The sequence below is a fragment of the Veillonella parvula genome, assembly GCF_002005185.1.
Classification (GTDB): Bacteria; Bacillota; Negativicutes; order Veillonellales; family Veillonellaceae; genus Veillonella; species Veillonella parvula_M.
In genome coordinates this window covers 1,257,672-1,342,500 of sequence record NZ_CP019721.1, presented here as the reverse complement: position 1 = coordinate 1,342,500, position 84,829 = coordinate 1,257,672, and the positions used below count along the sequence as shown (strand labels likewise).

At 39.1% G+C, this 84,829-nt stretch carries 77 protein-coding genes, 1 rRNA gene and 1 pseudogene (2 of these 79 only partly in view); 3 read left to right on the top strand and 76 right to left on the bottom strand.

What is annotated here, in order from left to right:
* From B1A77_RS06190 to ylxM, 27 genes are all read right to left on the bottom strand, one after another.
* Positions 1–768: ribosomal RNA gene (locus tag B1A77_RS06190) — 16S ribosomal RNA — on the bottom strand (it extends 796 nt beyond the left edge of the window).
* A 461-nt stretch (positions 769–1,229) separates the two neighbouring features.
* On the bottom strand, positions 1,230–2,405 hold the full coding sequence (locus B1A77_RS06185) for an MFS transporter (RefSeq protein WP_021147928.1): 1,176 nt from the start codon (positions 2,403–2,405) through the stop codon (positions 1,230–1,232).
* A 231-nt stretch (positions 2,406–2,636) separates the two neighbouring features.
* Positions 2,637–3,530 carry a protein translocase subunit SecF gene (secF, locus tag B1A77_RS06180; RefSeq protein WP_004695602.1) on the bottom strand — a complete coding sequence of 298 codons (894 nt, stop codon included), beginning with the start codon at positions 3,528–3,530 and terminating at the stop codon, positions 2,637–2,639.
* The gene (gene secD, locus B1A77_RS06175; protein ID WP_004695600.1) at positions 3,527–4,801 is read right to left on the bottom strand and encodes a protein translocase subunit SecD; all 1,275 of its coding nucleotides are present in this window, start codon (positions 4,799–4,801) and stop codon (positions 3,527–3,529) included. Before secD ends, secF begins: the two co-directional genes overlap by 4 nt.
* 18 nt (positions 4,802–4,819) lie before the next feature.
* Positions 4,820–5,386, bottom strand: a complete 567-nt coding sequence (locus B1A77_RS06170; RefSeq protein ID WP_077708280.1) for a 5-formyltetrahydrofolate cyclo-ligase — start codon at positions 5,384–5,386, stop codon at positions 4,820–4,822.
* Positions 5,386–5,676: a preprotein translocase subunit YajC gene (gene yajC / locus B1A77_RS06165; protein WP_004695596.1), complete on the bottom strand. Its 291-nt coding sequence runs from the start codon at positions 5,674–5,676 to the stop codon at positions 5,386–5,388. Before yajC ends, B1A77_RS06170 begins: the two co-directional genes overlap by 1 nt.
* A 77-nt stretch (positions 5,677–5,753) precedes the next feature.
* Positions 5,754–6,869 carry a tRNA guanosine(34) transglycosylase Tgt gene (tgt, locus tag B1A77_RS06160; protein WP_012864115.1) on the bottom strand — a complete coding sequence of 372 codons (1,116 nt, stop codon included), beginning with the start codon at positions 6,867–6,869 and terminating at the stop codon, positions 5,754–5,756.
* An 8-nt stretch (positions 6,870–6,877) separates the two neighbouring features.
* Positions 6,878–7,903 (bottom strand): tRNA preQ1(34) S-adenosylmethionine ribosyltransferase-isomerase QueA, encoded by a 1,026-nt coding sequence (gene queA / locus B1A77_RS06155; protein ID WP_077708278.1) that lies wholly within the window; start codon positions 7,901–7,903, stop codon positions 6,878–6,880.
* A gap of 11 nt (positions 7,904–7,914) precedes the next feature.
* Positions 7,915–9,564, bottom strand: a complete 1,650-nt coding sequence (locus B1A77_RS06150; RefSeq protein ID WP_077708277.1) for a SpoIID/LytB domain-containing protein — start codon at positions 9,562–9,564, stop codon at positions 7,915–7,917.
* Between the two features lie 2 nt (positions 9,565–9,566).
* Positions 9,567–10,571, bottom strand: coding sequence for a Holliday junction branch migration DNA helicase RuvB (gene ruvB, locus B1A77_RS06145; protein WP_004695590.1), 1,005 nt, complete (start codon positions 10,569–10,571; stop codon positions 9,567–9,569).
* A gap of 2 nt (positions 10,572–10,573) precedes the next feature.
* Positions 10,574–11,182, bottom strand: coding sequence for a Holliday junction branch migration protein RuvA (gene ruvA / locus B1A77_RS06140; RefSeq protein WP_077708276.1), 609 nt, complete (start codon positions 11,180–11,182; stop codon positions 10,574–10,576).
* Positions 11,182–11,676: a crossover junction endodeoxyribonuclease RuvC gene (gene ruvC / locus B1A77_RS06135; protein ID WP_060919890.1), complete on the bottom strand. Its 495-nt coding sequence runs from the start codon at positions 11,674–11,676 to the stop codon at positions 11,182–11,184. Before ruvC ends, ruvA begins: the two co-directional genes overlap by 1 nt.
* Positions 11,677–11,879: 203 nt before the next feature.
* On the bottom strand, positions 11,880–12,614 hold the full coding sequence (locus tag B1A77_RS06130) for a YebC/PmpR family DNA-binding transcriptional regulator (protein ID WP_060919891.1): 735 nt from the start codon (positions 12,612–12,614) through the stop codon (positions 11,880–11,882).
* A gap of 9 nt (positions 12,615–12,623) precedes the next feature.
* On the bottom strand, positions 12,624–13,196 hold the full coding sequence (locus tag B1A77_RS06125; RefSeq protein ID WP_004695583.1) for an RNA methyltransferase: 573 nt from the start codon (positions 13,194–13,196) through the stop codon (positions 12,624–12,626).
* A gap of 58 nt (positions 13,197–13,254) precedes the next feature.
* Positions 13,255–13,815: a hypothetical protein gene (locus tag B1A77_RS06120; RefSeq protein WP_077708274.1), complete on the bottom strand. Its 561-nt coding sequence runs from the start codon at positions 13,813–13,815 to the stop codon at positions 13,255–13,257.
* An 11-nt stretch (positions 13,816–13,826) separates the two neighbouring features.
* Positions 13,827–14,258, bottom strand: coding sequence for a DUF350 domain-containing protein (locus B1A77_RS06115; protein ID WP_004698434.1), 432 nt, complete (start codon positions 14,256–14,258; stop codon positions 13,827–13,829).
* A gap of 10 nt (positions 14,259–14,268) precedes the next feature.
* Positions 14,269–15,339 carry a hypothetical protein gene (locus B1A77_RS06110; RefSeq protein ID WP_039965490.1) on the bottom strand — a complete coding sequence of 357 codons (1,071 nt, stop codon included), beginning with the start codon at positions 15,337–15,339 and terminating at the stop codon, positions 14,269–14,271.
* Between the two features lie 102 nt (positions 15,340–15,441).
* Positions 15,442–16,749, bottom strand: coding sequence for a glutathionylspermidine synthase family protein (locus tag B1A77_RS06105; RefSeq protein ID WP_008603408.1), 1,308 nt, complete (start codon positions 16,747–16,749; stop codon positions 15,442–15,444).
* A gap of 14 nt (positions 16,750–16,763) precedes the next feature.
* Positions 16,764–17,336 carry a hypothetical protein gene (locus tag B1A77_RS06100; protein WP_004698457.1) on the bottom strand — a complete coding sequence of 191 codons (573 nt, stop codon included), beginning with the start codon at positions 17,334–17,336 and terminating at the stop codon, positions 16,764–16,766.
* Positions 17,337–17,379: 43 nt separating this feature from the next.
* Positions 17,380–18,426, bottom strand: a complete 1,047-nt coding sequence (locus B1A77_RS06095; protein WP_008603412.1) for a DUF4178 domain-containing protein — start codon at positions 18,424–18,426, stop codon at positions 17,380–17,382.
* On the bottom strand, positions 18,423–19,238 hold the full coding sequence (gene trmD / locus B1A77_RS06090) for a tRNA (guanosine(37)-N1)-methyltransferase TrmD (protein WP_060919894.1): 816 nt from the start codon (positions 19,236–19,238) through the stop codon (positions 18,423–18,425). Before trmD ends, B1A77_RS06095 begins: the two co-directional genes overlap by 4 nt.
* Positions 19,239–19,358: 120 nt before the next feature.
* A complete protein-coding gene (gene rimM / locus B1A77_RS06085) occupies positions 19,359–19,856 on the bottom strand; it encodes a ribosome maturation factor RimM (protein ID WP_039965491.1) in 498 nt (165 codons plus the stop codon).
* Positions 19,856–20,263, bottom strand: coding sequence for a YlqD family protein (locus B1A77_RS06080; RefSeq protein ID WP_004695569.1), 408 nt, complete (start codon positions 20,261–20,263; stop codon positions 19,856–19,858). The genes rimM and B1A77_RS06080 overlap by 1 nt, the downstream gene beginning before the upstream one ends.
* A 14-nt stretch (positions 20,264–20,277) precedes the next feature.
* Complete coding sequence (locus B1A77_RS06075; RefSeq protein WP_004695567.1) at positions 20,278–20,505, bottom strand: KH domain-containing protein; 228 nt, start codon at positions 20,503–20,505, stop codon at positions 20,278–20,280.
* A 21-nt stretch (positions 20,506–20,526) separates the two neighbouring features.
* Positions 20,527–20,790, bottom strand: coding sequence for a 30S ribosomal protein S16 (rpsP, locus tag B1A77_RS06070; RefSeq protein ID WP_004695565.1), 264 nt, complete (start codon positions 20,788–20,790; stop codon positions 20,527–20,529).
* Between the two features lie 60 nt (positions 20,791–20,850).
* Positions 20,851–22,203 carry a signal recognition particle protein gene (ffh, locus tag B1A77_RS06065; RefSeq protein ID WP_012864101.1) on the bottom strand — a complete coding sequence of 451 codons (1,353 nt, stop codon included), beginning with the start codon at positions 22,201–22,203 and terminating at the stop codon, positions 20,851–20,853.
* Entirely contained in the window at positions 22,193–22,528 is a 336-nt protein-coding gene (gene ylxM, locus B1A77_RS06060) for a YlxM family DNA-binding protein (RefSeq protein ID WP_004695559.1), read from the bottom strand. Before ylxM ends, ffh begins: the two co-directional genes overlap by 11 nt.
* Positions 22,529–22,835: 307 nt before the next feature.
* Here ylxM and B1A77_RS06055 point away from each other — a divergent pair, with 307 nt between their 5' ends.
* A complete protein-coding gene (locus B1A77_RS06055; protein WP_077708272.1) occupies positions 22,836–24,161 on the top strand; it encodes an FAD-containing oxidoreductase in 1,326 nt (441 codons plus the stop codon).
* A 188-nt stretch (positions 24,162–24,349) separates the two neighbouring features.
* Here the strand turns inward: B1A77_RS06055 and B1A77_RS06050 are convergent, their stop codons facing one another.
* Together B1A77_RS06050 and B1A77_RS06045 are read right to left on the bottom strand one after the other, a co-directional pair.
* Positions 24,350–24,877: an ECF transporter S component gene (locus B1A77_RS06050; protein ID WP_008715744.1), complete on the bottom strand. Its 528-nt coding sequence runs from the start codon at positions 24,875–24,877 to the stop codon at positions 24,350–24,352.
* Positions 24,878–25,084: 207 nt separating this feature from the next.
* Positions 25,085–27,259 carry a heavy metal translocating P-type ATPase gene (locus tag B1A77_RS06045; RefSeq protein WP_077708270.1) on the bottom strand — a complete coding sequence of 725 codons (2,175 nt, stop codon included), beginning with the start codon at positions 27,257–27,259 and terminating at the stop codon, positions 25,085–25,087.
* Between the two features lie 408 nt (positions 27,260–27,667).
* Here B1A77_RS06045 and B1A77_RS06040 point away from each other — a divergent pair, with 408 nt between their 5' ends.
* Positions 27,668–28,321 (top strand): YigZ family protein, encoded by a 654-nt coding sequence (locus B1A77_RS06040; RefSeq protein WP_077708268.1) that lies wholly within the window; start codon positions 27,668–27,670, stop codon positions 28,319–28,321.
* A 23-nt stretch (positions 28,322–28,344) separates the two neighbouring features.
* Here B1A77_RS06040 and B1A77_RS06035 read toward each other — a convergent pair whose 3' ends face one another.
* On the bottom strand, positions 28,345–28,530 hold the full coding sequence (locus B1A77_RS06035; protein WP_004695548.1) for a hypothetical protein: 186 nt from the start codon (positions 28,528–28,530) through the stop codon (positions 28,345–28,347).
* A gap of 195 nt (positions 28,531–28,725) precedes the next feature.
* On the opposite strand from B1A77_RS06035, the gene B1A77_RS06030 reads away from it, so the two are divergent.
* Complete coding sequence (locus B1A77_RS06030; protein ID WP_012864095.1) at positions 28,726–29,616, top strand: LysR family transcriptional regulator; 891 nt, start codon at positions 28,726–28,728, stop codon at positions 29,614–29,616.
* Positions 29,617–29,804: 188 nt separating this feature from the next.
* On the opposite strand, the gene B1A77_RS06025 is transcribed toward B1A77_RS06030, so the two are convergent.
* The 46 genes and pseudogenes from B1A77_RS06025 to B1A77_RS05800 all read right to left on the bottom strand — a co-directional run.
* Positions 29,805–30,755, bottom strand: a complete 951-nt coding sequence (locus tag B1A77_RS06025; RefSeq protein WP_077708266.1) for a dihydroorotate dehydrogenase — start codon at positions 30,753–30,755, stop codon at positions 29,805–29,807.
* Positions 30,755–31,522 carry a dihydroorotate dehydrogenase electron transfer subunit gene (locus B1A77_RS06020; RefSeq protein ID WP_077708263.1) on the bottom strand — a complete coding sequence of 256 codons (768 nt, stop codon included), beginning with the start codon at positions 31,520–31,522 and terminating at the stop codon, positions 30,755–30,757. Before B1A77_RS06020 ends, B1A77_RS06025 begins: the two co-directional genes overlap by 1 nt.
* Positions 31,523–31,526: 4 nt before the next feature.
* Positions 31,527–34,727, bottom strand: coding sequence for a carbamoyl-phosphate synthase large subunit (gene carB / locus B1A77_RS06015; protein WP_077708261.1), 3,201 nt, complete (start codon positions 34,725–34,727; stop codon positions 31,527–31,529).
* Position 34,728: 1 nt separating this feature from the next.
* Positions 34,729–35,796 carry a glutamine-hydrolyzing carbamoyl-phosphate synthase small subunit gene (gene carA / locus B1A77_RS06010; RefSeq protein ID WP_008715755.1) on the bottom strand — a complete coding sequence of 356 codons (1,068 nt, stop codon included), beginning with the start codon at positions 35,794–35,796 and terminating at the stop codon, positions 34,729–34,731.
* A complete protein-coding gene (locus tag B1A77_RS06005) occupies positions 35,796–37,082 on the bottom strand; it encodes a dihydroorotase (protein ID WP_077708259.1) in 1,287 nt (428 codons plus the stop codon). Before B1A77_RS06005 ends, carA begins: the two co-directional genes overlap by 1 nt.
* Complete coding sequence (locus B1A77_RS06000) at positions 37,066–38,016, bottom strand: aspartate carbamoyltransferase catalytic subunit (RefSeq protein ID WP_077708257.1); 951 nt, start codon at positions 38,014–38,016, stop codon at positions 37,066–37,068. The genes B1A77_RS06005 and B1A77_RS06000 overlap by 17 nt, the downstream gene beginning before the upstream one ends.
* 351 nt (positions 38,017–38,367) lie before the next feature.
* Positions 38,368–41,151: an ATPase gene (locus B1A77_RS05995; protein ID WP_077708256.1), complete on the bottom strand. Its 2,784-nt coding sequence runs from the start codon at positions 41,149–41,151 to the stop codon at positions 38,368–38,370.
* Between the two features lie 12 nt (positions 41,152–41,163).
* Positions 41,164–42,111: a DNA-binding protein WhiA gene (whiA, locus tag B1A77_RS05990; protein WP_060919900.1), complete on the bottom strand. Its 948-nt coding sequence runs from the start codon at positions 42,109–42,111 to the stop codon at positions 41,164–41,166.
* A 15-nt stretch (positions 42,112–42,126) separates the two neighbouring features.
* On the bottom strand, positions 42,127–43,476 hold the full coding sequence (locus tag B1A77_RS05985) for a gluconeogenesis factor YvcK family protein (RefSeq protein WP_004698495.1): 1,350 nt from the start codon (positions 43,474–43,476) through the stop codon (positions 42,127–42,129).
* A 12-nt stretch (positions 43,477–43,488) separates the two neighbouring features.
* Positions 43,489–44,402 (bottom strand): annotated as a pseudogene (gene rapZ, locus B1A77_RS05980) (RNase adapter RapZ).
* Between the two features lie 12 nt (positions 44,403–44,414).
* Positions 44,415–45,227: a Cof-type HAD-IIB family hydrolase gene (locus B1A77_RS05975; RefSeq protein ID WP_004698428.1), complete on the bottom strand. Its 813-nt coding sequence runs from the start codon at positions 45,225–45,227 to the stop codon at positions 44,415–44,417.
* Between the two features lie 286 nt (positions 45,228–45,513).
* Complete coding sequence (locus B1A77_RS05970; RefSeq protein ID WP_004698453.1) at positions 45,514–46,755, bottom strand: putative porin; 1,242 nt, start codon at positions 46,753–46,755, stop codon at positions 45,514–45,516.
* Positions 46,756–47,364: 609 nt separating this feature from the next.
* Positions 47,365–48,627, bottom strand: a complete 1,263-nt coding sequence (locus B1A77_RS05965; protein WP_012864082.1) for an S-layer homology domain-containing protein — start codon at positions 48,625–48,627, stop codon at positions 47,365–47,367.
* A 577-nt stretch (positions 48,628–49,204) separates the two neighbouring features.
* Positions 49,205–49,789, bottom strand: coding sequence for a signal peptidase I (lepB, locus tag B1A77_RS05960; RefSeq protein WP_077708255.1), 585 nt, complete (start codon positions 49,787–49,789; stop codon positions 49,205–49,207).
* A 9-nt stretch (positions 49,790–49,798) separates the two neighbouring features.
* Positions 49,799–50,668, bottom strand: a complete 870-nt coding sequence (locus B1A77_RS05955) for a YitT family protein (RefSeq protein WP_077708253.1) — start codon at positions 50,666–50,668, stop codon at positions 49,799–49,801.
* The gene (locus B1A77_RS05950) at positions 50,658–51,185 is read right to left on the bottom strand and encodes a RuvC family protein (protein WP_077708251.1); all 528 of its coding nucleotides are present in this window, start codon (positions 51,183–51,185) and stop codon (positions 50,658–50,660) included. Before B1A77_RS05950 ends, B1A77_RS05955 begins: the two co-directional genes overlap by 11 nt.
* Positions 51,186–51,302: 117 nt before the next feature.
* Complete coding sequence (locus B1A77_RS05945; protein WP_021147892.1) at positions 51,303–52,517, bottom strand: DUF3084 domain-containing protein; 1,215 nt, start codon at positions 52,515–52,517, stop codon at positions 51,303–51,305.
* A 33-nt stretch (positions 52,518–52,550) separates the two neighbouring features.
* On the bottom strand, positions 52,551–53,642 hold the full coding sequence (locus B1A77_RS05940; RefSeq protein ID WP_060919875.1) for an LptF/LptG family permease: 1,092 nt from the start codon (positions 53,640–53,642) through the stop codon (positions 52,551–52,553).
* Positions 53,643–53,650: 8 nt separating this feature from the next.
* A complete protein-coding gene (lptB, locus tag B1A77_RS05935) occupies positions 53,651–54,370 on the bottom strand; it encodes an LPS export ABC transporter ATP-binding protein (RefSeq protein WP_008603437.1) in 720 nt (239 codons plus the stop codon).
* Positions 54,371–54,379: 9 nt separating this feature from the next.
* Positions 54,380–55,102 carry an LptA/OstA family protein gene (locus tag B1A77_RS05930; protein ID WP_008603439.1) on the bottom strand — a complete coding sequence of 241 codons (723 nt, stop codon included), beginning with the start codon at positions 55,100–55,102 and terminating at the stop codon, positions 54,380–54,382.
* 12 nt (positions 55,103–55,114) lie between these two features.
* On the bottom strand, positions 55,115–55,651 hold the full coding sequence (lptC, locus tag B1A77_RS05925) for an LPS export ABC transporter periplasmic protein LptC (protein WP_004698432.1): 537 nt from the start codon (positions 55,649–55,651) through the stop codon (positions 55,115–55,117).
* The gene (locus B1A77_RS05920; RefSeq protein WP_004698446.1) at positions 55,638–56,570 is read right to left on the bottom strand and encodes a lysophospholipid acyltransferase family protein; all 933 of its coding nucleotides are present in this window, start codon (positions 56,568–56,570) and stop codon (positions 55,638–55,640) included. The genes lptC and B1A77_RS05920 overlap by 14 nt, the downstream gene beginning before the upstream one ends.
* 14 nt (positions 56,571–56,584) lie before the next feature.
* Positions 56,585–57,106, bottom strand: coding sequence for a KdsC family phosphatase (locus tag B1A77_RS05915; protein WP_008603441.1), 522 nt, complete (start codon positions 57,104–57,106; stop codon positions 56,585–56,587).
* A complete protein-coding gene (locus B1A77_RS05910) occupies positions 57,106–58,077 on the bottom strand; it encodes a KpsF/GutQ family sugar-phosphate isomerase (protein ID WP_004695498.1) in 972 nt (323 codons plus the stop codon). Before B1A77_RS05910 ends, B1A77_RS05915 begins: the two co-directional genes overlap by 1 nt.
* Positions 58,078–58,088: 11 nt before the next feature.
* Positions 58,089–58,907, bottom strand: coding sequence for a 3-deoxy-8-phosphooctulonate synthase (kdsA, locus tag B1A77_RS05905; protein WP_004695496.1), 819 nt, complete (start codon positions 58,905–58,907; stop codon positions 58,089–58,091).
* Positions 58,908–59,639: a 3-deoxy-manno-octulosonate cytidylyltransferase gene (gene kdsB, locus B1A77_RS05900; protein WP_004695494.1), complete on the bottom strand. Its 732-nt coding sequence runs from the start codon at positions 59,637–59,639 to the stop codon at positions 58,908–58,910. It lies immediately after the preceding gene.
* 44 nt (positions 59,640–59,683) lie between these two features.
* A complete protein-coding gene (gene lpxK / locus B1A77_RS05895) occupies positions 59,684–60,796 on the bottom strand; it encodes a tetraacyldisaccharide 4'-kinase (protein ID WP_077708249.1) in 1,113 nt (370 codons plus the stop codon).
* 54 nt (positions 60,797–60,850) lie between these two features.
* On the bottom strand, positions 60,851–62,155 hold the full coding sequence (locus B1A77_RS05890) for a 3-deoxy-D-manno-octulosonic acid transferase (RefSeq protein WP_004695490.1): 1,305 nt from the start codon (positions 62,153–62,155) through the stop codon (positions 60,851–60,853).
* 2 nt (positions 62,156–62,157) lie between these two features.
* Positions 62,158–63,888: an ABC transporter ATP-binding protein gene (locus tag B1A77_RS05885; RefSeq protein ID WP_004695487.1), complete on the bottom strand. Its 1,731-nt coding sequence runs from the start codon at positions 63,886–63,888 to the stop codon at positions 62,158–62,160.
* Positions 63,881–65,023, bottom strand: a complete 1,143-nt coding sequence (gene lpxB / locus B1A77_RS05880) for a lipid-A-disaccharide synthase (protein ID WP_004695485.1) — start codon at positions 65,021–65,023, stop codon at positions 63,881–63,883. The genes B1A77_RS05885 and lpxB overlap by 8 nt, the downstream gene beginning before the upstream one ends.
* On the bottom strand, positions 65,023–65,859 hold the full coding sequence (locus B1A77_RS05875) for an LpxI family protein (protein WP_004695483.1): 837 nt from the start codon (positions 65,857–65,859) through the stop codon (positions 65,023–65,025). The genes lpxB and B1A77_RS05875 overlap by 1 nt, the downstream gene beginning before the upstream one ends.
* Before the next feature lie 330 nt (positions 65,860–66,189).
* A complete protein-coding gene (gene lpxA, locus B1A77_RS05870; RefSeq protein ID WP_004695481.1) occupies positions 66,190–67,002 on the bottom strand; it encodes an acyl-ACP--UDP-N-acetylglucosamine O-acyltransferase in 813 nt (270 codons plus the stop codon).
* A gap of 20 nt (positions 67,003–67,022) precedes the next feature.
* On the bottom strand, positions 67,023–67,448 hold the full coding sequence (gene fabZ / locus B1A77_RS05865; RefSeq protein ID WP_004695477.1) for a 3-hydroxyacyl-ACP dehydratase FabZ: 426 nt from the start codon (positions 67,446–67,448) through the stop codon (positions 67,023–67,025).
* Positions 67,445–68,284, bottom strand: a complete 840-nt coding sequence (gene lpxC / locus B1A77_RS05860; protein ID WP_004695472.1) for a UDP-3-O-acyl-N-acetylglucosamine deacetylase — start codon at positions 68,282–68,284, stop codon at positions 67,445–67,447. Before lpxC ends, fabZ begins: the two co-directional genes overlap by 4 nt.
* Positions 68,285–68,547: 263 nt before the next feature.
* Positions 68,548–69,450 carry a lysophospholipid acyltransferase family protein gene (locus B1A77_RS05855; RefSeq protein ID WP_004698501.1) on the bottom strand — a complete coding sequence of 301 codons (903 nt, stop codon included), beginning with the start codon at positions 69,448–69,450 and terminating at the stop codon, positions 68,548–68,550.
* 6 nt (positions 69,451–69,456) lie between these two features.
* On the bottom strand, positions 69,457–70,488 hold the full coding sequence (lpxD, locus tag B1A77_RS05850) for a UDP-3-O-(3-hydroxymyristoyl)glucosamine N-acyltransferase (protein WP_012864065.1): 1,032 nt from the start codon (positions 70,486–70,488) through the stop codon (positions 69,457–69,459).
* 30 nt (positions 70,489–70,518) lie between these two features.
* A complete protein-coding gene (locus tag B1A77_RS05845) occupies positions 70,519–71,046 on the bottom strand; it encodes an OmpH/Skp family outer membrane protein (RefSeq protein ID WP_012864064.1) in 528 nt (175 codons plus the stop codon).
* A gap of 11 nt (positions 71,047–71,057) precedes the next feature.
* A complete protein-coding gene (locus B1A77_RS05840) occupies positions 71,058–72,029 on the bottom strand; it encodes a coiled-coil domain-containing protein (RefSeq protein WP_077708248.1) in 972 nt (323 codons plus the stop codon).
* A 29-nt stretch (positions 72,030–72,058) separates the two neighbouring features.
* Positions 72,059–72,547, bottom strand: coding sequence for an OmpH/Skp family outer membrane protein (locus B1A77_RS05835; RefSeq protein WP_004695463.1), 489 nt, complete (start codon positions 72,545–72,547; stop codon positions 72,059–72,061).
* A 107-nt stretch (positions 72,548–72,654) separates the two neighbouring features.
* Entirely contained in the window at positions 72,655–74,823 is a 2,169-nt protein-coding gene (locus B1A77_RS05830; protein WP_058948508.1) for a BamA/OMP85 family outer membrane protein, read from the bottom strand.
* Positions 74,824–74,999: 176 nt separating this feature from the next.
* Entirely contained in the window at positions 75,000–79,289 is a 4,290-nt protein-coding gene (locus B1A77_RS05825; protein WP_077708246.1) for a translocation/assembly module TamB domain-containing protein, read from the bottom strand.
* 178 nt (positions 79,290–79,467) lie between these two features.
* On the bottom strand, positions 79,468–80,928 hold the full coding sequence (locus B1A77_RS05820; RefSeq protein ID WP_004695458.1) for a TolC family protein: 1,461 nt from the start codon (positions 80,926–80,928) through the stop codon (positions 79,468–79,470).
* Between the two features lie 42 nt (positions 80,929–80,970).
* Positions 80,971–82,230 (bottom strand): MlaD family protein, encoded by a 1,260-nt coding sequence (locus B1A77_RS05815; RefSeq protein ID WP_004695456.1) that lies wholly within the window; start codon positions 82,228–82,230, stop codon positions 80,971–80,973.
* A complete protein-coding gene (locus tag B1A77_RS05810; RefSeq protein ID WP_024061016.1) occupies positions 82,230–82,988 on the bottom strand; it encodes an ABC transporter ATP-binding protein in 759 nt (252 codons plus the stop codon). The genes B1A77_RS05815 and B1A77_RS05810 overlap by 1 nt, the downstream gene beginning before the upstream one ends.
* Before the next feature lie 21 nt (positions 82,989–83,009).
* Entirely contained in the window at positions 83,010–83,771 is a 762-nt protein-coding gene (locus tag B1A77_RS05805; RefSeq protein WP_004695453.1) for an MlaE family ABC transporter permease, read from the bottom strand.
* A 30-nt stretch (positions 83,772–83,801) separates the two neighbouring features.
* Positions 83,802–84,829, bottom strand: the 3' portion of a protein-coding gene (locus B1A77_RS05800; RefSeq protein WP_077708244.1) for a SpoIVB peptidase S55 domain-containing protein. 955 nt of this gene lie beyond the right edge of the window; only the last 1,028 of its 1,983 coding nucleotides appear in the window; the start codon falls outside the window, past its right edge; the stop codon is at positions 83,802–83,804.

The following is an 84,829-nucleotide window of genomic DNA, read 5'->3' as shown; positions in this document are numbered from 1 at the left end:
TTTTCGTCCAGAAAGTCGCCTTCGCCACTGGTGTTCTTCCTAATATCTACGCATTTCACCGCTACACTAGGAATTCCACTTTCCTCTCCGATACTCTAGATTGGCAGTTTCCATCCCATCACGGGGTTAAGCCCCGAACTTTTAAGACAGACTGACCTATCCGCCTGCGCGCGCTTTACGCCCAATAATTCCGGACAACGCTTGCCACCTACGTATTACCGCGGCTGCTGGCACGTAGTTAGCCGTGGCTTTCTATTCCGGTACCGTCAATCCTTCTCACTATTCGCAAGAAGGCCTTTCGTCCCGATTAACAGAGCTTTACAACCCGAAGGCCGTCATCACTCACGCGGCGTTGCTCCGTCAGACTTTCGTCCATTGCGGAAGATTCCCCACTGCTGCCTCCCGTAGGAGTCTGGGCCGTGTCTCAGTCCCAATGTGGCCGTTCATCCTCTCAGACCGGCTACTGATCATCGCCTTGGTGGGCCGTTACCCCTCCAACTAGCTAATCAGACGCAATCCCCTCCTTCAGTGATAGCTTATAAATAGAGGCCACCTTTCATCTATCCTCGATGCCGAGATTAGATCGTATGCGGTATTAGCAGTCGTTTCCAACTGTTGTCCCCCTCTGAAGGGCAGGTTGATTACGCGTTACTCACCCGTTCGCCACTAAGATTGATAGAAGCAAGCTTCCATCGCTCTTCGTTCGACTTGCATGTGTTAAGCACGCCGCCAGCGTTCGTCCTGAGCCAGGATCAAACTCTCCAAGATATCTTGAAGCTATTTGAATAGCTCATTATTTGTTGTCGTTACATTGAAGTAACTTTGAATTATGGTTGGTTTTGACTGTGTCAAAACCCGCACTCTGGCATATGTTCAATCGTTATGATTGATTACCTATCATTGTTCAGTTTTCAAAGATCTGTACCAGTCTACACACTCTTTCTTCGAAGTGTTTCATCAACTGGCGACTTGATTATTCTATCAAGTCCAGCTCATTCCGTCAAGTGCTTTTTTTAACTTCTAAGAAGTTTTTCATACTTATCATTTGAGCTGTGTCCTAATGACTTGTATAAGTATAGCATAAATATAATAAACGTCAATATATAAAATTATTATCCCAATAATTTCATCTTGCTTTCATTATTTTTATTGCATCCTATACATAATATCTCATTAGAAGCCATTTTAACTTGTTTAATATTTATTTACCCAATTTTTACCTTAAACAACTATAGTTCTAAAGGAGTATATCTTTTTACCCATATATGATACAAAGCAAGCGCTATCACCATAACCAATGCAGTGAACATATATAAATATTGATAGCCCCACGCACTAGCTAATACTGCAAGTATAACTGATCCAGCGCCAACACTTATATCTAATGCTAAAAAATATGTTGCTGTTGATACACCCGCACGCTCAATAGGAGCTGATTGTATAGCCAGCGCTTGAAATGCAGGTTGTGCTGCACCATAGCCTAACCCCAACAACGGAGCGGTGAATAGAATAGCTAATGGGGTTATAGCTAATCCCAATACAAATAAGCCTAGTATAAATAATCCTAATCCTGTATAGATAATAATTTTTGAACCATATCGAGCATATACTTTTCCTACTATAGGTCGACTAATAATAATCATCAACGCAAAAATAGCAAAGAAAGCACTTCCCCATATTCCTGCCCCCATGCTATTAAGTTCTATGGGTATAAAAACTAAAACACCAGAATAAGTAAAACCAATAAATAAGCCCATTAAAGCCCAAGGTAAACTTTTATTTTCTATAAACTGGGAAATATGCCAACCTTTATATTTTGATTGTTTAGGTAATGCTAACTCCTTTGATAGGGGAATAATATTACTTAAGACCATAGCCAATCCAGTCATAACCGTTAAAAATATGTACAATGCCATACTACCGTATGACGATAAAGCATATAGGCCGATAGCAGGTCCTAATACCATTGCTATATTTGAAAAGATAGCAAACATATTAACTCCCTCACCTTTTCGACTAGGAGGTAATACTAATACTGCTAGAGTAGCCATTACAGTTGTTCCAAGGGCAAACACAACACCATGTAACCCACGTAGTACGAAAACAGCCTCTAAGGATGTAGTAAAATTAAATAATCCCATAATAATGAAAAACAAGGCTGTTGATATTAATAGAACAATACGCTTATTAAAACCATCTATTAATCGTCCTGCAAAAATCCTACATAAAATTGTACCAATTTGGAAATATGTCATCGCTAAACCCGCATCAAGATCACTGCCAGCCAGCTCAGACGTGATTACGATTGGCAATGCCGCTACGAGAACATATTGAGTCATATATAAAATACCACTACTAATACCATAATTAGTAAAAGCAGGGCTCCATAATCTATTTGAATCCATATTTGTATCTCCTTTTGTATCGTGTCACCTAGCCATTTTACGCCTCTATCTTATAGAATTCAAGAACAAGCCTTTTAAAATTTTATATAGTTAAAAATGACTGTTATCTGTAAAATACCTATACCATTTTACATAATAAAAGATAGCAAAATAAAAGAACCTCTCTAAAAATAAATCCAGAGAGGTTCTTATACTTTAATCATTAACACAATAATAATAATTTATAACTTATTATTGATTACGTACGTCATTTTTATTACGGCTCTTCCACATAACCCACAAGGATGTAGCTACACAGATAGAGGAGTACGCACCACTAGCAAAACCGATGATCATGCAAAGGGCAAAGTTCTTTGTAGTGTCCCCACCGAATAGATAAAGGGATACACAAGCAAACATAACGGTAGCCAATGTATAGAAACTGCGGTGAATACTTTGTGTAATAGACGCATTCGCCAAATCTGCAAATGTATCAGAACGTTTATGTGTATGCGTATTTTCACGAACACGGTCAAAGATAACTACAGATTCATTCATGGAGTAACCTACAACCGTAAGAATGGCAGCTAAGAAGGATGCATCAATTTCTAGTTGGAAATAAGAGAAAACACCAAGAACCATAATCAAGTCATGGAAAATGGCAACTAACGCAGAAATGGCAACCTTATATTCAAAACGATAAGAAATATATAGCGCTAATGCTGCAAATGCTATAACAAGATTCAATAACGCATGTTCTGTAACTTCAGAACCAATTACAGCTCCTACAGTTTCAATACGTTTAACTGTATTGTTACCAATAGATTTAGTCAAAGAATCAACAACAGCGGCACTTTCACTAGACTCAAGATTGCGTGTACGAATCATTACGTCTTCGCCTGCTGTATCACCAGTAGTATCACCAGAAAGCTGAATTTGTGCATTTTCAAGATTATATTCTTTTAGAACGTCACGAACTTGACTAACCTCTACAGGTTGATCAAATACAACTTCAACAATCGTACCACCAGTATAATCAATACCAAAGTTAAACCCTTTAGTAAATATGGAAATTAAGCTGATTATAACGAGTGTGGAGGAAATAGCAAACCACCAACGATGATGTTTAATTACGTCTAATGTCATTTGCGTTTACCTCCTTTCAAAGATTTAGGTGCAAATGCGTCAGCACTTGTGCTTGGAGAAATATTCGCACCAAACCAGAATGGATGGTTTGTAAAGTTACAATCAATTAATAAGCGCAATAAGAAATGACTCACAGTAATCGCTGTAAACATACTTACAACAACACCTACGCCTAAGCTGATAGCAAAGCCTTTTACAGGACCAGATCCTAAAATAGTTAAGATACCAGCTGTAATGATAACGGATACGTTTGCATCAGTAATTGTGGCTAACGCACGGCTAAAACCTGCTTCCATAGCAACCCGCATAGATTTACCGGAAAATACCTCTTCCTTGAAACGTTCAAAGATTAGAATATTCGCATCTACCGCAACACCCATGGATAAGATAATACCAGCAATACCTGGCAATGTCATAGTCGCATTAAAGCCCTTGCCCAACACGAGTAATAAGAGCATAACATATACAAGTAACGCTATATTAGCTACAATGCCAGAAAAACGATATAAAATAACCAAGAAAATCATGATCATTGCGATACCAGCACTGAAGGCTACAACAGATTTATCCTTGGAGTCTTGACCCAAAGAAGGACCAACTGTACGCACTTCTAATACATTAATTTTAACAGGTAATGCACCGGAACGTAATAAAATAGCTAAGTCTTTAGCTTCTTCTAAACTTTGACTACCAGAGATAGTGGCTTTACCACCTGTAATTGCTTGTTGTACTACAGGATTAGTCAATTCTTTACCATCCAATGTAATGGCAATACGACGACCAATATTTTTAGATGTTAAATCAGCAAACTTCTTAGCCCCTTCATCACTTAATTCAATAGCAACGAGTGGTTGTTTATTTTGACCTAACTCTTCTTTCGCATCTTTTAAGTCATCACCAGTCATAACGGTTTGACCTTGGTCGTTTTTAAATTCCAAGACCGCTGTTTTACCAATACGTTTAATCGCTTCGTCAGGATCTTTTACACCTGGCAATTCAATGATAATACGACGAGCACCTTCACGTTGTACCAATGGTTCAGATAAACCCATTTCATTAATACGACGTTCTAAAATTTGCTTCGCCCGTTCCACTGCATCATTGTCAGCTGTACCAGTCGCAGAGTCCTCTGCTTCCAATACGATATGCGTACCACCTTGCAAGTCTAGGCCTTGTTTCAAAGAGCCTGCTAATGGTTGAATAAAATACGCAAATAATCCAATGATGGCAGCAATGACTACTAAAAACTTGATAATAGCTTTACCGTTCAAAATAGTTGCTCCCTTCTGCTATACACAATGTATAATGCCTTGCTCTGTCACAATTTTACTCATTCGTTGGTCTAGCTCATCCATCGGGATTGGTGTTTCCCATAATTGTACAGTCCAACATACGCCCATAAATGTACTTGGTGAAAGTTCCTTGAGAAATCGATCATAATACCCATTCCCCATTCCCATGCGACCACCTTGACGGTCAAAGCCAGCACCAGGCACTAAAATCAAATCCAAGTCACACGGATCAATAATATCGTATGGCTCAGAGGGAATGCGTATATTTAACACACCCCGAGTGATAGATTCTAGAGACTTAAGACGAACTGCAATCATAGTCGTCTTATCAGTACATACTGGAACGTATACAGATTTATCATGTTCTAAAGCATGACGAATCACATCGTCTAAATTGGCCTCTTTAGGCATCGCCAAATAGGCCATAATGTTTTTTGCCGATATATACTCAGGACTATTGACGATTTGATTCGTCAATATCGACGTCCACTGCCTACAATCAGCAACGGATAAAGCAGCGCGCTGAGACTTACACGCCTGGCGCACTGCTTCCTTTGTATTCATTATTTTTCTTCCTTGTTTTTCTTAGACAGTACGTTAGCAACTGCTGTACGAGCAAATGTTAATTCAACTTTTTCAGATACCTGTACCTTGACTTTTTCATCATCAAGTTCAACAATTTCACCATAAATACCACCAATAGTAACGATTTTTTGGCCTTTTTTTAAGCTACCTAACAAACTAGCACGCTCTTTTTGTTGTTTCTTTTGTGGACGCCACAATAAAAAGTAAAAAATTACTACCATTAACAAAATAGGCCAGCTAGTTTGCAAGATTTGTTGAATATCTCCCATGTTATCCTCCTAGGTTAATAAATATGTATTTCTTTTCTAGTATAGCCACCTAATATAAATTTGACTAGACTTAATTACTATTTTTTAAAGCTATCCCAAAATTGCATTCTAAATTGCGGAAACCGATCTTCTAAGATAGCTTGTCTCATTTGACGCATAAACTCTAATAAGAAATAGAGATTATGATACGTTACAAGGCGTAATGCCAAAATCTCTTCTGCCTTATATAAGTGACGAATATATGCACGGGAATAATTTTTACATGTATAACATTGGCAACCTTCTTCTAAAGGGCCCCAATCATGAGCAAATTGAGCATTTCGAATATTAAGGCGACCATTCCAGGTCATGGCCATCCCATTTCGAGCAACACGAGTTGGATATACACAATCAAACATATCAACTCCACGTGCTACACCTTCTACCAGACAATCTGCGGTGCCAACGCCCATCAAATAACGAGCCTTGTTAGTTGGCAATAATGGCGTAGTATATTCTAAGATTTCATTCATTAAATCATGAGGTTCCCCAACGGATAAACCGCCGATGCTATAACCTTCAAAATCCATAGCTACAAGTTCTTCCGCACTTTGTTTGCGCAAGTCTTTGTACATGCCACCTTGAACGATACCAAACATGCCTTGGCGGTCATGAGCTTTACGAGACTCTTGGCAACGATGCGCCCAACGCGTGGTACGCGCCGTAGAGCGTTTCGCATAATCATGATCCGCGGGATACGGAATACATTCGTCAAAAGCCATCGCAATATCAGAACCTAATTGTTCTTGTACCTTTGTAGCCACTTCAGGAGATAGAAACTGTTTTGATCCATCAATGTGGGATCTAAATGTAACACCATCCTCAGTAATTTTGCGCATATCGCCTAAACTAAATACTTGGAATCCACCACTATCAGTAAGAATCGCTTGATCCCAATTCATAAATTTATGTAGGCCCCCAGCCTCTTCTATAAGCTCCGGCCCTGGGCGAAGAAATAAATGATAGGTATTACTCAAAATAACTTGAGAACCCATAGCCTTTAGTTCTTCTGGTGTCATAGTTTTAACTGTCGCTTGCGTGCCTACAGGCATAAACATCGGTGTTTGAAAGGTACCATGTGGCGTATGCAATAAACCTGCCCGTGCCCCCGTATGAGGACATGTCTTTTGTAATTCATAAGTAATACTCGGCATAGTCCCTCCTAACGTATAAACATAGCATCGCCGAAGCTAAAGAAACGATAACGTTCTTTAACAGCTTCTTCGTAGGCCGCCAAACAGTGTTCACGACCAGCTAGTGCACTAATCAACATTAACAATGTAGATTGAGGCAAGTGAAAATTCGTTACCAATGCATCAATCATCTTAAATTTATAGCCAGGATAGATAAAAATTTGAGTCCAACCACTCATACCTTGTAATACACCATCATCATTCGTAGCAGACTCAAGAGTACGCACCGATGTAGTACCTACGGCAATGATACGAGACCCTTTTTGTTTGGCTGCATTGATTCGATCCGCCGTATCTTGAGGTACAACAAAGAACTCACTATGCATTTCGTGGTCTTCAATAGTCTCTGCCGATACAGGTCTAAAGGTGCCAAGTCCAACATGTAAGGTTACAAACTCAAGCTCTACACCTTTAGCTTTAATCTTTTCTAAGAGGTCAGGTGTAAAGTGAAGTCCTGCAGTTGGTGCCGCAGCAGAGCCTTTCTCCTTAGCATATACCGTTTGATAACGGTCTTTATCTTCTAACTTTTCATGAATGTATGGAGGTAATGGCATTTCACCAATTTCTTGAATCACATCATCAAACACACCGTTGCATGTGAACTGAATGATACGGCCTCCAAAATCTGTTTTATCTATAATAACTCCACTTAGGCGGTCATCAAACTCTATAACTTGCCCGATAGGACATTTTTTTCCCGGTTTAACAAGGCATTCCCATCGATTTTCACCACATGGTGTGAGTAGAAGTACCTCCACCTTGCCACCAGAACCTTGACGATGTCCATATAATCTCGCAGGGATAACCTTTGTATTATTAAATACAAGCACATCTCCTTCATGAAGCTCTTCTAGTAAATCATAAAAATGTCCTTTATGTTTAACTTCACCACTTACCTTATCTAAGGTTAAAAGCCGTGCTGTATCACGAGGTTCTACAGGATGCTGAGCAATCAGTTCCTCTGGCAATTCATAATCAAAATCTGTAACTTTCATCGTTATCCTTATTAATACATTTTCTTCAATGTAATGCCACTATAGTAGTGACGCAAAATAGTTTGGTAATAATTTGTATCTCCAGGGTTAGCACGCTTTGCCATTTCTGCAGCGCCCCATTGAGACATACCAAGACCATGTCCCCAACCGTGGCCTTTAATATAGACAGTATCATTCTTTCCAGTAAAGCTATGATATGCCTTACTCGTGCCTTTAGCAGGATTATGATTTACGTAGAAATCAAATAGTGTAGATTTTAAACCTAAAATGCTACGTAATGCATCGCCATCTACAGTAGTTTTTCCAGATGTGCCTATAAAAGTTGCACTCTTGATGCGACCAGATACACCGCGGTCAGATGTTTGTTGCCCTGGTTTACCAAGAGGAGTCAATTGAATGCTCTTCAATTTACCTACCCCTTTACTTGCCGCGTTAAGCTTGCTTTCAAGAGCTTGACGAGAGGTAGTAACAGTCCAGTTCGATGTAGATGTACCAGTACTAAAGTCTTTTACCCCTTTCAAGTAAGGCACATCACTACCCCAAACATTTACACTATCCTCTGTATAGCCACCGCCATCGGAATGGAACAAGGCATTAATAGGACGTTGATCATAAAGCATAACTATGCCTTTAGTTTTATTTACAGCATTTGTGGTAGCTTGCGATTCACCACTCACACCACTATATACTTGATGATCCGTGGAACTGCTCACATCATAAAATTTACCTTTATTTTGTTCCATCGTATGAAGAGCATAGGTGCGAGCTGCTACGGCTTGCGCTTCTAATGCAGCAGCCGGCCAAGACGGTACTACCTCTTGTGGAACAACACCATACAGGTAATCCTCAAGAGGCACAGCGTTAATGATCATCATGGTTCCATTATTGGCACGTAATGTGAGCCCACCACGATAACCTTTACCTTCGAACAAAAATGGTGCATCACTATTCGCAGGCTTCAATGTAACCACACTATCAATAGCCTTTCCATTTACAGCAATCTTACCGCCGCGAACGCCAATAGATGTACTACGATTAGCACTGATTGTGCTAACTTGACCATTACCGCTGTTCAACACAACCATATTAGCTGTAGATGTAACAATAGCATCAGAGCTACGACTACCTAGTAGAACACGTACATTTGGCATGTTTTCTTTGCGTTCTGTAGCAGGCGTCACTACGGAGCCCACTTTGTTGCGAGTAATAACTGCTGTATTGGCTTGAATGCTATTCTCATCCGTTGTTTTTACTACCTTTTTAGTAGTAGTTTTTTCAGTAGCTCTCTTTTGTACTACAGGCTTTTCATCAGTAACTGCAGGTTTAGCAGTTGGCTTCGAAGTACCAGAAGCCGCAGGTTTTATAGCCATTGTAGCTTTACCTGTAGTGGCTGATTTCGTAGCTGTTGACTTAGAAACCGTTTTAGTTATTGTAACCGGCTTTGCAGCTGGTTTAGTAGCAAGTGGACGAAAACTAGATTTCTTCGTCGTATTTACTTTCGATACAGTTGTATTAGATACTGTTGATTTTGGCGTTGGCTTTTTCGTTACCACTGTACCTTTATTTTGCAGCGTCGCTCCATGTGCTATAGAAACACCGCCAATGTTTACACCTAAAAACAAAGTGGCCATTATCATCAATTGTAATCGTTTTGTTTTCATTGTTATTTCCCTGTCTGTGAAATACCTAAATGCTCATAGGCTAATTTAGTAGCTACCCTCCCACGCGGTGTGCGTCCTAAAAATCCTAATTGCATCAAATATGGTTCATACACATCTTCGATGGTATCTCTCTCTTCGCTGATGGCCGCCGCAATGGTATCAATCCCTACAGGACCGCCATCATATTTTTCAATAATACATTCCAATACACGTCGATCAATTCGATCAAGTCCCATTTTATCTACATATAAACGTTGTAATGCTTCATCTGCAATTTCTTGAGTGATAACCCCATCACCAATGACTTGTGCAAAGTCGCGTACCCGTTTAAGCAGACGATTTGCGATACGCGGTGTTCCTCTTGAACGACGCGCAATTTCGCTTGCCCCAGTCGGCACAATACCAATATTAAGTATTTCTGCGGCTCGAGACACAATAAATTCTAACTCTGGCTGTTTATAATATTCCAACCGATTAATAATACCAAATCGGTCCCGTAACGGTGCCGCCAAAGCACCCGCTCGAGTCGTGGCACCTACCAATGTAAATTTTGGCAAGTCAATGCGTACAGTTCGAGCACTTGGCCCCTTACCGATGATAATATCAATAGCATAGTCCTCCATGGCAGAGTACAACACTTCCTCTACGCTACGGGACAAGCGGTGAATCTCATCGATAAATAATACATCATGATCATCTAAATTTGTTAAAATCGCAGCCAAATCACCAGACTTTTCAATAGCAGGACCAGAAGTTATACGAAAATTAACACCCAGTTCATTCGCAATTATCCCTGCTAATGTTGTCTTACCAAGACCTGGTGGCCCATAGAGAAGCACGTGATCCAATGCTTCTCCACGTTGCTTTGCAGCCTGAATATACACATTTAGATTGCCTTTAGCCTCTTCTTGCCCTACATACTCATTAAATAACTTAGGTCGAAGGCTATATTGCCATATATCCTCTTCATGCTCGCCATTACCGACAAGGCGTACTTCTTCATTCATCCTTATCGTCCTTTCCCAAGCTCAATCAAGCTGACTTTTATCAACTCAGATACATCGCGCTTACCATCATCTAAAGACTCTACAATATCTGCTACATCCCGTTCCAAGTATCCTAAGGATACGAGGGCTTCAATGGCTTCTCCTGCAGCACCATTTGCAGCAACGCTAACAGGCTGAATAGTCGCAGGTAATTCCACAGAAATATGTGTCATCTTAGCGATTTTATCCTTTAACTCTAAAACAAGTCGCTCCGCAGACTTCTTACCAATACCAGGTAACTTAGTTAATTGCTGTACCTGTCCATTGATAATCGCTAATTTGAAAGCCTCAGGTGTCATGCCTGACAAGATGCCAAGCCCCACCTTAGGCCCGATACCAGAAACAGAAATGAGGAGTATAAACAACTCATATTCTTCTTCCGTCCAAAAGCCATAAAGTTGCATCGCATCTTCTCGTACATTAAGATACGTGAATAGCGTCGCCTCATGGCCCTCTGTCAGCTGTTGACGCGTAGTGGTCGGCACATATACGCGATACCCTACGCCATGTACATCAACATAGCACGATTCTTTAAAAAGATGTGTTACGATACCCCGCACATACCCTATCATTATACCAACCTCTTTAATCTATCATTGTGAGAACTATGAGCCGTACAGATAGCAACAGCTAATGCATCTGCCGTATCATCAGGCTTAATTTTCTCACGAATCCCCAAAATATTCATCGTCATATAAATGACCTGATTCTTATCAGCTTTACCATAACCTGTGACGGCTTGTTTAATTTGTAATGGTGTATATTCATAAATAGGAATCCGTTGTTGTTCAGCAGCCAATAAAATAACACCACGTGCTTGCCCTACCTTAATGGCTGTTGTTACATTGCGGTTAAAAAATAATTCCTCTACACCGAACTTATCTGGTTTATATTCCTCCAATAAATCACTAAGATCATTAAATAGAATTTCCAATCGTTGTGAATCAGTTAATTCCTTAGGAGTTGTAATAGCCCCATAGGCTACTGGTGTTAGTTTGCTACCCTTCACGTCAATAATGCCGTAGCCGCATATAGCCGTGCCTGGGTCAATTCCTATAATACGCACCCCAACCCCCTTAGTTTAAAAATGAGATAAGCTATCGCCTACCTCCATTACATAATCTATTTTATTATAGCACAATATCATATCGAAGTTCATGAATTTTCCTATGAATTATATATGAGACATATTAATTTTCTTAACTTTTATAAATGCCCGAGTTTTATTTATCAATAGAAAAGGAGCACCCATAGAGTGCCCCTGTTTATTTATTCTTCGTCGTCTGGCAAAATACCGTTGTGATATACGTTTTGTACATCATCAAGATCATCCAATACGTCGAGCATTTTCTGCATTTTTACAGCATCATCACCAGCTAACTCAATCGTTGTATCTGGAACCATTGTAATTTTAGCTACTACAGTTTCGATACCCGCATCAGCAATCGCTGCTTCTACAGCATCAAAATCCTCTGGTGTTGTATAAATTTCAAACACATCATCTTCAGACTTAAGATCTTCTGCTCCAGCTTCGAGAGCGAGCATTGTTACTTCGTCTTCATCATGACCCTCTTTATCAATAACGAATACGCCTTTAGATTTGAACATCCAACCTACACAGCCGCTTTCACCAAGGTTACCACCTTGTTTAGAAAAAGCATGGCGCACGTCTGCAGCAGCACGGTTACGGTTATCTGTCATAACTTCAACAGTAACGGCAACGCCTGCAGGACCATAACCTTCGTATACGATTTCTTCATATGCATTCATGTCCGTAGCACCGATACCTTTGTCGATAGCACGTTGAATGTTATCCTTAGGGATATTATTTTCACGAGCTTTTTGCAAAGCCAATTTCAAACGCATATTACCAGTTGGATCTGCACCACCCATGCGTGCTGCAACGGTAATTTCACGACCGATTTTTGTAGCCAATTTAGCTTTTAATGCATCGGTTTTACCTTTTTTATGTTTAATATTTGCCCATTTAGAATGTCCTGACATAGACGCCTCCTATTTATTCCACCATGCTTCGCCCCGCAGCCGATCTAAGATGATTGATACGGCACTACGCACGGATAAATGATTGTATTCACCATGGCCATATATAGGTTCTAAAATATAGTCAAAGCTTTCCATCGTTTCTTTTGTCATACCATAACCGGTACCAAATAATACTAACACAGGGCGCCCCTCATTTTCAAGATGTTCACGCATCCGTGCATAGGAAATCGTATTATCATAGGTGCGAGCATCTGTTGTAGCTACTATAGGTTTTATACCTTCTATGTCTTCAATTGTTCGCACCGCTACCGCAATTGAGTTTACCAATTCCACGCCGGTGAAAGCATCCTTGCGATCTGGATTGTAAGTAGAGCCAAATCCAGATTTCCAATGTTCCATAATCGTACTTACCAACTCACGTTGAGCTGGAATATTATGAATGACAAAATATTTAGACACATCATAGGTAATAGATGCTCGTGCAATATCATGTATATCATAATTTGTAATAGCCGTCGTAATGACCTCTTTATGTTTATTCATAATAGGATAATGAACAAGTCCAATATATAAATTAGCCAATACTATATCTCCTAAATTCTAAACTAACCTTCATTAACATACATTGCCATCATATCCATTACGAAGCACTAGACCGTGCGCCAGCACTACCAAATCCAGACTTCTGTCCTATGGAAGACGCCTTTTTACTTCTATTGCGTTCATAAGTTCTATAAAAGCTCCGCCCCATAGCGCTATGTACATTCGACCCTGATGCGGTATATACATAGGGCTCCTCATACGTTTGTAATGGTGCTGCTATGCGATATGTCATGGTTCGTCCATCCATGCGTGCAGTAGGTGGATTAAAACCGTGAAATATATAATATCCTGCAGCAATACTTGGTAAGAGCCCTGCTAGCCCCGCATCCCACACCAAATTGCCACTATTATCTCGGTAAAAGGTAACGGATCGATTATCGTCGTATAAGGCTGTTTCTTTACCATCACCATGATTTAATAAAGAATATCGGTTTCCTTGGTTATCCTTTAATCGAACCTCCCCTTCATTTGCTTCTGGGTAAACCTTGTCGCACACAGCATAGGAGATATCATTCCAGTAGGAATATACACCTACAAGACCAGCAACGGCAGCGAAAGCACCTGTAAGGTATATGGTTTTCTTACTTGGCTTATACATAGAACACTCCCTTAGTGCACAGCACCGCTAATAACAAGGGCAAGACCTACGAAAATGCCAAATACAAGAATACCAGCCGCTGTATTACCACGCATAATTTCTTCAGACAATTTATATTTACGATGCCAAATATTGATAAACATATAGCCCGTTACAAATAGTATAATACCTAGCACAGCGTATACAACACTGGCTACAATGCCATGTAACAGGGACGTATCAGCCGTAGTCACGGCTGGTGACATAATAACAGCGCGCAAAATTTCACCGATACCGATAAATGATCCCGCTGAAAGCCACGCCACAGCACAATTACCACGCTTAATTTCTTCACTAAATTTACCAGGTACGAAGAAATCGATAACCGTATTCGCAGTTAACATCAGCATAATGCCAAAACAAGCATAAAAAATTGTCAATAATACATCTGGTATATAAATCATAATAAGCCTCCTAATAATATAATTTTGTATTGGATGTGTTGTTAGAGTTGCTGGTAGGATACAATCGTTCGCGTCCCGTATTATCCCCTAGTCGAACCATGGTCGCATAGTTATCGAGCATATGAGAGCTGATTAATGTACGATCAATAATTTTCCAATCCTCTTGTGTTAATTTTGATTGTTCACATACCTTAACCCTAGTTTGTCCATCCGTATTAGTGATGAGATACACCAAGTCCCCAGAATAAAATACAATAACTTCATGTCCCTCTTCTAAGTTATCCCGCTCATTCTTAATATCACCATTCACAGAATCAATCAAGTCTAATGCGGTACTAACAGGATCTAGTGTAGACGTGTATACATAGTCGCTATCCGAATCTGTTTTTGTATAATATGCAGATGTGTCATGCATATGTTCTTTTGCCGTGTAAGGCACTCCAAACATAGCGCGTATACTATGCCAAGACAAATCATTGTCCGACCAAAATAGAAATAGTAAAAATAGTACACCATACCCCACGCCAACAGCAATAGATCCAAACCTCTTTTTCATTGATTTGTTACGCATCTTTTGCTTAATAGCTTGAGCGGCTGCATCATTACAAAGACGAATGTTCACCAAGGGTACTCGTGATCCTTCGGCAAACATTTTTTTACCTTCAAACCACTCTTCTTCAAAAAATACACTAGCACCACCTTCACAAGGTAGCTGATATTCTCTATATCCTGCGCGGTCCCCTACGGAGGCACCACTTTCACCATCCACATCGACAACCTTTTCTAAGCCGATTTGATGTAATGTAAAATCTTTCCCCGGCCGTGTATGAAAGGATGTTCTAGATACGGTACACCATTCATTATCATTGTACTCAATGGTTAACCATATTTTATCGATTCCCTCAACAGCCTCTAGTCCATATTCATGCCAATAATCACCTGGTGATTTTGTCATAGACGGCTGGCCCCTATAGGATTGTTCCTTATCTGCTTTTGGAATAATCTCTATATATTTAATTTTCTCAGTGATTACATAACGGCTGCCATGAACCTCTAAGACATCATAACAATTAAACTCCATACGCACCCTCGCTAAAGTAGACATAAGCACGACTGCTACTAAATACACCTATTATCATTCGTTTGCCCATACTATATGGTCACAAATTTCATAGTATTTCGCTTACTCTATTAATAATGGTACAAAGTATGCTTCTGTACCAGCTATCTCTTCCGGAGAAAAACGGCATCCTACCGCGGAAGCTTGATCACCAAGCATAAAACAGGATAAGGTTAAAAATCCATCTTTCACTCCACAATCCACTGTATGAGTAAAACGTTTCTGCTGTATAAAATCTTGATACATAACCTTTTTACTATCACGACAAATGATATCGTCATAGTTATCAACTAGCTTTTCCATGTAAAGCTCAGATGTATCACCACGCTTTTGAACAACTTGTACATGCTTTCCTTCACGCCCCCAAATCTCCTTTTGAATATAAAGGCCATCATCAAGAGAGGAAAAATCATTTTCAAAATAGGATGGTGCCAAATAACGCTCAATGATATCTCGATCTGGTTTCGTAAAAAATTGATCTGTTAAATACAACGCATACACTAAAGACATAAATGATTTGTTTTGTAAAATAATTGCCTCTGGCGGATTAAAAAGAGCAAATCTATTCTCCTCGTAAAGATCTAAGAACATCTCACCCAAAGGTTCATCATCAGGCGTCCGCTCATCAATCAAAAGCTCCATGGGATGTAATCGATATAATAGGGTCGCATGACTACCATCTGCTAAAGGAATACCATCATCATCAATCTTCATATCATAAAAAGATATAAAGCGCGTGTCAGCCTCAGGACAGGCCGTTTTTAGCTCATTCATAAGAAACTGTGCTGTTCCGTAATCTTCAAAATAATCATGGAAGCAGGAGAATACAAAGGGATCCTTAGGTAGTCTTTCTCTATTTGCCAGCATAGACTTATATTGATTTCTACCATACTTAGCAGATAAAACAGCATCATACATGCGCTTTAAAAATGTATGTAATTCTTTTCGGCATTCTGTATTAGGATGTTTTCTTCCTACATAATTAGCTCCAATTTCATTGGCATAATAGCTCTCAATAAGAAAACACGGCGTATCTGCATTAAGTTCTACCATGCGCAAATTGCCATTTACATCGAGAACAAAATCAAAGCGAGATAACCACGTCGGTAACCCTAAGGCATTCGACTTATGTAAATAAGGAATTAAATTGTCTGGCATATCCATGTTTCGTGCAAAATCATCTGGGGCCATTTGAAATACTTTTGCAGCTTTACAAAATATTTGAAATAATCTACGTGAAGCATGACGAATTTCATCGTAAAAGTCGGATGAAAAGGCCTGCATAGACAATGACGGATAACGATCATCATACCCTTCATATTCCACGAAATTAAATATATTTCTATCAAGCTCATCAATATAGGATTTCATTGTTCATCCTTTCATTAAGAGGCACCGCTCGAAGTTCGAGCCCCTACACTACCAAAGCCATACTTTTCACCAATTCTATGTGCCCGACTACTCGTTTTAGTATTGTAACGATTTCTAGTCATCTCATTAATAGTCCTAGCCACTCTTGCACTATTAGATTTGCTAGCGTCTGTATTTGCATCAAAAGATGTAAGTGGCGATGTAGCACGATAGGTCATACTGGGTGCATCCATATATGCCGTTGGAGCTGAAAAGCCATGGAACGCATAGTAACCTACCGCCAAAGTTGGAATCAAACTGGCTAAGCCTGCATCCCATATAATATTGCCTTTCTCATCACGATGAAAGGTAACAGATTTTTCTGCATCATCATAGAGCGCAGTTTCTTTTCCATCACCGTGATTAATCAAGGTATAGCTTTTACCTTCATCATCAACGAGCCGTACTTCACCATTATTTAATTCTGGTTTGACCATATCACATAGAGCATAGCTAACATCGTCCCAATACGAATAAGCGCCTACTAGAGCTGCTATAGATGTAAAGGCTATGGCTATGTAAACAGTATTCTTACTTGGTTCATACATATAAATTCCTTCGTTTGATTTCGTAACTGAAATCAATACTATATCAATCTTTTATTATATTTGATAACGTCTTACGACCCTGCTTATTCTTTAACTCCACCATATACGCATATCGTAACAATATTTCACTGTCATTTCTAATAGTCGCTATACGCCTATCCTCCGAATCTGACAAGTTTTTTAATTGCCCCACTTCAACATACGTAGTGCCATTAACCACACTAATAACAGATACATCTTTAGTCGTATAAATGACAATCCACTGCTCAGGGGACTTAGTATCTTGTTTAATGGTATAAACCTTGCCACACACAGCATCGATAAGATCGATAGCCGTTGCATTTGGATCTTGCTTTGACGTATATACCATCAAACCGTCTTTTGTACCTTGCGGTTCATAATAATAGGAATCTTTAATGCGCTCTTCCATGGTATATGGGAATCCTACTTCATCACGCAATTCATGCCAAGACATATCTCCTATAAACAAATATCCAAAAAAGAATAAAATGATTCCCCAACTCAGACCCAATCGTGTCCATTCTTTTCTGCGCGCTGCATTACGAATCTTTTTACTCGCTGTTTGAGCAGCCTGATCTCGCCGTCGATGTACATCAGACAAACGAATCCTCTCACCTTGAGCTTGGTCCGTCAAACCACCATGCCAGCCCTCAATAAAGAATACATAGGTTTTATCCTTTTTAATTGATCTATATTCTTTATAATCTGCTTCGTCGCCACTTCTAGCCTTCGATTGTCCCTCCACAGCTACGACACGTTCTATACCTTTATCATGTAGTCTATATCCTGCAGGAGGGGTTGAACGTAAAACTGTTTCAGAAAAAGTGCAATATTCTTTTTCACCGTTTACAATGGTAAGCCATTTTTTATCCGTTCCATTAACGGGCATAAGACCATATTCTGTCCAAGACTGAGCTCCTTTGGAAACACCCAGTTCTTTTTTATAATTTTCATCATTAAGGTCATAACGTATTGTTTTATCAACGATAAACTCTTGATAAGAAATGACCTCCCCGACTACATATCGTTTTCCCTGAATCTCTACAACATCATAACACTTAAATTTCATAGCCTAGACTCTTCTGCAACAATTTCTTTTAACAGTTTAACTTCCTCTTTTGTTAATGGTCGTTCTAATAAGTCAGGTCTCAACAAGCGGGTTCGTTTCAGTGCTTCTTTTTGACGCCATGCAGCAATATTTTTATGATGACCACTGCGTAATACATCTGGTACAGTCCAACCTCTAAATTCTGGTGGTTTTGTATATTGTGGGCATTCTAAAAGGGGCTCATAAAAGGAATCCTCTTGGGCCCCACTAGCTGCGCCTAATACACCGGGAATCATGCGAGCCACTGCATCAGTAACTACCATAGCTGGCAACTCACCACCGGTCAATACATAATCACCAATAGAAATCGTTTCATCTACAAGATGTTTCTCTACGCGATAATCTACACCTTCATAATGACCACAAATAAGGACCACTTGATCATAGCTAGCCAATTCACGAGCCTTCTCCTGTGTGAAAGGCTGTCCTGTAGGTCCCATAAAGATAATACGACGTCGTATACTTTCATTAGGATTACCAATAAGACTCATTTCATCACACATCTCATCTGTGGTATAAATATCATTAATATCACTATCATATTGAGCAATAACGGATTCTACGGCTTCAAAAATAGGAGGTGCCATCATAAGCATACCAGCCCCACCACCATATGGTGTATCATCTACTTGGCCATGCTTATTATGGCTAAAATCTCGAGGATTCGTTACACCCACAGATAGACGTTCTGTCTCAATAGCTCGTTTTATGATGGAATGATTAAAAAACGCATCAAAAAAATCTGGAAATAAAGATACAATATCAATACGCATAAACCGTCCCCTGTACTTATTAACTCACATTAACCCATTAGTATTATCTATATATAGCTATATTATATAACTTTTACGCTAATATACCTATATGTAGATAAAACAAAACCGCCCAAAGGATTATATCCATTCAGGCGGATCTACGATCATCAATTTATTTTCCACATCGATGTCTTTAACGACCTCTTCAATGGCTGCAAATAATTGATCTGGTTCCCCATCTTTGGAGACCACATATACATCATTAGCACCAGGTTGTAATACATCAGTAACTGTGCCAAGCACGTTACCCATAGTATCTTGTACCTCAAGGCCAATGATATCAAAAATATAGTAACGACCTTCTGGCAATTCCACTAAATCTTCACGACGAACTTGAATTGCTTTCTTACTGAATAGTTCAGCCGTATTGCGATCAGGAATTCCCTTAAAAGATGCTAAAACAAATTGCTTGTGAAATCGTGCGGATGCAACGTGGTATTCTTTACCATCGATGTAACAGGCATCCATATGCATAAACCGTTCTGGAAAATCGGTTTGAGGCATAATACGAAGATCACCCCGCACACCGTGCGGGGCGATGATAACACCTATTGTGATGAAATCGTTATGCTTCATTATTGACGAAACGCAACGATCTTACCGTCTTCTAATAGGATTTCAGCGCCCATCAAGGCATCCAAATTATCCCCGATTTTAACGGTAACTGTTTGCTCTAATGTACCTTGAGGAATTTCAGTTCCTAAAGACAACTCCTTAGCATCCTTCAATTTAGCTGTTACTTCTTCTTTGAAAGCCAAGCGTTTATTTTTTTCTTCGTCGATTTGTTGACGAATAGCAGTAAGACTTGTAGCATCAACTTTAGCTGCATCAGCCAAAATACGTTGGGCTTGAAACTCAATTGCTTCCAAATCTTTATTTACCATATCAAGGCGAGTTTCAAGATCGGATACAATTTTCGCTTTCAAGTCGTCTGTTACTTTTGCTTTTACTGCTACAGGGACACGTAATGTCATTTCTTCCATTGGAATACTCCCTTTTAGACAATATCAACAGATATCTTTTTGTTCTCTTTAATAGCCGCCGCTTTCACCACAGAGCGAATCGCTTTAGCAATTCTACCTTGCTTTCCGATGACTTTACCCATATCCTCTGGGGCTACATGAAGTTCGTAAACTTCCACATTCCCCTTTTGGACCATGGTAACAGAAACGGCATCAGGCTGCTTCACTAATGATTTCGCAATTAATGAAATTAATTCTATCATCACAGTATGCCTCTCTATTAATTACTTTTTAGCGTCTGCAAATTTTTGCATAACGCCTTGTTTTTTGAACAAGGAGCGAACAGTGTCAGTAGGCTGAGCACCTTTAGCTAACCAAGCCAAAGCTTTTTCTTCGTCTACATTAACGATAGCTGGTTGTTTAGTAGCATCATATTGACCAATTGTGTCAACAGGACGACCTTCACGTGGAGCACGTGCGTCAGCAACTACGATACGGTAGAAAGGAGCTTTTTTAGCACCTAAACGAGTCAAACGAATTTTTAACATTGTGAAATTCACCTCCTTATACTGATGTGGATGGACAAGTTCAGCGCCCCTGCCCATGTATTACATAAACGGCAATTTAGGCATTCCAGGGAAACCGCCCTTACCGCCACGTAAACCTTGCATGCGCTTCATCATCTTCCGCGCTTCTTCAAATTGTTTCAACAAGCGATTTACATCTTGAACCTGTGTACCAGAACCTAATGCAATACGCTTGCGGCGAGAACCATTAAGAATACTTGGATTTTCTCGCTCTGCCGCCGTCATGGATGTAATGATAGCCTCAATACGACGCACCTCTTTACTATTCAAATCAAGGTCCTTTAATTGGTCCTTAATTTGCCCCATACCTGGCAACATGCCAATAATATTTTGTAATGGCCCTAACTTTCTCACCTGGTTCATCTGTTTTAAGAAGTCATCCAAAGTGAAATTGTTTTTAGCCATTTTCTTTGCCATTTCACGAGCTTCTTCTTCATCGATGGCACCTTGAACATTTTCAATCAACGTTTTAAAGTCGCCCAAATCTAGGATACGAGAAGCCATGCGATCTGGATAGAATACATCGAAACCATCCATTTTTTCGCTCACACCAGTGAACTTGATTGGCAAGCCTGTTACAGCTTTGATAGATAATGCAGCACCACCGCGTGCATCACCATCAAGTTTAGTAAGGATAACACCATCAACACCTAATTTTTCATTAAATGTTTGCGCTGTTGTTACCGCATCTTGACCGATCATAGAATCTACAACGAGTAGAATTTCATGAGGTCGAACAGCAGCTTTGATATTGGACAACTCATCCATGAGGACTTCATCAATTGCCAAACGACCTGCTGTATCGATAATAACAACATCTTTCAACATATGCGTGCTTTGCTCTACGGCACGACGCGCAATATCTACTGGATTTGCACCAGGTGTTTCATCCGAAAATACTGGAATATCAATTTGCTTACCTACAACTTGCAACTGAGTAATCGCAGCTGGACGATATACGTCGGCAGCGACAAGCATCGGACGTTTACCTTGTTTGCGTAAGTATACAGCTAGTTTACCAGCTGTTGTGGTTTTACCAGCACCTTGCAAACCAACGAGCATAATAATTGTTGGTGGCTTGCTAGAAATCATGATACGACTTTGTGTACCACCTAAGAGAGCCGTTAACTCATCATTTACGATTTTAATAACCGTTTGAGCTGGATTCAAGGAACCGAACACCTCTTCACCGAGGGCCTTTTCCTTAATGGACTTAACAAAGTCCTTCGCTACCATAAAATTAACGTCCGCTTCTAATAGAGCCGTACGTACCTGACGCAACGCAAGATTGACATCATCTTCTGTAATTTTGCCCTTCCCCTTTAAGGATTGAAAGGCTTCTTGCAGTTTTTCTGACAAGCTATCAAATGCCATAATATCCCTCCATTTGCGCCAATACTTGTTGCACCTTGGTTTCGGCTAACACCTCTTTAGGCAATGTTGCTTTCAACTGTGAAAGCAAGCCTTCCCGTTGTTCATATTGTGCCACCAAGTGCAATTTTGATTCGTAATCATTTAAAATGTGTCGAGCACGCTGTAAGTTATCGTGTACAGCCTGTCGTGATACGCCTAATTCCTCAGCAATCTCGCCAAGAGACATATCATCTTCGTGGTGAAGTTGTAAGGACATGCGTTGCTTGTCCGTCAACAATGGCCCATAGAAATCTAAGAGCAAACTTATGAGTACTCGTTCTTCCATTTCGCCACCTCCATCACTGTCAAGTCATATTACTTTACATATGGTACATTATAAAAAAAGATGTGTCAAGTAGAAATACTTAACACACTTAATTCATTACTATAATACATATAAATCACAGTTATACAAGCTATCTCATCCCCTTGAACCAAAATCATAAACTAATTGACTACCTTAACATAATCATTCTAGACAAATTTAATTCATAATCAATGATAATTAATTCTAATTTCTACTTTTATATCTATAATAATATGCTATAATATCAATATCTAATATTTTCAATATAAAAAACAGGAGGTATTATATGAATACCAAACAATATGACATTATCGTCTTAGGTTTCGGCAAGGCTGGTAAAACCTTAGCCGCAAAATTTGGCTCTATGGGCAAATCCGTAGCCATGATTGAAGAAAATCCTCTAATGTACGGTGGTACATGTATTAATATCGCATGTATCCCTACTAAGACTATGATCATTGCCGCATCAAAAGGCTTATCATACGATCAAGTATTAAATCAACGTGAGGTTGTTACATCGCGCTTACGCAATAAAAACTTTACTATGTTAGATTCTAATGATCATGTCGATGTCTATACTGGGCATGGCGAATTCATTAGCAATAAAGAAGTCGCTGTTACTGCCGGTGAAGATAAGATTATCTTATCTGCTGACACGATTATTATTAATACCGGAGCTGTGGCCATTAAGCCTAATATTCCTGGCATCAATACAGCTACAGGTTTCTATAATAGTACTGAAATTCAACAATTACCTACTCAACCTAGTACATTAGGCGTTATCGGCGCTGGTCCTATCGGCCTTGAATTTGCAAGTCTATATGCAAAACTTGGTGCTAAGGTAACTGTATTCAACATCGAATCTAGCATCTTAAAACGCGAAGAACCTATCGTTCAAGAGTTAGCTACTGAGTACTTAACTGAACAAGGCATTACCATTCTTAATAATGTAACATTAGAATCTGTATCCAATGATGGCAACAAACCAGTTATCACAGCTAATAATCAAAACTATACGTTTGATGCTGTTCTATACGCTACAGGTCGCAAAGCCAATACAGCTAATATCGGTTTAGAGCATACGGACATCGCTACTAACAAACGCGGTGCTATTGTAGTTAATGATACTTGTGAAAGCTCCATTCCTGGCGTATACGCAGTCGGTGATGTAAATGGTGGACCTCAATTCACATATATATCTCTTGATGACTTCCGTATCGTATTTGGTGCACTTACAGGCAACGGCCAGTATACCTTAAAAGATCGTAAAAATATACCTTATACTACCTTCTTAACACCTCCACTTTCTCGTGTAGGTCTTACAGAAGAAGATGCAATCAACCAAGGATATACTGTTAAAACGAAAGAAATGCTCGTAGCTACCATGCCTAGAGCACATGTAAACGACTATTTAAAAGGTGCTTTTAAAATTGTTGTAGATGCGGATAACGACTTAATCCTGGGCGCTACACTCTATTCCCAAGGCGCAGAAGAATTGATCAACTTAATTAAAATGGCTATGGATAACAACATTCCATATACATATTTCAAAAATCAAATCTTCACACACCCTACAATGGCAGAAAATTTAAACGATCTTTGTAATTTCTAATAGCTTAATAGCTAATACAAGCACTAACTATAAAATAATAACCTAACACAAAAGCCTTTAGACGCTAAACTAATTTAGCAACTAAAGGCTTTTGTATTTATCGATATGATAGTTTATTTATCAATGTATCAGATTATTATAGCTTTTTTAGCAGTGCCTAACTAAAACATGCTAAGACATTGTAGCAATTAATTTTTAGTAAACAATCTGCGCACTATCGTTTGTAATTTAGGGGTTAATACAATAGCAACCACAATCCCTGCGGCACTTGTAATCAAAGAGTATTGAATTTTACTAGCCGCCACGACCGCACTTTCAAGAACGAACCACCACGCAAGGAAGTAGCCTAAAGCTGTCCAAACAGCACCAATAATAAGGGCTACTAAAATACGACCAAAGGATGCAGTTGGTTTTGTAATAGAGGGTGGCAGATAGCCTGCAGTCATACCACCTACGATAAGTCCTGCAATTCCTTTAATAAAGAAAGAGAATACGATGTACTGTGTATGACCACCAAAGAGATCAAATAGTGCAGATCCAATTGCCGCACCCAAGCCTCCATATAATCCACCAAAAAGTATAGATGTTGTAAAGAGTGCAGCCGATCCTAAATGAACCATAGCGCCACCTGGTATTTCAATGCGAATTGTAGTAGCCACTGCACATAACGCGGCAATAAAACCAATATAGACAATGTCTCGAGTACTTAATTTCATAATCATGAACCTCTCTTTTAAATCAATTACTATATTCAGTATAACAAATCATAAGCCGTCTAAAAACACCATTATCGTAGAAATTAAATATCCATTTCACGTCTCAATATAAGATATAAATATATACTTAACTATATGTCTGTAGATATAATAAAGCACCTATACCCCTGTATAGGTGCTTTATAGTATTCAATTATATGTATAATCTTAAATTTTAGCTCGCTTCAAACGAAGCGAGTTACCTACGACTGTTACAGAGCTAAATGCCATCGCTGTACCCGCAATCATTGGATTTAATGCACCTATTGCGGCCAACGGAATACCGATACAGTTAAAGATCAATGCCCAGAATAAGTTTTGTTTAATATTGGTCATTGTCTTACGGCTGAGTCGTACTGCTTGTACCAAGGTATGTAAATCATTTCGTACAAGGACGATGTCGGCTGCTTCTACCGCAATATCTGTACCACTGCCAATAGCAAAACCAATATCTGCCGTAACGAGAGCAGGAGCATCATTGATACCGTCACCAACCATCCCCACTACAAGACCTTTATCTTGTAATTCTTTTACCTTACTAGCCTTGTCTTGAGGCAATACTTCAGCTATAACATGGGAGATACCCGCCTGTTTAGCAATATATTGAGCAGTTCGACGATTATCACCAGTAAGCATCCATACATCAATACCTTGAGCATGTAACTCTTTTACAACCTCGATAGTTTCTGGACGTAATTCGTCTTCTACAGCCCACAAAGCACTAACAACGCCATCTACAGCTAGAACAGATACGGAAGCACCTTGTTCTTCAAATTGTAAAATATCTTCTTGAACCGCCGTTAAATCATAACCTAGTTCATTCATCCAACGACTGTGCCCAAGTTGTATGGATACGCCTTGGTATGCACCTTGTAACCCTTTACCTGGTACATCAGCAAAACTTTCAAGTTCAACAGCTTTACCTTTATAGCCATGATCTTCACCATAGTAAACCATGGCCTTTGCAATCGGATGAGATGTACCACTTTCAAGAGCCATCATAATAGACATATTAGTACTTTCATCACCATTATAATTTTTAAAAGCCGTCACATCCAATACACCCTGTGTAAGGGTACCGGTTTTATCCATAACAATGGCATCGAGTTTACCCGCTTTTTCAAGATATTCTGCACTCTTGATGAGCACACCGTGTTCCGCACCAAGGCCAGACCCAACCATGATAGATGTTGGTGTAGCAAGGCCAAGCGCACAAGGACATGCGATAACCAGTACCGCTGTTGCATTAATGAGAGCAACGTTAATAGAATCTCCCATAATGAAGTACCACACAAGACCTGTCAAAACAGCAAGGCCAATAACGGTCGGTACAAAATATTGAGCCACGATATCTGCAATACGTTGAATACTAGCCTTGGAGGTTTGTGCCTCTTCTACAACCTTGATAATTTGAGACAACATCGTATCGGAACCGATACGCTTGGCTTCCATGGTAAAAGCACCACTTAGGTTTATAGTAGCACCAATAACTTCAGAACCAACTTGTTTTTCTACCGGTAAGCTTTCACCGGTCAGCATAGCCTCATCTACTGTGGAATATCCCTCAGTAATCGTGCCATCAACAGGGATTTTTTCACCTGCACGAACTTGTAAAATATCACCGGCTACCACCTTAGATGTAGGGATATCAATAAATTCTCCATCACGCAACACATGAGCCGTTGCAGGTTGTAAGGCAATCAATTTTTGAAGTGCTTCGGAGGTACGCCCTTTTGCAATCTCTTCTAAAAGTTTACCAAGAAGGATAAAAGTAATGAGCCACGCAGAGGTTTCAAAATATATTCCATGAGGGCCTAATTCAGGGTGAAATTGCCAGTTATAGATACTGAATAGATAAGCTACCGTCGTGCCCATTACTACGAGTACATCCATCGTAAGCGCCCCATTTTTCACTGCACTCCAGGCGCTCTTATAGAACATAAGACCAGGACCGAACTGAGCAATAGTAGCAAGAACAAACTCTACCCATACAGGCAATGCCTGAATACCAAATCGATGTAAGGTCATATTAATCATCATCGGTACTGCCATACAGGCGGCAATAATAAGTCGTATAATATGAGGTTTTAAGTTAACCTTTTCTATTTCTTGCTTTGTTTCGTCTGCTTCTGTAGCACCAAAACCAATATTCGTAATGGCATCAATAATCTGTTGTGAATCTATAGTAGCGCCATCTTTATATTCAACGCTCCCCTTTCGAGTTAAGAGGTTGACCTTAACAGATTCTACGCCCTCGACTTTAGAAACAACGTTTTCAACGCGTTTTACACAGGCTGCACAGTGCATACCTGTAATATCAAATTCTTGTTTTTTTACGCTCATATTCACAGGCCTTTCTACTCTGTAGATATATCTTATCTTACAACTTACTATATTATTACAAATTCGTACTATATTTTGTATTTATGTACTTAAATATACGTCTAAACATCTATCTATAAAAAGCTATATATCCTATTGTAAATAAAATAGCAATAAACACGTTCACTAAGAATGTTTCAATATATTCTAAAACTTCAATATATGAACATATTACATGACTAACTACTCATATATCTATATTTAATGATAACATAAATTCTCATTACGTCAATATCCTACCAAATATAGAGGGTTATTTCTTTTTTATAAGGGAATTAACCGCTTTTACCTATACATAGCCTTCATAAATAGATTATAATAAAGTGATGATGAATAAACATAAGCTTTGATTCCAAAGGAGGTGAATATATGTCTGAATCAGTAAGCCCTACGGTGGAATTTATTTCTCTAGCAAAAGAATTTCGCCATGAATATGTTGTTGAAAAATCACGGTTTATAACAACTGTATATCCTTGCAAGACTGAAGAGGAAGCCCAAACCTTTATAAGCCGCATCAATAAAGAATTCTGGGATGCACGTCATAACTGCACAGCCTATGCATTAGGACCACAGCAAGAACAACAACGATCTTCCGATAATGGAGAACCATCAGGTACAGCAGGTAAACCAATGCTAGAAGTACTCAAAAAGACTGGCATTACCAATGTAGCCGTCGTCGTAACACGTTATTTTGGAGGTATTAAATTGGGCGCTGGTGGCTTGATTCGGGCCTATTCACACTCCGTTGCGGAAACCTTACGTCTTGCCCCTAAAGAACTACATACAACACGAACCCGACTACAAGCAAAGATTGACTATTCGCTGTATGGAGCAGTAGAAAGATATGTCCAGGACGAAAAATTACATTATGAAGCAAGCTTTGGTGAATATGTAGACATTACAATTCTAATACCACCTACTGGTGTAGAGCACATACAAAAAGAGCTCCAAGACATAAGTCATGGAGCTGCTACTTGTACTGTATTAGATTCTATTGAGGTGGTACTACCACTAGATAAATAATCTAGTTAGTAGATTCCAAACTTTTAATTGCCGTTATTAACTAAACCGGCTATGCCTTGACCGAGTTCACGACGTTTTTCCTTAGTCATAGGATAAGGCCATACTCGTTCTAATTGTTTTTTCCGGCTAATTTTATTACGAGCCGTCATTAATCTACGTGCTTCCCAATTACGAATTGCTTGACCTAAGGTTCTTTTTACCACGCCCATAGTAGTACCTGCTTTCTTAACTCTTGTTGTATATCAAAATTTGTGATAAGTATAGAAAGATAATTTAAAACTCAATTTACTTTCTATTACTTTGTTGAATTTAGTATATATAGCATTTTATTAAATGTGAAATGACCGTTACTTAGTTCGTTATAATTTTTATTTATCATATTATGTGTATAATAGGGAGATTCTATGGATACATCTTACTACCACAATTTTATTACCCTTGTTCAAACGGGCAATATGACACAGGCCGCAGAGATTCTTCATATTACACAACCAGCGTTAAGTAAGCAGTTGAAATATTTAGAGGCTGAATTTGGGGCTCAATTAATCAACATTAAACGCGGCCAACGAGGATCAAACTTACAATTAACAGATGCTGGTAAAATCTTCTACGAAAAAGCGCAACAACTCTGCTCTATTGAAGAATCTACATATAATGCTGTACAACAATTGAATTCACGCATTGAAGGTACTTTACGTATTGCGACGTCTGCATCTCGTTCAACGCCAATCGTACAGCAATATTTACCAGCTTTTTCCATGAAATATCCATCTGTCCATTTTGAAATTTATGAAGGACTTATGACAAATGTAGTGACCCAACTCATCAACGGTAGCGCCGAATTAGGTATCGCCAATATTCAAATGGTAGATGTCGATAAATTCGATATCCTGCTTACCCAAGAAGAGCATTTATACGCTATTTTCCGTCGTGATGTATTCTGGACAGATCGTGAGCATGATACCATCACGTGGGAAGACATAAAAAAATGTCCTCTATCCCTTTCTGGTGGCTCTGTTCGAATGATTATGCAGTCTAGCTTAACAGATATGGAGCAACTTAATGCGGTAGCTATAACTACAACAAAAAGCTCAGCTATTGAGTGGGCCTCTTCTGGTCGTACAGTTTCTTTAGTCCCAATGGACGCTAAGGAACTTATTAATCATCGCAAAATGGCCCGCATCAAATTGCCAGAATTCTCGGGGGATTTCAAAAAAGCTTTTATCACACTTAAAGGACATGCACTTTCCCCAGTAGCACAGCAATTTATTGACTTTTACAAAGCCTATGTATAATCATATTTGTACATACTATTACCATACTATGACATTAACAGCTCATATGATTGGTACCTATTTGATTATAGATGCCAATACAATACATAAGAAAAGACCTAGTACAATTTGTACTAGGTCTTTTTGTATCAGATCTTACATTACGGCAATGCTTATGGTTGCTTAAGTTCACCGTAGATATGATTTTATTAAGCTTGATGAACAGCACCTACAATATCAGTGATGCTGTTAAGATTATATTGTTCTACATATTCGCTCATTTCACGGGCAATACGTGAAATTGCTGTTGGATCTACCATCGTAGCTGTACCAACTTGAACGGCTTGCGCCCCTGCCATCATAAATTCGATAGCATCTGTGCCAGTCATGATACCACCAAGACCAATAATAGGAATAGTTACCCCTTTATAAACTTGATGAACCATGCGAAGAGCCACGGGCTTTACGGCTGGGCCAGATAATCCACCATAAATATTCCCCAATACAGGTTTACGACGGTGAATATCTATAGCCATGCCCAACAAGGTATTAATGAGACTTACTCCATTGCCACCACCGGCCTCAACAGCCTTTGCGATTTCTACAATGTCTGTTACATTTGGTGAAAGCTTAACGATAACAGGTTTATCCGTTACCTTACGAACCGCTTTAGTTACCGCTTCAACGACCTTTGAGTCTACACCAAAAGCCATTCCTTCACATTCTACATTTGGGCAAGATACATTAACTTCAAGGCCTGCAATACCATCTACAGATAGTGTTTCTGCCATCCACGCAAATTCCTCTACCGTACCAGCAGACATATTCGCTAGCAATGGTACATCATATTTCTCAAGATCCGGTAGAATTTCCCTAACAAAATGTTCAGCCCCAGGATTTTCAAGGCCAATGCAGTTCAATACGCCAGATGGTGTTTCTGCAATGCGAGTGCCAGGATTCCCATGACGACCTTTAGGTGTTAAGCCTTTTACAGAAATAGCACCTACTTCATTACTAAGGTCTAAATAACCAGCATACTCAGGGCCATTACCAAAGGTACCAGATGCAGCGATAATAGGATTTTTCATCTTAATCCCGCAGTAATCGATGGCGAGCTTTGGATTAGGCGTAACGGTGTTATTTAAATCGCGTTCACTCATTAAAAGAACACCTCCTCAGCTGGGAATACAGGACCATCTTTACAAACTTTATAACGTTTGCCACCGGCACCATCACAAGCGCAACCTAAGCAACCGCCCGTACCACATCCCATGCGCTCTTCTAAAGATACTTGGCATGGCACATCGAGTTCTTTAGCCACTTGTGCTACGCCTTTCATCATAGGCATAGGACCACAAGTCATAACAGAAGTAAACGAATTAGCATTAATTAGATCAGGCATAATTGCTGTAGGGAAGCCTTTTGTACCTACGCTACCATCATCAGTAGTGATGTGGACTTGAACAGGCGTATCTTTAAATAAATCAGCCCAGAAGGTTTCACTTTCATTTCTAAAACCAAGAATAACTTGTGCTTCTTCACCTTTTTGCAAATGAGAGGCGATACATAGCATCGGTGCAATACCAACGCCACCGCCAACGAGAAGCATATTATTAGATGTTACAAACGGTTCGCCCAAAGGTCCCAAACAATCTAATGTATCACCAGGCACGAGACGTGTCATAATTTTAGTCCCCTTGCCTACGACGCGATACAAAAGGGTAATCGTACCCTTTCGGGCATCAAATCCAGCATAGCTAATAGGACGGCGCAATAATGGCGCCGTAGAGTCCGCTACGCGAACATTACAAAACTGTCCTATCTTTGCTTCTGCTGCCTGTTTTGGTGCGTGAATATCCATAACCCACACATCAGAGCCTATTTGCTCATTGCGAACGACTTCGCCCTGTTCTACATAGCCACTCATGGTTTTACTCCAATTCAAAATCTTGTAATGCTTCTACAGTGTAGTTCGCATCATCTTTACGATTCGCCACAACACGCAATACTTCCCGTGCTGTATCGAGACTTGTTAAGCATGGTGTACCCATTTCTACAGCAAGACGGCGCAATTGGAATCCTTCGCGTTCAGGTCGTTTCCCTGCAGTCAATGTATTAAGTACAAGATCGACTTTGTCTTGACGAATGTGGTCAGCACAGTTATCATCACCTTCAGAGATTTTGTTAACTATTTTGCAGTCAACGCCATGTTCTTTGAAGTATTTACCAGTACCACCTGTCGCTTCAATATGATAGCCCAAATCAATAAAGCCTTTTGCTAATTGACTAGCCTCCTCTTTATCGCGGTCTGCAACAGTCATAAGGATTGTACCATCCTCTGGGATACGCATGTTGGCACCATTGATAGCTTTGAATAAAGCTTCAGAATATGTGCGACCAATCCCCATAACCTCACCAGTAGATTTCATTTCAGGTCCAAGAGCGATTTCTACAAGACCCATTTTAGAGAAGGAGAATACAGGTGCTTTTACAGCTACATATGGTTTATTAGGTACAAGACCAAGTGGTAAGCCTAAGTCTTTTAAGCTTTCACCAAGGGCAATGCGTGTTGCACATTCTACCATATTGATACCTGTAACCTTAGAAATGAATGGTACAGTACGGCTAGAACGAGGGTTAACTTCGATAACATTAAGCTCACCGTCAGCCACGATATACTGAATATTTAGAACACCTTTAACATTGAGACCTACCGCAATACGACGTGTATAATCTACGATTTGATCAATCAATTCTTGGCTCAAATGTTGAGCTGGATAAACGGCCATGGAGTCACCAGAGTGAACACCGGCGCGTTCGATTTGTTCCATAATACCAGGGATACATACATCGGTACCGTCAGAAATAGCGTCAACCTCTACCTCCATACCAACCATGTAACGGTCGATAAGAACAGGATGCTCCTTAGATGCTACTACGGCTTCCTTCATGTATACATCAAGCTCTTTATCGTTGTATACGATTTCCATCGCACGACCGCCCAATACATAAGAAGGGCGAACGATTAACGGGTATTTCAACTTTTTAGCTGCTTCTTGTGCTTCTTCATCAGAGGTTACCAGAGCACCTACTGGGCGAGGAATACCAAGTTTCGCCAACAATTCATCAAAGCGTTCACGGTCTTCCGCCATATCAATGCTATCTACGGATGTACCGAGGATTTTGACGCCACGTTCTGCCAATGGGCCTGCCAAATTGATAGCCGTTTGACCACCAAATTGAGCAATGACGCCAGCTGGCTGTTCTTTATTGATGATTTCCATTACATCGTCCACAGTCAATGGCTCAAAGTATAAAGAGTCAGAAATATCAAAGTCAGTAGACACTGTTTCTGGGTTGTTATTAATCATAATAGATTGGTAACCCGCTTTACGAAGGGCCCAAGAGGAATGTACGGAACAGTAATCGAACTCTACCCCTTGACCGATACGGATTGGACCGGAACCAAGTACCACTACGGATTTATCGCCTAATGGACGAACCTCATCCTCTTGTGCATACGCACTGTAGTAATAAGGTGTTTTAGATTCAAATTCAGCTGCGCAAGTATCTACGTATTTATATGTTGGAAGAATATTCCATTCTTTACGTTTTGCACGAACATCTTCTACAGTTGTATTAGCATAACGAGCGATAACAGAATCAGTGAAGGAATAACGTTTTGCTTTGCGCAATACATCCTCTGTTAAACCTTGCTCAGCCAATGCTTTTTCCACAGTAACAATGTTTTTAATTTTTTCAATAAAGAATGTATCAATTTTTGTAATATAGTGGATTTTTTCTACACTGATTCCCTTGCGAAGTGCTTCTGCTACAACATAGATACGTTCATCATCTACTAAATGTAAACGTTCGATCAATTGTTCCATAGACTCATGAGCGATTTTCTTAAGCTCAATATGGTCTAAACCAATTTCCAAGGAACGAATTGCTTTAAGTAAGGAGCCTTCCAAAGAACGGTCGATAGCCATAACTTCGCCAGTGGCTTTCATTTGTGTGCCCAAGGTACGATCTGCCAAATTGAATTTTTCAAAAGGCCAGCGTGGAAACTTAGTTACTACATAGTCAAGAGTCGGCTCAAAGCATGCTTTAGTTTCACCGGTTACAGCATTTGTAATTTGATCCAATGTCATGCCTACTGCAATTTTTGCTGCTACCTTCGCAATTGGGTACCCAGTTGCTTTAGATGCCAATGCAGAGGAACGAGATACGCGAGGGTTTACTTCGATAACAATATATTCGTTGCTATTTGGATTCAAAGCGTATTGTACGTTACAACCGCCTTCGATTTTTAAATAACGGATAATCTCTACAGATGCGGTACGCAGCATTTGGTATTGAATATCGTTCAAGGTTTGACTTGGTGCCACAACGATAGAATCCCCAGTATGCACACCAACAGGGTCAATATTTTCCATATTACATACGATGATGCAGTTATCTGCACTATCGCGCATTACTTCGTATTCAATCTCTTTCCAGCCTGCAACGGAACGTTCTGCTAGAATTTGGTGAATTGGTGAAAGTTTCAAACCACGACGTGTGATTTCATACATTTCATCTTCATTATGGGCAATACCTCCACCAGTACCGCCTAATGTATATGCAGGACGGATGATAATAGGATACCCAATACGATTAGCAAAGGCTACTGCTTCTTCAAGATCGTTAAAGATATCGGATTCTGGAACCGGTTGGTTGATTTCCTTCATCGCTTCTTTGAAGAGTTCACGGTCTTCGGCTTGTTTAATGGCTTCAAGAGTTGTACCAAGAAGTTTTACACCATATTCTTCTAATACGCCAGCTTCAGACAATTGTACCGCCATATTAAGACCTACTTGACCACCTAATGTAGCCAACAAGCCCCAAGGACGTTCTTTTTTTATAACTTCTGTTACGAATTCAAGACTAATCGGTTCTACATATACGCGGTCTGCAATATCTGTATCAGTCATAATAGTAGCAGGGTTGGAGTTAACTAATACTACTTTATAACCCTCTTCTCGAAGGGAACGGCATGCTTGTGTACCAGCATAATCAAACTCTGCAGCTTGACCGATAATAATTGGACCAGAACCAATTACAAGTACTTTTTTTGCTTCTGAGGTCATATTATTTTCCCTTTCTCATTAAGTCTTCAAATTCGTCAAATAAATATAGGTTATCAGTAGGTCCTGGGGATGCTTCTGGATGGTATTGTACGGAGAAGATTGGCAATTCTTTATGACGCATACCTTCTACGGTACCATCATTTACACTACGATGTGTAATTTCTACGAAATCTGGCAAAGAAGTATCATCTACCGCATAACCATGGTTTTGAGATGTAATATATACCCGGCCAGTACGTAAATCTTGTACAGGATGGTTAGAACCACGGTGACCAAATTTCAATTTGAATGTGGTGCCACCATAAGCTTGTGCCAATACTTGATGCCCCATACAGATGCCAAAGATTGGTTTCTTACCAAACATTTTCTTTACTTCTTCTACTGCATAGCCAAGATCTTGAGGGTCTCCAGGGCCATTAGATAAAAAAATACCATCTGGATTTGCTGCCAACACATCTTCAGCCTTAGCATCTGCAGGAAATACAGTAAGACGACAGCCTGCAGCTTCTAGAGAGCGAAGGATATTTTCCTTTACACCATAATCCATTACCGCTACGTGGAATTCAGCATTTTTATCGCCACGCATACCTTGCCATTTTGTAGTTACACGCATAACTTGATCTGTTGGCAAGTCTTGTTTAAACAATTTTTGAATATCCTCCATAGGGTAATCAGAGCGTACGAGTACGCCCTTCATTACACCATGGTTACGAAGAACACGTGTAATCGCACGTGTATCTACATCATAAAGGCAAGGGATGCCGTGCAAACGAAGATACTCACTAAATAACCCCTCATTTTGCCAGTTAGATGGAAAGTCACACAGTTCACCTACAATAAAACCTTTACAATATGGCTTAGGACCTTGAGTGATAGAATTTAAAGTACCATAATTACCAATTAAAGGATAGGTTAATGTAATAATTTGATCCGCATAGGATGGGTCAGTCAAGATTTCTTGATACCCGGTCATACCTGTGTTAAATACAACTTCACCTACCGTTGGGGCGCCACCTAATAAGGAACCTTCAAACACGGAACCATCTTCAAGAACTAACTTGCCTTTCATTATAAGACTACGCCCTCCTTCATAACAATTTTGCCATCAACTACTGTCAGTTTAGCTTTACCTGTAACAGTCATACCATCAAATGGACTAACTTTACCTTTTGTATGAAATTTATTTCTATCTACTGTCCACTTTTCAGTTGTAGAGAATACAGTAATATCCGCTGGCTTACCAACTTCAAGAACACCTGCATCAAGGTGCATCAACTCAGCTGGTCGAGTACTCATATAGTACACAACTTGATCAATACTAAGTTTATCAGGACCATATGCATTTGTAATAACCGCTGCCAAAGATGTTTCGAGGCCACTGAAACCATTTGGTGCACAGCAGAATTCATGGTCTTTTTCTTCGTATGCATGTGGTGCATGGTCTGTAATAATCGCATCGATTGTGCCATCTTTCAAGCCTTCTAATAATGCTTGGCGATGATCTTCTGAGCGAATTGGAGGAGCCATTTTAAATGCTGGATTATATTCGCGTAGGTATTCATCTGTGAAAGACAAATGTTGGCTTGTAACTTCACAGGTTACATTAAGGCCTTTAGCCTTCGCACGGCGCACCATATCTACAGTATTTTTACTACTTACGTGAGCAATATGGATATGACCACCTGTCATTTCAGATAACAAGATATCACGAGCAACAGCCAAATCTTCAGCTACTGCAGGGCGACCAATAACACCTAATTCATAAGAAACAATACCTTCATGCATATGGCCATTTTTAGTCAATGTAATATCTTCTGCATGGTCGATAACCATCTTATTAAACATGGACGAGTATTCTAAAGCACGACGCATAAATGCAGCATTTTCTACATAGTGGCCATCATCGGAGAAAGCTACTACACCAGCTTCTGCCATATCCCCCATTTCAGCAAGTTCCTTACCTTCAAGACCTTTTGATACAGCACCAATAAATTCTACCTTAACAACACCAGTAAGTTCGGCTTGCTTTTGCAACCCTCTTACGAGCGCAGCATTATCTACCACAGGATTTGTATTAGCCATAGTTACAACACGTGTGAAACCACCTGCAGCAGCGGCTTGTGTACCGGAGTGGAAATCTTCTTTCGCTTCTTGACCTGGCTCACGCAAATGTGTGTGAATATCGATAAGGCCTGGTGCTACAATAAGACCTGTTGCATCATATATTTCAGCACCTTCAGCATTTAAGTTTTGACCGATGGCTGCAATTTTACCATCTTTTACGAGAATGTCTGCTACTTCGTTTTGTTTTTTCGCCGGATTTACTACCGTACCATTTTTAATAAGCAAGCTCACTACCGTCACCTCCGATAATAGTTAAGTACAATACAGCCATACGTATAGCTACGCCATTACGCACTTGTTCTTGAATTACTGATTGATCAGAATACGCCACATCTGGTGCGATTTCAAGGCCGCGGTTCATTGGACCTGGATGCATTACCATTGCATCATCTTTAGCTAGTTTCAATACTTCATTATTGATACCAAAGATGCGTGCATATTCTCTATTTGTAGGATATAGTGCAGAGTGAATGCGTTCTAATTGAATACGAAGTACGTTTACCACATCTGCATCAGCAACTGCTTCACGAATATCATGGTGTACGGTAACACCTAATTTTTCAAGTTCTGGATATACCATTGTGCGAGGACCAGCTAGATGTACATCAGCCCCCATTTTTGTAAGTCCATAGATGTTGGAGCGTGCTACACGGCTATGCATTATATCGCCAATGATAACGACTTTTAAGCCTTCTATGGATTCTTTTTTCTCTAAAATAGAGTACATATCTAGTAAAGCTTGTGTTGGATGCTCATGAGCACCATCACCTGCATTAATGATGATAGGATCTACGGCTTTCGTAGCGTATAAAGGTGCACCTTCTGCGCTGTGGCGCATTACGATAGCATCTGTGCCCATGTAGGACATTGTTAACAATGTATCGCGGAAGCTTTCACCTTTACCCATGGAAGAACCACTAGGAGAAAGATTGATTACGTCAGCCCCTAAATATTTTCCGGCTAACTCAAAGGAACTACGAGTACGAGTACTTGGTTCCATAAAAAGGTTGATAATGGATTTCCCCTTTAATAGTGGAACCTTCTTGTCATCAGAAAGAACGATTTTCTTCATTTTCTTTGCCACATCTAAAATCAATTTGATTTCTTCAGGTGACACATTTTGCAAACCCAATAAATCTTTGCCTTTTAGGCTAACTTGTCCCATGATTTCCTCCTAACTCACGTAACAAAAAAGACCTTTTGCCCAGGGCAAAAGGTCAAATAGTTTGCACAAAGAAGCCCCTATGGGCACTTCAACTATATTCCTTTCTCAGCCTCTCTGGACTAAATTAAAAGGTATTGTATTATGCAATGGTCTCTCGTACCATATATGCATTTCTTTATTTATTGTACTGAATCCACCTTTGAAAGTCAATGTAAAACACAAAATTCATATGTATTTTAAAAAGAGGACAAGCATATAAAATTGCTTGTCCTCTCTATATTTAAACAGCTATTAATCCACTTCTATATCTTAAACTTTAATCTAAAATTTCTTTTTTAGAAATTAAGGGTCTTAACCTAATGGATATAATCTTGGTGGGTTTTCTTCATCATTTTGCTGTTCATTTTGTGGAGTATATGGCATTTGATCTTGTTGCGGCTCATTCGCTACAGGATTTATCTGCACATATTGCTGATTTGGCGACAATTGAGGTTGACGTTGCTCACGACGACGTGTATTTTGAGATGCAGTCGGTCTAGGTTTAGTCAACTCATCAATGGATACAGCATTTGGAATAGTTACATTTGATGTATCCCCATGAATATCATCAAGTTCACTGAAGGAAGGAGTCCTCTTAGATGCTTGAGCAGCCTTACGTTCGGCTTCAAGTTGTTGACGGGCAAGTTCTGCACGACGACGAGCGCTTTCTTGTTGATCTCGAACACGTTGAATCGCTTCAGCACGCTCTTTTGCTTTACGCTCTATTTCAGCTTGAGCCAACGCTTGTTGACGGGCAGCTTCAGCTTTACGTTCTGCCTCTAGTTGCGCTTTATATCGTTCCTCAGCAAGGCGTCGTGCCTCGGCTGCTTGACGTTCTGCTTCAGCTCGTTCTGCAGCAAGTCGCTCTTGCTCTGCCTTACGAGCTTCCGCCGCTATGCGAGCCGCCTCTGCTTTACGAGCCTCTTCGGCACGTCTTGCTTCTTCTATGCGACGAGCTTCTTCAGCTCTACGCACTTCTTCGGCACGTTTAGCCTCTGCAGCAATGCGAGCTTCTTCAGCACGGCGCGCTGCTTCGAGTCGTTCCTGTTCAGCTCTACGTTGTGCCTCAAGTCTAGCTGCTTCTGCTTTCCGAGCTTCTTCTGCTCTACGTGCTTCTGCTTCTAAACGAGCTTGTTCAGCTTTACGCGCCGCTTCAATTCTCGCTTCTGCTGCTTTACGAGCTTCTTCGGCACGTCTTGCTTCCAATGCTTCCTGCTCAGCTTTACGTTGTGCTTCTAAACGAGCTCTAGCCTCAGCAGCCAAGCGTTCCTCTTCGGCCTTTTTGGCCTCTAAAGCAGCTTTTTCTGCTGCTCTTTGCGCTTCAAAGCGTGCCTTAGCTTCGGCCGCTTTTCTTTCTTCCTCCGCTTTGCGTGCAGCCTCAATACGAGCAGCTTCAATTCTACGTTCTTCTTCAAGACGTTTTGCTTCCGCTGCTAGTCGAGCTTCTTCTGCTTTACGAGCCGCCTCTAGCCGATCTGCTTCCGCTTTTCTCGCTGCCTCGATACGTGCCATTTCAGCTTTACGAGCCGCTTCCGCCTTGCGAGCTTCCTCTGCTTTACGCTCTGCTTCGGCTTTTTCAGCCATCTTGCGCTCAATTTCAGCATGCTTGGCTTCTGCAGCCTTTCGCAACATTTCGGCTTTTTCTGCAGCTAGTCGAGCCTCTTCAGCTTTTTTACGAGCTAATGCTTCTTTCTCGTCTTTTGCCTTTTTAAGTTGTGCTTCTTTTTTTACATCTGCTACAGCTTTATCGCTTAACTTTTTAGTTTCTTCATGAGCAATTACTTCTGCCCGTTTAGCTGGACTTTCAACAGTAGATTTTTTAGTATCTACGGACCCTTTATCTCCATCTTTACCACCTACAGGTCCTACAGGTATTTGTGTTCCCCCTTGAGTTGGGTTCCCTAAAATATCTTTAACATCTTTTGGTACATTAACAGCAATAGTTTGATGTTTTTGTGGATTTGCAAGAGATTCAGGAATCAACAAGAAACGAATTGGCAAATTCGATGCACCGGCTGGCATAAAGTTTAATGTTAATAAATCGCCCGCATTATAGTTCCCTAAAAGACGGCTATCTAATATAGTACCTTCCCCTAATGCGGAAATACCATCTGCACCACCAATGTGATAAGTCCGTGTATCTGTCTGCCCCCTTCTAGCACCTTGTTGATGCAATGTTTTTACCGTAAAGGAACCAGAATAAGGTCCCCCAAGAGGGTTAAAATACAGTCTAAACGGTTCATTCCCCTTTGTAGGAATTTTTAACGTATACGATACGCCATAGTTACCACGATCTCGAACAAATGCTTTATTTTGCATTTCGTCTACACCATTAATAAACGTATCTTCTCGGTCATTACCAATTTCTACAAAGGCACCACCTAAAGAGGTATCGAATGGTGTAGTAACCTCCATATTACGCTTAGCACCAGTATAAGTACCGCGTAATTGTATTTCATCAATAGGAAGGTTTTTCACCCAATGTGACGCATCTACAGGGTCCATCCCCATAGGCAACATCATGACACGCGCAAATATAGGCCCTTCTGTTTTAATATCTACAATACCCGTAAATAATGCATCTCGATTTACCGGTGTATTTTCTAAGTCACTAAAGATTAATTGGCGCCCTTGTGGTGGGATGCTAAGAGAATATAATGGTCTTGCATCTCGGCTTTCATTAAGAGGTTGCTCCAAATCCTTTCGAGACAAATCACGACCTGCTGCAAAATAATCAGGTGTAGCTACAGATTTTAATTGTCTCATGACATGTACTGAAGTTGGATAAGCCGTTTGGTTTTCTAAGACGATAGCAATCTTGTGAGGTAAATCCATTTCATTTACATGATAGAAATAGATACGACCATTGCCATTAATTGTACCTGCACTTAACGTACCTCCTACGGGGCCTACATATTCAGGACTATCCGATAGGAGCAATGTATCAGTTTGAGACACCAACGATGGTGGCAACGGAGAAAACTGAAAATATCCAATTGATTGTAAATCTATATCACGAGCTTCTACATGGCCTGTAAGGGCAGCCATGGCAGCCATAGCCGCAGCTACACAATATCTTGATTTATAGGAAAACATATATTATTACCTCTATACTTCTTCGAGCCCCAACGGGTCATACGTAAGTGCTAATGCTTCAATCTTCTTTAGTCGATGGCCAATTCCAGATTTAGATAGTTTCCCCTCCATCAACTCTTCAAGTTCTTTTAAACTCGCTTCAGGATTCTCCCACCGAAGTCTTGCAACGACGCGCAACTTTTCAGGTAATTCTTCAATACCGATTTCTCTATCAATAATACGGATTGCTTTTACCTGACGAACTGCTGCATCCACAACCTTCTGTAAATTTGCAGTCTCACAGTTGACTTGTCGATTAATTTGATTTCGTACAGTTTTCATAATCCGCACGTTTTCAAATTCCATAAGAGCCGATTGAGCTCCCATGATTTGCAAACAGTTTGTTACTGCGTCCCCTTCTTTAAGATATACTACATACTCTTCCTTCCGCTCCGTTAAGCCCGCATGAATGTGAAAGAGCCGTAATACATGGATAATTTCCCTCGCAAAGGTCTCGTTTCCCGTCATAAACTCAAGATGATAATCACTTTGTGGTTTATTGACAGAGCCTCCCCCTAAAAAAGCTCCCCTTAAAAAGGCCCGTCGCGCTTCCATTGATTTGAGCCAACTACGAGGAATTTGTTCGCTCACAGGCCATAAAGCAAGATCCTCTAGAGCCTGTCTACCCTCTACAGAGGGTTCTACAGATAGCGTATACATATTTTTTTTACGCAAGTTTAAACCTTGTCGTACTAAAACATTTGTAGGTAATTCGTATTGCTTTTTCAAAATACCAAGCAAACGACGAGCTACTGCATTATTAGCCGTAGCTAAACGAATACCGACGGCACCTTTCATCCCCAAAATGATAGATCCGCCCATACGCAATAAGCAAGACGCTTCAATTTTCATGGCCACATCCGCATCACTAGAGGCTTCATATTGGCATAATTCATTTTTTACATCTTCTGCAAATGACATGGGCATCCCTTCTCATTAATGATCATCTCGTTGAAGATAATACTCTAAGATATGCGGTTCAGTGTTAGATTGCATAGCATGAATGATATCCATAATAACTTTACCTAACCGTTCAGGATCGTGAACAGCTGGTTTTTGAGGGTTAATTAAGGTAGCTCGTATAGTGCGGATTCCTTTGTCTTGTAACTTCTTAGTATCTAATACCAATGGTTCAGATCCTACAGCACTATATTGTTCAACCATTTGAATTGGCAACGGCCCATCATTGGCAAGAACAGTATCTATAATTCCTTCTCCGCCATGAGCAATTAAAGCCTCTACATGATCATTTAATGTGTAGCCTGTGGTTTCACCCGGTTGTGTCATAACATTAGCAATATAGATTTTATTAGCCTTACTGGCACGTACATGAGAGGCCAACTTATCGGTTAGTAAATTTGGGATAATGCTTGTATATAAACTACCAGGACCTAAAATAATTACATCCGCTTCATCAATGGCACGTAATGCAGCCCCCTCTGGCTTAGGCAATGCTGGATCACTATAGATATGACGAATTCGTTTACCCGAGTGTGGTATATTACTTTCACCTTCTACAATAGTGCCATCTGTCATCTCTGCACGCAATTTAATGAACTCTGTAGAGGAAGGAATTACACGACCACGGACACGCAACAATTTACTAGCCGCTTCAAGAGCTTCTTCAATATCTCCATCATAAACTTGAGCAAGCGCAGTGATAAAGAGATTACCAAAACTGTGCCCAGAAAGCTCATTTTCACCATCGAAACGATAACGGAATAAGTTCTCCATTACTCCTTCTTGTTCAGCTAATGATACTAAACAGTTTCGCAAATCACCAGGAGCTATCATTTGAAAGTCTTCTCGCAAGCGACCAGAAGAACCTCCATCATCAGCGACAGTTACAATCGCAGATAGGTTTGATGTATGTGATTTTAAACCACGCAATAAATTTGATAAGCCCGTACCACCACCGATTACTACAATTTTTGGGCCCTTATCGAGTCGGATATTTTGAAAAATAATATCCGATACCTTGCTGTCAGGATTAGGTAGTACCGCACGAATAATCGTTTTAATAACTTTACTCGTACCGATGAGCATTAATACAGCACCAATCGATAATACTACAGTCCCTACAGCAATGAGTACATTATAATTGTAAAAGCCCGTCATATTATAGGAAAAGGCAAGTACAATATCTTCAAGAACCGCAAGCCATTGATAGTTAAAAATCAAAGAAATACCAATAATTAAAAGACCTACACCACAACTAAATAGGGCAAGCCAACGTTTTATATTTAGACCCGGAATTAGCCACCGGAACCATCCTTTTCGCAACATAATCCCCCCTACCTAGTTATCAAGTGTTATAATTTCATGAGGATTATAATCTTCTTCTACATTATTTTTCATCATATCTCTATGTTCAACAGTTACACGATATCCTTTTTCTAACAAGTGGGAGTATAGAGCCTCTGCCATAGCTACAGATCTATGCATACCACCTGTGCAACCTACTGCCACAATAAACTGAGATTTCCCTTCTTGTTCATAATTTGGTACAAGGAAGTCCATGGTATCAAAGTAACGTTTTTTAAATTCCTCGGTTACTTCAAAGGAATGGATATATTCATTCACTGCTTTCACACGACCTGTTTTATGACGAAACTCAGGAATATAAAATGGATTAGGTAGAAAACGAACATCCCATACCATATCTGCATCGAGAGGAATACCATACTTAAAACCAAAGCTCACTACAGTAATCGCCATACCATGAGCTTCATCAACTTGAGCAAAGCGCGTTTTTAAATACTCTTTCAAGCTAGCCGTCTTCATATTAGTGGTATCAATAATAAAATCTGCTTTATGGCGCACAGAGTTAAGAATTTGGCGTTCTTTTTTTAGCCCTGTTGTAATTAGCCCATTAGGAGCCAATGGATGACTCCGTCGACTTTCCTTATATCGACGAATCAAAGTCTCATCTGTAGCATCCATAAATACAATTTCAAAATCTACCTTCATATCTTTTAATGTATCTAAAGATGAAGAAAGAGCTTCAAAAAATTCGCCCCCCGAATATCTACAACAAGAGCAACGCGATTAGTCCGTTCTCCACCTTGTCGGCAAATTTCACTTAATTTAGGAATCAGCACAGGGGGAATATTATCAATACATAAATACCCCATATCTTCTAAAGCTTGCAATACTTGAGTTTTGCCGGCACCTGACATACCTGTAACTATTAACAAACGAAATGCTTCCATAGTTTTACTCCATTATAAAAGATTATCTTTAATCCAATGGGCTACTCCATCGTCATTATGATGGCCACAAATTGTATGAGCCACAGATTTTACATGATCTGTAGCGTTTTCAACAGCTACAGAGTAACCTGTTTTACGTAGCATAGAAATATCATTTTCTGCATTACCAAAAGAAACGATATGTTCTAAACTAATATGATTATCTAAAGCTAGTTGTGTCAAAGCACGCCCCTTTGACACATTAAGGGCAACGATTTCTAAAAAGTCTTTTTGGCTACGAACTAGATTAACCAAATCGCCCACTTCAGGAGTCAAAGTATCAATAATTTGATCAATCCCCTCTACTGTATCAATAGCGATTAGCTTATTTGGTTCAGACTCTAAAGTATATAACCCATCACCTAAAAACTCTGCTTTCGCTCCCGTTTGAACTTCATAGAGATCGGACTGCCATGTTTTATGATGACATAGCAAATGATCATCTATATAGGATTGTATATGCCAATCATATTGTTTTGCTAATTCATAAATACGCTGTACAGCCTCAACAGAAACGGTCTGCTCAAATAGTTTACACCCTGTTTCTAATTCTTGAATGAGTCCTCCAGAGAACAAAATCATGGGTACATTACCAAGCTTTAAAGCAGAACCAATAGGCTTTGCCGTTTGATACATCCGTCCCGTAGCAATGGTAACAACGATGCCCCTTTGCTGTAAACGATGTAACACATCTACTGTATAGTCAGATACAGTATTATCACTGCGTACCAAGGTTTCATCACAATCAATGGCAACCATTTTAATATGAGAAAAAGAAGGATTCATGTTTGCCTCCTTTATAAAAATTTTAAATACTCTTTATTATACCATTAATAGTGGCTATATAGATAGAAATTAGCGGTAAGAACTCTAATAATGATTAGAAAGTATAGTCATAAAACTTTCATTAAATGCAAAATCCTCTATTATCAATTAATTATTATTTCTTAATCAATTGTATAATATTAATAAAACACTATAATAAACACTTCATATAATTTTCATTTAACTTTATATTAAACACAAAAAAGAGACTCCCGAAGAAGTCTCTTTCATATAATTAACTATCAAATTAGAATTTGTAGTTAAGGTCTGCACGGTAAAAGTCACCTTTGTCAGTACCATCTTGAGTTTTCCAGTCGAAACCATAGTTAGCAGATAAACCAACGTTATTTTGCAATGCATAGTCAACGGAAGCCATCCAACCTTTAGCATCTGTAGTGTAGAATTGATTATAAGTAGTATCTACAATTGGTGCATTTTTCTTTTGGTTGAAGTATTGACCTTTTACGCCCCAAGTACCTGCTTTTTTGATGTCGTAGTTACCAAAGCCAAGACCTGCAGTCCAAGCTTGAGAGTCGTCTACATGGGAATCTTTCAACCATTCGCCACCAACCCAAACTTTGTCGAAGTTAGCATCAGCATTGAAGCCATAGATGTTTTTGTAACCATTATCAGTATCTTGATTTACACGGTCGTAGAAACCGCCTACCATAGTGTGTTTACCTACTTTACCAGTTAAACCAATATATGTGTTAGTTACATTTTGATCTTTTGTTAATTCGTTACCATTGGTATTATTGGCAACAATTCTACCATTATCACCGGATACCATGTAACCGTATGCAGCTTGTACATTAATTTTATCGTTGCCAACATTCAATTGAGCACCGTCGAATGTGCCGTCGAACATCAAGCCGCCACCGAAGGATTGACCGAAACGACCAGCTTTAGCGGATACGCGTTCGCCGAATTTATGGTTTACATAAGCGCGGTCAATTGTAGCATCTGCTTTATCTTCATTTTCAGAATTGCCTAATTCGAAGTTACCAGAAGTCAAACGAACTACAGCGTCTGTACGATCGTTTACTTTTGCGTTGAATTGTACACGTGCACGAGCGTCAAATTTGGATTTAGCATGTTCAGCATCTTTGTAACGAAGACGAGCATCACCAGTAACTTTTACATTACCAACGCGGTCTTCCAAGCGAGCTACACGAACGCCCAAGTTGTTCAATTCGTTGGAGAATTCATCAGCCAAACGGTTGATCATAGCTTGTTGTTCAGCGTTAGCGCGGTCTTGATTAGCCATAGCTTTAGCTACCATTTGAGCCATTTCGTAACGAGTGATGTTATTTTGGCCTTTGAAAGTACCATCTGGGTAACCATTGATAACACCAGCGTTAGCCAATTGAGAAACTGCTTGGTATGCCCAAGAATCTGGAGTTACGTCGGAGAATGGGTTAGCTGCGAATGCAGTAGTTACACCCAATACTGCTGTTGCTGCAAAGATTGCTGCGAATTGTTTTTTCATAGTTAAATTCCTTCTTTCTGAAAAAAATAGAAAATAAAATGTTACAAGTCATAACATTCACATTCTACTCAGTTCTTCAGATTAAGAATCTTTGGGAGTGTCCACGTTTCCTCGCCACATTCTACATCGAAGTTCTTCATTTCATGTGTTTGCTACTTCTCGTACGGTGATATTAGCACAACCACTTTTTCGTGTAAACCCTTTTTTCTCAATTGTGTTCTCATTATCTTGTTTTTATAACTTAAAATGCTTGCTAAGTTAGATTTTATCTAGTTTTATAGGATATAATTTTTTTCATAAAAAAATTTAATTTTATATCCTTTTCTATTAATTGAGAATTTTTATTATATTTTTCATTAAGTTAAACTTATTAATATATATATAATTAATAAGAAATTTATCTTTCTATACAGAAAGATTTTATAAATATATCCTACAATATAAGGGATATAATTCTTGATAACCACTAAATTATTCGATTACTTTTAATATTATGTATTTATAAAACATTTTACTATATATATATACTATTATATATAAAATAATTCATAATACTTTTATGCAACAAAAAAAGACTTCCGAAGAAGTCTTTTTTTGTTTGTGAGGGAATTAGAATTTGTAATTTAATTCTGCACGATAGAAATCGGAAAGATCATTACCGCTTTGGTCTTTAGAGTTGAAGCCATAACCTGCGGATAAACCTACGTTATCTTGTACTGCGTAGTCTACGCTAGCCATGTAACCTTTGTAACCATTAGATGTATTTGTTAAATCATATGCTTGATCCCAAGTGGAACTTACGATTGGTGCATTAGCTTTTTGGTTGAAGTATTGACCTTTCACATCCCATGTACCTTTTTTAGCGATGTCGTAGTTACCATAGCCAAGACCTGCTGTCCAAGCTTGAGAATTATCTACGTTGGAAGCTTTCAACCATTCACCGCCAGCCCACAATTTATTTTTACGGAAGTCCGCATTGAAACCGTAAACATCTTGTTTATCGGAATTAACTGTTACACCATTATGGTTCAAGTTGCCGCTAGATAATCTGGAGTAGAAACCACCAACGGAGGATTCTTTACCAACTTTACCTTTTAAGCCTACATAGGATACAGATGGGTTATCAGATTTGGAGTTGCCATCAGCAGCACCATCAATCATATAACCATACGCACCTTGTACTTGAACTTTATCATTACCTACGTTCAATTGTGCACCATCAAATGTATCATCGTACATCAAACCGCCACCAATTGTTTGTTGGAAACGACCAGCTTTAGCAGATACGTTGCTACCAAATTTGTGATCTACGTAAGCACGATCGATTGTTGCTTGAGAACCTTTAGTAGAGTCACCAAATTCGTAATTACCTTTTACACGAACAACTGCTTGTGTTTTATCATTTACATTAGCATTGAATTGTACACGTGCACGGCCGTCAGTTAAAGATTTACTATTAGCTTTGTAAACACCTTTGTCTTCAGAACCTTGATAACGGATACGAGCATCACCAGTTACCTTTACATTACCTACACGGTCTTCTAAGCGAGATACTCGAACGCCGAGGTTGTTCAACTCGTTAGAGAACTCATCTGCCAAGCGGTTAATCATAGCTTGTTGTTCAGCGTTAGCACGATCTTGGTTAGCCATAGCTTTAGCTACCATTTGAGCCATTTCATAACGAGTGATATTGTTTTGGCCTTTGAAAGTGCCATCTGGATAACCATTAACGATACCAGATTGTGCTAATTGAGATACTGCTTGGTATGCCCAACTATCTGGAGTTACATCGGAGAATGGATTTGCAGCAAATGCTGTTGTTACACCTAACACTGCTGTTGCTGCTAACATTGTTGCGAATTGTTTTTTCATAATGAATTCCTTCTTTCTTATAAATAAGAATTTATATTTGCAGAAGACGTTCACTACATAAGTAGTATCACTATGAAAGATGTATTAGGAGTGTCCATGTTTCCTCAACTAAATTATCTATCTTAGCTCCACTTCTTTGTAGCGTAGCCTTTCTGTTGATGTGAATATACCACCACCCCAAAACTTTGTAAAGCATTTTACACAACTAAATTTTATGAAATTTCTTTCATGAATAAAAATTATACCAAAAACATAGATTATTACTGCATTTTTAAAAATTTAATTTTACAAAATTTCATTTTACAGTCTAAAAAAATAGATAATTTTATTATCTACAGCCACAAATTTAATAATTATCACTTATTAAATTTATCTATACTTATAATTTATATTAATTCATTTGTTTGAATTGTTTATTTTCTATAAGATTACTAAGTGATATATTTAGATTCGACCTAGCCGTCTTGCTAAATTTTATTTAGTATACATTTCACAAGATACAACATAACTTAATCCTTCTTAACTTATAAAAAGCCTATCTACGATGAAATTTATCGTAGATAGGCTTTCACGATTATTAAATTGCGTAAGAAACAAATCCTAGAATATGATCAACAGGAACTGGGCCGATAAAACGACTATCACTAGAATGATTGCGATTATCCCCCATCACAAATACATGACCTTCAGGAACTGTTACAGGTGTAGACCGAGTATAATTCATTTTTGTATCTTTTGTATATGGTTCTTGTAATTTTTCTCCATTACGCCATACATAACCATCTTTAAACTCTAGTACGTCACCAGGTCTACCTATTACACGTTTTACCCATACATCATTTGTTTGAGCGGATTTATTAAAAACAGATGTATAGTTCATCAGTGGTTCTTTTACATCATCCACCCATGTACGAACACGATTAACACGACTATCAATAATAACGATTTGTCCATATTCGGGCATATCATTCATAATATGATGCCATTTGGTAACAATCAAATATTGTCCATTGTGTAATGTATCATCCATTGATTCCCCAGACACTCTAGTAGGTTGAATCAAGAAAATATGAATTACCATAGCAATGATTAATGCCAATGCAATAGCATAAATCCAATCTAATATTTCTTTTACTATTGTATTACCTAACTTATTACTCATAGTTTCCTCTTAATGACCACCTTTCGTAAATCTCCCACCAAAGACATCATGTACGTCTTGGATCGTAATAAATGCTGTAGGATCTACTTTATAAACGGTATCCTTTAATCTTGTAATTTCTAGCCGCGTTACTACAGAATATAATACATGTTTCGGTTGTTTTAAATACCCACCTTCTCCGTACATAATAGTAACACCACGATTAAGATTAGCATTTAATGCATCAGCAATAATCTTCGAATTATCTGCATCGGTAATAATCATAACCCCTTTAGATTCTTCAAGTCCAGTGATGGTCACATCAATCATCTTATAAGCAATAAAATAAGCAATTAAGGAATACATGGCACTATTCCAACTATATACAAAGCCCGCTGCTCCAAGAATAACTAAATTCATGGCCATTACAATTTCGCCTACAGAAAAGGTGGACCGTTTATCAAAGATAATAGCTACAATTTCAGATCCATCTAATGAGCCACCATTACGAATAATTAGCCCTACCCCAATACCTAAGATTATACCACCAAAGATTGCCCCTAAAAATGGGTCAGTTGTAATAGGTGTAAAGCGGTGTGCAATGTTAGAAAATATTGCCATCCATATAATAGAGAACAAAGTAGACAAGGTAAATCCTTTACCAATTACTTTATAGCCTAAATATAAAAAAGGTAAGTTGAAAAGTACTACGAAAATGCTAAAAGAAATACCTGATAGTTCCGCAGCCATCAAAGAGATACCAACTATACCACCGTCGATGATGCTATTTGGTACTAAAAATAAATCTAAGCCCATCGTATATATCAGGGCGCCTAGAATCATCATTACACAACGCATAATAAGGTTTGACCAGTTACGCGTTGAAGTTTCACTTGTCATGAGCTTCTCCTTTTCCGTATAACTGTTCCATAGCATGTAATCGCTTTTCTTCTAACTCGTTTGCGTCCACAGTATCTTCTTTAGCAGCTAGTTCATTTTGAGCTAATTGCTTCGTATAACGCAAACCAATAACGAGAGCAGTCAAATCATCTACAGGTTCTGGTGGAAATTGCATAGATGTAGGAATAATCTTTCGCCACCCTGTAGGAGGATTATATTGCCAATATAATTTACGAGCCTCCTCCGTACTGTGAGATTCGTCTATTAAACTAGTTGTAATTTTGTGATTGCGTCCAATTTGTTGAAGAGAAGGATACAAATGCTTATGATTCGTGCCATTGCCACAAACAATATGAACGATACCATAATATTCAGTTAAAACACGTTCAATATCATCATTGAAGGTCTTTGAGGAAATAATTTTACGGCATATCATCTCACCGAAAGGTGAGAGTATAGCTACGCCAGTTTTCTCATTTCCTGGATCCACTGCTAAAATATATGTATTTTCAGTCATTTGATTATCCCCTTTGTAAGTACAGTAGTTATATTTTAACATAAAAAGAAGGTCTTATGTTGAAAATTACATAAGACCTTCTTTTATAATGTATGAAAACAGCATACCTTCATCATATTAATTAGTTTGCATTTTTGCCTTATCATTGAAATCTGGCATTTGAGTAATACGCAACTTGAGGTGAACAGGACCAGATGAATATGTGTCGCCATCACTATAAGCTTCCACATGAACCTTACCACGCATAGTGCTTATTCTCTTAATTGCTGTAAACAAATCATCACCAGGTATCGTTCCAATATCACCTGATAAGGAATCAGGAATAATCCCCTTTGCCTTAGCACGCTCGTTTACTTGTTTCAAGAATTGAAGCATAGACGATTGAGCATTAGTACCCCCATCAATTACTGTAGAGTGAATTACCTCTCCATTTTTATAGATAAATTGTTGTGGATATACTTGAATAACTGCAACTGCAGGTTCACCTGAAATAATATTTCCGGCTGCCACAACTTGAACCACCATAGGAGTCTTGGAATTGATTAGCTTTTGAGTAGCTACCTCAACATTTTGTCGATCTACATACACAACGGATTGACCATTATCTTCTATACCTAAGCGACGTAAAACAAGTTTATTTGTATCATCGATAATATGTTTAATAGCATTATTACTATCTTCTTCACTTAAACCAGGTCGTACAACAGCTTGTGCTAATAGCTGATCTACTTGGAAGAGAATGGTTCCTTCCCGTAAATGAATGATGCCATTCTGCAATTGTTCTTGTGTATTTTGTAGATTCTTAATATGCGCTTCCATCTTAGCACGTGTTGCTTCAAGCTCAGCTACCTTTTGAGACACCTCTGCATAAGAGGCTTGTAAAGATGCCAATTCGGCTTCTGTTGCGTCTTTAGCAGCTTGTGCACTCGCCAATTCAGCTTTTGTAGCCTCTACTTCACGGCGAATTTGTTCGATCTCAGCCATCCGTTCTTCAAGCTCTTGTTTATTTTGTTCTAACAAAGCCTGCCCACGAATCAGTTCTTGCGTCTTTGCAGCAACCTCATTATTCAGCTGCTTCATATCAGCTCGCAACTGATCCATACCGAACAATGCGGTTCGCACACTTTGAGACGTAAAGGTTAATACCCCAACTGTAGCTGCTGCAACCAAAAGGCCTGTCACAATAGTAACTATAATAGATGTGTGCTTAGGTCGTAATCCAAAGAGGGACATACGACGTTTACCAATTTTAGTGCCTAGCTTATCCCCCATGTAAGCAATGAGACCACCCATAAGAGCGATAATTATTAAGATTTTGACACCTACTAACATCATGTCCCTCCTTTCTCCTAAGAATACAATCTGTTATTTCGATACGCGCCAATTCAAATACAACCCTGCAATAATACCTAATGTATCCGGTATTAATGCAGCTAATACGGTTGGCAATGCTCCACCTTTCCCTAAGGCACCAGCAAAGGTCATCACCCCATAATAAATAAAGATGATAAGAATACTAATACCAAAGCCGATAGATGAACTAGAACGTTGTTTTTGAAGGCCTAAAGGTGCACCTACAAGAGCAAATACAAAACTTGCCAACGGAATTGTAAAACGTTGGTACATTTCCATTTCAAGTTTATTAGCATTAGTATAAGCAGCCTTATAAGCTCTGATTTGATGACGTAACTCCTTAATCGTTAATTCCTCAGGTTTACGTTGATCTTGTTGAATATCTTTTGGGGCAGACTTAATCGGCAAGGATTGCTCCTTAAATTTCATGGTACGTTCAACACCATTACCAGCTGATAAATCATAGATGATACCATTCTGCATCACCCAATATTGACCATTCCAGATAGCTGTATCAGCATTTTCAACCTGTTGTAACTTGCCGCCCTCCCCAAATTGTTGAACCGTAATCATGGACAACTGTTTGGTTTCAGCATCATAGCTCTTAGCATACATCAATGTGCCTAGCTCATCACCATTCATCGTTTTTAACACAATATGATTTTGTGTTTGAGGTGATGCATTTTTCATAATTTGTTCGCGCACAATCGTTTGATACATATGATTTGTACGAGGTACAACAAATTCATTAAATGCTACTGCCCCAATGGAAATAATGAGGGCAATAATATATACAGGCATGGCCAAGCGTAAAAAGCTTAGACCACCAGCACGCATAACAACGATTTCACTAGTGCTACTCAAACGACTAAAGGTCATAAGAGAAGCCAATAAAACCGACATCGGGAATGTCAAGATAACAATACTTGGTAAAGCCAAGACAAATGCTTGCATAACAAGCAACAATGGTGCTCCATATTCAGTAATATATTGAGCAATCCTAAACAATGTGCCTGTACCAATAAAAATACTAGTAAAAGCAAAAACACCAAATAGGAATGGGCCTACAAAAGCTTTTAAAATATATTTATCTAATAATCGCATAGCCCCTCCTATAATTTAAAGTTATCCCCTAAATAATGTTCACGAGCGATTGGATCATTCGCAATTTCATCAGGGGTACCCTCTAGGAGGATTTTACCATTACTCAAAATATAAGCCTTATCTACAATCCCCAATGTTTCGCGAACATTATGGTCTGTAATCAAGATACCAATACCGCGGTTCTTAACGTGTAAGATAATTTGCTGAATATCAGCAACCGCAATTGGATCGACACCTGCAAAAGGTTCATCAAGAAGGATGAAATTAGGTTCTAAGGCGAGGCAACGCGCAATTTCTACACGGCGTCGTTCACCACCAGATAATTGCATCCCCATACGGTCACGGACATGTCCAATATGAAATTCTTCAATCAATGATTCCACGATAGCTTCAATCTCATCAGGCTTTTTTGCCGTAGTCTGTAGCATGGCACGAATATTGTCCTCTACAGACATGGAACGAAAGATTGATGCCTCTTGCGGTAAGTATCCAATACCTTCAGCCGCCCGCTTATACATAGGAATATTTGTTATATCCTTGCCATCAACGGTAATGATACCAGAACTTGGTCTTTCAATGCCTACAATCATATAAAATGACGTAGTTTTACCGGCCCCATTAGGCCCTAATAGACCTACAACTTGGCCTTTATCAACGCGTAGACTTACACCATCTACCACATTGCGTCCGCTAAAGGTTTTAACTAAGTTTTTGGTTTCTATATACATATATTATCCTTATTTATTCGGAACAATGACGAGTGTACTACGTCCACCTAATGTTTCAGCAGAATCATCAGCTAAACGAATTTTCAGTTCCGGTGCATTCAGTACATTACCATTTTGAACGGCATGCGCAGAACCAGATAAGAGTACCACTCCATCATTTTGGTTTGGCGTTTGTGTATATGTAGCTCGGTCAGCAGAACCAGACACGTTTCGTTCGGGATTAGAGAAAGTAACATTACCTTGCGCTACAGCACGAACTTCCTTCATCCATCCTTCTACCTTATCACCGGTTAAGGTTGTCCCTTCAGCAATCAAACGGGCATTGCCTGTAACAAGACCGTATTCAGAGTCAGTATTATACTCAACACTGTCACCAAAGATTTGGCGATCAGCACGTTGTAAATGAACGCTACCATTAGCAGTGAATTTATTATTATTGTAACTGTGAACCGCTTGAGCAGACATGGCCATATCAGAACCAATCATAGATACACCACCATCAAGATTTGCTTCTTGAGTTTTTGTATTGTACCAACCCTTGGCACCAGTCATAGTTTTATCCGCTTGGGTAATAACAACATTACCTGTTGCATCTGCACGACCTGAATTGCCATCATAAGACAATGTATCAGCGCTGATAGTCAACGGATCATTTGCAGCCCAAACTGTAACAGATGCAGTCATGAGTACAGCTAATATAGCCATACCAATCTGTTTTTTCTTATTCATCATATTTCCTCTCAATTACTTCTTTGTTAATTTCGCATGTCCAATGGCTTTAATAATTTTTAAAGACATATTGCCCTCAAGCTTGTCCCCTGTGAGGGTTACATCCTTACTGTTATAAGTGAAAGCCGTTTTAGATGTCAATGTTTTCGTTTTGTTATCAAAATGAAGGGCCTCAGTTTTAAATTCTGCACCTTCCGTATTAGTAGCAGTAACGCCTTGATCAATATCAAGAGAATTTCGATCGCCCGTCAGGACAGCATGAGGCGCTGTAATCGTAGTAGTCACATCATCTTGATAGAACAGACCTTTCAAATTGGTCAGAACGATAGCTTTTGTACGCGGGTCATATTCAATCTTCTCAGCCGATAATGCCCATACTAGCTTGCCATCTTTTTCCTCTTGCAAGTCCGCACCTTGGAAATTAACGAGTTGTCCACTTTGATTTTGAGTGGAATTAGCCTCATTAGAGTCTTTCATAATAAATACAATAAGACCGATTAGAGCTAATACTATAGCGACCACAATGGCAATTAACTTTTTATTGTTTTTCATGCGCTCTCTCCCGTATAGCTATCTTCTTATCGTAATCAATAATTTGATCCATCTTAGTCATCCAACGGTGTTGGAACCAAAGCCACTCATCTGGATGTTCACGAATAAATTCTTCCGTAACACGTACACAGGCTTCAGTTAGACGATACATATCAACATCTTCATCGCCAGTTTCCTCATAATGTAATGCTGGCAAGATATGAACGATATGTCCTCCTTCAGGCTTACGAGATGCAAAAATAGGTACTACAGGAGAGCCAAATTTCTTTGCAAATGTTGCTGGTCCCATAACAGCTGATGAATCTTGTCCCAAAAACGGAACTGGTAAACCATTTATATATCCATCTTGGTCAGCTAAGAATCCAAGTAGTTTTTTCTTTTTTAAAGCCTTAGCAGCAGAAACGATTTCGTTGCCACCACTAGCAAATACGTCAAGCCCCACCATCTCACGATATTCATTCATAAGGCGTGTGAATTGAGCATTAGGTTGTTTCTTAACAATTGTAGTGGAAGGATATCCATGAGCTGCCATAGCAGCCCCCATCCATTCCCAGTTGCCTACATGGCCAGTAAGAACGATAACTCCCTTATCTTCAGCAATGGCCTTTTCTAAATGTTCAACACCACGCATCTCTATGTGTTTATTGATAAAGGATTTCGTCAGGTTTGGCATGTATAATACTTCCATAACACTTCGACCAAGATTCTTGAACAACTTATTAATTAATTGTTCCGCCTCTTGATCGTTCATATTCATACCAATTTTAATATTATTTATGCCTCTAAGCTTTTGCTTCTTCGCTATTAGCCCATATACAGGACCTAAACAAGCGCCTATGAGCAAAATGAGCTTGTATGGTAGTCGACAAACAAGCCAACTAATGCCTTTAACTAAATGGTATTGCCATTCGTTATTCATTCTGCCCACCTCCTTTATTGTCCATGAGCATGGGCCTCTTGCGCATAATCTGCAACAACAGAATCCCATAAACCTTGATTCTTCAAGATATATTCTACAGCCTCTCTAACAGCACCATGTCCACCATTGACGGTAGAAATAAATTTAGCTATTGATTTAACCTCTAATACCGCATTATTTGGTGCCATCGGCAAACCTACGAGTTGAAGAGCTCCTAAATCATTAAGATCATCCCCCATGTAAGCAATCGAGTCTAAGTCGATTTGATGTTTTTTACAAAGAGTTCTTAATGCTTCAGTTTTATTAGCATGCCCCATAAGAAGTTCATCAAAATGCAACTCCTTCGCACGGCGCTCTACCATCGGAGATACACGAGCCGTAATAATTGCTAGCTTTATCCCTGATTTACGAGCCGCAGTCAAGCCTAAACCATCTTTTACAGAAAAGGCTTTGAGCTCTTCTCCAGTCGATGTATAAATTAGAGTGCCATCTGATAAAACTCCATCAACATCGAGAACAATCCATTGAATATTCATTATACAATGCCTCTACGCAATAAATCGGTAATGTGAACAATGCCAAGACATACATTATTAGTATCAACCACAGGTAATACGGTGATAGGGCGAGGTTGATTTTTCTCCATCAAATGAAGCGCTTCTGCGGCCAATTTATCCTTTGTAATCGTACGCGGCATAGACGTCATCATATCCTCTACGGGCCATTCTAAAAAATTGCTGCCAGAATCAAGTCCACGTCGAACATCACCATCAGTCACTAGACCTAACAAATGTCCTTCTTCATCAATAACATTTGTAGCACCTAACCCTTTTTCTGTCATTACAAAAAGTGCATCACGAACGGTAGCCCCTTTAAATACTGTTGGATTATCCTCGCCACCATGCATGATATTTTCTACAGTCAACAATAATTTGCGACCTAAGGAACCACCTGGATGGAATACAGCAAAGTTTTCTGGAGTAAAATGATGGCGTTCCAATAAACATACTGCTAACGCATCACCTAGTGCTAGGGCAACAGTAGTACTTGTAGTAGGTGCTAAACCTAATGGGCAAGCTTCTCGTTCTACCTCTGCCAACAATACAATATCAGAATTTTTTGCTAATGTAGACTCTGGTTTCCCTACAACACAGATTAATTTAGCCCCTATGCGGCGCAGAGACGGCAAAATACTAATAATTTCTCCTGTTTCACCACTATTAGAAAAGGCTAACACTACATCATCTTCAGTAATCATACCAAGATCACCATGCACGCCTTCACCAGGATGCATAAAAAGTGCCGGTGTCCCTGTACTAGCCAAGGTAGCCGCAATTTTACGACCAATATGACCAGATTTTCCCATTCCTGTACATACTACACGGCCCTTACAAGCCAAAATCATATTTACAGCATTTACAAAATTGTGATCCAAACGAGAACTTAATTCTTCAATAGCACGAGCTTCCTCATGAAGCACCTGTGCCGCTTGTTCTAAAATAGTCACAAATACCGCCCCTAACCTTTTACGATTTTATCAATAGCTACTAAATCACGAAGCACATCTTCGAATTGATCTAAATACAACATATTAGGACCATCAGATAATGCTTCCTCAGGATTATCGTGCACTTCAAAGAATAGCCCATCTACACCACTAGCCACAGCCGCACGCGCCAAATTTGGTACAAATTCACGGTTACCACTAGATTTAGTCCCTGCACCACCTGGTAATTGAACGCTATGAGTAGCATCAAAGATTACTGGATAGTCGAAAGAACGCATAATTGGGAACGATCTCATGTCAACTACGAGATTATTATAACCAAAGCTAAAACCACGTTCGGTAAGCATAAGATTTTCATTACCTGTTTCTTTCATTTTATTAAGAACATTTTCCATGTCCTTAGGAGCCATGAATTGACCTTTTTTAACATTTACGCATTTACCAGTTTTAGCAGCGCCGTAAACAAGATCAGTTTGACGGCATAAAAAAGCTGGAATTTGTAGAATATCTAATACTTCAGCTGCAGGTTCAATTTGCTCGATAGAGTGAATGTCACTGACAACAGGTACATTGAGTTCCTTCTTAATAGAAGCAAGCATTTTTAACCCTTCCTCAAGACCTGGTCCACGGAAGGAGTTAAAGCTAGAGCGATTAGCTTTATCAAAGGAAGCTTTAAAGATATAAGGAACACCTAAACGTTCGCATATCTCTTTTGCTCGTTTACCGATAGCTAATGTGCGGTCATAGTCCTCAATAACACATGGACCTGCAAGGACAAATAAACCCTTGCCGCCACCCACAGTAATATCTTTAATTTGAACTGTTTTCATTTATTTCTCCTCTTGCTCGTAAATTGCATTAACACGAGCTAAGTCTTCAGGTGTATCAACACCGATAAATCGTTTATTTGTTAGAATAACACGAATTGTATAACCGTTTTCTAGAGCACGTAATTGTTCTAGAGATTCTGTTTGCTCCGCCGGAGTTGGCTCCATCTTAGCGTAGTTTAATAAGAACTCTCTACGATATGCATAGATGCCAATATGTTTTAGTGGCGGACGCACAAAGTCATGACGAGGATATGGGATTAAAGATCTAGAAAAATACATCGCATCATTACGATTATTTAAAATGACCTTTACCGCTGATGGCTCCTCGTACTCTTCCTCTAATAAAGGAGTAGCTACTGTGGCCATCTGCAAGTTTGGATCTTCCTCAAATAGACGTGCCAAGTCATCAATAAGATTTGGATCAATCATCGGTTCATCACCTTGGACATTGATAACAACATCTAAGTCTGTATAATGACTAGCAACCTCTGCTAATCGATCCGTTCCTGTAGGGTGATTAGGATCTGTCATCATAACAGTTCCCCCAAACTGTTGTACTGCAGAATATACGCGGTTATCATCAGTGGCTACAATTGTACATACTGTCTTTGTAGCTTGTGATACCCTTGCATAAACCCGTTCAATCATAGGTTTACCTGCAATATCAGCTAATGGTTTGCCTGGTAATCTTGTAGAACCATAACGCGCAGGAATAACACATCCAAACTTCACGATAAAACCCCATTTCTGTTATTCGTGTATCTTATTATTATACACTAAATCTCTAAATTTTCTATGAATTCTTGTTTTCCAGAAACAAATTCAATCCCTATAGATAGCACCAGAATCGGTATTTTTAAGTCTTCAATTGCATGCAACTGACTTAACTTAACTGCATCCTTTTCTGTAATACAAATAGCATCAGCTTGATGAGCAAATGCTTGTTTCCAAATCTCAACTACATCATCATTTGAAAAGTCATGATGATCTCCAAATGGCAAGGTATGAACAACGTTATACCCTACATCAGTTAACGTTTGTGTAAAGGATTGAGGGTTTCCGATTCCACTTACAGCCATAATGCGTTGTTCCTTGTAAGCATCTACAGAAGCCCCAACAAAACCATTAGCCCACTCATCTAAGGTGTACATAAATTGCGGTTTATGTGTTGTTTCATAGACAGGTATATTGGGAATCATCTGAGTTAATCGCTTTCGAATGCCGGATACAATACCTGGTGCTACTTGATCAACCTTAGTAAGAACGATAATATCCGCGCGCTGTAAACCACTAAGGGGTTCACGTAATAGTCCCCGTGGTAACACATGTTCATAGCCAAACGGATTGGATGCATCAATTAGTACAATATCAATATCTCTTGCTAGTGCACGATGTTGAAATCCATCATCCATAATAAGACAATCGGCACCTAGCTCATTAATAGCGATTTCTGCAGATTTGGAACGTTCACGTCCAATAATTACATTGGATTTTTGTAAAACCTTAGCCAGTAACCAAGCCTCATCACCACTGATAGATGGCTCTACAAGCATTGTTCCGTCTTTAGAAATAATAATATTTTTGTTATTATCTTCTGCACGGTACCCACGACTAAGAACAGTAGGATGAAGGCCTTTCTGAGTAAGCACATCACAAATAAATCGCACCATCGGTGTTTTTCCAGTACCACCAGCCGTAATGTTGCCAACGCTGATTACAGGCACTATAACTTTCGTAACGCCTTTACCCTCATCAAATCGAGCATTGCGTATTGATACAGCTTTCTCATAACCTTTACTCAAAAGGCCTAAACTGGAGCGAGCTATATCACCTAATACGGATTGATCTTCACCACTAACGATGGATTTGAATAATGCTTCCCCACTCATAGGTGACGCCTCCTATTATGTAATACAGTAAACTAATCTACAAATTTAGTCTTACTACGGAATAATTTGATGTTTCTCAAATAGCAAACGCAACTCTTGTGTATTACGTCGCGTAGCACCACGATTTTCTTTAATGATATCCAGGCAGTTTTGCCCCATCTTTTTAGCCAAGTCTCTATCATTACATAACCGCAAGACCATAGCGGTTAACTCTTTTCCATTCTTCACTTGCTCACAAGCATTTCGAGAGTTTAATAAGGCGAAAATTTCTTTAAAGTTAAACATATGAGGCCCAACCAAAATTGGCTTACCATGTGCAGCTGGTTCCAAAATATTATGGCCTCCAGTTTTAACAAGGGAACCACCAACAAAGATAATATCGCCTAAGCTATACAGTCGTCCAAGTTCACCAATGGTATCTAAAACAACAACGGGAATGCCTTCGTGAACAGGCTCCTTCATATCGCTACGACAAATAGCACTCAATTCATAACGCTTTGCAATATTTTGCACATCATGACCGCGATAAATCTCACGAGGTGCAATCAATAAACGAGCTTGTGGATACGCTTTCAATACTTGCTTGAAAGTTTCAAAAATAGCCTCTTCTTCACCTTTGTGAGTACTACCTGCAATAATGATAGGATGATTATTCCCAAAGCCAAATTCATCGAGAAGAGCTTGTTTTTCTTCATATGATACGGTGGCATATGTTTGATCGTATTTCATATTACCTGTTACGGTAATATCAGGTGTATGAGCACCTAAACTTTCAATATACGCCGCATCAAATTTGGACTGCATGCAGAAACGCTCAATAGAACGTAACATTTCACGCGTAAAAGCACTGATATACTTATAACGTTTCATACTGCGATCTGAAATGCGTCCATTAACCATCATAACTGGAATATTTTCCGATTCGGCGATACGCAAGAAATTTGGCCAGATTTCAGTTTCTACAAGTAAAATAGTAATCGGCTTAATAATATGTAAAATTTTACGAGTTAAATATGGTAAATCAAGGGGAAAGAAAATAATTCCTTCGGCTTCAGGAATGATACGATGAGCCATAGCATGACCAGTAGCAGTAACTACAGACACGACCACAACAGCTTCAGGAAACTCCTTTTTGACTTCTTTTACCAATGGACTGGTAGCCACAATTTCCCCTACAGAAGCGGCGTGAATCCAAATAGCACGACGCCCTTCAATTTTCTTTAATAGTGAAGCTGGCATATAGCCTGCACTCTGTTTGATACGCTCATAAAATCCATCTTCAAAGGCAAGTCGGTATAAAATAACCGGAATCAAGCCAATCCAATAGAATATGAGCAATACGTTATATATCCAGTACATGGTTATCCTTTATTGGAGAATTGAACGGAATAAAGATGGTTGTACAATCCGCCGTCAATAGCTAATAGCTCTTGGTGAGTCCCCTGCTCTACCAAGCGGCCTTGATTGAGTACAACAATTTGATGAGCATTTTGAACAGTGCTCAATCGATGGGCAATAACAAATGCCGTACGCCCTTTCATAAGGCGATCTAACGCCTCTTGTACAAGTTTTTCACTCTCCGTATCTAAAGCAGATGTAGCTTCATCTAGAATTAAAATACGAGGGTCTTTTAAAATAGCGCGTGCGATGGCAACGCGTTGACGTTGTCCACCAGATAATGAACTGCCTCGTTCGCCTACAATTGTATCGAGACCATCAGGCATCTTCTCAACGAACTCAAGTACGTTAGCCGCTTTAGCCGCTTCATACACATCTTCATCAGTAGCATCTAAACGGCCATACAAGATATTCTCTTTAATTGTAGCATTGAATAATACGGTTTCCTGTGGTACAAGACCAATTTGTTCACGCAAAGATTTAAAAGTAACATCTTTTATATCATAACCATCAATTGTAATAGAACCACCAGTTACATCATAGAAACGAGGTAGTAAGTTAGCGAGAGTTGTCTTGCCTGCACCAGATGGTCCAACAAGGGCTACACTTTCGCCAGCCTTAACTGACAAGGTAAAATTTTCTAAGGCAGTCTTTTCTCCATCATAGGAGAAAGAAACATCATTAAACTCCACATTGCCGGTAATAGCAGGCAATGTAATAGCATCAGGTTTCTCCACAACATCTGTTTTAGTATCTAAAATTTCAAATACACGATCGGCAGCAGCCAACGCCTTTTGAATATTACCATATACTTGACTCAAACGTTTTACGGGATTTGACAAGTTAATAGCATAAATCAAGAACGCAATTAAAGAACCTGCAGTAATAGCACCTGTTACTACGGAGTAACCACCGTACCAAAGGATGACCGCTACAGCGATTGCCGCAGAAAACTCAACCATTGGGCTTAACAAGCTAGTCAATTTAGTAGCTTTGATAACTGCTTTAAAATTGCGATCATTTTCGTCTTCAAAGCGCTTACGCTCAAAATCTTCACGAGCAAAGGATTTTACAACGCGAACTGCACTAATTACCTCTTGTAAAAGTGCCGTAATATCAGCTACACGCCCTTGGACATCATGCCCTGCCACGCGAAGCTTCTTACCAAAAACATTGATAATCACTAAAACTACGGGAACCGTAATAAAAGTAACTAACGTCAATTTCCAGTCAATGAGAAGCATGGACACCAAGGAACCGATAAGTGTTACAGATTCAGTGATAAAAGAAATCAAATTATCTACCACGGCCGTTTGCAATGCAGCTACGTCATTTGTAAGATTACTCATGATAACGCCCGTCTTACGACGATCGAAATAGGATAAGCTTAATTTTTGTAGATGATTAAAAATAGCCTCACGTACATCGATAATCACGCGCTGTCCGATGTAGGACATGTTATAAGTTTGACCATAGGTAGCAAAGCCACGAATTAGGAAAATGAGTATAATAGCACCTACAATAAGGTTCAACATAAACATATTCTTTTCATCTAATACTTGGTCTACTACATTCTTAATTAGCCAAGGTACTACCAAATAGGCAGCAGCAGCGACAATCATGCAGAATACTGCAAAAAGCATTCGCTTATAATAAGGCTTTACAAAGTATAAGAGCCTAGAATAACTATTCATTACATTTCTCCTTACCGAGATTATATACAAGATGTGCTACCCGTTTTACTGCACCCGGCTCACCTAATTTATGACGTACTTCGCGCAATTCACTGCGCATAGCTTCATTTTTGTCTACATCGCTGAGCAATGGTTCTACCAAAGACACAATTGCGTCTGGAGTGACAGCATCTTGTAATAATTCGGGAATGACTTCTTTACCCGCTACAATATTAGGCAAGCCCACATGTGTTACATTCACAACCATCTTACCAATACCATACGTAATTGGAGATACACGATACAATAATACCGTTGGCAATTCCATCATCGCCGTTTCTAATGTAGCCGTTCCTGATGCAGCAAGGCACACATCACAAATCTGCATCAAGTCATATGTATGGTCTTCCGTAATCGTAACAGGAACCTTATGAGCATCGATAAACGCTTCTAGCTCACTTCGATCAATTGTATGTGCTCGCGGCAAGAAGAATTGAATATCTTCATGCTTCGCCATCAATTGCTCACCACTTTTTAACATCGTATCAAGTAAGGATAAAACCTCTTGTTTACGACTGCCTGGCATGAGCAATACCTTTTTAGCCTCTTTGCGAGCCCCGAAGTATGCTTCGGCCGCATCCTTAGTCATCGTAGGATGTACGATGTCGAGTAAAGGATGCCCTACAAAATCTACATTACATTTATACTTGCGATATGCTTCAGCTTCAAATGGAAAGATAGATGCTACCTTAGTTACATACTTACGGATTGTATTACCTCGACTACTATGCCATGCCCAAATCGTTGGAGCAATATAATACAAAACAGGAATCTCCAGTTCATGAGCCACCGCAGCTAATTTCATATTAAAACCTGGGTAATCTACACAAACGAGAATATCCGGTTTCTCCTTCATCATGACGCGTTTCAAATACGTGCGCAACTTAAAGAATTTTGGCAATGATTTCACAATCTCTACAATACCAATGACACCAAGATTCTTAATATCATACACGATACGAACACCAGCACGCTCCATCAAGGTGCCACCCATACCAAACATTTCTACAGAAGGATCTATTTCTCTCAATGCATTGGCTACACTTGCCGCATGAGTATCGCCGGAAGCTTCACCGGCGGAAAACATGACTTTCATTATGCATCCTTTCTGGAATTTACAAATTCTTGGTCAACAGCACAGATAACAATACCATGACGATCTGCCATATCAAGCACGTCTTGTTGTTGTACGAAAATAGTCTTTTCCGCTTCTACAGCTAGTACCTTACAACCACTATCAATCATAGACATGAGCGTTTTTATGCCTACTGCCGGCACATCAAAGCGTACATCTTGATTTGGTTTTTCGGTTTTAACGACAACCGCATCCCCACGGCCGAGCTCGCCACCTCGTAAAATACACTTATCAGTACCTTCAATAGCTTCAATAGCCATGGCCGCCTTATGCTTAACAACAACAGTTTGACCTATATCAAGGGCACCCATTTGTTTAGCTAGTTCAAAACCAAAACAAATATCAGCCCATTGCTCATCTGTAGGTTGTGCTTTTGAAAGCACTCCAACCTTTGGCATAAATGGTTTTAAGTATACGGTTTGATCTAATACTTTAAAGCCTTCTCGCTCTATTTCATCAACGATGGCAAGCATAATCGTATCATCTTTACGATTTTTAAGACGCTTTAAAACACCTAATGTTTTTAAATCAGGAAACGTAAGACCTTTAAAAAGAATCTCTTTAGTAACTTTCCCAAGCATGGTTAACTCTTCAACCTCTTCTTTTTTCAAGGTTTTGAAGATTTTACCTAGTTTAGCAACACCAATATCGTAGAAAGCATCAGCCTCAGCCTTTAGAGCCGGGTCTATATCAGGTACTACACCGATAACAACCACCTCGTGGCCCAATACATGAGCGGCACGCATGAATTCTACAGGCAAAACACCTATGCCCGCAATTAATCCTACCTTTGCCAAGACTATACCTCCTAGATGGCCTCACGGCCTATATATCAATTAGTAATTTCAAGTTCCCTATGAAAAGGCCTAAAAATAGACATAATCATATACAATATATTGTACTATAAATAGCTACTTTTTACCATTAAAAAGCCATGGTTTATGCCCTTTTCTTCATCATTTTATTATAATTCCCTTATTCCTTTTAAGCACTAAAAAATCTACGATTATATCTATCAAAACTTTTCTATAAATATAAAAATATAATGTAAATTAATCATTGATATAAAACTCAACTAGTGATAATGCACACAAAAAGACCTCGTACATTGTACGAGGTCCTCATAATTAGTCGCGACGAGTACGCATAATTCCCCTATCAGCATTGCGTAGGAAGCGTAATAAATTTTCAATTTCTACGGAAGAATCCAATTGTAATTCCATTTCTTCAATCGCCTTAGATAAACTGAATCCAGAACGATAAATAATACGAAATGCCTGTTTCAAATCACGTCGTACATCTTCGGAAATTCCTGCACGAGATAAGCCTACAGAGTTTAGCCCGATAACACGTGCCGGTTGACCATCAGCAATTACGTAAGGTGGGATATCTTGTACCACCTTAGCCATCCCGCCAACCATTGCATTACGACCGATTTTAACAAATTGATGAATACCTGCAAGGCCACCAATAACAACGCGATCTTCAACGATAGCGTGCCCTGCAAGACCAGCACAATTACTCATTATTACATTATTACCAACGATACAGTTATGAGCCACATGTGTACAGGCTTGAAGTAAACAATTATTGCCTACACGTGTTTCTTCACCTTCACCAGTAGCGCGGCTAATAGTTACGAATTCACGAATAACCGTTTCATCGCCAATATTACAATAGCTTTTTTCGCCTTTAAATTTTAAATCTTGCGGTTCCAACCCAATAGATGCGTTAGGATAAATTTCACAACGCTTACCAATGGTTGTCCAACCACCAATTACAACATGTGCACCGATTTGTGTGCCATCGCCAATCTCGACATGTTCGCCGATAACAGCGCCAGGACCTACGATTACATCTTTGCCCAATTTAGCATTTGGATGGACTATGGCTGTACTATGGATGTTGGATTCCGCATTTTCCATGCCTACAACTATCACTACAATCACTCCTCATTCTATTATACAAGGGCAAACATGTATTCACCGCTAGCGCACAATTTGTCGCCAACATAGGCACGGCCTTCAACCTTGCCCATTTTACCTTTAATTTTAACAATATCTACCTCCATGCGAACTTGATCGCCAGGTTTTACAGGATGGCGGAAACGCACTTTATCAATACCTGTAAACATAGGAGTAAGACCACGATTTTCCTCAGGGTACAATAATGCAATACCACCGACTTGAGCAATAGCTTCAGTCAATAATACACCTGGCATAACTGGGTTCCCTGGAAAGTGACCTTGGAAGAACAATTCGTTGAATGTAGCATTTTTAATACCCACAGCACGTTTCATAGGTTCTAACTCAACAATGCGATCAACCAAAAGCATTGGGTAACGATGAGGTAAAATTTCTAAAATATCTTCGTGATTAAGAATCATGGCTGTGTCTCCCTTATTTCTTCCATTATACTGCGAGCCAATCTTGAATTTAATTCATGACTCGATTTCAAAGCAATTACATGGCCTTCAATCGGTCCTAACAAGAATAAATCCCCTATAACATCTAATGCTTTATGGCGAACTAATTCATCCTCAAAGCGTGGTATAGATAGACATTTCTCATCATCATAGACTAATGCATTATCTAGGCTACCGCCTTTTGCAAGCCCCATGGCCTGTAATTGTTCCAATTCCTTCATAAATCCGATAGTCCTAGCCGATCCAATGTGTGCTTTGAAATACTCAGGCGATACTTCAAAATCACATTGTTGCGTACCAAGCAACGGATGGCTGTTAATTGATGTAAAAGTCATGCGATAGCCATCATATGGCAAAATCACAATAAAACGATCCCCATCATAAACAGCATGAGATCGAGTCACTTTGTATATATGACGCGATGCTATTTGTTCTTCAATGCCAGCCTCTTCAATAAGATTGACAAAAATAGCACTACTACCATCACCTACAGGAGGTTCTGGAGAATCCATTTCAATATAACAGTTATCAATATTCATAGCACTGAACGCTGCCATCACATGTTCAACAGTAAATACCTTTGCTTCACCATTTTCCAGCGTGGTAGCGCGCATAGTGTTCGTCACATTATCAATGTGTGCTCGCACAGAAGGATGCCCTTCAATGTCCGTGCGGACAAACACAATTCCTGTATCTTCAGGTGCAGGCTTAAAAACCATATGTACTGGTTCACCGCTATGAAGGCCAATCCCTTGATATGAAACAGCCTTTTTTATTGTTTGTTGTGGCTTACTCATAAGAATGTCCTTTCATAATCCGAATTCACGTTTACTATACACCAATATGTATTATACCCTATTTGCATAGGCGTTACAAGAAATTTACCATATATTACGCTAATTGGAAAGACTATTCTTAGTCTTTAAAATTTTAATAGATTATTTTTAAACACTAAGTTATAAGTTATAAAATAAAAAGAGATTTCATCCATGCTAGTAGGAATCAGTTTCATCTTGAAGATTCCACAATCGCATAAACAAAATCTCTTTAAAATTATTAACTATTGAAAAACATCAGGTGGTGTATCTATTTGTTCACCATAAAAACGACGAGTCCATTTCCAACGGTTATGAAGCCAGAACCAATCTTCAGGATATCGTCGAATATAATCTTCAATAAACTCATTTAGACGAGTTGTTGTTACCGCTATATCACGCTTTTTATCATCTGTACGTTCCACATAAATTGGTGGATGTGCTTCAATCTCATATTTCTCAGAAAACGGGCTATAATGTATGGTTACAAAAATAATAGGCACATCTTGCATACGAGCCAGTACAGCTGGCCCAGCAGCCGTCAATGTTTCATAGCCAAAGAATGGTACAAGAACGCCATCATCACCAGGGTCCTGATCCATAATAAGGCCTAAAAATGCACCTTTTTTTAGTTCATTAATCATTTCACGAACACCTGTTTTATAGGTCACATGTTGATGCATAATCCGACGATATTCATTGATAAACTTATCGGCATCACCATTCTGTTTCATAGCCACAGAAATCAATGGATATCCTTCAGAAGCAAGAACGCCACCTAAAAGTTCCCAGTTACCACTATGAACAGCAGCTAAAATTGCACCTCGACCATTTTCTAAGGCATCATCTAAGTACTCTCGATTAATAAACTCCACCATATCTTTGTATGCGCCATCTTTAATTTCAGGATAGCGCAATACATCAATAATCATACGGCCAAAGCGTGTAGTACTAGCTTTCGCAATACGTCGAGCTTCTTTAGGGTCATCTGTAATATTACAGAATAAAATTTGGCCTATCGCCAGGCGCTTGCGTTTAGGTGGCACCACTAACCACACAATTTCACCAAGCAATGTACCAATAGCATATTGCAAACCTTTAGGTAATAAGCAAATAAAGGCACTAAAGATTTTCATAAACCTATACATGGATTATTAGCTCTCCTTAAGCTGTGCTTTCAAAGCGTCAATTTCTTTTTGTAATTGTTTTACAGTTTTCACCATTTCTGGCAAACGATTCTCGTAAGCAGCCAATTTTAACCACTCTTTATGAGGTCTCATTGGATACCCAGCCATAACAGAATTAGATGGTACATTGCCAGTAATTCCTGTTTTACCTGCAAATTGTACATTATCTCCAATTGTAATATGACCAGTACAGCCTGTTTGTCCTGCAAAGATTACATGGTTACCACATTTTGTACTACCTGCAATCCCAACCTGTGCAATCAAGAAACAATCTTCTCCAATCTCAACATTGTGGCCAAGGTGAACAAGATTGTCAATTTTTGTACCGCGACGTACCAAGGTAGATCCCATTGTAGCATTATCAACAGTAGTGCAAGAACCAATTTCTACATCATCTTCAAGAATAACATTGCCTACTTGAGGAATATGCGTATGAATACCATTTTCTGTGGCAAAGCCAAAACCTTCACCACCGATAACTGCTTTAGCACGCAATACAACGCGTTTACCCAAAATACAGTTCTCATGTACGATAGCACCTGCATAGATATCAGAATCTTCCCCAATTCGTACATTATGACCAATATATACATAAGGTCGAATTGTTACATTATCACCGATAACAGCATTATCATTAATAACACAATAGGCACCAATAGCTACATTTTTACCAAGTGTAACATTCTTGCCAATAATAGCTGTACTATGCACTTCACGGGGAACTACAACAGGTGGATGGAATACTTCTAGCACTTGGGCGAATGCGGCTTTTGCATTATCAACTACGATTTGTGCCATCGGTGCATTTTTTACTTCCGATTCAACGATAACAGCACCCGCTTGGCATAATGCAATATGTTCAACATATTCACCTATTGCAAAAGTTATGGATTGTTTTACTGCTTGCTCAAAGCTACGTGTCTCAGTAATGACAATAGACTCATCCCCTATAAGTTGACCGCCTACTAAATTTGCGAGTTCCTGTAAAGTTTTTTCCAAGGCAAACTCCTCCCCCGTGGTAATCTTCAATTATTGTGCAGCTTCAGTTGTACTTGTTGCAGCTTGATCTGCTTGTTGTGCATTTTGCTGAGCATCTTGTTGCTCTTGGGCTTTAGCTGCATTTTCAACTTCTTTGATTTGGTCGTCAGAAGCTTTACCCATTTTTGTAATCAAATCATCAGTTACATCAGAGCCACCGCCAACAACAGCGCCTTTCTCAATAATAACATCAAGTTTTTTCTCTTTCACAAGTTCATTGATTTTTTGTTCTTGATATTGACGATATTCTTGCGCTTTTGCATTCGCAAAGGCATTTAATTCTTGATTCGCTTGATTAAATACATTTTGTTTAGATGCTTCATCGGCAGCAGCAATTTTAGCATCTAATTCCGCTTTTTTAGCATTGATTTCTTTAGTAATTTCAATGCCTTTTTCAGTACTGTTTGCCACTTTCACGCTATCAACATAACCAACATTATTAGAACCACAACCACCTAAGATAGCCATAGAAGCTACTAAAGATGCACCTAATACTAAAGATTTAATACGTTTATTCATAATATAACTCCTTATTGAACTCGATAGGACGCCTTCACTGCATCAGTAATATCAAGCCCTTTAATATTACCACCATCATCGATGATAACTAAATCCAAATGTTGTTCCTCAGCAATAATTGCTACACGCATACGAACATCTTCTAAAATAGCCTCATGAAGTGCACTCACTTCAGCTTCTTTATCTGAAAGCTTTTTTGCCCATGTATCATTCCACTCTTGCGCCACAGGCAGGTTATTATTAGCAATGATGGATTGTGCTTGTTGTTGTACCATAGAGTCTCGTTTCTCAGCTAATTCCTTCTGTAGGGATGCAGCGTATCGATTGAGCTCTTCCTGCCCTTTTTGTTGCATTGGAGCAAGCTCAGCCTGTACCCTTGCTTTAATTGAATTTACATCGAAATCCGATGGTTTTCTCTTAGCTAATAAGTCCTTTAATCTTTCTTCTTTTTTAGCTTTTTCAGCCATAGCCGCTGCTCTTTGTGCATCATCTATATATACACGTGCATCATAGGCATATAAGTCTAGTTGAAGGTTTACGATTTCCAGATCATATTCATTAGTACTAACCTTTAACTCAGCTAAATACTTTTGAGTCAATTCATTGCGCTTTGCATTTAATTGCTGATTTAGTTCATTCTCTTTTGTTGCAATACGAGTTTGCAATTCGACCGTAAGAGCATCTGACAAGGTTGAATCCAGTGCAAGCGTTTTCAACTGTTTATCTTGTGTCTCTGACTTGGCATTTAAGGCTTGTTGTTCAAGTTCATATTGACGTTGTAAAAGTTCCAGTTCATTTTTGGCTTGTTTATAATCCGCATAGGATGGATTAAACTCTAGTACATCATCAATGCGTACAACACCTATTGACATGCCATCAGGACCCTGTTGGTGATTTGTTACAAAACCATAGGCCCAAACCATAGCACTTATTGCAGCAACGAGAAATATGACTAGTCCTATATATCGTTGTTTCCCGTTCATTGTCGTTCTCCCTTACATAGAACTACAGTTTATTTTTTTGCATCAGTAGCTAGTTTTTTCAATACTTGATCTGTAATATCAACACCACCGTATAGTACAGTGTCTTTAGTCATGACAACGCTAAGACCTTTAGCATCACCAACCGCTTTTGCAGCCTCCATAGCTTTATCTTGAACGGATTTAGCAATTTCTTGATCTTTTTTAGCTAGGTTTTGACGAGCTTCTTCAGCAATTTTTTGTTTAGTAGCATCATCTTGTGCTGCATCAATTTTAGCTTGCGTTTCTTGTTGTAATTGGCTTTGATAGCTCATATATTCTTGAGCTGCAGAGATATAAATTGGATTATCTTGCGACAACATACGAGATGTATCGATAACCCCAATAGTACTAGTCCCACTATTACTACTAGGCGAAGCCATTTGCGTATAAGCTAACGCACCAATACCAACAATAAAAATTGCAGCAATGACGATGGAAAAAATCTTTACATTCGCCTTGTTATTCATCATTCGCATCATAATAGAGTGCCCTCATTTCTTTAAATCACTGCATCAAAGGATGCCATATAGAGATATTGGTGAAAGCCTCTTTAGAAAAGAGGCCTCCACCATATACATTTACTATATTAGAATTGTGTGCCGAAGCTGAAGTGGAATTTATTTTTGTGTTTACCCACACCATAGTCAAGTTTAACTGGACCAATTGGGGTTGTAATACGAACACCAGCACCAACGCCATAGTTAAAGGTTTTCTTACTATTATACCATGTAACATTTGGTGCATCCCATGCATCACCAATATCAGTAAACAATACGCCACTAACCTTTTTAACGATTGGGAAACGGAATTCCAATGTAGCATTGTACATATACTTGCCACGGAATTGATCATCTTCATAACCACGTAAGGAGTCAGCACCCCCCAATGTGAACAATTGGCTATAAGGAGCATCACCTTGAATAAAGCCACCACGTGCACGGAATGCCAATACATTCTTAGCACCAAGTTTTTTATACATGCGTGCTTCAGCTGTGAATTTATAGAAGTCGAAGTCACCGCCTAAACCATGACCAGCCCATTGTGTAGTATAGGAAATACGACGACCACGAGTTGGTTCATAGATATTATCACGAGAATCGTATACTTTTTGCCATGTTACGGAGTTAATGCGACCGAAGTTATTTTTTACATAGTTGTCAGATGCAAAGTTATAGGAACCATTATCCCAGTTTGTACCTTTACCCGCATTTTTATCATAACGGAAGCCAGAGCTATCATCATCATCCCATTTATAAGTATCTTTACGAGATTCTAATGTCAAGTAATCACGAGTATATTCCCCAGTTTGACGACCGAAGGAAATATTGAAACCACGAGATTTCTTATTGTATTCTGCTACTTCACTACCATCTTCATTGTAATCTGTGTATTCATCTTCGCGATTGAAGAAGGAGAAGCCAAGGGATGTACCTTTGCTATCGATCCAAGGTTTCAAGTAGGAGATTTGGTAGTTCTTATATTTTTTCTTACCACCGATTTCCCAGTGAACTTTAAATTTATCACCAGTACCACGGAAGTTATCTTCACCAAACTCAACGATGCCCATCAATCCATCAGATTTAGAGTAACCAGCACCTAATGTAATGGTACCAGTCTTATGTTCCAATACATCGATTTCAATAATTACATTATTTGGATCTTGTTCACCTGGCAACATACGAACGTTTACGTCATCAAAGAAACCTAAGTTATATACGCGTTCTACAGAACGACGTACCAAGAATTTATTAAAAGGTTTTCCTTTCTTTTGAACAAATTCACGAGTAATAACTTTATTGCGAGTTTTCTTGTTACCTGCTGGAATGATATCTTCTACGATACCTTCAACAATGTGTATATGAAGTACGCCTTGGTCATCTACACGGACACCATCAACGTGTGCTAACATATAGCCATCACGAGCATATGCAGCATTAATACCTTGGACTTTTTGCCCTACAGATACAGAGTTAAGAACTTGACCTGGTTGAATATCCATGAACTTAGTCAATACTTCGGAGGAATATACAGTATTACCTTCAAAGGAAACGCCAGTAGTAACTGGATTTACGGTTACGGCAAAGTCCAATTTTACGCCTTCAGGCACGGAAGTAAATACAGGATTTACTTCAGAGAAGTACCCAGTATTACCAAGATTAGTTACATCTTTAAATACGCCATCAACAGATACGGCATCGCCAACTTTTTCAGTTAAAATTGGCAACAAATTTGCTTGCTGTTCAGCTGTAACGCCAGATATAGATAAACCGGTAATCAATTTACCTACGTAAGGATTAACAGATTCTGCACTAGCAGATGTGACATATTGTGCTTCTACTGTTGTAACAGCTTGAGTTTGGCCATTTTCAGCAGCCTTATCAAGATCAGTACCACCAGTAGTTTTAGATACCATTTTTACTTGTTTATCATCAGTTTTTAAAGCAGCATTATTGACTGTAACAGTTCCATCAGAACCTTTTACTACAGTGCCGTCACTAGATATAGTCGTATCACCACGAGCAGCTAAGATAGCTGCATCAGTTTCATCTTGTATAGTTGTAGTAGTTGCATCAGCATTATAAACAGCTTGTGTAGTAGCTGCATCATTTGCTGTAGCAGCATTAGTCGTCGTTGTGCTATTTAAATCTGGAGTATAGCCAGCTTGTACCTCAGCAGCAAATACACTGCCTGTCCCCATGACAGCGGTCAACACGGACGCTGCAAGCATACTTTTATAAGCTTTTGGTTTAAACATAAATTCCTCCTAGAACTCATCCCCATAAAGAGTTTACATCTTATTTATAAAGACTAATAAATCTTTATCATTATAGCATAAATTGCTTGGAATGAGTACTATATTAAACAAATTTTATGAAATTAATATGACTAGAATGTGCATACCTAAGGGGTTTACACATTCTAGCCATACTCTTAAAAGCTACGTGTCCAACGACCACCTATATAATTGTTCCCTTTTGATGTATGCCATCCCGTGAACTTAAGGTTTCGTTTAACAGAATATTCTATACCATATTTATTTTGTTTGTTATTAATACCTTGAGAATAAGTCAACATGACTCTCGGTAATACATATTTACCGATTTCAATATTATAATTACTTGCCGTATCCCTATTGGTTGGCTCATCGGGATCAATTGACCCTGTTGTAATATTGATGCGGTCTAACCCAAGTGTATTTTGTAATGCATCTTGTACATAGCCAAAAGCAAACATTTGAAGCCCTGCTGTAGCCACAGCATTCACATCTTCATTTGTCAAAGTACTACTATTTGAATCTGCACCGCGGCCGAAGGTCAACATGGAAATGATTTGCTTTCTAGACAATGTAGGATTAGAGGACAATGATAAGTCCATATGATCCACTGTCCCTTTTACGCCAAGCATAATAGTGTAATTACTTACATTTGTTTCAGCCTCTAATTGTAAGTTTGGTAAATAAGAGCCACCTACGAAATGAGCATTCCCTTTTGTAATATTAAATACATGGCTCAAATACTTAAACGTGCCATTTCTAACATCGAATTGACCACTAGCAGTTGGATTTTGTAAGGATCCACCAAAATGAACATCGCCACTGATAAACATGTTGTATAAGGTGCGATCATATAAACGTACACCTTTACCCGCATGAACAGTAACATCCACCCCCATATCTTTGGTACTTTCACTAGATTGTAAGGAAAGAGGAATTTTGAATTGAATCTTTTCAAGATTTAAAGTGCCAATAAGGGTCGGCAATCCATCTCGGTCAGCAATATAAAGTTCACCATTCAAAGGTCCTCTTACATATTCACTGCGAACCTCTAAGTCTTCTAGCTGAACTGCCGCCTTGTAATTAGTAAGAGTATGTCCAGACCAATTTACTTTAGCAGCCAAACCAGCTGAGCCTTTGCCCATATTAATACGGGATTGGAAATCACCTTGTTGACCAGAGAAAATTAAGTCACCATCAATACCAGTAATTTGATTTTCTACACTTGCCAATTTCATCGTACCATTACGTACCGATACAGTACCATATGCTTCAGGCTGATCAATAGTGCCTGTAATGTGAACCGTGCCTTTTAACGGACCTGTTGCCTCCTTAACACTAGTTGTAAGAAGAGGGATAACAGCCATATCTGCTTCGTTAAAATCAATAGTTACATCCATAGATTTGCTATCATTTGCTGGAATATACCCAGACGTAAAGATTGCCGCTAATGGAATCTTACCATAGACGCTAAGTTTATACCCACTTTTGGCACCTTGAATTCGTTGAATCTGAATAACTTGATCTTGCATTGTAGCCAATACAAAACCTTCATCAATACCAACACCATTAAAGGACCCCGACTCTACAGCACCGGATAATTCTACTTTAGGATTCTTAGTTTCCCCAGTGATATTTACAACGCCAGTCACCCAACCAGTAGCTTGAATATCCTTACCCATAAGTGGCAAGAACGGTACTATATCAACATCCTTTAATGCAACCTGTAAGTCCGCTTGACCATCAAGATCCATCGTACCGCCTATTGCAATGAGACCTTCATCAACAGGCAGTTTCAAAGTTGTAACTTTGAATTTACGATTAGCAAGACTTGCATCGATAGTTGCATCACCAACAATCTTTTCATCAATACTTACATCATTAATCTTGCCTGTTACATTAACGCTTGGATTGTCGCGTGTACCTCCGATTTCAACAGAACCATTTAATTTGCCATCAATGTGTTCATTGGACCGGTCTAGCAAGGTTAACAAATTCTTTACGCTACCATTAGTAACATCTAATACACCAAATAGTTGTCTACTATCATCAAACTTCATACCACCTTTAGCAGTGTAGCGACCACCATCGGCTTCAGCAAAGGTGAAATCTTGCACATTTACAACCGATTTATCTGCATAAACACGACCATGAATATCGTTCAATAATTCCCCATTAACTGATAAGGCATCGGATGAAATATAGCCATTGAATTGAGGGTTATCCACAGATCCAGTAATTTGTCCTCGACCAGATAGCAAACCATCAACTTTGTAATCCGTATTAATGAGCAATCTGCCCATATCAATTTTTTTGCCTTCAAAATCAATATTAATTGCTTCTTTAGATACTGTACCGCCACCTGTGATAGTTGCACCATAACCTTCAATATCAAATCTATAAAGCTCTAATGTATCATTCTGATAGTTATATTTTGCAAACGCATTGGTCACGAGTTTGCCATAAGCAGAACCATCCCACAAATGAGCACGACCTTCTATAATCGGATTTGCAGCCGTCCCTGTAATATGATTGTCTGTTTCAAACCAACCTGTAATAGGAACATCTGTAACAGTACGAATCACATTTTCAATACGAGCAGCCCGAGCCTTGGCATTTAGATCTAACACATTTGTATTAAGATTATACCAACCATTAACATCATAGCCCCCATCGCCATCACCAATATGTCCATTGGTGATAGTGAGAATATGGTTATCTAGCTTAATATCTCCATGGATATTATTGAATCGAGCCCCTTTATAATGTACCTCTTGACCCCATACAGTGCCCATTACATTTGGATTATCCAATGTACCTTGTATCGCAAAAGAGGTATTCAAGGTGCCATCAACATCTTGACCAATAATAGGACTTAGTGCGGTCAATGGCAATGCATTACCGGAAATAGTGGCATCTATATTACCATTTTGGATATAGCCATATCCGCTTAGCGCCCCATCTCCTATAGTGCCTACAACGGTCATATTTGTACTATTATCAGCGTGCGTAAAGTTAGCTTTTGCAGTATCAACTACAACACCGCGAATGCCTATTTGGCGACCTTCAACAGCGCCTACAACATCTGTAACTTGATTATTTTTTCCTAAGATACGCATCTCACCATCGATATTACCTGTAACTGGTGAGGTCATATCTTTTGTGAAAGTGCCTAAAGGTAAATTTTGAATCTTTATAGTAGTATCAAAATCCCCTGTATCAACCACATATTGGCCCTTAACCTTTGCACTACCTTCGCCTACTGATAGGCGCACATCATCCGTACGAACTAAACCGTTATCATATACAATATCACCTTGTAAACGATCAATATAGTAACCATTATAAGAAATACCATCACTAGCAATCGTTGCATCTACACGAGGGGATACTGTCGTGCCACCAATATGTGCACGCCCACCTACAATACCAGAAACACCGACGTCTGTTATCGCCTCTAAATCTACTTTATCGGCCACAACATTAAGATTTAAATACTCTTCATCTTTGCCTAGTGTAACTAAGCCATTGATCTTTGTTACTTGATCATTTACCCTCCAAGAACTACGACTAATAACGATTTGATCATTATTAAGCATAATGCGACCCGTGCCATCGGTAATATTATAAATTGTATTACCCCGTTTATAAGTGCCTGTTGAACCTTTAAAGCCTACATTACCACTCATAATGTATTTGCCATCTTCACTTTTAAGATTTAAATGTAAATCTTGTAACTTACCACTCGTTACAGATAGATCCTTACGAAGTGGAACAAAACTCATAATACCAGCAGTATCAATTTCATCAGCTTGTACAAAGAGATCAAAATTAGATACATTGTTCATATCAATTTTGCCATTCAAGGTAATTGCGGAACCATCTACATCAGCAGTAAAGGCACCTTTAGACATGCCACTCATATCAAGCGCCATAGTCCCATCAAGATTTTCTACATTCCTCTTTATTCCATCTTTAGTACGTAGCGCTACGCGACCATCATTAATAGTCACAGAGCCATCAAAAGTACCCGACTTATTTGGATCGGATGGTTTTACTAATTTAGTTATACTCCACGACCCATCAGCTAGTTGCCATATATGAAAATCTGGCGCCTCGACGATTACACTAGAAATAGCCGTAGCCCCTGATGTGTTGCCACCAATAATCTTCGGTAAAGAAGATAATTTAACTCCTACAGCTACCTCTTGAGCAGTTCCAACTAAATGTCCATCTCTATCTTTGATAATCACATCTGTTAGAACAACATCACCATTCCAATTAATTCGGAGAGAATCATAGTCTATAGAACCGTTTATGACATTATTTACTTGTTCTTTAACCATAGGTGCAATGTAAGTTTGAGCCATAGGATTAATGCTGGCACCAACAATACCAGACAAACCTAAAATCGCTGCACCGATAAGGAGCCACTTTTTACGGGTCATAATGATACTCCCATACACATTATGAATAATATAAATATATATACTAATCTTACCACAGACACAGTAATAACTATAGTATTTTCAGAGTGAATTTTATAAAACCTATCAAGAACACTCATTGTCTATAATGTCCATTACAAGAAAAAAGACGACCGAAGTCGTCTTTTTAAAGATCATATTATTGATTGCCGCCTAGTTTTGACAATTGTTCAACAGCACCACTATTAGCGATAACTTCAGCACCTTGACCTACAGGTGTAGACAATGGAACGCCTGTTAATTGTTCAAGAGCCGCAATGCTAATATTGTAATTGTAAAGAGCTTCTACATAGTTATTACGAGCTGTTGTCAACTTAGTTTCTGCATCAAGTACATCAAGGTTCGTACCAACACCTGCACGGTAACGAAGCGTAGCAATACGGAAACTTTCTTGACCTTGTGCGACTGCAGTTTGTGTACTTTGGATTGTTTGTTCAGCAGCTCGTAAATTCAAGTATGCTTTTTGTACAGCTAACAATACAGCATCAACAGTGGCCAAGTTAGCTTCTTTTGCTTGTTCAAGTTGTGCATTTGCTTTTTTAATAGCATTTTGTGTTGCACCACCATCCCATAAGTTCCAAGTAGCACTAGCACCAACACTCCAGGACTTTGTACTTGTACCAAAGTAACCATCTGGATCACCATAGCCACGACCAGCTTTTACAGCAACCGTAGGCAAATAACCCGCCTTAGCAGATTTTACAGCTTCTTCCGCAGATTTTACATCAAGAGCTGATTTAACAAGAGCGGAACGATGAAGCATAGCATATGCTTTCGCTTGCTCCAAGGTTACATTATATGGTTTATATTGTAAATCATGCTCTGCTGTAGTAATAGCTGTTTGTGCAGGGTATGCAATAACTTGATTTAAGTTCGCCTCTGCTAAATTTGCAGCATTTTGCGCTTTTACAAGAGATGTTTGAGAATCATCAAGATTTGTTTTAGCTGCCAATACATCGGAGCTCGCCACTAAACCAACATTATACTGTGCCTCTACATTAGTTACATGACCTTGATAATCTTTAACAGCTTGTTGTGCTACATCTACCATATTACGGCTCATAATCAATGTATAATAACCGTTAAGAGCATCATATTTTGCTTGTTGTAAAGCCTCTTCATAGCTAGCACCAGTACCTTCACGAGTATAACGTGCAGAATCAATGCTTGCATCGAGTTGTGGATTGAATACAGGCGCACTAATGGAGAAGTTATGACTACCAGATTTGCCACTACCTGTGTCACCGCCCGTTTTTTGAGCACTCCAACCATAACTAACACTTGGATTCTTACCAGCTGCTACTTGGCTTACTGCAGATTTAGCAGCTTCATAACCCCATTTAGTTTGCTTAGCTGTACGATTATTAGCTAATGCTAAATCAACCGTACGGGCTTCGTTTAAAGCTAATGTACGTTCATAGGTTTTACTGTCTAAAACAGATTTTTCTGCTAATTGCTTTTGTGTTAATTGAATAGCTTCTTTTTGATATTTGCTTAATTGGTCTCCGTTGTTAACGGATGTAGTTACTACATCAGCGGCGAATGCACCAGTAGTAACTAAAGAAAGCATTACACCTAAGGAAAGAACCTTTTTATTCATAATACGTACCTCCATACTCATATAGAGTAAATGTGTTAGTCATTAGAATACTTGTTTAATACCGAAATAGGTACCTCCATTCGTAGAACTGAACGGTCTGGTCATTTGAATAACGCCATAGGTATCTTTATGCAAACGTATATCACTACGAATACGATATTTACGATGATTAAGGTCATATAGCGCGGCTGATAAGGACACAGGACCACGGAAGTTATAATCCACCCCAAGACCCAATTCACTTTCAAAAATACCACCACGCACTAACCATTTAGAACTAATAAATCGACCTGCATTCAGATCAAAAGTAGTATCATCACCCATATTAGAAAGGCCAATTTCAGCCATTCCTTTATTGTTAAAGGCACGTACTCTACCATTGACACGGAATTCATTATCCGTTGTGTTATACAACAAATCTACAGATGGTTCAATCTTGGTAGATGACTTTTTTTCAGTCATACCAACCTCTACACTATTTCCATTTACATCCGTTTGGTACGCCTTTCCGCCCATCAGTTTATTGATGCGAGCTGAAATCTGTGCCGTATTATGTAAAGTCTCCTTAATATTTTCTTGTGCTTTAGGATCTGTTACAGTTGATTCCATGGTACGAGCCATATTATCTACACGATCAGTAGTTTGTTTTAAATTAGTTAAAATAGCACGCATATCATTGCCTGCATTACCATCAGCATTAAACTGTTGTGCTGCTTGATTTAGCTGAGCCGTTACATCCGCCATATTTTGTGTAATAGCTACCGCATTATCAGCCATCACAGCTGTAGATTGCAAAGAATATTTAAGTGCACTTTGAGTTGCAGGATCACCAATAATACTATTAATAGACTGTAGCATCTTCTCAGTACCATCCATTAATTTTTGTGCACTCTGCATGGCCTTATCCACAGCATCAACGCCTTCACCTTTAACGGAGTCACCATCTTGTAAATATACTTTAGACTGTCCTGGTGAAATTTGAATAAATTTATCACCTAAAAAACCATCTGACCCCAAGGAAAAGATCGAGTCACTTGGAATCTGCGTTTTTTCATCAAGTTTCATCTTAACCACAACGCCACGCGGTGTAATTTCAATATCAGAAACAGTCCCGATGGCCACGCCGGAAAATTTAACCTGATTCCCATTTTTTAGGCCATTTACTTGAGTGAAATCACCTGTAATTGTCATTTGCGGTTTAGCCCAAATATCGATACGGCCTACAAATAGTATGCCTGCAATAAATAGAACTATACCTATTATTGTAAAAGCCCCTACCTTGGCCTCCGTCGTCCACTTCATTATATATCTCCCATCGCAGATTCGTTAATCGGCTCTGCTTCACCATGAATAAATTGTTGTACCTTCTTATTTGTAGAATTCTTAAATTCTATTGTATCAGAAATTTCTACAAAATGCCCCTGATCGAGTAAAGCTATGCGGTCAGCAACATAAAATGCTGACTGCATATCATGTGTTACCACGATAGAAGTACAACCAAGCCGATTCTGCATCCCCTTAATTAGTATACTAATCGTACCTGATGTAATAGGATCTAACCCTGATGAAGGTTCATCATAAAGAATTAAACTCGGATCTAGTGCTATAGCACGAGCTAAGCTAACCCGCTTTTTCATACCACCAGATAACTCATTAGGCATATAGGACTCATATCCCTTTAAACCAACCCAATCAAGTCTTTCTGCCACAATGCGTTTGATTTCGTCATCCTTTAACTTCGTATGTTGACGCAAACCAAAAGCTACGTTCTCACCTACCGACATAGAATCAAACAAAGCTGAATATTGGAATACCATCCCCATTTTTCTTCGTACCGTATTAAATTCATCTTCAGATAATGTAGTTATATCTGTGCCATCTACGATAATCTGCCCTGATGTAGGACGTTGTAAACCTATTAATAAGCGAAGTAATGTACTTTTACCACTACCACTGCCGCCTAATATAACTAACGTCTCCCCATCATTAATAGTGAGATTAACAGAGTCTAAAATCACACGTGACTCGTAGGCAACTACAACATTGCGTAGTTCAATCATAAATCCCTCTAAAAATATCCACTAAAATAACAATGTAGATAAAAAGTAATTTAATACAAATACTAGAATAATACTAGTTACTACAGAACTAGTAGTGGAAAAACCAACAGCTTCTGCGCCCATTTTAGTTTCCATGCCCTTATAAGCACCTACCAATGCAATGACAGCACCAAACACACTAGACTTTATAAGACCTAAAGTGAAGTCTGAAATGGTAGAGAACATTTGAATAGAGTCTAAATATGTACTAGGCGCCAAACCCTTGATAACAGTAGCTACAAAGTAACCACCGGCAATACCGATAACAACACCATAAAATGCCAAAATCGGCACCATAATCATACACGCTACTACACGTGGTACCACGAGGTAACCAACAGGGTCAACAGCCATAACACGTAGGGCATCAATTTGTTCTGTTACCTTCATTGTACCGATTTCAGCCGTGATGGCGGCGCCAACACGGCCGGCTAACACTACACCTACTAAGATAGGACCCAATTCACGTCCCATAGCTACAGCCATAAGACCACCTACCGTACTTTGAGCCCCATAGGTAATGAGTACATCTGTAATCTGTAAGGTCATAACAGCCCCAGCAAAGAGCAAAGTTAAGCTAATAATAGGCAAAGAGTCTACCCCTAGGTGAGCCATCTGCTGAAATACATGCCACAAATTAATCATTTTTAATTGTTTTATTGTTTGCCACACTAATAATGTAGCACTACCCATCTGTGATAGGCCGTTTATGACGACTCGACCTATCGATTCTAGCCAACTCAACAGTGTCTCCTTTTCCCTTACAGTTTCAACTTATTCAGGTGTATTTGTTCCACCAGCATTAGCCTCATCTTTTTTATTAGTTTCTTTCGACTCTTTTTTAGGGTCCTTTTTAGACTCAGCTTTATCTGTTTTATCTTTTTTAGATTGATCTTCCAATTCTAACTTGCGCTCCATCTTAATCTGATGTTTCGCTTCTTTGACACGTTTTGCTAATTCTTTATCACGATCAGCGGGCTTCATTACATGAATCGTAAATTGACCATCACCTTGCACGATGTACTCAGTATCAACGGCAGTCTTTTCAGGTTTCTTTTCATCATCCTTACTAGAACTCAAATCTTCTTGACCTGTTTTTTTCTTTACATCCCCTGGCATAGGCTTTGATTCCACATCTTTAAGTTTAGCCTTTTTAACAGATTGAGAACCATCTTCATCAACTAAGCTAATGCCATCTTCCAAAAATTCTACAACGATTTGATTATTTGTATCAGTCTTTTGAATTTCATCATAAAGCTCATCAAAATCTTTATGAACTTTCAAACGGCGTAAAATTTCGTCTGTTAAATTATACTTTTGTTTTTCCAATACGTATGGCAATGGAATCTCGCCACCGCCACGTACCTCTAAGGTATATTTACCAATAGCTTGATCTTCTGGGACCTTAAAGAAGATTTGTTTAATAACCTTTTCGCCGCGGAACGGTTCTAATGTTACATCTACTACGATAGTATCCCCAGGAGAAACTACAGTAGACGAAGCAGAAGCATCTATAAGCTTTGCTGTTTTCTTATCTTGCGTTACGTTTGTTTCAACCGAAATATCCGAAATTTCATAGTTGATGAATCGATTGTTCATAAGAACATCAATGACATTATAAAATTCATCAACTGCTTTTTCGCTAATGGAATCAGAGCTGTAGAACATATTTGTTCGCGTTAATGGCTTATGTTCTTTTCCTTTTGGCGTAATAGTATAAGAAATTGTAGCCGTACCAGAGCCACTGCGATCCAATGTTTTATTCAACATATTGTATAAGGCTGTAGCTGCTAAAGTTGGTG

What these genes read in the sequence shown, in the direction of transcription:
- B1A77_RS06185 (WP_021147928.1), bottom strand. Translation starts at nt 2,405, where the DNA reads ATGGATTCAAATAGATTATGGAGCCCTGCTTTTACTAATTATGGTATT.
- secF (WP_004695602.1), bottom strand. Translation starts at nt 3,530, where the DNA reads ATGACATTAGACGTAATTAAACATCATCGTTGGTGGTTTGCTATTTCC.
- B1A77_RS06170 (WP_077708280.1), bottom strand. Translation starts at nt 5,386, where the DNA reads ATGAATACAAAGGAAGCAGTGCGCCAGGCGTGTAAGTCTCAGCGCGCT.
- yajC (WP_004695596.1), bottom strand. Translation starts at nt 5,676, where the DNA reads ATGGGAGATATTCAACAAATCTTGCAAACTAGCTGGCCTATTTTGTTA.
- tgt (WP_012864115.1), bottom strand. Translation starts at nt 6,869, where the DNA reads ATGCCGAGTATTACTTATGAATTACAAAAGACATGTCCTCATACGGGG.
- queA (WP_077708278.1), bottom strand. Translation starts at nt 7,903, where the DNA reads ATGAAAGTTACAGATTTTGATTATGAATTGCCAGAGGAACTGATTGCT.
- B1A77_RS06150 (WP_077708277.1), bottom strand. Translation starts at nt 9,564, where the DNA reads ATGAAAACAAAACGATTACAATTGATGATAATGGCCACTTTGTTTTTA.
- ruvB (WP_004695590.1), bottom strand. Translation starts at nt 10,571, where the DNA reads ATGAATGAAGAAGTACGCCTTGTCGGTAATGGCGAGCATGAAGAGGAT.
- ruvA (WP_077708276.1), bottom strand. Translation starts at nt 11,182, where the DNA reads ATGATAGGGTATGTGCGGGGTATCGTAACACATCTTTTTAAAGAATCG.
- B1A77_RS06130 (WP_060919891.1), bottom strand. Translation starts at nt 12,614, where the DNA reads ATGTCAGGACATTCTAAATGGGCAAATATTAAACATAAAAAAGGTAAA.
- B1A77_RS06120 (WP_077708274.1), bottom strand. Translation starts at nt 13,815, where the DNA reads ATGTATAAGCCAAGTAAGAAAACCATATACCTTACAGGTGCTTTCGCT.
- B1A77_RS06115 (WP_004698434.1), bottom strand. Translation starts at nt 14,258, where the DNA reads ATGATTTATATACCAGATGTATTATTGACAATTTTTTATGCTTGTTTT.
- B1A77_RS06110 (WP_039965490.1), bottom strand. Translation starts at nt 15,339, where the DNA reads ATGGAGTTTAATTGTTATGATGTCTTAGAGGTTCATGGCAGCCGTTAT.
- B1A77_RS06105 (WP_008603408.1), bottom strand. Translation starts at nt 16,749, where the DNA reads ATGAAATCCTATATTGATGAGCTTGATAGAAATATATTTAATTTCGTG.
- B1A77_RS06100 (WP_004698457.1), bottom strand. Translation starts at nt 17,336, where the DNA reads ATGTATGAACCAAGTAAGAATACTGTTTACATAGCCATAGCCTTTACA.
- B1A77_RS06095 (WP_008603412.1), bottom strand. Translation starts at nt 18,426, where the DNA reads ATGAAATTTAAGTGTTATGATGTTGTAGAGATTCAGGGAAAACGATAT.
- trmD (WP_060919894.1), bottom strand. Translation starts at nt 19,238, where the DNA reads ATGCGTATTGATATTGTATCTTTATTTCCAGATTTTTTTGATGCGTTT.
- rimM (WP_039965491.1), bottom strand. Translation starts at nt 19,856, where the DNA reads ATGAAGCATAACGATTTCATCACAATAGGTGTTATCATCGCCCCGCAC.
- B1A77_RS06080 (WP_004695569.1), bottom strand. Translation starts at nt 20,263, where the DNA reads ATGGAAGAAATGACATTACGTGTCCCTGTAGCAGTAAAAGCAAAAGTA.
- B1A77_RS06075 (WP_004695567.1), bottom strand. Translation starts at nt 20,505, where the DNA reads ATGATAGAATTAATTTCATTAATTGCGAAATCATTAGTGAAGCAGCCT.
- rpsP (WP_004695565.1), bottom strand. Translation starts at nt 20,790, where the DNA reads ATGTTAAAAATTCGTTTGACTCGTTTAGGTGCTAAAAAAGCTCCTTTC.
- ffh (WP_012864101.1), bottom strand. Translation starts at nt 22,203, where the DNA reads ATGGCATTTGATAGCTTGTCAGAAAAACTGCAAGAAGCCTTTCAATCC.
- ylxM (WP_004695559.1), bottom strand. Translation starts at nt 22,528, where the DNA reads ATGGAAGAACGAGTACTCATAAGTTTGCTCTTAGATTTCTATGGGCCA.
- B1A77_RS06055 (WP_077708272.1), top strand. Translation starts at nt 22,836, where the DNA reads ATGAATACCAAACAATATGACATTATCGTCTTAGGTTTCGGCAAGGCT.
- B1A77_RS06050 (WP_008715744.1), bottom strand. Translation starts at nt 24,877, where the DNA reads ATGAAATTAAGTACTCGAGACATTGTCTATATTGGTTTTATTGCCGCG.
- B1A77_RS06045 (WP_077708270.1), bottom strand. Translation starts at nt 27,259, where the DNA reads ATGAGCGTAAAAAAACAAGAATTTGATATTACAGGTATGCACTGTGCA.
- B1A77_RS06040 (WP_077708268.1), top strand. Translation starts at nt 27,668, where the DNA reads ATGTCTGAATCAGTAAGCCCTACGGTGGAATTTATTTCTCTAGCAAAA.
- B1A77_RS06035 (WP_004695548.1), bottom strand. Translation starts at nt 28,530, where the DNA reads ATGGGCGTGGTAAAAAGAACCTTAGGTCAAGCAATTCGTAATTGGGAA.
- B1A77_RS06030 (WP_012864095.1), top strand. Translation starts at nt 28,726, where the DNA reads ATGGATACATCTTACTACCACAATTTTATTACCCTTGTTCAAACGGGC.
- B1A77_RS06025 (WP_077708266.1), bottom strand. Translation starts at nt 30,755, where the DNA reads ATGAGTGAACGCGATTTAAATAACACCGTTACGCCTAATCCAAAGCTC.
- B1A77_RS06020 (WP_077708263.1), bottom strand. Translation starts at nt 31,522, where the DNA reads ATGAGTGGCTATGTAGAACAGGGCGAAGTCGTTCGCAATGAGCAAATA.
- carB (WP_077708261.1), bottom strand. Translation starts at nt 34,727, where the DNA reads ATGACCTCAGAAGCAAAAAAAGTACTTGTAATTGGTTCTGGTCCAATT.
- carA (WP_008715755.1), bottom strand. Translation starts at nt 35,796, where the DNA reads ATGAAAGGCAAGTTAGTTCTTGAAGATGGTTCCGTGTTTGAAGGTTCC.
- B1A77_RS06000 (WP_077708257.1), bottom strand. Translation starts at nt 38,016, where the DNA reads ATGGGACAAGTTAGCCTAAAAGGCAAAGATTTATTGGGTTTGCAAAAT.
- B1A77_RS05995 (WP_077708256.1), bottom strand. Translation starts at nt 41,151, where the DNA reads ATGTTTTCCTATAAATCAAGATATTGTGTAGCTGCGGCTATGGCTGCC.
- whiA (WP_060919900.1), bottom strand. Translation starts at nt 42,111, where the DNA reads ATGTCATTTGCAGAAGATGTAAAAAATGAATTATGCCAATATGAAGCC.
- B1A77_RS05985 (WP_004698495.1), bottom strand. Translation starts at nt 43,476, where the DNA reads ATGTTGCGAAAAGGATGGTTCCGGTGGCTAATTCCGGGTCTAAATATA.
- B1A77_RS05975 (WP_004698428.1), bottom strand. Translation starts at nt 45,227, where the DNA reads ATGAATCCTTCTTTTTCTCATATTAAAATGGTTGCCATTGATTGTGAT.
- B1A77_RS05970 (WP_004698453.1), bottom strand. Translation starts at nt 46,755, where the DNA reads ATGAAAAAACAATTCGCAGCAATCTTTGCAGCAACAGCAGTATTGGGT.
- B1A77_RS05965 (WP_012864082.1), bottom strand. Translation starts at nt 48,627, where the DNA reads ATGAAAAAACAATTCGCAACAATGTTAGCAGCAACAGCAGTGTTAGGT.
- lepB (WP_077708255.1), bottom strand. Translation starts at nt 49,789, where the DNA reads ATGAGTAATAAGTTAGGTAATACAATAGTAAAAGAAATATTAGATTGG.
- B1A77_RS05955 (WP_077708253.1), bottom strand. Translation starts at nt 50,668, where the DNA reads ATGACAAGTGAAACTTCAACGCGTAACTGGTCAAACCTTATTATGCGT.
- B1A77_RS05950 (WP_077708251.1), bottom strand. Translation starts at nt 51,185, where the DNA reads ATGACTGAAAATACATATATTTTAGCAGTGGATCCAGGAAATGAGAAA.
- B1A77_RS05945 (WP_021147892.1), bottom strand. Translation starts at nt 52,517, where the DNA reads ATGTTAGTAGGTGTCAAAATCTTAATAATTATCGCTCTTATGGGTGGT.
- B1A77_RS05940 (WP_060919875.1), bottom strand. Translation starts at nt 53,642, where the DNA reads ATGCGATTATTAGATAAATATATTTTAAAAGCTTTTGTAGGCCCATTC.
- lptB (WP_008603437.1), bottom strand. Translation starts at nt 54,370, where the DNA reads ATGTATATAGAAACCAAAAACTTAGTTAAAACCTTTAGCGGACGCAAT.
- B1A77_RS05930 (WP_008603439.1), bottom strand. Translation starts at nt 55,102, where the DNA reads ATGATGAATAAGAAAAAACAGATTGGTATGGCTATATTAGCTGTACTC.
- lptC (WP_004698432.1), bottom strand. Translation starts at nt 55,651, where the DNA reads ATGAAAAACAATAAAAAGTTAATTGCCATTGTGGTCGCTATAGTATTA.
- B1A77_RS05920 (WP_004698446.1), bottom strand. Translation starts at nt 56,570, where the DNA reads ATGAATAACGAATGGCAATACCATTTAGTTAAAGGCATTAGTTGGCTT.
- B1A77_RS05915 (WP_008603441.1), bottom strand. Translation starts at nt 57,106, where the DNA reads ATGAATATTCAATGGATTGTTCTCGATGTTGATGGAGTTTTATCAGAT.
- kdsA (WP_004695496.1), bottom strand. Translation starts at nt 58,907, where the DNA reads ATGAAAACAGTTCAAATTAAAGATATTACTGTGGGTGGCGGCAAGGGT.
- lpxK (WP_077708249.1), bottom strand. Translation starts at nt 60,796, where the DNA reads ATGAGTGGGGAAGCATTATTCAAATCCATCGTTAGTGGTGAAGATCAA.
- B1A77_RS05890 (WP_004695490.1), bottom strand. Translation starts at nt 62,155, where the DNA reads ATGTACTGGATATATAACGTATTGCTCATATTCTATTGGATTGGCTTG.
- B1A77_RS05885 (WP_004695487.1), bottom strand. Translation starts at nt 63,888, where the DNA reads ATGAATAGTTATTCTAGGCTCTTATACTTTGTAAAGCCTTATTATAAG.
- lpxB (WP_004695485.1), bottom strand. Translation starts at nt 65,023, where the DNA reads ATGAAAGTCATGTTTTCCGCCGGTGAAGCTTCCGGCGATACTCATGCG.
- fabZ (WP_004695477.1), bottom strand. Translation starts at nt 67,448, where the DNA reads ATGATTCTTAATCACGAAGATATTTTAGAAATTTTACCTCATCGTTAC.
- lpxC (WP_004695472.1), bottom strand. Translation starts at nt 68,284, where the DNA reads ATGAGTAAGCCACAACAAACAATAAAAAAGGCTGTTTCATATCAAGGG.
- B1A77_RS05855 (WP_004698501.1), bottom strand. Translation starts at nt 69,450, where the DNA reads ATGTATAGGTTTATGAAAATCTTTAGTGCCTTTATTTGCTTATTACCT.
- B1A77_RS05845 (WP_012864064.1), bottom strand. Translation starts at nt 71,046, where the DNA reads ATGAATAAACGTATTAAATCTTTAGTATTAGGTGCATCTTTAGTAGCT.
- B1A77_RS05840 (WP_077708248.1), bottom strand. Translation starts at nt 72,029, where the DNA reads ATGAACGGGAAACAACGATATATAGGACTAGTCATATTTCTCGTTGCT.
- B1A77_RS05835 (WP_004695463.1), bottom strand. Translation starts at nt 72,547, where the DNA reads ATGATGCGAATGATGAATAACAAGGCGAATGTAAAGATTTTTTCCATC.
- B1A77_RS05830 (WP_058948508.1), bottom strand. Translation starts at nt 74,823, where the DNA reads ATGTTTAAACCAAAAGCTTATAAAAGTATGCTTGCAGCGTCCGTGTTG.
- B1A77_RS05825 (WP_077708246.1), bottom strand. Translation starts at nt 79,289, where the DNA reads ATGACCCGTAAAAAGTGGCTCCTTATCGGTGCAGCGATTTTAGGTTTG.
- B1A77_RS05820 (WP_004695458.1), bottom strand. Translation starts at nt 80,928, where the DNA reads ATGAATAAAAAGGTTCTTTCCTTAGGTGTAATGCTTTCTTTAGTTACT.
- B1A77_RS05815 (WP_004695456.1), bottom strand. Translation starts at nt 82,230, where the DNA reads ATGAAGTGGACGACGGAGGCCAAGGTAGGGGCTTTTACAATAATAGGT.
- B1A77_RS05810 (WP_024061016.1), bottom strand. Translation starts at nt 82,988, where the DNA reads ATGATTGAACTACGCAATGTTGTAGTTGCCTACGAGTCACGTGTGATT.